The organism is Sulfitobacter profundi (assembly GCF_042661425.1).
Lineage (GTDB): Bacteria > Pseudomonadota > Alphaproteobacteria > Rhodobacterales > Rhodobacteraceae > Sulfitobacter > Sulfitobacter profundi.
Genome location: NZ_JBHSWA010000001.1, coordinates 2,975,035 through 3,089,596 on the forward strand (window position 1 = coordinate 2,975,035; position 114,562 = coordinate 3,089,596).

A 114,562-nucleotide genomic window follows, 5' to 3' on the forward strand; every position below is an offset into this window, starting at 1 on the left:
GCCATTGCCCATGATCTGTGGATTATCTCTGATGAAGTGTACGAAGAACTGATCTTTGACCCCTCTGAATTCTGCTCGCCGCTGTGGCGTCCGCAACTGGCTGACCGCACCATCGTCGTCTCATCGATCTCAAAATCCCACGCCGCACCGGGCTTTCGCAGCGGTTGGTGTATCGGCCCCGAAGCCTTTACCGAGGCTCTCTTGCCGCTGTCGGAGACCATGCTTTTCGGCAACCAGCCCTTTATCGCTGACATGACCGAAAAAGCGGTGCGCGAGGGGTCGCCCGTGGCTGAAGGGATGAAACAACGCTTTGCCGCCCGCGCCGAGCGTTTGCACCGCCGTCTGTCGCAAGAAAGCCCGTTGAAGGTGCACCAACCGGATGCGGGCATGTTTGCAATGATCGATGTGTCCGCCACCGGTATGAGCGGCACCGACTATGCCATGCACCTGCTTGAGCAGGCTGGCGTGGCGGTCATGCCCGGTGCGTCCTTTGGGGAAACGCTCGATGCTTGGGTGCGTGTGGCGCTGACGACCGGCGACGCGGCCTTTGATGCGGCCTGTGACCGGATCATCCAGCACGCGGCGCAACTGCAACTGGAAACGGCATGACCAGCCTCGGCGAAGCGCTGGTCGCCCAGCTTTCACAGCGCGGTGTCGACTGTGTCTTTGGCATCCCCGGGGTGCACACGATCGAGCTTTACCGGGGCTTGGCGGCCTCGGGTATCCGCCATGTGACGCCTCGGCACGAACAGGGCGCGGGCTTCATGGCGGATGGCTATGCACGGGTCTCCGGCAAACCCGGTGTTGCCTTTGTCATCACGGGACCGGGGCTGACCAACACGCTGACCGCAATGGGGCAAGCGCGCGCGGATTCCGTGCCGATGCTGGTGATCTCTGGCGTCAACACGCTGCCCAGCCTTGGCAAGGGCAGGGGGCATCTGCACGAGCTACCGGATCAACGGGCGATGGCACGGACCGTCGCGCTGATCTCCGAGCGGGTTGAGACCGCCGATGAATTGGCCCCCATGCTCGACCGGGTCTTTGAGCCGTTCCAGTCCGGCCGACCGGGCCCCACACATCTTGAGATACCGCTGGACGTGGCCGGCGCGCCCTATACCGCCGAAGCGCCCTCTAGTTCCGCCACCTCTGTGACACCTCCGTCTGCCGAGCAAATCTCAAAAGCCGCTGCGATACTGGCGCAGAGCAAGGCGCCCCTGATCCTTGCCGGTGGCGGGGCTAGAAAAGCCGGGAATGCCCTGCAAATCCTCGCCGAAAAGCTAGGCGCGCCGGTGGTGCAAACGGTGAATGCCCGCGGCGTAATGTTCGAGCATCCTTTGGGCGTTCCGGCCAGCCCCAGCCTGCAAGCCGTGCGGGCACTGATCGCGCAGTCGGACGTGGTGCTGGCCTTGGGCACCGAATTGGGCCCGACCGATTATGATATGTACGCCTCCGGCACCATGCCCGAGTTCCAAAGGCTCATCCGCGTCGATATTTGCGCTGAGCAGCTTTCCCGCCATGCCGCTGAACTGTCGATCCACGGCGATGCGGCTTCCGCAATTGACGCGCTGAATACCGCGGTCGACGGGGATGCCGCGCCAGACGGGGCAGCGCGGGCGGCCAAGGCCCGCCGCGAGGCGTTTGAAGAGATCGGCCCGGAGATGCGTGCGGCTTGCGACACCCTCGCTGAACTGCGCGGAGCCGTTCCGGGGGCGATCATCGTCGGCGATTCCGCCCAACCAATCTATGCGGGCAACCTTTATTACGATCATGACCGCCCCGGCGGCTGGTTCAACGCCGCCACCGGCTTTGGCGCGCTTGGCTATGGCATCCCCGCTGCAATCGGGGCGGCGCTCGCGGCACCCGACACGCCGGTGATCTGCATCGCTGGCGATGGCGGTGCGCAGTTCAGCCTGCCGGAACTGATGTGCGCGGTGCAAGAAAACCTGCCGATTTGCTTCATCATCTGGAACAACCACGGTTATCAGGAAATCGCCACCTCCATGCAGGACGCGGGGGTGAGCGTCGTCGGATGTGACCCGGCCCCGCCGGACTTTGCCGCCGTCGCACAATCCTGCGGCTTGCCCTTCTGGCGTTGCAATACGCAAGCCGGCGCCGTTGCAGATGCGCTGCGCGCGGCCACCGCGATTGGTGGGCCGACGCTTATTGAGATTCAGGCCCAGCCATCCCCCGCGCCAGCAAACAAGAGAGTATGACATGACAGACCCCACCTATGAATTCACCCGCGCCGTCACCCGCCGCCCCGCCGCCAGCATCGTCGACGGTCTGCGCGCCGAGGACATCGGCACCCCCGATCTTGCGCAGATGGAAAAGGCCCATGCGCATTACGTTGCCACATTGAAAGAAACCGGCGCCGAGGTGATCGAACTGCCCGCGCTGGACGCCTTTCCCGATTCCGTCTTTGTCGAAGATACCGCGCTTTGTTTGCCAAAGGGCGCCGTTCTGATGCGCCCCGGCGCACCGAGCCGCATGGGAGAGGTGGCCGAAATGGCGCCGACCTTGAGTACCCTTTACAGTGACCTGCGCCAGATCGAAGGCCCCGGCCATATCGAAGGAGGCGACATTCTGGTCACCGGGCGCGAGATCTTGGTGGGCAGATCAGACCGCACCGATGCCGAAGGCGTGGCCGAGCTCACGCGGATCGTCTCGGACTGGGGCCATAGCCTCCGCGAGGTCTTTACGCCGCCCGGCGTGCTGCATTTCAAGACCGATTGCTCACTGCTCGACGGGGACACCATCCTCAGCACCAAACGGCTCGACGCTTCGGGCTGTTTCGAAGGCTACCGCGTGTTGCACACCGCCGAGGGCGAAGAGGCCGCCGCCAATAGCATCCGGTTTAACCAATATGTGCTCTGTCCTGCGGGCTTCCCCGCACCGCGGAAATGTTGACGAAAGCAGGCTTTGAAGTGGTCGAGATCAGTAATGCGGAATGCGCCAAACTGGACGGCGGCATGTCATGCCTGTCGCTAAGGTTCTGATACTGAGGGTCGCTTGGAAGGTTTGATCCCCTTGCGTCAGTGCAGCGTTCTGCGGTGACGAATACCTTCGTGTAGAGGGGCGAAGGTCAAACCGCCTCCGCCATATCTCTCAGCGATACGAGTTGATGCGGTTTGACCGTTCTGCAGTCGACAGCTTTTGACCTTGGGAGCCTGTGCGGAGTGCGCACCGCGCAGGCGCCTTGCGTCCCCATTATCCTGCGTTTCGATAAACTCAATCCGGTTTCGCCCCGGTTTATACAGTCCGGCGAACTGATACTTCCTGTCCAACAACGAAATTCGGAAAGAAGGACAATCGAAATGAAAGCCATCGGCTATAACACCACCGGCGCGGCAGAGGTTTTGGAGGCGTTGGAAATCGACCGACCCACGCCGGGGCCGGGCGATCTTTTGGTTGAGGTAAAGGGCATCTCTGTCAATCCGGTGGATGTGAAGCTGCGCGCGCTTTCCGCCCCCGATGGCGGCCCAAAGGTCTTGGGGTTCGACGCGGCGGGTGTGGTCGTCGACTTGGGCACAGAGGTTACGGATTTCGCCATCGGGGATGCGGTGTTCTATGCCGGGGATGTGACCCGTGCAGGCACCAACGCCACTTTTCACGCGGTTGATGCCCGGATCGTGGGGCGAAAGCCGGAAACGCTCGATTTCGTTGAGGCCGCCAGTCTGCCGCTGACCGCGATCACCGCATGGGAAATGTTGTTCGATGCTTTCCGGCTGACGGAAGGGGCCGGTGAGGGGCAGGCGCTTTTGGTGATTGGCGGGGCCGGGGGCGTGGGGTCGATCCTTATCCAATTGGCCAAGACGCTGACCGGATTGACCGTGATCGCCACCGCCTCGCGTCCGGAAACCCAAGACTGGGTGCGCAAGATGGGGGCGGATCATGTGGTGGATCACCGGGGTGATCTGGTGGCGCAGCTTGCCGATCTCAACCTCACCCCCAGCTATGTTGCCGCGCTGACGGCCACGGACATGCATTGGCCAGCCATTATCGAAGCCATTGCCCCGCGCGGCCAGATCGCATTGATCGACGACCCCGAGACGCTGGACATGAAAGCGGCGAAACCCAAAGCTTTGAGCGTGCATTGGGAGTTTATGTTCACAAGGTCGATGTTCCAGACCGAAGACATGACCGCGCAGCGCGACCTGTTGAACCGGGTCGCGCAGATGATCGACGCGGGCAGGTTGCAATCTACCCTGACCGAACATGCGGGCGTGATAAATGTAGAGAACCTTCGCGCCGCCCATCTGCGGCAAGAAAGCGGGCGGGTGATCGGCAAGCAGGTTTTGGGCGGTTGGTGATCGTCCGACCGACGCATCCCGCGCCATCGCAGAGACGCGCAGAGACCCCGATAAGGAGAAAGCCATGACCAAAACCATCCTCATTACCGGCGCGACTGACGGCATCGGTCTGCTGACGGCAAAGAAACTTAGCGGGCAGGGGCATACTATTCTGCTGCACGGGCGCAGCGCCGAAAAATTAAGCGCAGCGGCGGCAGAGGTGGGCGGCACCCCCAGACCTACCGTGCAGATCTGTCGCAGTTGGATGAGGTCGCGGCATTGGCAGAGGCGCTGCGCATCGATCACAGCCAGATCGACGTGGTGATCAACAATGCAGGTGTCCTGAAACTGCCCGATCCGCGCACCGAAGCGGGGCTAGACGCGCGTTTTGTGGTCAACACATTAGCGCCCTATCTGCTGGTTCAACTCTTGCTGCCGGTACTGCCCAAAGCGGGCCGGGTGGTGAACCTTTCCTCTGCTGCGCAGGCACCGGTGGATGTGGCCGCTCTTCGGGGCAACGGCACCTTGGACGATATGGCGGCCTATGCGCAGAGCAAATTGGCGATCATAATCTGGACTCAGGAAATGGCCCGCGTGCATCAGGATGGCCCGCTCTTCATCGCGGTGAATCCCGGGTCGCTGTTGGCGTCCAAAATGGTGAAGGAAGGCTTTGGCGTGGCTGGAAATGACCTCAGCATCGGTGCCGACATCCTTTGCCGTGCCGCGCTTTCGGAAGACTTCTCAAAGGCTTCGGGAAAGTATTTCGACAATGATATGGGCGGCTTTAATGAACCGCATAGCGCCGCAGCGGACGCCGACCATGTCGCGGCGGTTATGGCCGCGATCCAAGAACTCGTGAGCCAGAACCGGGCCGACTAGATTTTGCAGGGGCCGTCGGGATGGCGCCCGATTTCCGCCGATTGACCTTTCTGAAAAAACGGCTCTGCGTGGAGGCCGACAACAAAAGGCCCCGTGCAGCGATGCTGGCGGGGCCTTTCATCGTTCCGAGCAGGCTCAGCGGCGGCGGCGACCGCCGGTGCGGCCCGCGCGGCCTCGGCCTTCTTGACCGGCCTTGGGGGCGACCTTGTTGAACTCGATCCATGCGCTGCCATGCGGGTCACGGTCAAAGAGGAAGTTGGCGGCGCGGATGGCCTCCATCTCCTTGCCCGGACGGGGCTTGGTCGATCCCAGATTGAAGAGCGTCACGAAGGTCTCGTCATCCATCTCTTCGGGCAGGATGATCCCCGCGGCCGCCATCACGGCGCGCTTTTCGGCGATCTTGACGGCGTTGAGCGGCACGGCCACCGGGTTCATGATGGCGCTCGTCATGCCGGCACCCATCGCCATCGGCAGGAAAGCATTGTTGATCCCGTGACGGTTGGGCAGTCCGAAAGAGATGTTCGACGCACCGCAGGTGGTGTTCACGCCCAATTCCTCACGCAGGCGGCGCACAAGGGTAAAGACCTGATGGCCCGCTGTTGCCATGGCGCCAATCGGCATGACCAGCGGGTCGACCACGATATCATGCGCCGGGATGCCGAAATCTGCAGCGCGTTCGACGATCTTTTTCGCCACGGCAAAGCGCACGTCCGGGTCTTCGGAGATGCCGGTGTCATCGTTAGAGATCGCCACCACTGGCACATTGTATTTCTTAACCAACGGCAGCACGAGTTCGAGCCGTTCCTCCTCGCCGGTGACGGAGTTCAAGAGCGGGCGACCTTCGCAGGTTTCTAGCCCCGCCTCCAGCGCGCCAGGCACAGAGCTGTCGATACAGATCGGCGCGTCGACGGCGTTTTGCACCACTCTGATCAGTTCCGGCATCAGCATCGGCTCGACGAAGTTGTTGTCGGCATAGCGGGGGTCTTCGGCCATTTTATTGGAGAAAACCGCGCCCGAGTTCACATCCAGGACCGTAGCTCCGGCGGCGACCTGTGCGATGGCGTCGGCCTCGACGCGGGAAAAATCGCCTTGCTCAAGCTCTTGGCTGAGGATCTTGCGGCCCGTGGGGTTGATCCGCTCTCCGATCACGCAAAACGGCTCGTCAAAGCCGATGACTGCGGTCTTAGTCTTGGATTCGATGACGGTTCTGGTCATGTAACTTCCTTTAGGCTGCGTCGGCGGGTACGCCAGAGGCGCCGCCGTTTTCTTGGACCCATGTGGCACTGGTCTTGATCCCGCCAAGCGGGAAAAGATGCACATGAGTGACGTTGAAGTCCGGATGCGCTGTTTTGTAAGCGGCCAATTCGCTGATCACATCTGTCGGCTCATATGGCAACAGCAGCTTGGTGACATCCATCGCGCGCTTTTGAAGCACCTTCAGTGATGGTCCGACACCACAGGCGATGGCGAATTTAATCAAGGTTTGCAGCTTGGCAGGGCCTGCGATTCCGATGTGGATGGGCAGGGTGATGCCCGCCGCTTTAAGGCTGTCGGCCCATTCGATGATCGGCTGCGCTTCAAAGGCGAATTGTGTGGCAATGGCCATTTCGGCATCCGTGCGAGACTGAAAGTCGTTCTTCCATTTCATCGCCGCATCTACATTCAGTCGGCCACCGTCGGCGTCAATGTCGCGGTTGCCTTCTGGGTGGCCCGCCACATGCAACCGGGTGAAACCGGCCTCATCAAACAAGCCCGTCTCCATCAGTTGCATGGAGTCGCTGAATTCCCCTACGGGAGTGGTAACACCGCCCGCCAAAAGCAGCGCTTGGCGCACGTTTGCTTCCCCTTGATAGCGGGCGATCCAATCGGCCAGTGTGGCGCGGTCCTTGATGATGCGCGCCGGAAAATGCGGCATGACCTTGAAGCCATCGGCGTTCAGCCGTGCGGCGGTGGCGACCATATCCTCGATCGGCGTGCCATCAATGTGAGCGATATAGACACGGGTGCCTTCCGGCAGCAGGGCGCGGAAATCTTCGACCTTCTCGGCGGTGCGGGGCATCACCTCAATCGAATAATCTTTCAACACCGCCTCGACTTCGGCCACCGGCGCCTGCGGGGCCGGTGTTTCCTTTTGCGGAAGTTCAAAAGTGCCATGAGCGTGTCCTTGATCATAGGGCTGGCAGGCTATGCCCAGCCGTCGTTGTCAATCAGTTGCTTAATCCGGTCGCGGTCGTATTCCGCGTCGATCCGGGCGGCTTCGGCGTCGGCGATGGCATCGGGATCGCCTTCAACCTCAAAGGGGTCCGCCTTGCGCCATTCCGCCAGATAAGCGTCGGAATCTCCGGCGCCGATCTTCATCGCCGCGCGGTCGATCGCCTGTTCAAAGCGTTCGGGCAGGGGGCGTTTCGACCCACGGCGGCCCTTGCCGACGATCACCTGAGCGGGGATATCGCGCCAGTAAACGATGGTGACTGCGGGCATGGGACGATTCCTCCGGTTTAAACCTGTCTAACGAGCGTCGCGGTCAGGACAGGGCCGTTTTTCGACGAAACACGACCCATCCGCGACTTGGGGCTCGTGATAGCGCATCGGGCGGGCCATCACGAGGGCCCTGCGCCCCCATTATTCTCAAGATGATTGTGAGGTGGTCCTGAGATGCCGAAAGGTGGGGGCATGGCGCAGGACGCCGCGGAAATTGGCCCAAGGCACTGCGACCACTTGCACCGGCCCGGCGCAGGGAATACCTTGGGGGCAACTCGATATGAAAGGCGCGTAACCATGGCGCCACAGCGTCCCAAAGGTGCGGGTGCGCTCGACAAAGACATCCCGGCTCTGAGCCCCGCGCCAGTTCCGCCCAGATCTAATGAGCTATATGCGGCCCTAGATCTGGGTACAAATAGCTGCCGCATGTTGATCGCCCAGCCTCGTGGCAGCGGTTTCCATGTGGTGGACAGTTTCTCAAAATCGGTACAATTGGGTGCCGGTTTGGAAAAAACCGGGCGTTTGTCGCGCGGATCGATGGCGCGCACCATCCAAGCATTGCGTATTTGTCAGCAGAAATTGCGACGCAACAAGGTGCAAAACATGCGGCTTGTGGCGACCGAAGCCTGTCGCCGCGCACAGAATGGCGCAGAGTTCATGCGCCGTATCCAGCGCGAGACGGGTCTCAAGCTCGATATCATCCGCCCCGAGGAAGAAGCCCAACTTGCCGTGATCTCTTGCGCGCCGCTGGTCAGCCGCAAGACGGAGAACCTGCTGGTGGTCGATATCGGCGGCGGCTCGACCGAGCTGGTCTGGATCGACATCTCCAAAGTCCCTCGGGCGGATCGCGCCCGGTCGATCATGCGGCTTCAGGGCGGCTTCTATCAGGCGAAATCTGATGTGCCTGCCGCGCGGGTGGTGGATTGGATCAGCGTGCCTCTGGGCGTGGCGACGCTGCGCGACCAATTCTCTGACGTCGAAGACGACGCCGCGCGTTTCGCCCTGATGAGTTGGTTTTTCGAAGAAAACCTCACCGATTTCACGCCCTATCAGACGATCCAGTCGCAAAAGCGGTTTCAGATCGTCGGCACCTCGGGCACCGTGACCACCGTGGCGGCAAGCCACTTGAACCTGAAACGCTATGACCGGACCAAGGTCGATGGCCTCAGCATGACCAGCGCGCAGATCGACAAGGTGATCCACTCTTATATCGCCATGGGGCCGGGCGGGCGGCGCGCCGATCCGCGGATCGGGCAAGATCGCGCCGCCCTGATCATGTCGGGCGCCGCGATCCTGCAAGCCTTGATGCGCTGCTGGCCGACCGACAGGCTGTCAGTTGCGGATCGCGGTCTGCGCGAAGGCCTGCTATATGCACAGATGAGCGCCGATGGCGTATTAGAAGAAGGGGTCTTTTGATGGCCAAGACACCGGACGGAAAGAACACCTCGGGGCGCGGTCAGCGTGACCTCAAGGTCAAGGTGAAATCCGCACGCGGGCGCAAGCTCAGTTCCACCCGCTGGTTGCAGCGGCAGTTGAACGATCCATATGTCAAACGCGCGCAGGCCGAAGGCTATCGCGGGCGGGCGGCATATAAGATTATGGAACTAGACGATAAATATCGTTTCCTTGTCCCCGGTGCACGGGTGGTGGACCTTGGCGCCGCGCCGGGCGGTTGGTGTCAGGTCGCGGTCAAACGCTGCAATGTGCTGGGCGAGAAGAAGGGCAAGACGCAGGGCACCATTCTGGGCGTCGACCTGCAAGAGATGGAGCCGATCGCGGGGTGCGAGCTGCACCAGCTCGACTTTATGGAAGACGACGCTGACCTCAAGGTAAAGGAATGGCTGGGCGGCAAGGCGGATGTGGTCATGTCCGACATGGCGGCGGCCTCTTCGGGGCACAAGCAGACCGACCACCTGCGCATTATTTCACTCTGCGAGGCGGCGGCCTATTTCGCTTTCGACGTCTTGGAAGAGGGCGGCACATTCGTGGCCAAGGTGCTGGCGGGGGCGCCGAGGGCGAGTTGCAAAAACTGCTCAAGCGCCGTTTCACCAAGGTTGCCAATATCAAACCACCCGCAAGCCGACCGGATTCATCGGAGAAATTCGTTGTGGCAACGGGGTTTAAGGGCGAAGAGGTCTAAGCGGTGATCGCCGTTCATGAGGCGTAAACCAATCGAACGCTAGGGTGTAGCTCTCCCGCGGTCTTTACGCCGCCAACCTCATGAGGGCTCCCCGATGCTTCGACACCTGCCACTTGTATCGCTCATCTTCATCCTGTGTTCCGGGCTCAAGGTTACCGCGTCCGAAGTGCCTTGGGCGCTGAACGATTATATCGACCGGGATCTGCTGTCTTGGGTCAATGATGCCCGCATCGTTGACGCGATTGCGCAGCAGAACCAGCGACACCGAGAGATGAATGTCTTGGCCGCCGCGTCTGCCGCAGCGACCGCGCAGGCCACCCCGACGAGCCAAGCAACGGCCCCTGTCGCCGTAGCCTTCTTAGCGGCGCAGATTGCCCGCGCCAAAGGTCAGATTGCCGAAGTGGCGCTGCTTGACGCCTATGGGTTGACCGTCGTCACCAGCGGCACCGCATCGGTCTATTTCAAAGGCGGCAAGCCCAAGAACAGCAATCGTTTCACGCCACCATCGGGGATGTTCGTAATCGATCAAGTGGCCATCGATGAAGGCTCCAAAGCGCATCAAAGCCGTGTTTCGATGCCCATTACAGAACCATCCAACGGAGCGATCATCGGGGTAATCACGGTGGAGTTGGAAGCGGCTGCCTTTTTCTGATGCCACCCTATGCCTGGGCGTGATCCGCCCTCGGGTCCTTAGGGTAAGCGGGGCCGAACTGGTGCTTGCGAGCGCTTTGGCTAGGATTATCGAAACATGACAGTGAAGTCTGGGACTATTAAATACAGCAAAACAACCTCGTCGCCGGTGGCGATGAAGCTTAGATTGTTGTTATGGCTCGCGTTTTCATAGGTCTACGGGGCGGTCGCGCCGACGGCAGAGCGCGCGCCGGGGACGACCGCATAGGGATTGTCGTAGAGCGACGAGCCGAGGTATCTGTCCGCAATTTCTACCGGTCGTGGTGTTTTAGGCGAGCAGTTGGGCGGTGATGCAAAGGAACCGATTCATCGCGCGGCTCCGACGAAACGATAGCCCTCGCCACGGCGTTCAACCCGGCCCAGACCGCCCTGTGGCAGGTGAAAGCCCATCAGCCAGATCTGTTCGTCCGCCAGCCGGTCCAGCAACCGCTGGCGGGTTTCGGCACCGCGCTCGGGGTCTTGGTCCGATCCGCTGGCCCAGCCGGGCCGGGCAAAGGCGAGATGGTGATTGCCGATGGCATCGCCGCCGATCATCATCGCGTCACTACCGCTGCCCAGCAGGAACGACATATGCCCGGGCGTATGCCCGAAACTCGCCTGTGCCATGATGCCGGGCAGCACTTCATCGCCGTCGGAGAAATGGGCCACCCGGTCCGGGATCGCCGCCAACCGCCGCGCGGCTCCGACGGCAAAGGCGGCGCGGGCTGCGCCGATTGTGTCCACGGTCGCCGGATCGCGCCAATAGTCCCATTCGACCTGACCCATGTGGTAGCGCGCATTGGGAAAGACCAGATCGTCGAAATCGTCCAGCACGCCCCAAAGGTGATCCGGGTGGCCATGGGTAAAGACAACGTCGGTCACCGCCTCCGGGGCGACGCCCGCCGCGTCCAAACTCTCTGAAAGCGATCCGGCCGATGGCATAAAGGCGGGGCCAGCGCCCGCGTCGAAGAGGATCACCCGGTCGTCATTGCGCAAAAGCGTCAGGTTGCAGGGCGGCGCCAACTGGTCCTGAGGGAGATCAAAGGGCGCCAAAACCTGCGCCAGTTCCTCCTGCGGCAAACCTTCAAAGAAGAAACTCCGCGGGAGCAGCAGATTGCCGTCGCTCACACTGACAAACTCATACCCACCGATCTGGGTAGAGGTTAGGGCAAAGGCACGCAGCGGGCCATGGGCAAGGGCCGCCGCGCCCATCCCTGCCAGCACCGTCCGTCTATTGACCTTCATCTTATGCCCTCCCCGCATTCATTCCGATTCGTGAATATAATTATCCTCATCGGATGACGGCACAAGGGGCGAATGCCCCGGCAAGAGATAAGTGTGCAAAACAAGGCAGCTATGCATGATCGTGGCTTGCATCGGGGGCAGGGGTTCTATCTAGGGGACACCACTCGAAACCCACCCCGACCCGGACAGAAAATGACTGATATCACAACAGAAGGTGCCTCGATCGCCTTTGACAAGGTCGGCAAGGCCTTTACCAAAGCAGGCGGGGCGACCGTGAATGCACTTGAGGGGATATCCCTCGACGTGGCACCGGGCTCAATCACCGGGATCATCGGGCGTTCGGGGGCGGGCAAATCGACCTTGCTGCGCATGGTCAACGGGTTGGAGCGTCCGACCACCGGCAACGTGCTGGTCGGCGGTGAGGATGTCAGCACCGCCAAAGGCGGCAAGTTGCGCGCGATCCGACGTGACGTTGGCATGATTTTTCAACACTTTAACCTGCTGTCTTCACGTACCGTGGCGGGCAATATCGCGCTGCCGCTCGAAGTGGCCGGGATGCCGAGCGCGCAGATCAAACCGCGTGTGGCGGACCTTATCGACCGGGTCGGGCTAAGCGCGCAGGCGGGGCGCTACCCGGCAGAGCTTTCGGGCGGACAGAAGCAGCGTATCGGCATCGCGCGCGCCTTGGCCACCGGGCCGAAAGTGTTGCTCTCGGATGAGGCGACCTCAGCTCTGGACCCTGAGACCACCCAAACGGTTCTGTCGCTTTTGAAGGACATCAACCGCGATCTGGGGCTGACGATCCTGCTGATTACCCATGAGATGGCCGTGGTGCGCGACATCGCGAGCCATGTGGCGGTGATCGACGCAGGCCAGATCGTCGAACATGGGGCCACCTATGACATCTTCACCGCGCCGCAACACGCGACGACGCGGTCCTTCCTTTCGGGCGTGACCGGCGTCACCCTGCCTGCTTTCGTCAAAGAACGGCTGACCCAAACCGCCCCTGCAACGGGCGGCGAAGAGGTGATCCGCGTCACCTTTGCAGGCGCCCATGCCACCGATCCGATGTTGGCGCGGCTGACGCAGGATATGGGCATTCCGGTCAATATCCTTGCGGGCGCTGTCGAAGAGATCGGAACCCGGCCCTTCGGCAACCTGCTGGTGTCTCTGCCGGTGGCGCAGGCCGCCCAAGCGCGCGCCTTTTTGGAACAACACGGGCTTCTGACGGAGGTGCTGGGCTATGTCGGCTAATCTGATTAACCTTTTGATCGAAGCGACGGGGCAAACGCTCTATATGGTGGCGGTATCCGCGATTCTTGGCACGGTCTTTGGCCTGCCGCTGGGGCTGTTTCTCGCCACCTCGCAACGCGGAGAACTGCTGTCCGCGCCTTGGGTGAACAAGGTGCTCGGGCTGGTGGTGAACGCCACGCGCTCCGTTCCGTTTATCATTCTCGTTGTGGCGATCATTCCCTTTACCCGGATGGTGGCCGGCACCTCTATTGGCACCACGGCGGCCATTGTGCCGCTGACTATCGCGACGGTCCCCTTCATCGCGCGTCTGGTGGAAAACGCGATCCGTGAAGTCGATTCCGGGTTGATCGAAGCCGCCCGCGCGATGGGTGCGACCCCGCTGCAGATCATCCGCAAAGTGCTGCTGCCCGAAGCGCTCCCCGGCATCACGCTGGGCCTGACCTTGGCGATTGTCAGCCTGATTGGCTATTCCGCCATGGTCGGGGCCGTAGGGGGCGAAGGGCTGGGAGACCTTGGTATTCGATATGGATATCAACGGTTTATGCCTGACGTTATGGCAATCGTCGTGATCATTCTTATCGTCTTGGTACAGCTTGTGCAGTCCATCGGCGAGCGTATCGCCAGCGCCGTGGACAAACGGGCCACCAAAAGCGGCGGCCAATAGGCCGCGCCTTACACCCGCTCTCTCAATCTAAGGAGACTACTATGCTTCGTCTTACGACACTCACCTCCGTTCTGGCGCTGATGGCCATCGGTCTTGCCGCCGAGGAAATCAAAGTCGGCGTTTCCCCGGCGAGCACGCCGAGATCATGGAAGAGGTCGCCCGTATCGCCGAGCCGATGGGCTTGGACATCGATGTGGTCGAATTCTCTGACTACGTGGTCCCGAACCAAGCGCTGGCCGATGGCGACATTCAGGCCAACTCGTTCCAGCACGTGCCCTATCTTGAAGCGCAGATGAAAGACCGCGGCTTTGAGTTGAGCGTCGTTGGCAACACCATCACGACCCCCATGGGTGTCTATTCGGACAAGATCACCGCGCTTGCCGATCTGGAAGAAGGGGCCACATTCGGCATCCCGAACGATCCCACAAACGGTGGCCGCGCGCTGCTGGTCCTGCAAGAACTGGGTCTGATCAAGGTGGATGAGGCCGCAGGTCTGGTGCCGACCGTGCTCGACATCACCGAGAACCCCAAGGACCTGTCCTTCAAAGAGCTTGATGCCGCCCAACTGCCGCGGTCGCTGGCCGATCTGGATGCGGCTTTGATCAATACCAACTACGCGATTGCCTCGGGTCTGAGCCCCAAGGAAGATTCCATCGCGATGGAAAGCGCCGAGAACCCATATGTGAACGTCATCGCCGTGCGCAAAGGCGACGAGGAAGCCGCATGGGTTGAGACACTGCTCAAGGCCTATCATTCCGATGAAATCAAAGCCTTCATCGATGAAAGCTATCAGGGCACTGTTATCACCTCCTGGTAAACGCGCGCTTTCAGAGCGTCACGACAGACTTGACCCGCCCCGCGCGGGTCAAGATCACCATCGCCCCAAAGGGGCTGCATTTCGGCAGGTTAAGACTCCTCTCCAATTAGGTTGAGTCTGACGGTCGGCCAAAACAATTAAATTACTGTTTAGGAATACCGCGTAGCTCTCGCCTATCGTTGCGAGGGGCAAAAGTGCCCCCGGCTAAATTCTACGCAGACTTCTTAACATGAAAATTATGTTGCGTTGCGGCGTGAGAATTTTGTTGAAAAGTTCAATTCCACCCGTATCGTGAAATCACGAGGGGTTTTTTCACATGACCCGGGGCTTGCCCTTCCTGATGTCTGACAGGGGCCGATGGTCGCGAAACATGTGAACGGGACGTTCAATTAGAAGAAGCGACCATAACAGACCTAGGGAGAATATCATGAAGACCGTGAAACTGATGGGCACCGCCGCCAGCCTGCTTGTGATGGGTGTCACCCAATCTGCCGCGCAGGATTTGACCGTGGGGTATTTCCTCGAATGGCCGATGCCGTTCCAATATGCCAAGGCCGAGGGGATGTATGACGAAGCCCTTGGCACCAGTGTGAATTGGGTCAGCTTCGACTCCGGCACAGCCATGTCGGCGGCGATGGCGTCGGGCGATGTGCATATGTCGGTAAGCCAAGGCGTGCCGCCCTTCGTGGTGGCGACCTCGGCGGGGCAAGATATTCAGATTCTTGATGTCGCAGTCAGCTATTCCGAGAATGATAACTGCGTGATCCGGGAGGAGTTAGAGATCGATAAATCCTCCGTCGCGGAACTGGCAGGCAAGAAGGTCGCCGTGCCACTCGGCACCGCTGCGCACTACGGTTTTCTCAAACAAATGAGCCACTTCGGCGTCGATGTTGGGTCGCTTGATGTGGTCGACATGGCGCCGCCTGATGGCGCTGCAGCCATCGCGCAGGGTTCGGTCGATATGGCCTGCGGCTGGGGCGGCTCTCTGCGGCGGATGCTGGAGCATGGCAATATCCTTTTGACGGGCGCCGAGAAAGAAGAACTGGGCATTCTCGTTTTCGATGTGACCTCTGGCCCGGCGTCTTGGGTGGCTGAAAATTCCGATACGGTGTCTGCTTTCCTGAAAGTCACGGCAGAAGCGAATGCGATGTGGGCCGATGAGGCCAATCAAGCCAAGATGCTGCCCGTGATCGCCAAGGACGCCGGCATGGACGAAGACGCCACGATGGAAACGATCGCGACCTTCACCTTCCCCTCGCTTGAGGATCAGATGGGAGAGAAATGGCTCGGGGGTGGCGCGCAGGAGTTCATGAAAGGCGTCGCAGATGTCTTTGTCGAAGCGGGCGCGATCGACGCGGCGCTCGACAGCTACGACGACGCGGTCAACACCGGTCCGTTGCAGGCCGCAGGCGAGATGTAAGCCAAGACGGCTCAATACGGGGCCGCCCCCAATCTTTGCCCGGTTCGTTGTAGCCGAAGAGCCGGGCAGGCGGGGGCGGTCTTACAAAAATAGCAGGGGGCACCGGGGCGGCATGTCGGGACTAAAAATCGAAAATCTGTCGATGCGGTTCGACCTGCCCAATGGCGGTCACGTACAGGCGCTTGAAAACGTATCGCTTGACCTTGCCGAAGGCCAATTGATGTCGGTGCTGGGGCCCTCGGGTTGTGGCAAGACGACGCTTCTGAACATCGTTGCGGGATTTCTTGCGCCAACCTCGGGCGAGATCGTTTTGAATGGCCACAACGTGACCGGGCCGGATGCAGAGCGGGGCATGGTCTTTCAGCAGGGTGCGCTGTTTGAATGGATGTCGGTGCGCGAGAACGTGAGTTTTGGCCCTCGGATGAAGGGGCAGAGCGAAAAGCAATACGGGGCCGAGGTCGACCACCTGCTCGATATCGTCGGGCTGCGGGACTTCAAGGAAAAGGCGATCTACGAACTTTCCGGCGGGATGCAGCAGCGGGTGGCGCTGGCGCGTTGTCTGGCAAATGATCCCGACGTGATCCTGATGGATGAGCCTTTGGGCGCGCTTGATGCCCTGACCCGTGAAAAGATGCAAAGCCTTGTTCTGAAGCTTTGGAAAGAGACGGGCAAGACCATCATCCTCATCACCCATTCGGTCGAAGAAGCGCTGCTGCTGGGCGAGCGGCTCTTGGTCATGGCACCGCGTCCGGGGCGCATTCACCGCGAATACCGTCTGCCCTTTGCCGATCTGGGTGTGGGCCATGATCTGCGCGAAGTTAAGAAACACCCTGAATTCGCCGAAAGACGCGAAGAGATCCTTGGTATGATCTGGGACATGGAAGAAGAGATTATGGGCCGGACGGAGGACGCATAATGGTTATCCTACTGATTTATATCGTTATCTTTGTCGTCTCATTCTTTTTGGTGCGTCTTGCCGTCGACCAGACTGCGAATGGATTTGTTGCGCGCAAGACCGTCACCTTTGGCGATGAAAGCGCTGTCACCTCGAACCGCACCGCCAGCGTAATCTCGATCCTGACGATCTTTTTGCTGTGGGGCGCTTTTACCGGCTCGTCGCTGCTGCCCCGGTTTTTGCATGCGCCCGGCCCCTTTGAGGGGCTGGCCGAGCTGACCTATACCGCAGAGGCCGAAGACGGCAGCCGCGATGATGCGACGATCACCGTCTTGGTGCATCCCGTGGGCGAAGATGCCGATACGCCGCAGGTCGATCCCGGCGAAGGCTGGGCCAAGAATGACGCTTTCACCATCGGCGCATGGCGGTCGGGGCTTTTGCGCGTCGATAAGAATGACGACAAGGGCCGCGATGTCGGGCACCGCGTCGTCGCGGTGAACGGCCAGGAGATCGTGCCGGGTGGGGAGGTGCTGACTGACTTTGGCCGCGTCGGCATGTCGCCCAAGGGCACGCTTAATTTTGAGCCTGCGAAGGGCTGGCAGATGGAGCCGATTTGGCTGCCGCCACCTGAGGCCGTGGTCGCCCGGTTGGGTGAGATTTCCAGCCAAGGTTACCGGGACAGCACCCTGTGGGAGCATCTGGGCTATTCGCTTTTCCGCGTTGTCGTGGGCTTTGCCCTTGGGGCGCTGGTGGGCATTCCGCTGGGCTATGCCATGGGCCTGTCGGGCTGGTTCCGCGGGTGGTTCGATCCGATTGTCGAATTCATGCGCCCCGTGCCGCCGCTTGCGCTGATTCCGTTGGTGATCATCTGGGCGGGCATCGGCGAGGTGGGCAAGATCATCCTGCTGTTCCTTGCGGCCCTATGGATCATGGCCATCGCTGCGCGGTCGGGCGTGTCGGGGGTGAATATCACCAAGGTCCACGCGGCCTATTCGCTTGGCGCGTCCAAGGCGCAAATCATGCGCCATGTTATCGTGCCGAACTCTCTGCCCGAGATCTTTACCGGGGCGCGGGTGGCGATGGGCGTCTGCTGGGGCACGGTGGTGGCCGCCGAACTGGTGGCCGCAGAAAAGGGGCGGGGATGATGATCATGGTCGCCTCCAAATTCCAGCTGACCGACATCGTACTGATGGGGATCATCCTGATTGGCGTCATCGGTTTTGGCATCGACATGTTGATGCGCAAGGCCGAGCGGCTGTTGGTGCCTTGGAAGGGGCGGTCTTAACCCCGCCCGCCTCAGTTCATCGCTTTCGAGGAGAAACACTTGCCAGACGCCGAATTCCGCGCCACAGTGAAAAAATGGAGGATATTTTCACATGACCCGAGCGAAAAGGCAGGGGGCCGAGGCCACGGCGCCACGCTCACTAGGGGCCGATTTACGCGCGATCCGCAAGGGGCGCAGACTGACCCTGACCGATATGGCCGAGGCGTTGGACCGTTCCGTTGGCTGGGTCAGTCAGGTCGAACGCGATATCTCGACCCCCTCCATCTCAGATCTGCGACGCATGGCCGAGATCTTGGATGTGCCGGTCTCTCTGCTCTTTGGCGAAGCGACAGTGACCCCCGAAGAACGCGGCTATGTTGTGCGCGCCGGGGCACGGCGGGCCATGGGAAGTGCGGCCAACGGGTTGACGGAAGAGTTGCTTTCCCCCGATCTGACCGACAGTTTCGAGGTCATCCATTCGACCTTTGCAGCCTATTCGGGGCTGGAGGCGCCCGTCATGCGCGAAACGCAGGAGGTGGGCTTTGTCATCTCGGGCCGGTTGAACCTGAAGATTGCAGAGCGCAGCTTTACCGTCTGCCCCGGCGACAGCTTTCGCATTCGGGGCGAATATTACACTTGGGACAACCCCTACGACACGCCCGCCGTGGTGGTCTGGGTGATCTCTCCGCCGGTTTACTGAACCGGGTTTTCATCAATTCAAATTGTTTCAAACTGACCGGGGGCGCCATTGGTCAGCCTTTGGCAGTGCTTGGCAAAGGGAGCTGAACGTGGCTGATTTTCCGACAACGGCGCGGGTCGTGATCATCGGGGGCGGCGTGGTTGGGGTCTCGACCCTCTACCACCTTGCCCGTGCGGGTTGGACCGATTGCGTCCTGCTTGAAAAGAACGAGCTCACCGCGGGCTCCACTTGGCATGCGGCGGGCAACTGCCCCAATTTCTCGAATTCATGGGCGGTGATGAACATGCAGCGCTACGGGCTAGAGATGTACCGCAGCTTGGGCGAGGCGGTGGGCTATCCGATCAACTACCACGTGACCGGGGCGCTGCGATTGGCCCATAGCCGTGAACGGATGCAGGAGTTTGAACATGTCGCCTCCATGGCCCGCGCGCAGGGGCTGGGGATGGAGATGTGCACCCCCGCCGAGCTGAAAGAGCATAATCCGTTCATAGAGCTACATGACCTTGCGGGCGGGTTGTGGGATCCCTTGGATGGGGACATTGACCCGGCACAACTGACCCAAGCCCTTGCCAAAGGCGCGCGGGAGGCAGGGGGCAAATTCACCGCTTTACCCCCGCCACCGGCATAGATCGCGATGGGGACGAATGGATCGTCCATACCGAAAAGGGCGATATCCGCTGCGAGAAGGTGGTCAACGCCGCCGGCTATTACGCGCAGCGGGTCGGCGAATGGTTCCGCCCCCATGGCGGCCGCCGGGTGCCTGCCGTGGTGATGAGCCATCAGTATTTCCTGACCGAAGAAATCCCCGAGCTGGCCGCATGGACCGCCGAAAAGGGCCAAAAAATGCCGATGGTCCGCGATGTGGACAGTTCCTATTACCTGCGGCAAGACAAGAACGGTCTGAACCTCGGTCCCTATGAGCGCAACTGCAAAGCCCATTGGATCACCCCCGACGATCCGATGCCCGAGGATTTCAGCTTTCAGCTCTACCCCGATGATCTGGACCGGCTGGAATGGTATATCGAAGACGCCATGGCGCGGATGCCGCTTTTGGGCCAAAGCGGTGTGGGGCGGGTGATCAATGGGCCGATCCCCTATGCGCCCGATGGCTTGCCGATGCTCGGCCCGATGGCCGGCGTGCCAAATGCCTTTGAGGCGCATAGCTTTACCTTCGGCATCGCGCAGGGCGGCGGCGCGGGCAAGGTCATGGCCGAATGGATCATGGCGGGTGAAACAGAGTGGGACATGTGGGATGTCGACCCGCGCCGCTTCACTGCCCATGCCGATCACGACTTCACCCTCGCCAAGGCTTTAGAGACCTATGGTCATGAATATGCGATGCATTTCCCGCATCACGCATGGCCTGCGGGGCGCGATAAGAAACTGTCGCCGCTGCAAGACCGCCTGCGCGCGGCGGGCGGTCAGATGGGCGCCTACAACGGGTGGGAACGGGCGAATTGGTTCGCAAAACCCGGCGATGATACTTCGGAAGAGGCGACCCAGACATGGGACAGGGCTGGCCCATGGGCCGTCCGGGTCCGGGCGGAGGTCGAGGCGGTGCGCGACCATGTCGGCGTGCTGGACCTGCCCGGTTTCTCACGCTTTGCGCTGGCGGGACCGGGCGCTGCGGACTGGCTGCTGGGGCGGATCGCAGGCGCGCTGCCCAAAGTGGGGCGGATGACACTGGGCTATTTCCCCGACAGCCGGGGGCGGGTGCTGACCGAAATGTCGATCCTGCGGCATGCGGAAGATGAATTCACCCTGATCACCGCCGCCCCCGCGCAATGGCATGACTTTGAACTGCTGCGCGATGCGTTGCCCAAAGGGGGGCGATCAGCCTGACGGATCAAACAGATCAAGTCTCGACCCTGATCCTCTGTGGCCCGAAATCCCGTGCGCTTTTGGCACCACTGGCTCCCGATGCCGATCTGGCATTGCCGTGGCTCAGCCATCAAAAGGCATCTGTGCAGGGCAAGCCCGCGTTGCTTGCGCGGGTCTGTTTCGCAGGCGAGTTGGGCTGGGAAATCCACGCGGCGCCCTCGGATATGCCCGCGATCTATGATGCGGTCATCGCGGGCGGGGCCGTACCTTTCGGGATGTTCGCGCTCAATTCCATGCGGCTTGAAAAAGGCTACCGCACCTGGAAAGGCGATCTGTCGCAGGAATACACTTTGCTGGAAGCCGGGTTGGACCGGTTCATCCGGTTGGAGAAACCGCAGGCGTTTCCGGGCAAAGCGGCGCTGGTTGCCGAACGGGCGGCGGGGCCGCAGCGGCGCTTCGTCACGTTGGTCGTTGAGGGCAATCCACAAGACGCGCCAGCGATGGCCACACTGCGCCTGAAGGGCCGGGTTGTGGGCGAAGTGACCAGCGGCGGCTATGGCTACCGCGCCGATGCCTCCATCGCCCTCGGGGTGGTTCAGGCCGAGGCTGCCGTGCCGGGCACCGACCTCACGGTGGAAATCTTTGGCCAGAGTTACCGCGCCACGGTGCAGCCCGACGCGCCGCTTTGGGACAGTGAAAACACCCGCATCCGCGCGCAGGAGGTCTGAAATGGTACAGCTGCCTTCCAAAGCCCGCGCCGTCATCATCGGCGGTGGCGTGATCGGCTGTTCGGTCGCGTACCATCTGACAAAGCTCGGCTGGACCGATGTCGTGTTGCTGGAACGTAAACAACTTACCTCTGGCACCACATGGCACGCGGCAGGGCTGATCGCGCAGCTGCGCGCGACGCAGAACATGACGCGGCTGGCGAAATATTCCCAAGAACTCTACGGCGCGCTTGAGGCGGAAACCGGGGTCGCCACGGGGTTCAAGCGCGTGGGGTCGATCACTGCCGCGCTGACACCTGCGCGGCGCGAGGAAATCCTGCGTCAGGCCGCCATGGCCCGCGCCTTTGGCGTGGAGGTCGAGGAAATCACCCCCGCGGAAGTGCACGCCAAGTATCCCCACATTGAGACCGAAGGCATGACCGGCGCGGTCTATCTGCCGAAAGACGGGCAGGGCGATCCGGCCAATATTGCACTGGCGTTGGCCAAGGGCGCGCGGGCGCGTGGCGCGATCGTGGCAGAGCGGATCAAGGCCACCGGCGTGGTGCGCGCGGGGCGTAGGGTCACAGCAGTAGATTGGGCCGGGGAGGATGGCAGCGCGGGGCAGATCGAGGCCGAGCATGTCATCAATTGCGCAGGCATGTGGGGGCGGGACGTGGGCAGGATGCTGGGCAGCAACGTGCCGCTGCAAGCTTGTGAGCATTTCTATATCGTCACCGAAGCCATTCCCTCCTTGCGTGAATTGCCGGTGCTGCGTGTCCCCGATGAGTATGCCTATTACAAAGAGGATGCGGGCAAAATCCTGCTTGGTGCGTTTGAGCCTGTCGCCAAGCCATGGGCGCTGCAGGGCATCCCCGAGAGTTTCGAGTTTGACCAACTGCCCGAAGATTTCGACCATTTCGAGCCGATCCTTGAGATGGCCGTCAAACGGTTGCCACTGCTGGCGGACGCGGGGATTCACACCTTTTTCAATGGTCCCGAAAGTTTCACCCCCGATGATGCCTATCACCTCGGTCAGGCCCCCGAGATGGACAATGTCTGGGTCGCCGCCGGGTTCAACTCTATCGGGATTCAGTCGGCGGGCGGCGCGGGCATGGCGCTGGCGCAATGGATGGAAGACGGGCAAAAACCCTTTGATCTGGGTGACGTGGACATCGCGCGAATGCAGCCGTTTCAGGGCAATAAGACCTATCTGGCGACGCGGTCGACCGAAACGCTGGGCTTGCTCTATGCCGATCACTTTCCCTATCGCCAAAAGGCGACCGCGCGGGGCATCCGGCGCAGCCCGGTGCACGCACATCTGCTGGAGCATGGCGCGGTCATGGGCGAATTCGCGGGCTGGGAACGGGCCAATTGGTTTGCGGATGCCGGCCAAGAGCGTGAATACCGCTACGCTTGGGGGCGGCAGAACTGGTTCGACAATCAAGCCGCCGAACACGCCGCCATCCGCACGGGCGTCGGGCTTTATGATATGTCGTCCTTCGGCAAGATCCGGGTCGAGGGGCCAGAGGCCGAGGCTTTCATGAACCATATCTGCGGTGCGCAGATGGCGGTGCCGGTGGGCAAGATTGTCTATACGCAATTCCTCAACCCTCGGGGCAGGATCGAGGCGGATGTCACCGTGACGCGGCTCAGCGAAACGGCCTATCTCGTCGTCACCCCCGCCGCGACGCGGCTGGCGGATGAAACATGGCTGCGCCGTCATACGGGCGAGCGCCTTGTTGTGATCACGGATGTGACGGCGGGCGAAGCGGTCCTCGCCATAATGGGGCCAAAGGCGCGGGAGGTTTTGCAGGCGATATCCCCCAATGACTTCTCTAACGAGACGCACCCCTTCGGCATGGCGCGGGAGATCGAGATCGGCATGGGGCTCGCCCGGGCGCACCGCGTGTCATACGTGGGCGAACTGGGTTGGGAGCTTTACGTCAGCACTGAAATGGCGGCCCATGTCTTTGAGGTGCTGATCGAAGCAGGCGCGGCCTATGGGCTGAAACTCTGCGGGCTGCACGCGATGGACAGTTGCCGGATCGAAAAGGGCTTTCGCCATTTCGGCCATGACATCACCTGCGAGGACCATGTGCTGGAGGCGGGCTTGGGCTTTGCGGTGAAGACCGACAAGCCCGATTTCATTGGCCGCGACGCGGTGTTGCGCAAGAAGGAGGCGGGGCTGACCCTGCGGATGGTGCAATTCCGTCTGACGGACCCGGAGCCGCTGCTGTATCACGCCGAGCCGATCCTGCGGGACGGGCAACTCGCGGGCTATCTCAGTTCGGGCAATTACGGGCATCACTTGGGCGGCGCGGTCGGGCTGGGCTATGTGCCCTGCGAAGGGGAAAGCGTCCCCGACCTGCTGGGCTCGACCTATGAGATCGACGTCGCGGGCCGCCGGATCAAGGCCGAGGCGAGCCTGAAACCGATGTATGATCCCAGCGGGGCGCGCTCGAAAAGCTAGGCCCCGCGCCCGCCCAGAAATCGCGCCCTTCGCAGGCTTATGCCGCCCTCTTTGACATAGATCAAAGCGGTGGTCTCAGCCGCATGCGATCCGTCTCCCAAAGATGAAGGGATTCGGAATATGTTCGATACGCTCAAGTTGATCGTGCTTGCGCTTATAGTGTTTTTTGCAGCACTCGGGGCGGATTGGGCGCGCGATCCGGCTTATATGGTCCATGCCCTGCTGATCATGCTGGTGGCGGCGGGGTTGTTCTTTTGGCAGTTGCGCCGAATGCCTGTTGAGGATGCACGGCCTGCCGTGTCCATGGCGCCGCAGGGCTATATGGATGGTCCGATCCGCTATGGCGTGATTGCCACCGCCTTTTGGGGCGTGGTGGGGTTTCTGGTCGGCACCTTCATCGCCTTTCAGCTCGCCTTTCCGGCCCTCAATATCGAATGGGCGCAGCCCTATGCGAACTTTGGCCGGCTTCGCCCGCTGCACACCAGCGCGGTGATTTTCGCCTTTGGGGGCAATGCCTTGATCGCCACGTCGTTCTACATCGTGCAGCGCACCTCTTCGGCGCGGCTCTGGGGTGGGAACGCGGCGTGGTTCGTCTTTTGGGGCTATCAGCTTTTCATCGTGCTGGCGGCGACAGGCTATCTGCTGGGGGCCACCCAATCCAAGGAATATGCCGAGCCGGAGTGGTACGTCGACATCTGGCTGACCATGGTTTGGCTGACCTACCTCGCCGTATTCTTCGGCACGATCCTGAAGCGGCGCGAGCGTCATATCTATGTCGCCAATTGGTTCTTTCTGGCCTTCATCATCACCGTGGCGATGCTGCATGTGGTCAACAACCTCGCCATCCCGGTGTCGATCTGGGGCTCGAAATCGGTGCAGGTCTTTGCGGGCGTGCAGGATGCCATGACGCAGTGGTGGTATGGCCATAACGCGGTGGGTTTCTTCCTGACAGCCGGTTTCCTTGGGATGATGTATTACTTCGTGCCAAAGCAGGCTGGCCGCCCGGTCTATAGCTACAAGCTGTCGATCATCCACTTCTGGGCGCTGATCTTTCTTTATATCTGGGCCGGGCCGCACCACCTGCATTACACCGCCTTGCCCGATTGGGCGGCGACGCTGGGGATGGTGTTTTCGATCATCCTGTGGATGCCCAGTTGGGGCGGGATGATCAACGGTCTGATGACGCTCGAAGGCGCGTGGGACAAGATCCGCACCGATCCGATCATCCGCATGTTCGTCGCCTCGCTCGCCTTTTACGGCATGTCGACCTTTGAAGGGCCGATGATGTCGATCCGCGCGGTAAACTCGCTGAGCCACTACACCGACTGGACCATCGGCCATGTGCATTCCGGCGCGCTTGGATGGAACGGGCTGATCACCTTTGGCGCGCTTTACTTCCTGACGCCACGGCTCTGGGGTAGGGCGCAGATGCACTCCATGGCGGCGATCAACCTGCACTTCTGGCTCGCGACCCTTGGCATCGTTCTCTACGCGGCGTCGATGTGGGTCTCAGGCATTATGGAGGGGCTGATGTGGCGTGAGGTCGATGCCAATGGCTTCCTCGTCAACAGCTTTGCCGACACCGTCGAAGCCAAATTCCTGATGTATGTGGTCCGAGGTCTGGGCGGGGTGCTCTACCTCGCGGGCGGTGCAGTGATGGTCTGGAACATGTGGATGACCATCCGCGCCCCGCAAGCCCGTCCCGTCACCGTCGCCCTGCCAGCGGAGTAAGATCAATGGCCAAGAACCCCCACAGCCCGAACTATGACCCCGCTGACGATCCCAAGGTCGTAACCGCCAGCGAAGGCGTGAAGACGGGCAAAATCCCCAACGAACTGCCGCCCGAGACGCAGACGATCACCTTTCACCAGCGGTTCGAGCGCAATGCGACCCTGCTGCTGATTGCCTCGCTCGGGGTGGTCAGCATCGGCGGGATCGTTGAAATCGCGCCGCTCTTTTGGCTGGAGAATACCATCGAAGAGGTCGACGGCATGCGCCCCTATTCGCCGCTGGAACTGGCGGGGCGGGAAATCTATGTGCGCGAGGGCTGCTATGTCTGCCACAGCCAGATGATCCGCCCGATGCGCGACGAGACCGAGCGCTATGGCCACTACAGCCTTGCCGCGGAATCGATGTACGATCACCCGTTCCAATGGGGCTCTAAACGCACCGGGCCGGATCTGGCGCGGGTCGGCGGGCGCTATTCGGATGAGTGGCATGTCGATCACCTGATGGACCCGCAATCGGTGGTGCCGGAAAGCGTGATGCCGAAATACGCCTTTCTGATGGACGCCAAGCTCGAGCCCGAGGGTGTGACAGATTTGGTGGCGACCCACCGGACGGTCGGCGTGCCCTATAGCGATGAGATGATCACAAATGTCCGTGGCGATTTCCGGGTGCAGGTCGATCCCATGGGGGACTACGACGGGCTGCTGGAACGCTACCCCGGCGCGCAGGTGCGCAGCTTCGACGGGCAGCCGGGCATCAGCGAAATGGATGCCCTGATCGCCTATCTGCAAATGCTCGGGACGCTGGTCGATTTCTCGACCTTCGTGCCCGACGCCACCCGCTGAGGAGCCTGCCATGGACACCTATTCTTTCCTGCGCGAACTGGCAGACAGCTGGGCGCTTCTGATCCTGACGTTGATCTTTCTCGGCGTCATTGGTTGGGCCTTTCGCCCCGGCGCGCGCGCCCTGCACGACGATGCCGCCGCCGTCCCATTTCGCAACGAAGAGCCTGACCAAGCCCGCCATGACGGAGCCCAGCCATGACCGACAATCGCAAGATCGACCCCGCCACCGGGACCGAGACCACAGGCCACAGTTGGGACGGGATCGAAGAGCTGAACACGCCCCTGCCGCGCTGGTGGCTCTGGACCTTTTACGCCACCGTCGTCTGGGGCGTGATCTATACCATCCTCTATCCCGCATGGCCGATGGTCTCGGGTGCTACGGCGGGGCTTTTGGGCTATTCCACCCGCGGTGAAGTCGCCGCCGAGATCGCCCGCGTGGACCTGTCGAACGCCGATCTGACGCAGAGCCTCGTGACCGTCGATCTGGCGGTGCTGAAGGACAACGAAGAACTGCACCGTTTTGCGACGCAGGCCGGGCGCTCGGTCTTTGCCGCCAATTGCTCGCAATGCCACGGCGCGGGGGCGGGGGTGTCGTGGCCTCGGGCTACCCCAACCTTTTGGACGACGATTGGCTCTGGGGCGGCACGATGGAGGATATCGCCTATACAGTGCGCCACGGTATCCGTAACGAAGATGACCCCGACGCGCGCTTCTCTGAAATGCCGCCCTTTGACTGGATGGAAGAGGCCGATCTCGACGCCACCGTGCATTTCGTTCGCAGCCTGTCGGGGCTTGAGCATGACGCGGGCGCGGCGCGGGCGGGAGCGGAAGTCTTTGCCGACAACTGTAGCGCTTGCCATGGGGAACGCGGCCTTGGCGACCGTGAGATGGGCGCGCCGAACCTTGCCGATGCGATCTGGCTGCGCGGCGGCAGCCATGATGCGATCCTGCGGCAACTCAAAACGCCGCGCATGGGGGTGATGCCGCCGTGGCAGGCCCGTCTGGGCGAGGCCGAGGTGCGCGCTGTGACCGCCTATGTCCACGGTCTGGGCGGGGGCGAGGCTGCGGTCGATGCCGAGGGTGCAGCCGCCGATTGAGTAGGTATGACAAAATGATCTGCGGATTGATGCAGATCAAAGCGGCCTGCGCCCCGCGGGTGTAGGCCGCAAGACGTAACCCCGGAGCATACCGCCGATGTCCAACGCCGCCCCCGCTTTTTGCCGCACGAGAGCCGATTTTTCCCCGCCGGGTGAGCGGCTTCTTTCGCCGGTTAAAATGGGTGATCCTGATCCTCACGCTGGGGGTCTATTACGTCACCCCGTGGATCGCTGGGACAGGGGGCCGAACCTGCCGGACCAAGCGGTTCTGGTCGATCTCGCCAACCGGCGCTTCCATTTCTTCTGGATCGAGATTTGGCCGCATGAGTTTTACTTTGTGGCCGGGTTGCTGATCATGGCGGGGCTGGGCTTGTTCTTGTTCACCTCCGCTCTGGGTCGGGTCTGGTGCGGCTATGCCTGCCCGCAAACCGTCTGGTCCGATCTCTTCATGACCGTCGAACGCTGGATCGAGGGCGACCGCAACGCCCGTATTCGTTTGCACAACGCGCCGTGGAGCCTGCGCAAGGCGCGGCTGCGGGGGCGAAATGGCTGGTCTGGCTGCTGATCGCGGTGGCCACGGGCGGGGCGTGGGTCTTTTACTTTGCCGATGCGCCCAGTCTGGCGCGCGACCTAGTGACCCTGCAAGCCGCCCCCGTCGCCTATGCCACCATTGCCGTGCTGACCGCCACGACTTTTATCTTTGGCGGCTTCATGCGCGAACAGGTCTGCATCTACATGTGCCCTTGGCCCCGCATTCAAGGCGCGATGATGGACCCCGGCACGCTGACCGTCGGCTACCGCAAATGGCGAGGGGAGCCGCGCGGCAAGGGCGGGGTAAAGCGCCAGAAAGCGGCGGCAGAGGCGATCGGCAGCGGCAATGCGGTGGCGCGCTACGGCGCGGCGCTGGACAAAAACACCGCAGGCGACCGCCAATCGCGGGATGGAGAGGTCTTGGGCGATTGCATCGATTGCAACGCCTGTGTCGCGGTCTGCCCGATGGGGATCGACATCCGCGAAGGCCAGCAGATGGAATGTATCACCTGCGCGCTCTGCATCGACGCCTGCGACGATGTGATGGCCAAGATCGGCCGCCCGCGCGGGCTAATCGACTACCTCGCGCTGGATGATGAGCCGCCCACTGCGCCCAAGGCGAGCGCCGCCGTGGCGGGCCTTGCCGAGACACCGGCAGGGGATGTCGCCGGGGCCATCCAGCCTCCGTGGCAGCCCAAGCCGCTTTGGCAGCATGTCTTCCGCCCTCGGACGCTCATCTACACCGCCGCGTGGGCCACCATCGGTGTGGCGCTTGTCGTGGCCCTGTTCATCCGGCCCGAGATCGACATGACCATCGCCCCGGTGCGCAACCCGACCTTCGTTACCCTGTCGGATGGATCGATCCGCAACGCCTATGACATCCGTCTGCGCAACAAACATGGGGAGGCGCGGGCGTTCCGGCTGTCTCTCGCGGGGGACCATGGCTTGGGCCTCAGCATCGAGGGGGCGCCTGATCCGGTGGTTGCTGTGCCCGCCGACACCACCCGCCTGCAACGGGTCTATGTGATCGCCCCGCCGCAGACCGAAGTCGCCGCAGCGCCGCGCAGCGGTCTGCGTTTTTGGGTCGAAGATATCCGCTCAGGCGAGCGGGCCTTTGGCGATACGATTTTCAATGGAAAGGACAGCCAATGACCGCAGCAGAGTTGCAAAGGCAACGCCCCCTCACAGGCTGGCATGTGCTGGCGATCTTCGTGGGCGGCTTTTCGATCATCATCGCGGTGAACCTCGCGCTTGCGTTCAACGCGGTGCGCACCTTTCCGGGCAAGGAAACCGAGTCGAGCTACATCGCCTCGCAGAATTTCGACACGGACCGCGCGGCGCAAGAGGCTTTGGGCTGGATGGTTGAAACAAATCTGACCGCCACCGCGCTGCGCTTGGCGGTGCAGGACGCTGGAGAGGCGGTGGTACGGCCCGAGATCATCGCGGCGACACTGGGCCGTGCGACCACTGTGGCGGACGACATGACGCCTGCCTTCGCGTGGGATGGCCATGCATGGGTGGCACCGGTCACCGCAGGCGCTGGCAACTGGAACCTCCGGATCGAGATGCGCGCCGCCGATGGCACGCTCTTTCGCCGCCGCATTTCGTTGCGGGTGACCCCATGACCGTTGCCGCCTGTCCGGGCTGTGTCGCAGCCGCCCCTCGGCCGAGGCCGCAGCGCAGCGGGTTGCAGAGAACGACGAGGCACTTCACCTCGCCTTGCCACAGATCCGCTGCGCGGCCTGTATTGCGGGGGTCGAGGGGGTCTTGGCCAAACTGCCCTCGGTCAAAACCGCGCGGGTGAACCTTGGGGCCAAGCGGGTGCGGATCGTCCTGATGCCCGGATATGACGCCAGCGCGGCGCTTCAGGCGTTGAACGATGCGGGCTTTGAGGCACATGAGTTGGATGCGACCGCCCTGCGCCCGGCGGGGGATGACACAGGCCGCCGTCTGCTGGCCCGTGCCGCCGTCGCGGGCTTTGCCATGATGAACGTGATGGCGGTTTCCGTCGCGGTCTGGTCCGGGGCGGGCGATATAACGCGAGAGATGTTTCACTGGGTTTCCGCGGCCATCGCGCTGCCTGCTCTGGCCTTCTCCGCGGTGCCGTTCTTTGCCTCGGCAGGGGTCGCCCTAAGGGCCGGGCGGATGAACATGGACGTGCCGATTGCGCTGGCGATCCTGCTGGCGGCGGCCACCTCACTTTATGAAACTTTTGCCGCCACGGGGGCGCATACATGGTTCGACGCGGCGCTGTCGCTGACCTTTTTCCTGCTGGTGGGCCGCTACCTTGAGCACCGCGCAAGGGCGACGGCGCGCTCTGCCGCGGCGGAATTGACGGCGCTGGAACTGCCGCGCGCCACCCGTCTGACCGCAAAGGGCCGTGAGACGGTGGAGGTGAGCGCCTTGATGCCCGACGACCGCATCGCCCTTGCCGCCGGGGCCCGCGCGCCGGTGGACGGCATGGCCTTGGGGGCCGCGATGGTGGACCGCTCCGCCCTGACCGGAGAGGCCGACCCCGTTGCCGTAGCGGCGGGCGGGGCGATCTGTGCGGGCGAGGTGATCCTCGGCGCGCCGCTGAACCTGCGCGTCACCCGCCGCGCCGAGGACAGCACCCTGCGCCGCCTTGCGGCCCTCGTCGAAGTGGCCGAGACGGGCAAGCACCGCTACAGCGGGATCGCGGACCGGGCGGCACGCCTTTACGCGCCGGTGGTGCATGGCTTGGCGGCGCTGGCATTCGCCGTTTGGTGGGGGCTGACGGGGGACCTCTATCAGGCGATCGCGGTGGCCACGGCGACGCTGATCATCACCTGCCCCTGCGCCTTGGCACTGGCCATTCCGGCGGTGACGGCGGCGATGACGGGGCGTTTGTTCCGCGCGGGCGTGCTGCTGAAATCCCCCACGGCGCTGGAGCGTTTGGCCGAGATCGACACGGTTCTGTTCGACAAGACCGGGACGCTGACTGAAGGCGTGGCGCGTCTGCCCGCTATTGATGCGCGCGCGGCTTCGGTGGCACTTGCCCTCGCGCAGGCGTCGGACCATCCGGCGTCACGCGCCCTGGCGGCGGCGCTGCAGGGTCATATGCCCGGCGAGTTGCGCGAATTGAGAGAGGTGCCGGGGCAGGGGATCAACGGTCTGTGGAACGGCGCGCCGGTTTCCTTGCGCCGGGGGCAGGATGGGCCAGAGCTGCAACTGCCAGACCGTTGCATCCCCCTGCCGCTGATTGAAACACCCCGCGCCGGTGCCGCAGAAGCGGTCAGCGCGCTGCAAGAGCGGGGGCTGGAGGTTGCCATGGTCACCGGCGATACCGCGCAGCGGGCGGCTATCTTGGCCCGAACATTGGGCATTGCCACAGTCTATGCCGCCGTCCGGCCAGAGGATAAGGCCGATCTGGTCCGCGATATGGCTGCGCAGGGCAGGCGGGTGCTGATGGTGGGCGATGGGCTGAATGACACAGCGGCTCTTGCGGGGGCCCATGCGTCCCTTGCCCCGGCCACGGCACTGGATGCGGCGCGGGTCGCCTCGGACGGGGTGATGCTGGGCGGTGATCTATCTGCGGTGGAGGATACGTTGCGTCTGGCGCGGCGGGCGCGCAGCCGCATCCGGCAGAACTTGGCCTTGGCCGCGGCCTACAATGCGGTTGCGATCCCGGTGGCGGTCATGGGCTTTGCCACCCCGCTGATGGCGGCGGCGGTGATGTCGTCCTCCTCTATCCTCGTGGTTTTGAATGCGGTGCGCCGATGAATATCCTGATCGTTCTGATCCCCGTCTCCATCTGCCTTGGCGCGGCCGGTCTTGCGGCCTGTCTTTGGACGCTGCGCAATGGGCAATACGATGATCTGGAAGGCGACGCCGCGCGGATTTTGCTGGAGAATGGGGAGGTGCCCAATGGCGAGGACCGACAGAACCCTAGGCCGGACAAAACGGCCTGAAGCGCAAAGGGTGGGCCGAAACCCGCGCTTTTGGTTCTGTGGCAGATTGCTTTCAGTCAGCGGCCTGCGAGGCCGAGATCAGCGCGTCCATGTCCTTGATCAGGACCGTCTGAGAGGTTTCAAGCGCGATGATATCCTGTTTGCGCAGGCGGGTCAGGGTGCGGCTGACGGTTTCGATCGTCAGGCCCAGAAAATCGGCGATGTCGCCGCGTGTCATGGGCAGGGCGCAGGTGGTGTGATTGCCGATCGACCGCCCGTTGCGCTCCGCCAGCGTGATCAGAAAGGACGCGAGTTTTTCCATTGCGGATTTGCGGGCCAGCATCATGAAGTGATCCTGCATCGCCGAGATCTCACGCAGGGCGGCGTTCAACAGCCGCTTATGCTTGTCGTTGTCTCCGCCGAAATCGTCGAGCGAATGGCGGCGGTGTGCGATCACCTCCGCCGCCTCGATCGCCTCGCAATCGCTGTGATGTAGCGCGCCATTGGGAAAGCCGATGATATCGCCCGGCAGGCCGAAGGCGATGACCTGCCGCCGCCCGTTGCCCAGCACGCGGGTCAGACGAAAGACACCCGAGGTGATCTCATAGATATGATGGGCGATGTCGCCTTCGCGAAACAGATGCGTCCCGACCGCCTGCCGCTTGCGAGGCGTCTGCGCGGCGGGGGCGCGGGGGCAAAGCTGTATCTCTGGCACTTTGACTGCGGGAGTGAACTCGTTTGATAGCGTCACGTACATGCGATCGTCCTTTCTGGGGCGCGGTCACATTCTCAGGTGTATGTCGCAGCAAGACCTGCGGTGTTGTATCCGTTTGTAACGCTTTGTCGCAGGGGGTGGTGCTGCGGGTGGTGCTCGCTTGGGTTGCGGACTATACAAGCGCAGCTTTTGTGGGTGATGGCTGTGACCGCGAAAAAATCCTTGTTGTTGATGACGATGCCAAGATCCGAACGCTTCTGAGGCGCTGCCTTGAAAGCGATGGCTACCTTGTGACCGAGGCGCATAACGCGCAAAGCGTGCGGGCGGCCTTTGCGGCGGAAGCCTTTGATCTGGTGACCTTGGATCTCAACCTCGGCGCCGAAGACGGGCTGGACATCGCGCGTGAGCTGCAGCGCGACCATGACGTGCCGATCTTCATGGTGACGGGCAAAGACGATGTGATCGACCGGGTTGTCGGGCTGGAACTGGGCGCGGATGACTATCTGACCAAACCGTTCCATGTGCGAGAAGTTTTGGCCCGTGTGAAATCGGTTCTGCGGCGCAGTGGCAAACGCGAGGCGGGCGCGCCTGCGCCGCAAAGCGACGACCCGTGGCTTACGCTCGATGGGTTGAAGATCAACCTCGACCGGATGCTGCTGCTGGGACGGGACGGGCAGGAGGGTGATCTGACCACGGCTGATTTCAAACTCTTGGCCGCCTTTCTAACCCACGCGAAGAAACCGCTGTCGCGCGACCGGCTGATGGACCTGATCGACGGGCAGAACTGGGCGCCTTTGGACCGGACAATCGACAACCAAGTGGCGCGGCTGCGCAAAAAGGTCGAGCGTGATCCGGCCCGTCCACTGTTGATCAAGACGGTGCGCGGGGTCGGCTATGTGCTGACAGAAAGCCCTGCCGAAAGCGCGGATTAATCTTGCAGCAGGCTGCGGAATGCCTCAGCCAAATCCGCCTGTCTGTAGGGTTTGCGCAGGATGGCGAAGGCATGGGCCTCCTCCTCTCCGCGCAGGACGTTTTCGGAAAAGCCTGAGGTGATCAATATCCGCAGGTGGGGCATGTCTTGCGCGACCCGTTTGGCCAAGGCATGGCCCGAAAGTTCGCCGGGCATCACCAGATCGGTAAAGACCACATCGATGTCGTCGCGCCGTTGCAGGATGTCCCAAGCGGCATCGCCGGTCGTTGCCGTAACGCAGTCGAATCCCAGCGTTCTCAGCCGGGTTTCGGACAGACGCAGCACCATTGGGTCATCCTCAACCAGCAGCACGCGCAGGCCGCTGCCGATGGCGGCGTGCCGCGCGGGGTCCTCACTCAATACGGGGCGCGCCCGTGCGCTGTCTTTAAGCGCCGGAAAATAGAGGCTGATCGTCGTGCCCTTGCCCAATTCGCTGTAAATCGCGATATGCCCGCCGGATTGCTTGATGAAGCCGTAAACCATCGACAGGCCCAGCCCCGTGCCTTGACCGACCGGCTTGGTCGAAAAGAACGGCTCCATCGCGCGGGTGCGGGTTTCGGGGGACATGCCTGCGCCCGTATCGGCGATCGACAGGCGGATGTAGTTGCCCATGTCGATGCCGATCTCTTGTGCGACATAGGTGTCATCAAGCTGCATGTTGCGGGTTTCCAACGTGATCTTACCGCCCGAGGGCATGGCATCCTGAGCATTGAGCGCGATGTTCAAGACGGCGGTCTGGAGTTGGGTGGCGTCTACCTTAGCCTGCCAGAGATCCTCGGCAAAGGCCGTCTCGACCGCGATATGGCCATGGATGGTACGCTTGAGCATCGCCACGGCCTTGGAGACTTCGGCGTTAAGGTCGATCACCGCGGCGTTCAGCGTGCTTTTGCGGGCAAAGACCATCAGACGAGAGGTCAGGTCTGCCCCGATCTCTGCGGCTTCAAGCGCGTCGGAAATCAGCGCGCCGCTTTTGGCAGAGGTTTCCGACATTTCCAGCAGTTCCAGATTGCCAATCACCACCGTCAGCAGGTTGTTGAAATCATGCGCGATGCCGCCGGTCATCTGGCCAATGGCATCCATCCGTTGCGAGCGGGCGGTGGCCTCTTCGGCGGCCTTTCTGCGCGACAGATCGTGCATGATGCCGACAAAGGCGACCTCGCCAGAGATGTCCGCGCGGCCCACGGACAAGTGCAGCGGGAAAACGCTGCCGTCGGCGCGCAGCCCTTCGACATCGCGGCCCACGCCGATGATGCGTTTCTCGCCGGTATCAAGGTGGTGGCGCAGGAAGCCGTCGTGTTGAACGGCCATATCCCCCGGCATCAGCATGCGCACGTTTCTCCCCACCAACGCCTCGACCGAATGGCCAAAAGCGCCGCCGCGGCCTTGTTCACCCGCAGGATATTGCCCGCGCGATCCGCCACCACCATGGCGTCAACGGCGGCGTCCAGAAGGGCCAGCAGAACGGGGCTTTCATCGTTGATCTTCATGCACGGGGTCCGTTTGTGGGGATGCGGGGCAGGGCATGCGATAGCGCGGCTAAGGGCTTGGGCGCAATGGAGGGGGTGACGCTCAGGGCCGCGGTGGTTGTATTCTACACCGCGCCGTCCCTACCACTGGATCGCTTCCAAATAATCGAGCAGATTGGCAAAATCGGTTTCCAGCACCTCCCCATCCGCGCCGCCATTGGGGTAAACATGGCGCAGCCCAACGGCGAAAAAGTCGGGCATCGGGGAGGCAGGATCGTCTTTTGCAAGCTGGCCCATGACAAAGCGGCTGACAAATTCGCGCGGGAAATACCCGTCATTGCGCTGTTTCAGCCCAGCCAAGTCAGGCGGCACAACATCAAGCTGCAGCGACATGGGGCCAGCCCCTTCGCCCCGCGCACCGTGGCAGGCGGCGCATTCCTTTGCATAGACCCGTTGCCCTTCGCGGACCCGGTCGGCATCTTCGGAAGGCCCGTCTGAACAGGCAGCGAGAAGGGCGCAGGACAGCCCGACAAAGGCGGTTAAACAAGGGCGCATGTGCAGCAGGTCCTTTGTATCAGCGGGCATTAGTGCGACAGAAGCACGGGAAAGGCGCTTTGTTCAATCAGGCTGCGGGTCGTGCCGCCAAAAACCTTTTCGCGCAGGCGGGAGTGGTCATAGGCCCCCATGACGATCAGCTCGGCGCCGGTTTCCTTGGCGCGCTTCACGATCGCGGTGGCGATGTCCTCTCCGCCGCTTGCATATTGCTGCACCGCGACGTGGCACCCTTGGTGGGTCAACCATGCCGCGACATCTGTACCGGGGTTTTCCCCGTCATAGGCAGAGATCGAGACCGGATCGAAGAGCGCCACGGTCACCTCCCGCGCGGCCCGCAGGCTTGGCAGAGCCGCCCGGATCGCCCGCGTGGCTGGGAGGCCCGCTTTCCATGCCACAAAGACCGATTGCGGGGCCAGAGCCGCCTGTGGGTTCGATATGTTCAGCAAGACGGGGGCAGCGGAATCGAACAGTGCGTCATGGACGATGTCTTCGAACAAGCGCGCGTCTTCGCGCAGGTCCGTCCCGATAAGCACCGCATCACAGGTCAGCCCCGCCCGCGCGACGGTGTTTCGTAGGGCCGTGGCTTCACCACAGACCGCGCGGACATCCGCGCTGGCACCTTGGTCGCTGAGATACTGCGAGAATTCCTTGCGCTGCTGTTCGACCGCGGCGCGGGCCTCATCCACATCCGATTGCCAGCCAGCGGGAAGGGAATAGGTGCTGAGCTCTCCCACGCCCATGGAATAGACCGGCACCGGAGCGGTTTCGCTGAGCAGAAGAACGATCAGATGGGCGCCATGTGTCTGCGCCTCGCGCGCGAGGGTCTCTAGCTGGTCGGGCCGGGCGTTGACCCCGAGAACGACTGTCAGTGTGGTATTTTGCATAGCGGCGCTCCTCATGTGACCGTGGCCAGTATGGGGCGGCGACGGGGAAGCTGCATTGATCTGGATCAATTGGAGGTGTGGGGATCACTTGGCGGCGGAGGTGCTGTGAAGGGGCATACGAGGGGCTAGAAAAACGCGCCAGCGCCTACTGGGGTTGAGCTATATTCAGCATATCGTCATCCATTATCGATCGGATAAAAAGTCACTACTCTCAAGGCGGTAGTGGCGGAGAGACAGGGAGACTACGCCAATATAGGTAAGTCACTATTCCTCCAAGATAAAATGCCCTGATGTTATCCATTCAATCAAGTTACCTTTACTGTACTACCCAATTGTCTGCAATATTCCAGTCAGTCACGATCAACATTTGAATGTGAGGGGGGCAAACTTGACCGACCAAGACAAACATTACGAATTTGGCAAAGCTGTAAATGAACAGGTCATCGACAACTCGAATATTGTATTGAGGACGTTGCTGTTCATAAATGGCGGGGCGGCTGTCGCCATGCTGGGCTTCATCGGCAGCATTGTTGGTTCCGAAGGGGCGCAACAGTCTAGCGATATCGCAGGTCTTACTTTGCCGCTAATATGGTTTGGATGGGGTATAGTTGCTGTCGTTGTAGCGATGGTTTTTGCCTACTTCACAAACTACGCGGTGGTCGCACATTCGTTTGCCATGTCGGAAGGGAAATTCGACAACGCTACTAAATTAGGAACCGCGAAGATGGCATTGCATTGCTGTGCTGCCCTGACCACCATAGGCTCACTCGCGCTGTTCATTTTCGGTCTGTTTGAGGTCCGAGCCTCCGTAATGACTTTGATGGGCTAGGACATGTGCGATCCAGACGGCGGTGTGTACACTCACTTCGGTGCAGCGGCGTTAGCGGCTCAGTTGCTTGAGCAGAATGTACTGCTAGCATTACGACTGCTGGTTAAATCCAGTGCCGCAAAGAAGCTCATCAACCTCCCTGAGGTAACCGCCGTTTCACTTCGGACTTGTGAACTAGACAGAAGAACTTTGGGGCCACTCATTAGGATGTTGCGGCAGCACTTCTCGCTGTGTGACGAGGATGTCTAGTCCTTGGCGGAGGCACTCGCTATTCGCAACTCGCTAATGCACGGGTACTTCCCGCGTAATGCCCGCAACCTCATCAATCCCGACGGGCGCAGGGCGATGAAACGAGAACTTGACGAAGCTGCAGAGGTGCTTTGGCAAGCCACCCTTAAGGTGGCGCCATTCGTCGGGCAAGAAGCAGAGCAGCTACTGCAAATGTTAGTTCATGCGCAATTTTCTGAGTGACTTCCCGCAAAGAGCGATTCAGTTGTTCCGCAACCGTATAACAAATGGACGAAGCACTTCATTCCTCTGAAGCTCTACGTATGGCCGGTGACTATAAGGCCCACCATTGAGGGATACAACGAGGAGATGCCGCCAGTGCGCAGCTGAGGCAACGTCCCAAGTCCCTCCTTTGACTGGTCCGTAGTCATGTCCCTGTGGTTCTCTTGTGAGGACTGCGGGGGCTGTAACGGTGCTTCTTGGGTTGCCCTGAGTGCCTTTGGTTTGTCGACGAGGTGAAGGCTCATGAGAGTCTCATGGGTATGCAACCATAGGGGATGCAATCTGCATAGGCTTTCCGGATCAGTCTGATCAATCAATAGACATCGGACCAGATAAAATGACCAATAATAATCATACACTTAAGAAGCCCAAGGCAACTAATGTAAGGCTTGCAGACATCGGCACCGACACAGGAACCTTCCAGTTCCGTGATGAAGACCTGAACGACGCTCATGCAGAGGAGTTGAGGTCTCACATAAGGCGCGGCGTACCGCTCGACCCAATGACCCTTTGGCGTCACCCTGAAACACAAAGTTTGATCGTGATTGACGGACACCACAGGCTTGAAGCGTACAGGCGCTTCGGTTGGCGTGGAAAGGTGCCTGCGTTGGTCTACTCGTGCAGTCTAGAGGAAGCCCGCAAACTGGCTCTTGAGGAGAACGCTAAGACACGACTTCCTATGACATCACAAGAACGAATGAATGCGGGGTGGACTCTGAGCTGTCTTCACAATGAGAGCGGCCCTGTCTACTCAAAGAAGGAGATCGTGGCTCTGCGACTCGCTAGCGATGGGACGATAGCCAAGATGCGCCGCACCCGGCAGAAGTTGACCGAAGCTGGCGAACCTCTACCAGATACTTGGTTGGAGGCTATGGAGATGCTGAACGGTCTGCGGCAGCGCGACGAAGAGTGGGACGCCGACGAGTGGGTTCAGGCACGGGCAGACGCAATTGACGCACAAATAGGCAAAATCATCGGATATGAAGGTGAGCATTGCTTAGATGCGGTGCGCGTCATGCTGGAAAAGAGGCTCGGCCACAGGACAGAAGAGCTTGCCGACTACTGGACGGCAGACGGTTTTGAAGGTGGGGAACTACCCTTCTAGATGCCAGACTAAATTTGGGTCGAATATCTCAGCGGCTTATCTATATCGGCGGTAATCGCGGTGTTCCCCCATAGGCTTCGTGGGGGATGTCCGTGCCATGATAATAGCGCCACAGCAAAGACCCACAGAGGCTACTAGCGGGGCAGCAGGGGGCGTGTGAGGTAGATCGATCCCCCGAATGGAGTAGGGCGCAACTCACTGCGCTGAAGGCCGCACAAGCGCTCTATGACGGGGCCGCATGGGATTGCGCTGCGAACGACGGCGAGTATGGCGGGGCAGGCTGGCAACGGCTGACGGACGATCACAATGGCATTCTCCTGTTTTTGCGTCTGAGCGGCCAAGGTGTCGCTCTCATCGCTTATCGAGTTTTAGTCTTGTCCGAAATTCACCTAGCAGCGTTGCTCCCTCCGCAACAAAACCGTCTAGCTCTCTACTTCTGACAGCTGTGTAATTCGTCTCATTCTCGACCTGTGTCAGCTTTCCCTCATTCACTTCATAATCAGGGTAGGTAGCTAATGCTGTTGCTTTGTGCAGGTTCAATTTCTCGAAGGGGATTTTTAGCTCCGCCGACATCATCTGGATTATTCGGAAACTTCTGTCGAACTCATCTTCGAGGCGTTGCCCTTCTTTTTGATCGTCTTTGTCGGGTATGGATTGTCCATCTCTCAGAAAGGCATAACGCATAGATTCATGAGTACGATGACGACACACTTGCTCGATACTTTCAATGCAGGTGAACATGGCATCTGCAGCTCTTACGTACCTATCCTCACGCCTCCTATGGCGTCTTTCAGACGCGCCCGTCCAAAGCGGAATAGCCACGCTCGACAAGGCGGTGATTGCTGTTGCCGAAGTCGAAACTACAAGCGCTATATCAGTTGCGGTCCACTCCATTTGAACTCTCCCAAAATCCTACTTTCGAACATTCGTAACCGATATCATCCTGATTGTATTGCCGCTCTACGGAAAAGCCCATCCCGCTAGTGTTCTCTGAGGTATACCTCAGTGGACATCTCTGGATGTGCGCTTTTGCGTGTCCGTAAGGGTTGACATGGATCAATGGACACCGCTATCAACGGACATAATCTTAACGAACACCTGCGAGGACTTATGTCTCAGACCATTCTCTACGCCCGCGTCAGCACGGCAGACCAGAACATTGACCACCAGAAGACACAGGCGGAGGCCGCAGGCTTTATCATCGACGCGGTCATCGCAGATCATGGCGTGTCGGGCGTTAGCAGCAAGTTAGCAGATCGACCGGAAGGCAAGAGGCTGTTTGACAAGCTGAGGCGGGGTGACGTCCTAGTTGTGCGCTGGGTGGATCGACTGGGTCGCGACTATCAGGACGTTACGGACACGATCAGGGCATTCATGCGACAGGGCGTTGTAGTTCGCACGGTGATCAATGGAATGACCTTCGACGGGGCCACTACAGACCCAATGCAGGAGGCTGTGAGAGACGCCCTCATTGCGTTTATGGCGGCAACGGCTCAGGCGCAGGCGGAGGCTACCAAAGAGGCCCAGAGGGCTGGCATAGCCGCTGCCAAGGGCAACCCTGCGAAGTATCGAGGCAAGAAACCCAGTTATGATCGAGAGGCGCTTTCCATAGTGCAGAGTATGGCGGCGATGGGCGAGGGGACGTCGGCGATAGCTAGGGCGACAGGTTTATCGCGTCAGGCTGTCCTAAGGATCAAGGGCGATCCTGTGGCTGCGCAAGCTGCATTGGATAGGTGGTCAATGGCATGATGCGCTACGTGTTGCAATTGTCTGCAGTTTGACTGTCCTCCTATGATCTCCTTGAATTGTGACACTTATTTATGCTTCCATCGGGGAGTAATCACTTGCGGATTAGACGATGGGACCGTTAGGCGACCTTAACTTCATTCCACTCCCGGCTTGGGTGGTGGGGGCAATAATCGTTGTTTGCTTGGTGGGGGCGGTCCTAAGAGCTTTCTCCGACAAAGCAAAAGAAGTGGGCATCATTCCTGCGATACTCATCTTTGGAGCGGAATTGGCCTTTTTCCCTGCTATCATATTCTTAGCTATGACGTTGGGATGGTGGGCAATCGCGTTTTGCTTGCCTTATAGTGCGGCTTGTTTGCATCTCGATGAGTACTTTCGTCAGAAGGCTTCAAGATAGCCTAACTCGAGCATCATCTCCCAAACATCCTCTTGAGATTTCACAAGTTGGGCCGGTAGCAAACCATGGTCATAGACTGAACTGGAGTGTTGTTCCTTGGCCCAGCCACCAATCTGGTAAATGTCAGCATCAGGGACGCGGGCTTGTCCAGCGACGGTGCGCCATGTGTGACGTAGTGAGTGGAGGGACAAATTGTTGTCAGTGGTCGTTCCTAGAACGTCACGACGGAAGCGGGTGAACCACTGTGACAGCGCATAGACCTTGCCAACAGACTTCCTGATAGGCCACTCCGGAAACAGCCTTTCCTCATCAGAATGTACTGCCAGTCGTTGCCGAATGAGGGCTTGAGCGCCTATGGGAACTGGAACGGTGCGCTTGGCATTGGCTGACTTTCCGCTCGGGATATGCAACGCAGTACCATCTTTGGCGACCTGAGACTGGGGCAGGGAGCCAAGCTCGTCTGCACGGCATCCAGTGACAAGGGCCAAGCGTAGGATGTCACCTTCACGACTACCGGGGACTGTCGCCGCCAGAAGCTTGCTCAACTCAGCGGGGGTGTATGCTAGGCGCTTGCCGACAGCACTAGGGGAGGCGCGGCGGATTGCGGTAGGAAACACCCAAGGGTCACGATACCTTGTTCGAGTAATGTTGCGTTCGATTGCCCAAGCCCAAAACTGCTTCAGCAGGGTAATGTTCTTGCTGATGGTCTTGTAGGCCATGCCGTCGGGGGATCGCTTGGAGGTAAGCGAGGGCAGGTATTCATCGCGGAAGTTCTTGGCGCGGGCTGCGGTCATATCCTCAAGGCAGGCCACCTCTTCAACATCGCCAAAGAAGTTATGAACGTGAGATACTGCTGTGCGGAGATTGAGGACGGTGGTCTTCTTTAGCGGCTTGTAGCCTCGACGATTATCTGGGCTTCGTTCGTAGATGTATTGCTCAAGTGCTTTGCTGATGGGGTAACCCTTACCGAAAGCAATGCGACCAAACCTCTTAAGCGCCTCTTCGGGGATACCTTGGGCGGACGCGGCTTCGAGTTTATCTTGCAGGTATGAGCCTACGTCGCCTTGTTCGCTGCTGTCCTCTGCGATTTCCGCTCGCCACTCTTCTGCTTGAGCAAAGGTGAAGTTTGCATCATCGCTTTCCTCGAAGCTCAACTTGGTAATCTCACCAAGCGCGATGTTTCGGCGTCTGCGAGCATCAGGGAGGGAACGGGTCTTAAGGCCTTTACGGATTTCCTTTCCAAACGGCTTTCCTGTCCAAGGGTTCGTTTTACCTATGAGGTTGTTTGGGGTCACCATACGGAACACCCAGCCAGTGCCGGGGCCGCGAGGTTGGATCAAGTACTGCATGTCCTCAGCCTTCTTCATGTGGTCCATAGTGGACAACGGCTTGCTGGACATCATCACAATTTCCTTTGCAAAAGCAGTAGCTTAGGAAAAGTGGCGGAGAGACAGGGATTCGAACCCTGGGAACCCGTGAAGGCTCAACGGTTTTCGAGACCGCCCCGTTCGACCACTCCGGCACCTCTCCGCGGGGGTCTGGGAGGCCCGTTTAGTCGCCTTTTCAGGCAGTGGCAAGAGGGGTTTTGCGCATCAAGGGAAAGTTTGGGGATTTTCATTGCGCCGGGGCTGGTACAGCCTAGGTTTAAAGGCAGAATTCCGCGAAAGGACAGCCCATGTTTCGCCAAAATAGATTGATTGCAGCCCCCTTCGTCATGGCGATGATGCTGCTTGTCGCCCTTGCCGTGCCGCTACGGGCGGCAGAGCGCGGCGCGTTGGAGCGGTTCTTGGAAGTGACCGGCTTTGACGTGGCGTTGGAGAGCATTCGTCTCTCAGCCGATTCCGCGCCCGAGATGTTGGGGCTGCAAAGCGAGGATTTCGGCTCGGAATGGTCGCGGCTGGTGCGGGATGTCTTTGACACCGAGTTGATGCACGGCATGGCGATGGATATCCTGTCTGAAACGCTGAGCGACGATCTGCTGGATCATGCCGCCGATTTCTATGCGAGCGATCTGGGCCAGCGTTTGGTGGCCGTAGAGAACAAGGCGCATATGGCCGAGGATGACGGGCTGAAGGCGGAAAGCGGTGCTGCGATTGTTGCGGGGCTTGAGCACATTGGCTCGCCGCGATTGGAAACACTGCGGCGTTTGAATGTCGCCAGCGATGTCGAAGAGATCTCGGTCCGGGCCATTCAAGAGGTGCAGATCCGCTTCCTTTTGGCCGCCGCGGGCGCCGGGGTGATCGAATTGCAGATGGAAGAGCCTGACCTGCGCGAAGCGATGCGCGCGCAGGCCGATGAACTGGGCGCTCAGATTGCCGCGAATGCATTGGCCAACGCGGCCTACACCTATCAATCCTTCTCGGATGACGATCTGCTCGCCTATGCTGAGGCGCTGGAGCATCCCGAGATGCAGCAGGTTTATACGCTGATGAACGCGGTCCAATATGAGATTATGGCCAATCGGTTCGAGGCCGTGGCCACCCGGCTCGCGGCGATGCAGCCCAGTCAGGACCTCTAATGCGGGCTTGGGTATTTGCGCCACTCCTGGGGCTTCTGGCTTTGCCCGCTTGGGCCGATGCGCGCATGACCGTGCTTGTCGATTTGTTGGAGCTTCGGCAAGCGGCGGTGATCCTCAGTGACGAGGGGCAGGCCCATGCCGAGATGCTGAACCAAGACATGCTGGGCGGGCAGGGCGGTCCGGGCTGGCAGATGCAGGTCGAAAGCATCCATGACGCCGGGCGCATGGTCGAAATGGTGCGCCGGGCACTGGAAGAGACGATGACCTCTGGCGAAGTCGAGCAGGCGATTGACTTCTATTCAACGGAATTGGGCGGTCGGATCGTCGGGCTGGAGAACGCGGGCCGTGCCGCCATTGCCGAGCCGGAAGTGGAGCAGATCGCGCGGGCGCACTATGGCGTATTGGCCGGGGATCATGATCCACGGGTCGCTCTGATCCGCCGCTTGATCGACGCCGCCGATATGGTTGACCGCAATGTCAGCACGGCGCTCAACAGCAATTTCCAGTTCCTGCGCGGAATGCGCGACGGTGGCGCCTTGGAAGACAGTGACGAAGACCTCTTGGCCGAGGTCGGCGCCGAGCTGGAGGCGGTTACCGAAGACACCTCTGTCTGGATGCACGCCTATCTGCTGCTGGCCTATCACCCCCTGCGCGACGCCGAGATTGCACAATATGCTCAATTTGCCGAGACAGGCGCCGGGCGTGCCCTCAACCGGGCGCTTTTTGACGGGTTTGGCCGGGCTTATGAGGATATCTCTTACGGGCTTGGACGTGCTCTGGCCCTGAATATGGTGGCCGAAAGCCTCTGACAGGGGCAGAGAATTGAGCGCGAAAACCTACTTGACTTGTCCCGCCATTCCGAAGATAAGCCCGCATCCCGGCGGGTAATCCGTCTTAGGGATTGTTTTTTAATGACGCCCCATGGGCGCGCTGTTCGAGGCGGATCGGCCGGAAAGCCATCCACAAACTCCCAAGCGGGGGCCACAGAACGCGGATGACAGAAAAGGAAGACGCATGTTTGCGGTCATCAAGACAGGCGGCAAGCAATACAAAGTGCAATCCGGCGATATGCTGCGGGTTGAACGTATTGCGGCCAATGCTGGCGAAACAGTCCAGTTCAACGAAGTTCTGATGCTCGGCGGCGACAGCCCCGTGCTCGGCGCGCCTATGGTTAAAGATGCAGGCGTTCAGGCCGAAGTCGTTGACCAGATCAAAGGCGAAAAGGTTATCAACTTCGTCAAGCGCCGCCGGAAGCACTCTTCCAAGCGCACCAAGGGTCACCGTCAGAAACTGACCTTGATCAAGATCACCGATATCCTGTCTTCGGGCGCGGATAAGTCGGGCGTTGCTGCTGCCATCGGCACCGGCTCAGTAAGCGCTGCCGCTGTTGCTGCGATCACCGGCAAGTCCGATGATGCTGCAAAGCCAGCCAAGAGCAAGAAGGCCGCCGCACCTAAGGCGAAAGCCGAAAAAGCCGCGCCGAAGGCCAAGAAAGCCGACGCAGGCACCGACGACCTGAAAGAGCTGAGCGGCGTTGGCCCGGCACTTGAGAAGAAGCTGCACGAAGCGGGGATCACTTCCTTTGCCCAGATCGCAGCATGGACCGAAGCGGATATCGCTGAAGTTGACGAGAAACTGTCTTTCAAAGGCCGTATCCAGCGTGAAGGCTGGGTCGATCAGGCCAAAGAAAAGACCAAAGGCTAAGGAGAGACCGAGATGGCACATAAAAAAGCAGGCGGTTCATCCCGTAACGGGCGCGACTCAGCTGGTCGTCGCCTTGGCGTTAAGAAATATGGCGGCGAAGCCGTTATCCCTGGCAACATCATCGTGCGTCAGCGCGGCACCAAGTTTTGGCCAGCTAACGGCGTTGGCATGGGCAAAGATCACACGATCTTTGCAACCGTCGACGGCGCTGTGACCTTCCACAAAGGTCTGAAAAACCGCACGTTTATTTCGGTTTTGCCACGCGCGGAGGCCGCTGAATAAGCCGTACCCCAAAGGGTTTGAAAAAATCAGGGATCGGCGATACCGCCGGTCCCTTTTCTTTTTCCGGGACATGTCCCATGCGTTTGTTTTTCAGTTCAAGGCTCGACGGCCTGTCAGATCGTTTTACCGTTCTTGGCGGGACAGGGCCGAATTTTGATAAAGTCGTTACATTCGGCAGGGAGGAATATGTCGGATGTATCAACGCCCCGAAGCGCTGTTTGTGCCTCATCGGGGCAGGGGCGGCCAGCTTGGACCAAAGCCCCCAATCCAGTCTGTTCGGAGGAGGAACATGACGATGCAGTTGGAAGCGATTGTGAACCAACCAGTTATTGAGACAGAGCGTTTTGACCTACGCCCGGTGCGCCGGTCGGATATGGGCATGATTGAGATGTATGCCAGCGACCCTCGGGTCGCCAATGCGACATCCTCTATCCCGCATCCGCTGCCGCCGGGCAGTGTCGAAGCCTATGTGACCCGCGCAATGTCGGATGACCGGGAAGAAGACGTCTGGGTCATGGATGGCACCCGCGCGGAGAGTTCCGAGGTCATGGGGGTGATCTCTCTCACCCGGCTCGACCGCAACCAATCCGAAATCGGCTATTGGGTCGCCCCGGCGTTCTGGAACACCCATCTGGCCTCCGACGCGGTGCAGGCTTTGGTGGATGCCAACCCCTTGGGCAATGACGCGCTTTTTGCCTCTGTTTTCCATGACAACCCGGCCTCGGCCAAGGTGCTCACCAACGCAGGGTTTGTCTATCTCGGCGACGCGGAAACCTATTGCTTGGCCCGCGATGCTGCCGTACCCACATGGACCTATAGCTGCAAGCTGTAGCTCCGTTTCCCGCGCCTGAAAGGCAAGACCATGAAGTTTCTCGACCTGTGCAAAGTCTATATCCGATCCGGTGCCGGGGGCGGCGGCTGTGTGTCGTTCCGACGCGAGAAATACATCGAATATGGCGGTCCGGATGGCGGCGATGGCGGCACCGGCGGCTCGGTTTGGGCCGAGGCAGTGGATGGGCTGAACACGCTGATCGATTTTCGCTATCAGCAGCACTTCTTTGCCAAGAACGGGCAGCCCGGCATGGGCAAACAGCGCACCGGCAAGGATGGCGATGACATCATCCTGCGTGTGCCCGTCGGCACGGAGATCCTCGACGAGGATCAAGAAACGGTCATCGCGGACCTGACAGAGCTGGGCCAGCGCGTCCAGCTAGCGCGTGGTGGCAATGGCGGCTGGGGCAACCTGCACTTCAAATCCGCCACCAACCAAGCGCCGCGCCGCTCAAACCCGGGCCAAGAGGGCGTCGACCGTACGCTCTGGCTGCGGCTCAAGCTGATCGCCGATGTGGGGCTTTTGGGTCTGCCGAACGCGGGTAAGTCGACCTTCCTCGCCACGACATCGAACGCGCGGCCAAAGATTGCGGATTACCCTTTCACCACGCTGCACCCGAACCTTGGGGTGGTTGGTGTCGATAACACAGAATTCGTCGTAGCCGATATTCCCGGCCTTATCGAAGGCGCTTCCGAAGGGCGCGGGCTGGGCGATCTGTTCCTCGGCCATGTCGAGCGTTGCGCGGTGTTGCTACACCTGATCGACGGCACGTCCGAGACTGTGGCGGAAGATTACCATACCATCATCGGCGAGCTGGAAGCCTATGGTGGCGATCTGGCGGAAAAGCCGCGCGTCACGGTGTTGAATAAAGTTGATGCGCTGGATGAAGAAGAGCGGGCAAGTCGTTTGAGTGACTTGGAAAAAGCTTGCGGCGGCGAGGTGATGATGATGTCCAGTGTCGCCGGTGAAGGCGTGACCGAAGTGTTGCGGACCCTACGCCAAAACATCGATGACGACCGCCTGCGCTTCCGCACCACCGAGGAAGACACGCCTTGGCAACCCTAAGCACCGCCCGCCGTGTCGTTATCAAGATCGGCTCCGCCCTTTTGGTGGACCGCGACAGCGGTAATTTGCGCCGGGACTGGCTGACCGGATTGGCGCAAGATGTGTTGTGGCTCAAAGGGTTGGGCTGCGACGTTGTACTGGTTTCCTCGGGCTCAATTGCACTTGGACGGGGTGTCTTGGGCCTCCCGCCGACTGTCTTGGCGCTGGAGCAGGCACAGGCGGCGGCGGCTGTCGGGCAAATCCGCCTCGCGCGAGCTTACGAAGAGGTGCTCGCCCCCCATGGCATCACGACCGCGCAGGTCTTGGTCACGCTGGAAGACAGCGCCAACCGTCGCCGATACCTCAACAGCCGCGCCACGCTTGAGCAGTTGCTTTCGCTCGGCGTCGTGCCAATCGTGAATGAGAATGACACGGTCGCGACCGATGAAATCCGCTTTGGCGATAACGACCGTCTCGCGGCGCAGATCGCGGTGACAGTGGGGGCGGACCAGTTGATCTTGCTTTCCGATGTGGATGGGTTCTACAGCGCCAATCCTTCGCAGGATCCCACCGCGCAACGCTATGAGGTGATCGACAGCATCACGCCCGAGATTGAGGCGATGGCGGGCGATGCCGGGTCGGGTTTGTCCAAAGGTGGCATGAAGACCAAACTGATGGCCGCGCGCACGGCGACCACGGCAGGCTGCGCGATGGCGATCACCGATGGTTTCGTCTCGCGCCCGCTCACTGCGCTTGAAGGTGGGGCGAATGCCACGTGGTTCAGCGCGCAGAGCGATCCGCAGGCCGCGCGCAAACGTTGGATCGCCGCGATGAAACCGCGCGGGGCGGTCACTGTGGACGCCGGCGCGGTCGCGGCCCTGGCGCGGGGCACATCGCTGTTACCCGCGGGGTGACGGCTGTCGAAGGCCGTTTTGAGCGCGGTGACAGCATCGCCATGTACGACCCGGCGGGGCATGCCGTGGGCCATGGTCTCAGCCGCTATTCCGCCGAAGAGATCGGGCAGATCAAGGGCCACAAAAGCGCAGAGATCGAGGCCCTGCTGGGCTATCCCGGGCGGGCGGCCTTGATTCATCGGGACGACATGGCGCTCTAGGCGCGCGCAAGATTAAGACAGGGGCATAAGGCTATGAGTGACATCGAAAATATCTCTGAATTGATGGCCGATATTGGGGCCCGCGCCCGCGCCGCAGCAGCGCGTCTGGCAAGCGCCACGGCAGAGCGTAAACATGCCGCATTGATCAGCGCCGCCGACGCCGTTTGGAAGAACCGGGCCGAGATCATCGCCGCCAATGCGCAGGATCTCGACTTTGGTCGCGATAAGGGACTGTCGGATGCGATGATGGACCGGCTGATGCTGGACGAAGACCGCATTCGCAGCATGGTCGACGGGCTGCGCTCGGTCGCGGAACAGGCCGACCCAGTGGGAGAGATCATCGCCGAATGGGACCAGCCTTCGGGGCTAAACATCCAGCGTGTTCGGACCCCGCTTGGCGTGATCGGCGTGATCTATGAATCGCGTCCGAATGTAACGGCAGACGCGGGGGCGCTTTGCCTCAAGGCCGGTAACGCGGTGATCCTGCGCGGCGGGTCTGAAAGCTTTCATTCTTCCCGCGCCATCCACGCCTGCCTGCAACAGGGGTTGCGGGATGCGGGCATGCCCGAGGATGCGGTGCAACTGGTGCCCACACGCGACCGGGCGGCGGTGCGTGAAATGCTAACCATGACCGATACCATCGACGTGATCGTGCCGCGGGGCGGCAAGGGGCTTGTTGGGTTGGTACAGCGTGAGGCGCGCGTGCCGGTCTTTGCCCATCTTGAAGGGATCGTGCATATCTATATCGACGCCGAGGCCGACCCTGAGAAAGCGCTTAAAGTGGTGCTGAACGCCAAGACACGGCGCACGGGCATCTGTGGCGCGGCGGAGTGTTTGCTGATCCACGAGGGTATCGCCAAGACCATAGGCAAAGGTGTGATCCGGGCCTTGATCGATGCCGGTGTCGAAGTGCGCGCTGATGCGGCACTGCAGGATATCCCCGGCACGGTTCCGGCGAGCGAGACGGATTGGGGGCAAGAGTACCTCGACATGATCGTGGCGGCGCGCGTCGTGCCCGATGTCCAGGCCGCCATGGCCCATATTCGCCAGTACGGGTCGGGCCATACGGACTGCATCCTGACCGAGAACACTGAGACAGCGACGGAATTCTTCAGCGGGTTGGACTCGGCGATTCTGATGCACAACGCCTCCACTCAATTCGCGGATGGGGGAGAGTTTGGCATGGGTGCGGAGATCGGCATCGCGACGGGCAAACTGCACGCCCGCGGCCCCGTCGGTGCGGCGCAGTTGACGAGCTTTAAGTACCTCGTTCGGGGCGCGGGAACGGTGCGCGGCTGACCCTTAGAAAGACAGGGTGAGGACCGTGTCAGCGCTGTCTACTGTGATTTCTTTCCCCTGCGCTTGGGCCAAAATGGGCAAGAGCGCGAATTGGACCTGTGCAGGTTGTAGCGACTGGTCTGGATTCGGCTGAGACAATAGCGCCCAAAGTGCGGGGTCTATCGCGATCTTGTCGGCTTCGGCATGCAGACGCCATTGGCCAGCCTCTACGGTAATGGTGATCCGCCCGCCATGGTGCAAAGCCGTCTCCATACAAAGCAGCGACAGGAACGCCAATCGCACGCAGTTGCGCGATTGGGGGCTTGTGATCTGCCAGTCAATCTCAACCCGTGAGGCGGTATAGAGATCGCGCAGGATCGATGTCACTTCATTCTGGCCCATGGTCTGATCGCCAGCGGCCCCGAAAGCGATGCGGAAAAACCGGATACGGGCCGAGGCGCTTTCGACACTTTGGCCGATCAGGGCAAGCTCTGGCCCCGGTGCGGCCCCGGTGCCAGCCATTTCAAGCAGTTCAAGCCCGTTGTTGATGGCGCCGATTGGCGATATTAAGTCGTGGCAGATGCGGCTGCCGATCAGCGCGGGCAGGTCGATGTTAAATTGGTCCATGGTGGCCCCTTAGGATGATTGGAAACGGCATGGATGATCTGAACGCGCTGCTGACGCCGGGCATGCTGGTCATGCACCCGCAGCATCCCGAATGGGGCACGGGCCAAGTGCAAAGCAACATCGGCGGCAAGGTGACGGTCAACTTTCGTGACCAGGGTAAGGTGGTCATAGATAGCTTTCGTTTGGAATTAATGCCGGTCTTTGATGAGGGATGACCCTTTCCAAATCCTTAATGGTGGAAGAAATTTTCTTTGAAGCAACCAGAGGGAGAGTAACCGGTTTTCGCTTTCCTTGCAACTGTTGCGCCTTGCCAGCCGATTGCCTATCAGGCGAAGACTTTCATTTCGGGCATAGGATTGGCCGATGCCGCGGGGCGTTGCAGCAGATTTTCAAGTCAGACTGGCGCAGACGGACGCTGATGTGCAGGCCGCGCAGCGGCTCCGCTATGATGTCTTTGTGCAAGAGCTGGGCGGCGGCGGGCCGATGGTCGATCACACCGCCGGGCTGGAGCAAGACCGGTTCGACCCCTACTTTGATCATCTGCTTTTGACTGATCTGCGCAATGGCAAGCTTGCGGGCGTTTACCGGGTGATGCGCGGGGATATGGCCGCGCGGGCAGGCGGGTTCTATTCAGAGACGGAATACGATCTGACACCGCTGAAGAATTCGGGACGTAAACTATTGGAATTGGGGCGGTCTTGCCTTGATCCTGCCTATCGCGGTGGCACGGCGATGCACCACCTTTGGGCCGCGCTCGGGCGCTATGTGGCCGAGCATGAGATCGAGGTTCTGTTCGGCGTGGCAAGTTTTCACGGCACCGATACGGCCGCCTTGGCCGAACCGCTTTCGCTGTTGCATCATCGGCACTTGGCGCCCGCAGACCTGCGCGTGCGCGCCCGTGAAATCACACCGATGGACCTGATCCCTGAGGCCGAGCTTGACCGGCGCAAAGCCATGCTGGCCGTGCCGAGCCTGATCAAAGCCTATCTCCGGCTGGGCGGCACCGTGGGCGAGGGGGCCTATATCGACCGTGCCTTTAACACCACGGATGTCTGCCTGATCCTAGACACGAAACAAATGAGCGCGCGTCAGGCGCGGTTCTATGGCGGAGGCGCAGGATGACCACGACTTGGGACAGTGACCAGCCACCGCCCAAGCGGCACCTGACCCTTGGGGGATGTTGCGCGTGGCGCTGCGCGGTGTGCTCTTGGCGCTTTTGGTCTTTGGCGGGCTGGTGGTCTTGCTGCTGTTGCGGCTGATCGAGCGGCCAATTTTCGGCCTGCACCGGCCCATTACGCCCCATATCACGCAAATGGTATGCCGAGCCGCTTTCTGGGTGCTTGGCATGCGCTTTGTCAGGCGGGGCACCCCGATGGAGCGGCGCGGCGCGGTGGTGGCCAACCATACGTCGTGGCTGGATATTTTCGCGCTGAACGCGGCCAAACGGATCTATTTCGTCTCCAAATCCGAAGTCGCGGGCTGGCCCGGCATCGGCTGGTTGGCGCGGGCGACGGGGACGGTCTTTATCCGCCGCGACCGGGCCGAGGCGCGCAGCCAGACAGAGGTTTTTCGGACGCGGCTGTTGGCGGGGCATAAGCTGCTGTTCTTCCCCGAGGGCACCAGCACCGACGGGCTGCAAGTGCTTCCCTTCAAAACAACGCTTTTTGAGGCTTTTTTCGACCCGGCCTTGCGTGACGAGATCGCGGTTCAGCCGGTGAGTGTGATCTACCATGCGCCTCAGGGCGAAGACCCGCGGTTTTATGGATGGTGGGGGGATATGTCATTTGGGGCGCATCTGCTGACGACACTGGCCGCGCGAAAACAGGGTGCGGTCGAGGTGGTCTATCACCCGCCGCTTCCGGTAGCCGATTTCGCGGGGCGCAAGGCGCTGGCGCAACATTGCGAGGCGATCGTGCGGGCAGGGCATGCCGATCCCCGGTCGGGCCTGCAATAAGCCCCTTGCGCTGCGGCGCGCGCTGGCATATATGCGCACCACTTGAACCCGCAGTCGGGGTTGGGCCTTTTGGGGAGAAATCCCAAAACGTCCGCCGGTTGGCAGCATGAAGCTGTCATACCCCCGATGAGGCTAAACCGGAAAGGTATAAAGACATGGCTCTTCCTGAGTTCTCCATGCGCCAACTGCTTGAAGCAGGCGTACACTTTGGTCACCAGACACAGCGCTGGAACCCCCGCATGGGCCCGTACATCTACGGCGCACGCAACGGCATCCACATCATGGACCTCACGCAAACAGTTCCTATGCTGGACGATGCGCTGAAAGTGATCCGTGACACCGTCGCCAAAGGCGGCAGCGTTCTCTTCGTTGGCACCAAGCGTCAGGCTGCTCAGCCGATCGCCGAAGCCGCAGAGAAATGCGCACAGTATTACATGAACCACCGTTGGCTCGGCGGCACGCTGACCAACTGGCAGACCGTTTCGCAGTCGATCAACCGTCTGAAAAACATCGATGAACAGTCCGAGCGCGGCTTTGAAGGCCTGACCAAGAAAGAGCGTCTTGGTATGGAGCGTGACCAGTACAAACTGGAAGCATCGCTGGGCGGCATCCGCGAAATGGGCGGCCGTCCTGACCTGCTTTTCGTCATCGACGTGAAAAAAGAAGCACTGGCCATCGCCGAAGCCAACAAACTGGGCATCCCAGTTGTGGCCGTGGTTGACACCAACTGCTCGCCCGACGGCGTTGACTACATCATCCCCGGCAACGACGACGCGGCCCGCGCCATCTCGCTTTACTGCGATCTGGCATCGCGCGCTGCTCTCGACGGCATGTCCGCTCAGCTGGGTGCGGCAGGCGTTGATCTGGGCGCCATGGAAGAAGCCCCCGAAGAGGAAGCCGTAAGCGAAGAAAGCACCGGCGTCGAAATCGGCAACGCATCCGAAGAGACCGTGCATGACGATGCCATGGGCAAAGACGCGCCGCTGGACATCGAATCCAAGAAAGAGACCGTCGCAAAAGCCGAAGGCTAAGCGTCACGGACCTGAAACACGGGGCAGGGTAACCTGCCCCGATTTCCACCAGTAGCGGGCCTTGGGCCTGCACCCGATTTCCAAAGGAGAACCAAGAGATGGCAATCACAGCATCCATGGTCAAGGAACTGCGCGACAGCACCGGCGCAGGCATGATGGACGCCAAAAAGGCACTGACAGAAAGCAACGGCGACATGGAAGCCGCCGTTGACTGGCTGCGCACCAAAGGTCTTGCCAAAGCGGCGAAGAAATCCGGCCGTACCGCAGCCGAAGGTCTTGTGGCTGTCAAGGTTGAAGGCAGCCGCGGTGTCGCGGTTGAGGTGAACTCCGAAACCGACTTCGTTGGCAAGAACGCCGAGTTCCAGTCCATGGTCAGCAACATCGCCGATGCAGCGCTGAAAGTGGACGATGTCGAAGCGCTGAAAGCGGCTGAGATCAATGGCAAATCCGTTGAAACCACGCTGACCGACGCCATCGCCAAAATCGGCGAGAACATGTCCCTGCGCCGCATGCAGAGCATCGAAGGCGAGACCGTTGTCTCTTACGTGCACAACGCAGCCGCGCCCGGCATGGGCAAGATCGGTGTTCTGGTCGCCATGAACGGTGGCAACGAAGAACTGGGCAAGCAGATCGCGATGCACATCGCCGCTGTGAACCCTGCATCGCTGTCCGAAGCTGATCTGGACCCAGCCGTGGTCGAGAAAGAAAAGCAAGTTCAGATGGACATCGCCCGTGAAAGCGGCAAGCCCGAAGCCGTGATCGAGAAAATGATCACCGGCCGGATGCAGAAGTACATGTCTGAAGTGACGCTGGTGAACCAGTCCTTCGTTGTGAACCCTGATCTGACCGTCGGCAAAGCTGCCGAAGAAGCAGGCGCGACCATCACCGGTTTCGTGCGTCTGGAAGTTGGCGAAGGCATCGAGGTCATCAAAGAAGACTTCGCAGCAGAAGTGGCAAAAGCCGCGAAAGGCTAAGCCTTTTCGTCATGCTGAATATGGGGCGGCGCATTCCAATGCGCCGCCCTTTTTCGTTGGAGGGATACGCATGGAGGCGCTGCCAATGCGCAGCGCGGGGGCCGTGAACGAAGAGTATCTGGGGATGGGTAGGGATCCGGTCAGCCAGGTGAAAAATAAACCTGACTGAAACCGGCGGACCAAAAAGCGCCTTGGTATTACAAGGATTTAGAGCCCGTCGTACCGTTGATGCGAACACCCGCGATACTGGCGGACCATGGCCATCTACTACCTGAGGTGCCAGTAAGGTATTCCATACCCTAATATATTACGGATCCATCACAAACATCTGGTTCGCAAAAGCGGCCTTCAGCACCGCCTGAGCTGTCGTCTCAACCGACAGCGCGTCTCGGGCGAGGCGAAGGTGTTTTTCGACGGTGGGGGCTGTCAGACCCATCAACAGGGCGATGTCCTGCGTTGTTTTGCCATCTCCGACCCATTGCAGCACCTCCAACTGGCGCCGCGTGAGGCTACGGTTGGGGCTGCTATAGGGCAGGGACAGGATTTTTAGGTGTGCGATTTCATTCATCAACTGAATGTCGGCGCCATGCTCGTCCCAGATTGCATCGACCTCGTCTTGGGTCAGGCCACGCCGTGCCGTCAAGGCGATCGCGCCTTTGGACCGCGCCGAGATTGAGCGGAAACTGATCGTGTAGCCTGCGGTCACCTCCATCCGCGCGTTGAAATCAACCACCCGTTTCTCGGACTCCGACAGGTCATCGCCATGCGTGATCTCGGGCAGGGCGCCCCAGCTACAAGCGCCTTCGTTGTTCAGCGCCCATCTGAGCATAGGCGCGTTGAAGTACAGCCCGCTATGAAGATAGCCGTTAAGATACTCCGGGCTTTGATTGCTCAGAATAACAAAATCCGCCGGATCCCCCAGCGATGTCGGCGTTCGGTAGCGCGTAAACCCGTAGATCAGCCGGTCAAACCCATAGTCAGCCATCTGTCGTGTATGGGCATCCCAGAGTTCTTCGATTGTCGGGCTATGCGCGATTTGATGAAGATAATCGCGCAAATTCATTAGCTTACAATACAACGTTGAAGGGCTTGGATGGCCAAAACATAGCCGTGTACACCGAAACCGCAGATTTGTCCGATGGCCACAGGGGCGATGTAGGACCTATGGCGAAAGCTCTCACGGGCATGGATATTACTCAAATGCACTTCGACCACAGGGAGTTCGACCGAGGCAATGGCATCCATCAGCGCGATCGACGTATGCGTATAGGCGCCAGCATTGAGAATGATACCAGCATGTTGGCCACGGGCCTCATGGATCAAGTCGATCAACGCGCCTTCGTGATTGGACTGCGCAAACTGCATCTCCAATTCCAGCCGCGCAGTTTCCGCCGCGCAGAGAGCCTCAACATCCGCCAAGGTCGTCTTGCCATAGACCTCAGGCTGTCGCGTGCCCAACAGGTTCAGGTTCGGGCCGTTCAAAATAAGTACAGAGGCCATAATCACTCGCTTTAAAACATCTAGATAGTGTTAGCGGAGCGAAACTGGCGCTGTCCAGCGTCAGGTGGCATTGAGGTGCTACTGTGGCGAGAAGATCGCAACAACGGGGCCAATACTCGAATCTCAAGGGTCGTTGCGACGGTTTCCGCTATCTCAGTTTCATCAGTTCTTCCCTGAATGCTTCGGTTGGTGTTCGCCATCCCAGACACTTTCTGGGCGTGCCGTTCAAGCGGTCACAAATCGACTTCATGTCTCGATTTGAGAGCGCGGCCACAGGCGCATCTCTGGGTAGATAACGCCGCGCCCGTTTGTTTAGGTTCTCTACTGAACCCTTTTGCCACGGCGCCTGCGGATCGCAGAACCAGGCCTCTGTGCCGATCCCTGGCTTGAGTTTGCGCCAATTCCTAAACTCGATTCCACGATCAAACGTGATCGATTTGCGCGCCGTTTGGGGCAGGGGTTCCATCACAGTCATCAGCTTGTTCATCAAATGCGTAGTGCTGCGGTCGTTGTTGCGGAACAACACGGCAAAGCGTGTCTTGCGTTCGACCAACGAAGCCACATTTGTCTTGCCCTGCGCCCGCTCAAAGATCATCAGATCGCCTTCCCATTCGCCGAAAGTCTCACGCGTTCTGACATAGTCAGGTCGTTCGTGGATTGACCGATCAGGCGGGAAAACAAGGCCACGCGGTGTGCGACGGCTTCGTGGCTGGCGCTTCTTGCGCCGATGCGGAAGGTGACGTGCGAGTTCTTCAGACTTCCCATCTGGGCCGTAAACGTAGGCATAGATCGTCTCGTGGCTGACGCGCAAAGCTTGGCCGTCAAATTGCAACCGACCAGCGATCTGTTCTGGTGACCATCCTTCCTTGAGCTGCTTGATTACGGCATCTCGCAGTTCAACAAATCGTACCAACTTGCGCCGACGCGCGCGCCGATCCACGGCTGACCTCTGTGCAGTCATCCCGTAATATCCGTTCAACTTTGGTAGTTCAGCATCCTCGTATCGGTTCCGCTTGATCTCACGAAACACGGTTGAGCGATGCCTGCCAATCTCCGCAGCAATCTTGCTCACCGACATCTTTGCGTTCAACATGTCTTCGATGGTGCGTCTCTCACGCAATCCTAACTCTGTGTGGGCCATCTACCGTTCTCCTTGCTTTCCAGCAAGATAGGGGATTTGTCGCAACCCAGTTTAGAATGTGCCCTACCGTAATATGTAAAACTCATAATCAGTATTATGTAAATAAATGGCGTCCTAAGGGTGAACCGAATGCCTTAGCCCAAGGCGTAGCCCGCGCCCCGCACAGTGCGGATCGGATCACCACCGCCTTCACGGGTTAACGCCTTGCGCAGTCGTGCAATGTGAACGTCCACAGTGCGCGTGTCGACATAGATATCGCGGCCCCAAACGTGGTCGAGCAACTGGTCGCGGCTGAAGACACGGCCGGGTTTCTCAAGCAGCGTCGTCAGCAGCCGGTACTCTGTCGGCCCCAGTTTCAGTTCATTGCCCGCACGGCTTACGCGATGGCGTTCTGGATCAAGCTGGATGTCATCAAAGCTGAGTAGCGCGCCTGCGGCTGCAGGTCGTGTGCGCCGCAACTGCGTACGGACCCGCGCCATGAGTTCGCGCAGATTATACGGCTTGATCACATAGTCATCCGCGCCGGTCTCAAGGCCCCGCACGGTGTCCACTTCCTCGGATCGCGCCGAGAGCATGATGACCGGGATATGCCGGGTGCTCTCTCGCGACTTCAGCTGGCGGCAGACTTCGATGCCGCTCATTAAGGGCATCATCCAATCGAGGATTACCAGATCAGGTGCGGCCTCTGACACCAGCAACATGGCTTCTTCACCATCCTCGGCGCGCCGCACCTCAAAGCCTTCGGCTTCGAGGTTATAGGCCAAGACCTCACGTTGCGCGGGTTCGTCTTCTACCAGCAAAACCTGTGGCCGGGTCACGTCCATGGTTTCAGTCCTTCGTGGTGATCGAGGTGCGGTCGGCCTTGGGCCTGTCGTCCTCAGGCGTCTCACCGGTCACCAGATAGACGACTTGTTCGGCGATGGCGGTCACATGGTCGCCCATACGCTCGACGTTTTTGGCAATGAAATGCAGGTGCATGCAGGCGGTGATGCTGCGCGGGTCTTCCATCATGAAGGTCAGGAATTCACGGAACAGCGCATTATACATCTGGTCGACATCTTCGTCGCGGGTGATCACGTCACGCGCAAGATCGGCGTCGCGCTGGATATAGGCATCAAGCGCGTCTTTCAGCATCGCCTCAACTGCGCCGGCCATGCGGCGGATCGCACCGGTGCTGTCGCTGACGGGCTCCATCTGGTTCAGCACGCTGCTGCGCTTGGCCATGTTTTTCGCATAGTCGCCAATACGTTCGAGGTTGGCGCTAATCTTGATGACACTCAATGTCAGCCGCAGGTCAATCGCCGTGGGCGCGCGCAAAGCGATGACGCGGGCGGCGCTTTCGTTGATCTGCTCTTCCAGCCCGTCGATGGCCTTGTCCCCTGCCCGCACCTCATTGGCGAGCTCTTCGTCGCGGGTTTCAAGTGACTGTGCGCCACGGCGGATGGCGTCTTCGACCAAGCCGCCCATTTTGAGGATCTGGGCCTGAACCGCTTCCAGATCGCGGTCGAATGCTGATGCAATGTGTTGATCTGACATGATATTATCCAATACGGCCGGTGATATAGCTTTCGGTGCGCGGGTCTTGGGGGCGCGTGAAGATGTCGTCGGTGTCGCCAAATTCCACAAGGTTGCCGAGGTGGAAGAAGGCGGTTTTCTGGCTCACTCGCGCGGCCTGTTGCATGGAGTGTGTGACGATCACGACGGAGTAGTTCTGACGCAATTCGTCAATCAATTCCTCGACTTGCGCGGTGGCGATCGGGTCGAGTGCGGAGCATGGTTCATCCATCAAAAGTACTTCTGGCTCCGTGGCCACGGCGCGGGCAATGCAGAGGCGTTGCTGTTGCCCACCCGACAGGCCGGTGCCCGGCGCGTGCAGACGGTCTTTCACCTCGTTCCAGATTGCCCCACGGCGCAGCGCTTGCTCGACGATATCGTCCAGATCTGCCTTGTTGCGCGCCAGCCCGTGGATGCGCGGGCCATAGGCGACATTGTCATAGATCGACTTGGGGAACGGGTTCGGCTTTTGGAACACCATGCCCACCTTGGCGCGCAGCTGCACCGGATCGACGCGCTTGTCATAGATATCTTCGCCGTCGATACGGATGTCACCGGTCACGCGGGCCGCATCAATTGTGTCGTTCATCCTGTTGATACAGCGCAGAAAAGTCGACTTGCCGCAGCCCGAGGGCCCGATAAAGGCGGTCACGGTTTTGTCGTTGATGTCGATGTCCACGTCGCGAATGGCGTGGCTGTCACCGTAGTAGACCTGCACATTGCGGGCCGCGATCTTGACGGGTTGGGTTGTCACGTCACTCTCCGAATATCTGTTGTCTTTCATGGGTCCCGTCCTTTGTTTACCAGCGTCGCTCAAAGCGGCGGCGCAGCAGCACGGCAATGGCATTCATAGAGATCAGGAACACCAGCAAGATGATGATACCGCCCCAAGCGCGTTCATAGAAGGCCGGGTCGGCGCGTTTGGCCCATTCGTAAATCTGGGCCGGCATGGCGGAGTTCGGGGACATCAGCCCTTCGGCGATGCTTTCCGGTGGGTTGGAGGCGATGAAGCCGACCATGCCGATCAGCAGCAAAGGTGCCGTTTCGCCAAGGGCTTGCGCCAGCCCGATGATGGTGCCGGTCAGAATACCTGGCGCGGCCAAGGGCAGCACATGGTGAAAGACCGATTGCATCTTCGAGGCCCCTACCCCAAGCGCCGCATCACGGATCGACGGCGGCACGGATTTCAGCGAAGCGCGGGTCGAGATGATGATCGTCGGCAGGGTCATCAGTGTCAGCACCAGACCACCGACCAAGGGGGCGGAGTTCGGCAGGTGCATATAGTTGATAAATACCGCAAGGCCGAGGATGCCAAAGACGATCGACGGCACCGCAGCGAGGTTGCTGATGTTCACCTCAATGATGTCGGTGATCCAGTTCTTGGGGGCGAATTCTTCGAGGTAAATCGAGGCCGCAACACCGATGGGCAGCGCCAGCACCAGCACCACCAGCATCATGGCAAAGGAACCGATCATCGACACCCCCATGCCCGCCGCTTCGGGCCGCGCGTCAGAGGCGTCGGCGCCCGTGATGAAGTCGAGGTTAAAGCGCTTTTCGAGGCTGCCGTCAGCAATCAAAACATCTACAAAATCAAGCTGTTCGGCGCTGATGTTCTTGTCATTGGCGATGCTTTCGCGAGTCACACGGCCCTTGAGGTAGCCATCGACGCGGCTGTTGGTCAGGAACTCGAACTCGGCGGCGGTCCCGATCAACTCTGGGTTCGCCAGAACATGATCGCGAAGCTGTGCAGCGGCGTCTTTCGACAGGATGTCAGCCATGTCTTTCGACTTGAGATCAGTCTCGATCCCCGCCGCTTCGACCTTGTTTTCAAAGGCCGCTTTCAGCAAAGGCGAATAGCCGAAGGTCGAGACCTTTTTAATGTCTTCCAGATCACGGTTGCCGTTCTTGTCGAGCTTGTCCTCCAGAAGTGGCACGGAAAGCGTCACATAGGTCTGCTGGAACGCGCCGGTACCGCGGGAGATGATGGTGAAAAGCAGCGTCAGCAGCATCAGTAGGCCGATGACGATGGCAATGATCCCATAGAGCTTGAAACGGCCCTCGGCGGCGTTGCGGCGTTTGGTCCGCCCGTCTTGCACCAGCAGGGACGCACCGCGCGGGTCTGCAAAAGGGGCTGCGGGGTTGGGGATATCGCTCATTCGTACTGCTCCCGGTATTTACGCACGATGTAGAGGGCCAGCACGTTCAGGCCCAAGGTCAGGACGAAGAGGGTCAGGCCAAGGGCAAAGGCCACCAGCGTTTCTGGGCTGGCGAAATCGCTGTCCCCGGTCAACTGGCTAACGATGCGGGTGGTGATGGTGGTCATGGCTTCCAGCGGATTGGCCGAGATGCGGGCGATGGCCCCTGCCCCCAGCACGACGATCATCGTCTCACCGATGGCACGGCTGGCGGCCAGCAAAACGGCCCCGACGATGCCCGGCAAAGCGGCGGGGATCACGACCTGACGGATTGTCTCGGACTGCGTGGCACCCAAGCCGAAGGAGCCGTCGCGTAGCGACTGGGGCACCGCGTTGATGATGTCGTCCGACAGGGAGGAGACGAAAGGGATCAGCATGATGCCCATGACCAAACCAGCGGTCAGGACCGAGGTCGCGCCAGACATCCAGTCAACGCCCAGCAGCCCCGCATCCCCCGGCCAAAGACCTGCACAAGGAACGGCCCAACTGTCAGCAGCGCGAAGAGACCGTAAACGATGGTGGGGATACCAGCGAGGATCTCCAGCAGCGGCTTGGCTGTGGCGCGCAATTTGGGACCGGCATATTCACTTAGGTAAATCGCGGCGAAGAGCCCGATGGGCACAGCCACCAGCAGCGCAATGAAAGAGATATAGAGCGTCCCCCAAAGCAGCGGCAGGATCGACAGGTCACTGTCCCCGCGGAAATTCGGCGCCCACGACGAGCCGAAGAAGAAATCGGTCCACGGATGCAGATTAAAGAAGTTGATCGTCTCGAACAGCATCGACAGCACAATGCCCACGGTGGTGAGGATCGCGAGGGAGGCCGCAAGGATCAGCAGCGCTTTGATGCCACCCTCGACCCGGTTACGGGCGCGGAATTCGGCATCGGTTTCGCGCAGCACCAGAAAAAGCGCGATCAAGGCGATGAGAGCGACGACAATGTTACGCCAGAAATTGCCCGTGGCCGTCATCTCGCGGTAGGCCTGCGCGGCGGCGAGGACTTCGGGGCTGATCTCGGCCCCGATGGCGACGCCGCGTTCGGCCAGCCATGCGCGCAGATCGTCCGCGGCAGATAGGTCCGTTGCGTCGCCCGCGCTGAGAGCGCCGGCAGAAACCGCCGCATCCAGCCCATCGGCCAACCGGCGTACATCGCTCATGATCAGGTTAACGGAAGACCCTTCGGGCACAGCCTCGGCAGGGATCATGTCGACCACCGAAGATTGCACCAGCATCGGCTGCACCAGCAGCCAGAGGCCCAGAACCAAAAGCGCGGGCACCGCCACGCTCATCACCGCGTTATAGCCGTAATAGCTTGGCAGCGAATGCAGATTGCGGCTGTCGCCTTGGGCAGAGGCCAAAGCCCGCCGCCGCGCAAGAAAGTAGCCGCCCAGTGCCAAAGCCGCGATCAGGATGACCAGCGGCAGCACCGCGCCTGTTGTCAGTATTTGTCCCACATGTCCCCCGGTGGATCAAAAGCGAAAAACCGGGGGCAGTTGCCCGCCCCCGGCGTCGTTTAGGTTTGGTTTAGGAACCGCTGCCCATGACGGTCTCGTCGGCAACCACGGACTGGGTGTCGGCCAGCTCGGGGTCGGACACCAGACCGTATTCGGCCAGCGGGCCGTCGGGGCCAGCAACTTCGTCCGCGACGAAGAACTCAGCGTATTCTTTCAGACCGGGGATCACGCCGATGTGGGCTTTCTTGACGTAGAAGAACAGCGGGCGCGACACGGGGTAGTCACCCGAGGCGATGCTCTCGGTGGTTGGCTCAACGCCGCCCATGGTGGCAACCTGCAGCTTGTCGGTGTTGTTCTCATAGAAGGCCAGACCAAAGACGCCGATGCCGTCTTGGTTGCTTTCGATGCGTGCCAGCGTTTCGGTGTAGTCGCCGTCGATGTCGACGGATTTACCATCGGTGCGCAGGCTGATGCACTCTTTCTCGGCGGCTTTCTTGTCGCCGTCCGCCGCTTCGAGGAAGGCCTCAAAATCGCCGGTTTCTTCGCAACCCGCGAGGATCACCTTGTCTTCGAACACTTCGCGCGTGCCGTGCTTGGTGCCGGGAACGAAGGCTTGGATCGGCTGGGCGGGGAAATCGGGGTTGACCTGATCCCAAGTTGTGTAGGGGTTTTCAGTCACTTCGCCGTCTACGACAACCTTGGCGCTCAGGGCTTTGTACCAATCGACCGGCGTGAACTCAAAAGTTTCGCCGTTGATGTCGGAGGCAAAGACGATGCCATCATAGCCAACGCGCACTTCGATGATGTCGGTCACGCCGTTTTCGGCACAGGCCGCCACTTCGGCTTCTTTGATCTGGCGCGAGGCGTTGGCCACGTCGATGGTGTTCTCGCCCACGCCTTCGCAGAAACGCTTGAGGCCAGCCGAAGAGCCGCCCGATTCCACGACCGGTGTCGGGAAGTCAAAGTTTTCGCCGAAGGCTTCGGCGACGATGGAGGCATAGGGCAGCACGGTCGAGGAACCGGCAACCTGTACTTGGTCACGCGCGGCAGCGGCAGTTGCGGATACGGCGGCAATCGCCAGGGCGGAAGTGGTGAGTTTTGCGAGTGACATGATATCTCCTGTCAGATGCGAATTGGTGACCACCCCATGGTGATCTGCGCCCCGTCTATGAAGGCGGTGCTGTGCTTTTGTGACAGCAACGTTACAGTTTCATGACAGTCGGCCTGAATCACCAAATTTCTGCAAAATTTAGTCAGATTCCGTTTTCATCGGCAAAATCACGCGGAATTCGGCCCCTTGGCCGGGGGTGCTGGTCACCTTAAGCCGCCCGCGGTGGCGATTCATGATGTGTTTGACGATGGCCAGACCCAACCCTGTCCCCCCAAGCGCGCGGCTGCGGTGACTGTCGACGCGGTAAAACCGTTCGGTCAGGCGCGGCAGGTGAATTGCATCAATGCCGGGGCCGTGGTCGCGCACGCTGACATAGATCGCCGGGCCGCGCATCGCCGGGTCATGGGCCGTGCTTTTAACCGAGATCTCGACCCTGTTGTCGCGCCCGCCGTATTTAATCGCGTTCTCGATAAGATTGGTAAAGACCTGCACCAATTGGTCCGCATCCCCCAGCACAAGCGCCGGGGCATCGCCCAATGTCGGCGCCAATGTCACGTTGCTATCCACCGCCAGCGGGGCGAGGTTGCGCAGGGTGCCGCGCAGCACATCGCGCAGGTCAATCGGCACTTCCGGGCGCACGCGCTCTTCGGCCTCGACCCGGCTGAGCGACAAAAGCTCGCCCACCAGTCGGTTCATCCGCTCGGCTTCCTGCGCCATGATCCCCAGAAAACGCTCGCGCGCCGCCGTGTCATCACGCGCCGGGCCTTGCAGCGTTTCGATAAATCCGATGAGCGCGGTCAGCGGGGTGCGCAACTCGTGGCTGACATTGGCCACGAAATCGCGGCGCATTTGCCCGGCCTGCGCCATCTCCGTCACATCGTTGAAGCTGAGCAGGACAATCCCATGCGCCCCCACCGGGCGCAGGCTGACGTCATAGGTGGTGCCGTGTTCGCCGCCAATGCTGGTGAAACGCGCTTGGCAGGGGCCCGCCCCGAAAGACACCGCTCCACCGCTTCGACCAGCCCCGGCTGGCGCAGCGCGGTGACAAAGTGGCGGCCCAGTAGCCCCTTGCCCAGCAAATCTTCGGCGGGGGCGTTCAGAACGGTGATCCGCTCTTCGGCGTTGATGGCCACGCTTGGCAGCGGCAGCGCCGCCACCACATCGGCAAGGGTCACGGCGGTGTTGCCCATGTCAGAGCGGTTCAAGATCGCGACGGAAGCGCGCGGCGTTTTCGGCATAGTGTTTGGCGCTGGCGGTCAACTGTTGGATCGCCTGTGCATCGAGTTCGCGCACCACTTTGCCCGGCACACCCATAACGAGCGACCCATCGGGGATCACCTTGTTTTCGGTAATCAACGCCCCTGCCCCGATCAGGCAGTTCTTGCCAATCTTGGCCCCATTCAGCACCGTGGCCCCCATGCCGATCAAGCTGTTGTCGCCGATGGTGCAGCCGTGCAGCATGACTTTGTGGCCGATGGTGCAATCCTCGCCCACGGTCAGCGGATAGCCCATATCGGTGTGAAAGACGCAGTTCTCTTGCACGTTGCTGCCGCGGCCCACGGTGATCATCTCATTGTCGCCGCGCAGGGTGCTGCCGAACCAGACAGAGGCGTCAGGCCCGAGTGTGACTTTGCCGATCACATTGGCATCCGGCGCGACCCAAGCATCGGGAGAGACATCGGGGCGGGCATCAGCAAGGGCGTAAAGGGTCATTTCAACTCCTCAAATTCAGATTGCAGACGGCGGACATGGTCCTTGATCGCGGGCTGTTGGCTCAGCCGCAGCCGCGCGGCGGTGATGATGGATTTCAGCCGTGCCTCGGTCTGATCAAGGTCGTCATTCACCAGCACGAAGTCATAGCCATCCCAGTGGCTGATCTCGTCCCAGCTTTTGCCCATGCGTTTGGCAATGGTCTCGGCATCGTCCTGCCCACGGCTTTCCAAACGGCGTTTCAATTCGGTGATCGAGGGCGGCAGCAGGAAGATCGACAGCGTGTGGGTGTTTAGATCCGAGTTGCGGATCTGCTGTGCGCCCTGCCAGTCGATGTCAAAGAGGATATCTTGCCCCTGATCGATCGCCGCCTGCACGGGCGCCTTGGGCGAGCCATAGAAATTGCCGAAGACATGGGCATGTTCCAGCATCTCGCCCTCGGCCACGGCCTGACGGAAGTGCTCCTCGCCGACGAAGCGGTAATCGGTGCCGTCCTCCTCGCCCGGACGGGGGCGCGGGTGGTGGCGGAAACCGAGAAGTTGATCGTCGGATCCCATGCGCGCAGGGCGCGGGCCATGGTCGATTTGCCCGCCCCAGAGGGGGAACTGAGAATGATCAGAAGGCCGCGTCGGCTTGGGTTGGTCACGTCTTACTCCACATTTTGCACTTGTTCGCGCATTTGGTCGATCACCGCCTTCAGGGCCAGACCGACAGTCGTTAATTCCGTGCTCTGCGCCTTGGAGCAGAGCGTGTTGGCTTCGCGGTTGAACTCCTGCATCAGGAAATCCAGCTTGCGCCCCACCGGCCCGCCCTGCCCGATCAGCGCGCGGGCGGCGGCGACATGGGCGGCGAGGCGGTCAATCTCTTCGGTGACATCGGCTTTGACCGCGATCAAGGCCAGTTCCTGCGCCACCCGGTCGGCATCCGCGCCTTCGCTGTTGTCGAGCACCCTTGCGAGGTTGCGGTGCAGGTTGGCGGCGCTGTCTTCGCGGCGCGCCTCGGCCAAAGCGGCGGCTTCGGCGGCAAGGTTTTCGACCTCGGTCAATTGCGCTTGCATGACCGTGGCCAGCGCCGCGCCTTCCTGCTCACGCATGGCGTTGAAGTCGCGCAGCAAGGCGGGCATTTCCGACAGCAAAGCGTCGCGCAGCGCGTCGATGTCCTGTGCCTGCTCGGCCTGTTCCAGCACGCCGCGCATGGTGAGAATGTCGCTTGCCCGCGAAGGCGCGAGCGACACACCGGCATCCATCGCGCGGGCCTCAATCTCATGCAGGGCGGTCAGCAGCGTGTCGACATGCGCCGCGTTGACCTGCAAGCTGCCGTCGCTCTCAGCCGAGGATATGCGCAGGTTGCAGGTGATATTGCCCCGCGCCACCTGAGCCGTCACCTGCTTGCGCAGGGCGACCTCCAGCCCGTCGACCCAATCGGGCACACGCAGCCGCAGGTCGAGCCCTTTGCCATTGACCGCGCGCAGTTCCCAAGACCAGCTCCAGCCTTCCAAAGTGCCGGAGGCAGAGGCGAAACCTGTCATGGACCTGATCATCGGTGCGTTCCTTGCAAGGGCGGTCATGTCCTGCCTTACGGCGAAACCCCCGCGAGGGGCAAGCCCCCGGCCCCGATGGACCGGCTGATCCCAAGGCAATGTCGTTAACCACTTCGCCGAAAGCGGGACGAATTCTCTCTCGGGGTGCGGTATTAATGATTTGGTAATGTTTTCGGCCACATTGTGCCGCTGTCGTTTCAAAAACGGCAGCTGTATTGGCCAAGTCCTTATGGGTGAGTTAATGGGCAATACAGGCCACACCGCGCAGAATGTTGTCGCCATGTCAGATCATCGGACGCATGTTGGCTATGGCCCGCTGGCGCAGGTCGAAGCCTATTGGGAAGCCTTGCGTGGCAACAGATTGATGCCGCGGCGGTCCGATATCGACCCGCGCGGAATAGAGGCCGCGCTGGAATACGCCTTTATCCTTGAACGTGTCGCGGTGGGTGTTGGGCGGTTGCGTATCGCGGGCGGCCATCTGCGCGATCTCATGGGGATGGAGGTGCGCGGCATGCCAATCACCGCCTTTTTCGGCACGCAATCGCGTCCCCGCGTCAGCGAGGCGCTGGAAGAGGTTTTTCAACTGCCCGGTCAAACCACCCTGCATCTCAGCGCGGCTGCCTCCTATGGGCGACCGGCTTTGACGGGGCGCATGCTGCTTTTGCCGCTTAAAAGCGATCTGGGCGATGTCAGCCGGGTGCTGGGCTGTCTGGTCGTACGAGGCGAGGTCGGCCAAACCCCGCGGCGTTTCGATCTGGCGCAGGCGACGCGGCGCAGCGGCATTGGCGGTGCGACCAGAGCGTTGCGCTATGCCGCTCCGTTGCAACAATCAACTTTGCCAAGGGAAACCGGATTTGCAGCGGGAAAAGCCAGCTTCACCAGTGCCACGACCGGAGAACTGCCGCCCTACCTGCGTCTGGTGAAGTCAGAGCAGGAATAGCGCGCAAACCTGCCCTTCGAACGTAAAAAAACGCCGCCCTGCATCATGCGGGGCGGCGTCAATCTCATCGTGGGTCGGCCAAGGCCGCGTCTGTTACCCAGCTGCCCGCGCTGTCTGTGCCGTGCGGCGGTTCGACAGTTCTTCGGCAACCAAGAACGCCAATTCCAGCGATTGGCTGGCGTTAAGGCGCGGGTCGCAGGCGGTGTGGTAGCGGTCCGACAGGTCTTCGTCGCTGACCGCCCGCACACCGCCGGTGCATTCGGTCACGTCTTGGCCGGTCATCTCGAAATGCACACCACCGGGGACAGAGCCTTCGGCGTTATGCACGGCAAAGAACTCATGCACTTCGCGCAGCACGGAATCAAACGGCCGGGTCTTGTAACCGGTCGAGGATTTGATCGTGTTGCCGTGCATCGCGTCACAGGTCCAGACGACATTCGCGCCCTCTTCCTGCACGGTTTTGATCAGACGCGGCAGGTGATCGCCCACCTGCCCCGCACCAAAGCGCGAGATCAGCGTCAGACGGCCTTCTTCGTTGTCGGGGTTCAGCTTGGCCATCAATTGCTTGAGGTCATCGCTGGTCATCGAGGGGCCGCATTTCAGGCCGATAGGGTTTTGCACACCGCTGGCGAATTCCACATGCGCGCCGTCGGGCTGCCGCGTGCGGTCACCGATCCAGATCATATGGCCCGAACCTGCCAGCCACTTGCCGGTCTGGCTGTCGCGACGGCATAGTGCCTCTTCATACTCCAGCAACAGCGCCTCGTGGCTGGTGTAGAATTCCACCGATTGCAAGGTATGCGCGGTTTCGGCGGTCACGCCAGCGGCGGCCATGAAATCCAGGGTGTCAGAGATGCGGTTGGCAATCTCGCGGTATTTCTCGGCCTTTTCGTCATCGGTGAAGCCCAGCGTCCAGCCGTGGACTTGATGCACATCCGCATAGCCCCCGGTCGAGAAGGCGCGCAACAGGTTCAGCGTGGCGGCGGCCTGTGTGTAGGCGCGCAGCATCTTTTGCGGGTCCGGAATGCGGGCCGCTTCGCTAAAGGCCAGATCGTTGATGATATCACCGCGGTAGCTGGGCAGTTCCACACCATCGACCACTTCGGTCGGAGCCGAGCGCGGTTTGGCGAATTGACCGGCCATACGGCCCAGTTTGATCACCGGCACTTTGGCACCGTGGGTCAGCACGATGGCCATCTGCAACATCACTTTGAATGTGTCGCGAATGGCGTCCGAGCTGAACTGCTCAAAGCTCTCCGCGCAATCGCCGCCCTGCAAAAGGAAGGCTTCGCCACGGCCAGCGGCGGCCAGATGTTTTTTCAGTCGGCGTGCTTCGCCCGCAAAAACGAGGACCGGATAGCGTGCCAGCTGTGCCTCAACCGCTTGCAATGCGGCTTGGTCAGGGTAATCAGGCATCTGGACGCGCGGTTTGCTGCGCCAGCTCGAGGTGCTCCAGTCTGTCATCTTTCTACTCCGCTCCACAGCGCCGAGTGTCGGCGCTTCGTGATCTTTCTCTATACAAAGGCGCGGGTAAAGTGACCAGAACCGAAATGCGCCCTATTGACGTTACGACAGGCCCGTGGGCAATGTTTTCGGCAAGTTCTGGCGGCTATGGCACATGTCGGCAGAGACGACCTGAGTAGAAAGACGCCGAGATGTCCCAACCGCGCCCGGCCACCCGCATGCCCCCCAGACCGACAAGCCGCGGCGCTTCGTCTTTGTGCTGTTGGAGAATTTCACCCTGCTGAGCTTTGCCTCGGCGGTGGAATGCCTGCGTATCACCAACCGCATGCTCGAACGCGAGGTCTACCAATGGCAGGCCGTGGGCGAAAACGGTGAGACCTGCACAAGCTCAGCCGGCGCGGTCTTTGCGCTTGATGGCGGGTTAGAGGAATTGGGCCGCGACGACACGATTGTGATCTGCGGCGGCCTCGACGTGCAGGCGGCAACCACCAAGAAACTGTTGGCTTGGTTGCGCCGCGAGGCCCGCAAAGGGTTGGTAGTGGGCGGCCTGTGCACTGCGGCACATACGTTGGCCAAGGCCGGGCTGCTCGATGGCAAACGCGCGACGATCCATTGGGAGAATCAAGACAGCTTTGGCGAGGAATTCGAAGAGGTTATCCTGACGAAATCGGTTTTCGTGGTGGACGGCAACCGGTTGACCACGGCGGGCGGCACCTCGTCTCTGGATTTGATGCTGAAACTCATCGCCGATGATCACGGCGAAGAAACAGCCAATGCCGTGGCGGACCAGCTGATCTATTCGTCGATCCGCACGGACCAAGACACGCAGCGCCTGTCGGTGCCCACCCGAATCGGTGTGCGGCATCCCAAGCTCAGCCAAGTCATTCAGCAGATGGAGCGTAATATCGAAGAGCCGATCAGCCCCTCGATTCTTGCGCGGGATGTTGGCATGTCGACCCGCCAGCTGGAGCGGCTGTTCCGGCGTTACCTGAACCGCAGCCCCAAACGGTACTATATGGAACTGCGGCTGCAAAAGGCGCGTAACCTGTTGATGCAGACGGATATGAGCGTGATTAACGTGGCGCTGGCCTGCGGCTTTGCTTCGCCCTCGCATTTCTCCAAATGCTACCGGGCGCACTATCAAACCACGCCCTATCGCGAGCGCGGCAGCCAATCCACCCGGCAGCCCGCCTGAGGGTCAAGGCGTGATCCGGTAGACGGTGCCATTGCCCTCTGAGATGAACCAGATCGCACCTTCGGGGCCTTCGACGACATCGCGCACGCGGGCAGTCTCGGCGGTTTTGATCTGCTGGACCTCTTCCAGCGGGTCACCGCTCAGCCGAGCGATATAGTCGAACTTGAGCGAGCCTACGAAGATATCGCCCTCCCATTCGGGGAATTGCGCGCCGGAGTAGACCACCAGCCCCGCAGGCGCGATGGAGGGATCCCAGTAGAATTCGGGCTGCGCCATTCCTCTTTCGAGGTGCCCTCGCCGATCTTCGCACCCGAATAATGCTCCCCGTAGGAAATTACCGGCCAGCCGTAATTCGTGCCCTTGGTGATGCGGTTCACCTCGTCGCCGCCCTTGGCCCCGTGCTCCGACACCCAAAGCCGCCCGTCCAAATCCAGCCCCGCGCCTTGCGGGTTGCGGTGGCCATAGGACCAAATCTCGGGCAGCACATCGGGCATATCGACAAAGGGATTGTCGTCGGGGATCGAGCCGTCGCGGTTCACGCGGATGATGCTGCCGTTATGGGTGCTGCGGTCTTGGGCTGCGGGGCGATCGCCCCGTTCGCCGATGGTCACCAGCAGCGTGCCATCCGGCGCCTCGACCACGCGAGAGCCGAAGTGCTGCCCGCCGTTGCTGCCCGGTTTCATGGCGAAAAGCTCAGTCAAGTTTTCCAGAGTGCGGGCGTCCTCAGACAATCTGGCGCTGGCCAAAGCGGTGCCCGCGCCGCCGCCCTCTTGGGGTTTGGCATAGGTCAGGAATAACAGGCGGCTCTGCGCGAAATCCTCGGCCAGGGTGATGTCCAACAGACCGCCCTGCCCGACCACGGCCACCTCGGGCAGGCCCGACACCTCATGCTGTGCGCCGTCTTTTTGGTAGATCAGCCGCCCGGCTTTCTCGGTGACCAACAGGCCGCCGTCGGGCATGGGGGCGATGCCCCAAGGCGCCTCTAGACCCTCGGCTATGGGGGTGATCGTCAGGCTGCTCTGGGCGCTTACCGCGCCTGCGGCGCAGAGGCTGCTAAGGCTGATGAAAGTGGCGGTCGCGAATTGTTTGGCGGATGTCACGGGCAGGCTCCTTTGGGCGTGGGGGCTTGGAACAAGACATAGCCAGCAAGCGGCCCATTTCCAGCATTCCACTCGGCACACGCGAAAAGCCGCCCGCGCAGACCACGTGATAAATCGCCTTTTCTTTTTCGAAACCACGACCTAACGTTCGATCAGAACGAGAGTTCAACTAAGGGAGAGTACCAAATGAAAAAAATATTGATGGCCACAACGGCCGTAGCTTTGCTCGCCACCGGCGCGCATGCAGAAGACACAAAAATCGGCATTCTGCTGGGCTTCACCGGCCCGCTGGAATCGTTGGCCAATGACATGGCTGCCGGTGCCGAACTGGCGATTTCCGAAGTTAATGAATCCGGCATGTTCCTCGACGGTGCCACCGTTTCGTCCGAGCGTGGCGACACCGGCTGCATCGACGCGGGTCTGGCCGTGGCTTCCGCTGAGCGTCTGATCACCTCTGATCGCGTCAGCGGCATTGTGGGCGGCATGTGCTCGGGCGAGACGACTGCCTCGCTGCAGAACGTCGCTATTCCGAACGGCATCGTGATGATCTCGCCATCGGCGACATCGCCTGCTCTGTCGACCGTCGAAGACAACGGCCTGTTCTTCCGCACATCACCGTCTGACGCGCGTCAGGGTCAGGTCATGGCCGACATCTTGAACGACCGTGGCATCAAAGAAGTCGCCGTCACCTATACCAACAACGACTATGGTAAGGGTCTGGCCGACAGCTTCGAGACCGCGTTCAAGGAATCCGGCGGCACCGTCACCATCAACACATCGCATGAAGACGGCAAAGCGGACTATTCCGCCGAAGTCGGCGCGCTGGCCTCTGCCGGTGGTGAAGTGCTGATCGTTGCAGGCTACGTCGACCAAGGCGGTGCGGGCATCGTGAACGGCGCGCTGGACGCAGGCGCGTTCGACACCTTCATGTTCCCCGACGGCATGGTCTCCGACACGCTCGAAGAAAAATTCGCCGAGATCGCGGATGGCTCTTTCGGTCAGAACCCAAGCGCCTCTGGCGAGGGTCCGGACAACTACAAGAAGATGGGCGAAGAAGCTGGTTTCGAGCCGACCAACGCCTTCTCGCCCGAAGCCTATGACGCGGCGGCTCTGATGCTGCTGGCGATGCAGGCCGCAGGGTCCAACGATCCGGCGATGTACAAAGAAAAAGTGATGGAAGTCGCCAACGCACCGGGCGAAAAAATCCTGCCGGGTGAGCTGGGCAAAGCGCTGCAGATCATCAAAGACGGCGGCGATGTCGACTATGTCGGTGCGTCGGCGGTTGAGCTGATCGGACCGGGCGAAAGCGCGGGCAGCTACCGTGAGATCGAAATGAAAGACGGTAAGATGGTGACGGTCGGCTACCGCTGATCTAAGCTTCGTCTGAAACACTTGCAGAGGCCCGGTTGCATCGCGATCGGGCCTTTTGCTTGGGAAATCGGCTTTTCTTCCGCGCAGGCAGCCAGTACAAAACTCCTATTGAGGACGTGGAAAACGCGTCCCGTCTGGGAGGACAGGATGAAAAAGCAACAGATGGCCGTGCCGGTCAGGGCTCTGAGCATGTATCTTGCTGGGTGTGATTTCGGCAATGCTGCGCGATCTGCCTTTAACGAGGCAGCGGCAAGCTTTCTTCATAAAAGGACCGCAGCGGTCCCTTCCAAGAATCTCAGCAGACTGTAAACAGGTAAGGCAGCGCGGATATGCGCGGCCCACCGCAAGACGACCAATAAAAACCAGCCACAAGGTGGCGGACACGGGGATGGACATATGATCGTCGTAGACGACGTACACAAACACTTCGGCGGGTTTCACGCCGTCGACGGGGCAAGCCTGTCGATTGAAAAGGGATCGATCACCGGATTGATCGGCCCCAATGGCGCGGGTAAAACCACGCTGTTCAACGTTATCGCAGGCGTGCTGCAGCCCACTTCGGGCCGGGTGACCATGGACGGTGAAGACATCACTGGCCTGCCCCCGCATGAGCTGTTCCATAAAGGGCTGCTGCGCACCTTCCAGATTGCGCATGAATTTTCGTCGATGTCATGCCGTGAGAACCTGATGATGGTGCCGGGCAACCAGTCGGGCGAAACACTGTGGAACACATGGTTCGGTACCAAGCGCATCGCCGATGAGGAACGCGCACTGAAAGCCAAGGCCGATGAGGTGCTGGAATTCCTGACCATCGAACATCTGTCCGAGCAAAAGGCCGGTCAGATCTCGGGCGGCCAGAAAAAGCTGCTGGAACTGGGCCGCACCATGATGGTGGATGCCAAGATCGTCTTTCTGGATGAGGTCGGCGCGGGCGTGAACCGGACGCTGCTCAACACCATCGGCGACGCCATCATCCGCCTGAACCAAGAACGCAATTACACATTCGTCGTCATTGAGCATGACATGGATTTCATTGGCCGCCTTTGCGATCCAGTGATCTGCATGGCCGAGGGCCACGTGCTGGCCGAAGGCACGCTGGATGAGATCAAGGCGAACGAGCAGGTGATCGAGGCCTATCTCGGCACTGGTCTGAAGAACAAGGACAAGGTAGGCGCATGAGCAATGATCCCTACGGCGACCGCGGCAACAAAGATTGGTCGGTCGGCAACGCAAAGGGCCAAGGCAGCATCATGCCCAAGGCCAGCGGCAAAACTCACCCCGCCCCCGGCGGCCCCTTTCTGATCGGCGACAGCATGACCGCCGGATACGGCGCGGGCCCCGACATTCTGCATGACTGCACCATCGCAGTGGATCGCGGCGAAATCGCCGTGATCGTCGGCCCCAATGGTGCGGGCAAATCCACGGGTATGAAGGCGGTCTTTGGTATGCTCGACATGCGCAAAGGCCATGTGCGGCTGGATGGGGAGGATATCACCAATCTCAGCCCGCAAGACCGGGTGGCCAAGGGCATGGGCTTTGTGCCCCAGACCTCAAACATCTTTACCTCGATGACGGTCGAAGAGAACCTAGAGATGGGGGCCTTCATCCGCCGTGATGATTTCCGCGATACGATGGCGCAGGTCTATGACCTCTTCCCGATCCTCAAGGAAAAGCGCAATCAGGCGGCGGGCGAATTGTCGGGCGGTCAACGCCAGCAGGTCGCCGTGGGCCGGGCGTTGATGACGCAGCCGAAGGTTCTGATGCTCGATGAGCCGACAGCGGGTGTCTCGCCCATCGTGATGGACGAACTCTTTGACCGGATCATTGAGGTGGCCCGCACCGGCATCCCGATCCTGATGGTCGAACAAAACGCCCGTCAAGCGCTTGAGATCGCAGACAAAGGCTATGTGCTTGTGCAGGGGGCGAACGCCTTTACCGGCACCGGCAAAGAGCTTTTGGCCGATCCTGAAGTCCGCAAATCGTTTCTGGGGGCTGAACATGGATCTGCTCAACGCAATTATTGCACTTTCGAACTATGTGCTCATTCCGGGCATCGCCTATGGCTCTCAGCTGGCGCTTGGCGCGCTTGGCGTGACGCTGGTCTACGGCATCCTGCGGTTTTCCAACTTCGCCCATGGCGACACGATGGCCATGGGAACCATGGCGACGATCCTGATAACTTGGCTGTTCCAGTCCATGGGTCTCAGCCTCGGCGTGCTGCCCACGGCGCTTCTGGCCCTGCCCTTCGGCATCGCCTTTGCCATGCTGCTGGTGCTGGGCACCGACAGGGTGGTCTATAAATTCTACCGCGAGCAAAAGGCCAAGCCGGTGATCCTTGTGATCGTCAGCCTCGGTGTGACCTTTATCTATAACGGCATCACCCGCTTCATCATTGGCGCGGACGATCAGAACTTCCTCGACGGGCAGCGCTTCATCATGTCGGCGCGGGATTTCAAAGAGATGACCGGCCTGCGCGAAGGTCTGGCCTTCAAGACGACCCAAGGCATCACCATCATCACCGCGATCATCGTTGTGGCCGTGCTGTTCTGGTTCCTCAACAAGACCCGCGCGGGCAAATCCATGCGGGCCTATTCCGACAACGAGGATCTGGCGCTTTTGTCGGGCATCAACCCTGAGCGGGTGGTGATGATCACATGGATGATCGTGGCCGCACTCGCGACTATCGCGGGCACACTTTACGGCCTTGATAAGTCGTTCAAACCCTTCACCTATTTCCAACTTCTGCTGCCGATCTTCGCGGCGGCCATCGTCGGCGGGCTTGGCTCTCCGGTGGGGGCGATCGCGGGCGGCTTCGTGATCGCATTCAGCGAAGTCACGATTACCTATGCGTGGAAAAAGGTGCTGGGCTATGTGATGCCCGAAGGGCTGCAGCCTGACGGCTTGGTGCAACTTATGAGCACGGATTACAAATTTGCGGTCAGCTTCGTCATTCTTCTGATCGTTCTGCTGATCAAGCCCACCGGCCTGTTCAAGGGGAAATCGGTATGACCCAGACTTCGAAAAACACGATCCTTTTCGGGATCATCGCCCTGATGATCATCTACACTGGCTTTGCCCAAAGCTGGAACTCTGCCCTGCTTATCATCGCCATGGGCCTGATCTCTTCGATCATGGCGCTTGGGGTGAACCTGCAATGGGGTTTTGCGGGGCTGTTCAACGTCGGCGTCATGGGCTTTGTCGCCTTGGGCGGTCTGGCGGCTGTGCTGGTCTCCATGCCCCCGACCGAGGGCGCTTGGTCCACCGGTGGTTTCGCCATTCTGGGGGCGCTGGCCCTTGGGGCGGGCACCGTGGTGGCGGCGGTCATGCTGATGAAACGCATGGCCCCCGGCACGGCGCGCACCCTTGCGGTGATCGCGGTGCTGGTCATCGGTTTCTTCATCTTCCGCGCCCTGCTCGATCCTGCGGTTGAGGCTGTCGAGGCGATCAACCCCGCGCAGACCGGCTATCTTGGTGGTCTTGGCCTGCCGGTGCTGATCTCTTGGCCTGTGGGTGGTCTCTTTGCTGCGGGGGCGGCTTGGCTGATCGGTAAGACGGCGCTTGGCCTGCGGTCGGACTATCTGGCGATTGCCACGCTGGGGATTGCCGAGATCATCATCGCGGTGCTGAAAAACGAAGACTGGATGAGCCGCGGCGTGAAAAACGTGATCGGCCTGCCCCGTCCGGTGCCCTATGAGATCGATTTGCAGAACAGCGCCTCCTTTGTGGAACGCGCCGCCGGCTTCGGGTTTGACCCGGTGGAGGCCTCGACGCTTTGGGTCAAGCTGCTTTATATCGCGCTTTTCGCGGCGGTGCTGATCCTTTTGCTGTGGATGAGCCAGCGTGCGCTGCATTCCCCTTGGGGCCGGATGCTACGGGCAATCCGTGACAACGAGGTCGCGGCAGAAGCCATGGGCAAGGATGTCACCGCGCGGCATTTGCAGGTTTTCATCCTCGGCTCTGCCATCTGCGGCATTGCGGGTGCGATGATGACCACGATGGACAGCCAGTTGACGCCGGGCACCTATCAGCCGCTGCGCTTTACCTTCCTTATCTGGGTGATGGTGATCGTTGGCGGGTCGGGCAACAACTTCGGCGCGATCTTGGGTGGTTTCCTGATCTGGTTCCTCTGGGTGCAGGTCGAACCGATGGGTCTGTGGCTGATGAGCCTGATCACCGCTGGCATGTCCGAAGGCTCGGCTTTGAAGGCGCATCTGATCGAAAGCGCCGCGCATATGCGGCTGTTGACCATGGGCGTCGTGCTGCTGCTGGTGCTACGCTTCAGCCCACGCGGGTTGATCCCCGAGCGGTAAGCTGTGGGTGAGATCCCCTCACGAAAAGGGGCGCGGTATTGCTACCGCGCCCCTTTTTTGTCTGTCCAGCCTCTCAGCGCCCTTTGAACAAGCCGCCTAAGATGCCGCGTACGATACGGCGCCCGGTGGTGCCTTTCAGCTCTTTGATCACCGCGCTTGCGATGGCATCGCCAAACCCGTCTGATGCCTTGCGGCCCGACCGGCTGCCGCCGCCGCTGCGCGCCCCGCCATAGCGGCGGGCCTTTTGAAACTCGCGGGCGGCTTCATCCTCTGCCTCGGCGGCGGCTTCGATTTTCTCGGCCTCTTTGGCCGCCGCTTCCGCGCGGGCCTTCAGCATCTCATAGGCCGAGTTGCGGTCTTGAATGGTCTCGTATTTCCCCGCCAGATCGGACTCCGCCAGCATCGCCGCACGCTCTGCCACCGTGATTGGCCCCAGCCGAGAAGACGGCGGGCGGATCAAGGTGCGCTCCACCACGCCCGGCACGCCCTTGCGTTGCAGCATAGAGGTCACCGCCTCGCCCACGCCGACCTCGCGGATCGCCTCTTCGGTGTCGAAACGCGGGTTTTCGCGGTAGGTCTCTGCGGCTTGGCGCAGTTCCTTGCGGTCGCGCGCCGTAAAAGCGCGCAGCGCGTGTTGGATGCGGTTGCCAAGCTGGCCCAAGATATCGTCGGGCACATCGGCCGGGTTTTGGGTGACAAAATAGACGCCGACCCCCTTGGAGCGGATCAGGCGTGCCACCTGCTCTACCTTGTCGACCAGCGCCTTGGGCGCGTCGTCAAACAGCAGATGCGCCTCGTCGAAGAAGAACACGAGCTTCGGTTTGTCGGGGTCGCCGACCTCGGGCAGTTCCTCGAAAAGCTCGGACATGAGCCACAGCAGGAAGGTGGCATAGAGCTTGGGCGAGGCCATGAGCTTGTCGGCGGCGAGGATGTTGATCCGTCCGCGGCCTTCGGCATCGCAGCGCATGAGGTCCGACAGCGCCAGCGCCGGTTCGCCAAACAACTGCGCGCCGCCTTGGTTCTCCAGCACCAACAACCGCCGCTGGATCGTGCCCACCGACGCGGTCGAGACATTGCCATAGCGCAGCGCCAAGTCCTTTGCATTCTCGCCCACCCAGACCAGCAGGGATTGCAGGTCTTTCAGGTCCAAAAGGGGCATCCCCTCTTCGTCAGCCACGCGAAAGGCGATGTTCAGGATGCCCTCCTGTGCCTCGGAAAGGCTGAGCAATCGAGCGATCAGCAGCGGGCCCATCTCGGAAACGGTGGTGCGGACGGGGTGGCCCTGCTGCCCAAAGAGATCCCAAAAGGTCACCGGAAAGGATTGATAGGCATAGTCGTTAATGCCGATCTTTGCCGCGCGTTCGGTGAAGGGGACATGCAGTTTGGCGGTCTCGCTTCCTGCGATTGCAAGGCCCGACAGATCGCCCTTCACATCCGACAGAAACACCGGCACCCCGGTATTGGCAAAACCCTCGGCAAGGATTTGCAGCGTCACCGTCTTGCCCGTGCCCGTCGCCCCCGCGATCAGCCCGTGGCGGTTGGCATAGCCGAGGTCGAGGAATTGCTTGGTCGCATAGTCGGGACCGCCGCCGCCGATAAAGATGTCACTGCTCACGCTGGGGCCTTTCTGTCAAATTTAGCCATTCGTCCGTTCCACTAGAGCATACAAACTTAACCTTTGCGCGCCATAGTGAAGGCACCCCGCCCGCATGTCCTTCTTTCGGTTGGGTGTACTTCCTCCCTGTTAGACTTGGCCGCGCCCTCGGGTGCGGCCCTTTTTCTGCCAAGGACTGTCGCGGGCCCCTGACAGATTGTCGCATTTTTCCTGTTGACCGGCATCACCTGCTTGCCTAACGTGGCATTAATAAGTCGGCCCAGTCCGACGGGGAGAAAGTACATGGAAAGGGGCGCGCTGCGTCCCCTTTTGCATTTGTGCCGCCTAAACCCTTGAGAACGTAGGGAAACCGCCCCCGCGCAGGTCGGCATGAAATTGCCCGAACCATTATTGAAATGCGGCCATGGCCACTGACAATCCCGCGGCGGCGTGGTAAGGGGCGGTAACGCAACAAATGTGGATATGACATGAGCAAGTTTATGACCGCCCTGCCGCTTTGTGCAGCGCTTGCACTGACGGCCCCAATGACGGCTTTCGCCCAGACCGCCACGGAAGAAGAGCCAGCACAGACCGAAGAGCAGCAGCCCCAGCCCGGCACCAGCGGCAATGCCGCCCAGATCGAAGAACAGCTGAGCCTTGGCGAAGACGCGGACAAAGACCCCGAACTGGGCAAGCCCTACACCAAGAAAGAGATCGGCTCTTGGGAGATGCGCTGCATCAAGACCGAGGAAGAGGTCGACCCCTGCCAGATGTACCAGCTCCTCGCTGATGGCGAAGGCGCGCCGGTTGCCGAAGTCTCGCTTTTCCGTCTGCCTGATGGTGGTCAGGCCAAAGCCGGTGCCACGGTTGTTGTCCCGCTTGAGACCGCCCTGCCCGCACAGCTGACCCTGTCGGTCGACGGTGGAAAAGCCCGCCGCTATCCCTATGCCTTTTGCAACCCGGTGGGCTGCTACGTGCGCATGGGTCTGACCGATGCCGATATCGGCGCCTTCAAACGCGGCAAGCAAGCGGTGCTGACCATCGTGCCCGCCCTTGCCCCGGATCAAGAAGTGAAACTGACACTCTCGCTCGACGGGTTCACCGCGGGCTATGACGAAGTGTCGGTGATCGAGCAGTAAGACACTGCTGGTGACGTGAGTTTAGATGCCGCTCCCGACCTCGGGGGCGGCATTTTTCGTTGCCGGTTCTGGGATCAGGTGCGGCGCAGCGCCAAGACGGCGTTCATCCCGCCAAAGGCGAAGGCATTGCTGAGCGCCACATCGACCTGCGCCTCCCGCGCCTCATTGGGCACCACGTCTAGGGCGCATTCCGGGTCGGGTTCTTCATAGCCGATGGTGGGGGCGATCACCCCATCGCGCAGCGCCATGATACAGGCCAAAAGCTCAACCGCGCCGGTGCCGCCGATGACATGGCCGTGCATCGACTTGGTGGAGGAAATCATCAACCGATCCGCATGGGTGCCGAAAACATCCGCCACGGCGGCGCATTCGGTCTTGTCGTTGGCCGCCGTCCCGGTGCCATGAGCATTGATATAGCCGACCTCTTCGCGGTTGATCCCCGCATCCTGCAGCGCACCCTGCATGGCCCGCGCGGCCCCGGCCTTGGAAGGCATGACGATGTCGCTGGCATCCGAAGTCATGGCGAAACCTGCAACCTCGCAAAGGATTTCGGCCCCCGTGCCCGCGCGTGGTCATAGTCTTCGAAGACAAAGACCCCCGCGCCCTCGCCTTGCACCATCCCATTGCGGTTGGCCGAGAAGGGCCTGCACGCATCGCGGCTCATCACGCGCAGCCCTTCCCACGCCTTAACACCGCCGAAGCACAGCATCGATTCCGATCCCCCCGTCACCATCACCGGGCTCATGCCAGAGCGGACCATAGCAAAGGCCTGCGCCATCGCGTGGTTGGACGACGCGCAGGCGGTCGACACGGTAAAGGACGGACCACGCAGGTTCCACTCCATGCTGACATGGCTAGCGGCGGCGTTGTTCATCAGTTTGGGCACCACGAATGGATGAACCCGGTTTTTGCCCTCTTCATAGACCGCGCGATAGTTGTCGTCCCACGTGGACACACCACCGCCCGCCGTGCCCAGCACCACCCCGGCGCGGGCGGCCAACTCATCGGTGAAGGTCAGCCCCGACTGCTCAATCGCTTCGCGTGCGGCGGCGAGGGTGAATTGGGTGAAACGGTCATAAAGTGCGATCTGCTGGCGGTTGTAGCGCCCTTCGGCCTCAAACCCGCGCACCTGCCCGCCAATCCGGATGGCCAGCCGCTCCACATCGCGGAACTCCAGCGGGCCGATGCCGCATTTGCCTTCGCGCATCGCGGCGAGCGTCTCTGGCACCGACAGGCCCAGAGCGTTGATCGTGCCGGCGCCGGTGATGACAACTCTCTTCATGCGCTTAGCTATGTTCGGCCTTTAGCCGCTCCACTCCGGCGACGATGCTGCGCACGGTCGAGATGTCGAAATCGCTTTCGCTGGGGCTATTGGCATTAAAGGGCACGTTGATATCAAACGTCTCTTCAATGGCGAAGATGCTTTCGACGACCCCCATGCTGTCGATGCCCAGATCCTCCAGCGTGCTGTCCAGCGTGACATCCTCCGGCTCAATCATGGCCTGTTCGGCGAGGATGGTGATGACCTGATCCTGAGTGCTCATGGCGGCGTCCCTCACATATGTCCGCGGCAGGTTTAGTCAGCCTTGTCGGCTTTGGAAACCAGCTTCTGCAAGGCTGCGACATCACGCAGCAGTTTGGGCAAGCGGCGCAGCGCCTTGTAGATTTCGGTCTGCTTGCTCATCTGCGTGGCGGGATAGCCGAGCATCGTGCGGCCCTCGGGTACGTTGGACAATACAATCGTCCCGCCGCCTGCGATCACCCGGTCGCCGATCGTGATGTTGTCGGCCAGACCGACCTGCCCGCCCAGCACAACATTGTCGCCCACGCGGGTTGAGCCGCCGACTCCGGCCTGCCCGCAAAGCAGACAGTTTTTGCCGATCACCGCGTTATGGCCGATGTGGACAAGGTTGTCGATTTTCGTGCCATCGCCCACGCGGGTATCCCGGATGGTGCCATTGTCGATGGTGGAGCCCATGCCCATTTCAACATCCGCGCCGATGGTCACCGCGCCGAGCGAATGAATGCGGGTCCAAGGCTGTGGCGCGGCGTCGCCCTGATCGCCCAGCGTTTGCCGGGCTTTTTCGACCGTGGACAGCTCTGCCGTCACAAAGGAGAAACCATCGCCGCCCAAACGCACGCCGGACTGCGCGATGAAGCGTGGGCCGATGGTCACGCGCGCGCCGATGCTGACGTGTTCGCGTAGGAAACAGGCCTCGCCCAATGTCGCATCCACGCCGACAAAGCACAGCGGTCCGATGACGCTCCCTGCGCCAATCGTAGCCCCGGCAGAGATCACCGCCAGCGGGCCGACCGAGACGTCATCACCAAGCACGGCCTCGGGGTCGATCACGGCTGTAGGATGGATGCCCGGCTTGAACCCCTGCCCTTTGTCGAGCATGCGCGTCACACCGGAAAGCGCATAGCGCGGACGGTTCGGCAAGATTGCCGCCTTGAGACCCAGAGCCCGCCAATCCGCGCCTTCCCAGAGCATCGCCACCTCGGCGGCACCCTCAGAAAGGCTGCTGGCATAGCGCGGGTCCATCGCCAGCGCCATCTCACCCTGTTTGGCACTGGCCGGTTCGGCGACGCCGCTGACCATGAGTTCGATGTCGCCCTCGGCGCTGGCGCCGACGGCTTTGGCGATTTGCTGAACACTATAGGTCATTTCGGGCGGCCCTTACTTGTTGCGCGCCCGAGAGTTACCCCTGAACGCCGCGCAAGGCCACCCCCGCCTTGGCCAGCGCGTTCCAGATCAGCGCATCCCGGCCATAGACGTCATCGCGGTATTCGGTGTGACCACGGGCGTTGGTAACGGCTGTGCGGTAGATCAGATGCACGGGGACCGGCTCTTTCAAGACGATCCGCGTTTCACGCCCGCTGCGCAGCACGGCCTGAAACTCCCCTCAGGGTCTGCCGATTGCCGTGCCAGAAGCGCATAGGCAAACTCAAACGGCTCGGCCAAACGCACACAGCCATGGCTAAAGGCGCGCACGTCGCGGTCGAACAGGCTCTTGGCCGGGGTGTCATGAAGGTAGATGTTGTATTTGTTGGGGAACATGAACTTCACCAGACCCAGAGCATTGGTGTTGCTGGGCGGCTGACGCATGGAAAAGGGGAAGGTCCGCGCGGTGTATTTGCTAAAATTCACGGCACCGCGGTTCACCTTCCGGCCACTTCTGTCGGTGATTTCAATATGGCTCACCGCATTACGGTTCTGCTTAAGCTGCGGCAGGTATTCCCCAACGATGATCGAGCGTGGGACGTACCAGCTTGGGTTGACCACCATATGCTCCATCACATCCGAAAATTCCGGCGTCGGGCGGTCTTCGCGGGCTGCCCCAACGACCGAACGGGTCTGGAAGGTGGTCTTGCCATCGTCGATGATCTTGGCCGAGAAATCGGGGATGTTCACAAGGATATGACGTTTGCCGCGGTCGGTGTTGAACCACCGCTCGCGCTCCAGCGCCACCATGACTGATTGCAGCCGCTGCTCTACACCGATGTTGATCTGCTTCATCGTGGCCGGACCTGCGACACCATCGGTGTTCAGCCCATGGGCCTCTTGGAACTGGCGCACGGCATCGGTGAGGCTGGCGTCATAGCCAACGGCGTTGGACCGCTCCAGATAGCCCATGGCGATAAGACGGTTGCGCAGTGCGATCACGTCATTGCCAGTATCGCCCGGCTCAAGCTTGCCTGCGGGAACCGATGGGCCCCAGCCGCCCTGCGACAGCAGCTTTTCCATCGCGATTTTCTCTTTGAGCAGCGCATTGTACTCAAGGCTGCGCGGCGGCAAGGCGCGGAAATAAGCAGCGGGAGTGGATTTGGGCAGGTCTTGCAGATAGGTCTTGCGGTCACGGTAAGGGATTTCACGCACGATCTGGCTGATGATCCGCTTGGGGATCAGCACGCCGGTCTGTATGTCGCGAGCGTAGCGCAGGAAGACGCGGCTCAGTTCAACTTCGGCGAATCCCCGGTCGCGCGGGCTCTGCGCGTTGCGCAGCATGTCCAGAACGGCATCGGGGTTATAGCGCGTCACCGGCAGGCCGTGGTCATCCGCCGTGGTGATCGCCCGCAGCAGTTCCGAACGGCGCACACGGTGTTCCTCGGCGGCACCGGTCCAGATCGCGGCGTAGTCATTTTCGCGGTAGAAAGCAGCGATATCATCGTCCTGCGCGGCGGCCTCGGCGACCGCCTGTTTGAAGGCAGTGACCTGCGCCGTGGCGGGCGCGGCAAAGATCAACGCCGTGATCATCAGGGCCAGCCCCGCGATAAGATTGGGCAGATGCCGTGAAGATGTCGCGCTGAATCCCATGTCGTTCCCCGTGAATTTACCATTGCCGCCGAGCGACCCTATTGCCTGCCCGGTTTGCCAATAATAAGACGCGCAAGTCCATTCAAATTTCCGTTCGCAGGGAAATCTGGTTTTGGTCTGTGCGCATCGGGCATCGGTTTTCCCTGTAAACATTGGGTTTTTTAACCACATTGCGCAAAAACTTGCCTAAATTTGTACCTCTCGGGAACCTTTCCGATTCAGCCCTTGGTCAGATTTTCCCGCTATGCAATAACAATGTTGCATCTGGGGATGAGATGAATGGCCCATGTAACATCTTGGGTAACTTAGGCAGACGACGGGACAGAGACACATGACAGGCACAAGCTCCTCGGGTATGACCCGACGCGCCCTTCTGGGTGCATTCGCAGCAACCACCGTTGCAGCAGCTCCCACCTTCTCTAACGCGGCAGGTTTTCTGCGTGGCGCTGGCGATATTCGCCGCATCCGCATGTTCTCCGGCCGCACAGGCGAACGGCTGGACATGATCTATTGGATCGAAGGTCACTATATCAAAGACGCCTTTGCCGAGATCAACCACTTTATGCGCGATTGGCGGACGGATGAGGTCACCAACATGGACCTGCGTACCGTCGACATCATGGCCGCGTCGCATAACCTGCTGGATGTGAATGAGCCCTATATGCTCCTGTCCGGCTACCGCAGCCCAAAGACCAACGCGATGTTGCGCTCCCGCTCTAGCGGTGTGGCCAAGAACTCGCTGCACCTCAAAGGTCAGGCCGCTGACCTGCGCCTCGCATCGCGCTCGGTGCATCAGGTGGCCCGTGCGGCGATGGCCTGCGGCGGCGGCGGTGTTGGGCGCTATTCCGGCTCCAACTTCACCCATATGGACTGCGGCTCGGTGCGCAGCTGGGGCGGTTGATCGCAGCCTCTCCGGTGAAATGAGTGGTTTGTTAAGGGCGCCTTCGGGTGCCTTTTTTGTTGCGCGCTTTTGTTGCGCGCGGGCTTTCCCCATGGCGCGCCTCTACGGTCGCGCTGGAATAAGACCGGGGAGCGACATGCAGCCAAAGGGTACAGCGCGAATTGCGGTGATCGGATTCGGGCCACGGGGCCTTGGCGCGTTGGAGGCCCTGTCACAGCGCCTCAAGTTCACCGACCGCCGCGTGCAGATCGATATTTACGAGCCCGGCCCCTACCCCGGCGCCGGACCAAACTTCGCCCCATCAGAGCCGGCCTATTGTCTGCTCAACATCCCATACCGCGATATCGCCATCCGGCCGCCGCAAGGAACGACCGTGGGGCGCTTTGCGGACTGGCAAGACAGGCCCATCGATCCCGACAGTTTCCCATCCCGCGCCGATATGGGCCGCTACCTTAACGCGCGTTGGGACGATCTTTTTGCACAGGGTTTTAAGCAAACCGGCGCGATGCTCAGGCTAATCCCGGCCCAAGTCTCGCGGATCTCGCGGAAAGACTCAGGCTGGCGTGTCGAATCGAAGTCCGGCGCGGAGGCAGTCTATAACGAGGTCCTTCTCACCCTCGGCCAGCCGCCCGTAGAGGCGGACGCGCAATGGGCCGGTTGGCAAGATCACGCGGCGCAGACCAAGGCGGAGGTCGCGCAGGCCTATCCTGCGGCAGCGCTCGGTGAACAGGCGGCGGGCTGGCAGGGCAAGCAAGTCGCCATCCGGGGCTTGGGTCTGTCGACCTATGACGTGTTGCGCAGCCTGACCACGGCGCAGGGCGGCGGTTTCGATGCGGCGGGCTATCACGCCTCGGGCCGGGAGCCGAGGCGCATTCTGCCCTTCTCGCTCAACGGTCAGCCGCCCTTCCCCAAACCGGAGAATGCCGCCCTCGACGCGTTTTTCGAGCCATCACCGGAGGAGACCGCCCGTTTCACCCAAGCCGCCACGGCAGCGGTCAGCGCGGGGCCTGAGGTGGCACCCTCGCTTATCTCTGGGGCCTTGATGCCCGTGGTGGCCCGCATCCTTGGGCCGCAGAATGTGAGCGAGGCGGAGGTCGCGGAGTGGCTGGAAACGGAATGGTCAGACCCCGGCGCGCAGGACCGTCTGCCCCCGATGGACGCCCTGCGCTATGGGATAGACCTAGCCGCCGGAGAGGTCGCACCAAGCCCCGGCTACGCGCTTGGGCAGGTTTGGCGCAAATGGCAGGATCAATGGCGCGCCGCCTTTAATCCGGGCCACGCAACCCCGGAGACGGCAAAGCGGTTGATAGACTTCGACGAGGGGCTAAAGCGGTATTCTTACGGGCCGCCCCTGTCGTCGGCGCGAGAACTGCTGGCCCTGATCGACGCGGGATTGGTTGATCTGGCGCTCACCATAAACCCCGAAATCGCGGAGACAGAGCAAGGTTGGACCCTCCGCTCACAAGGGCGGGAGGCGAAAGTCTCAGTTATTATCGACGCGGTGCTTCCCGCGCCGGATCTCTCCAACATCAAGGGCCCGCCCCTGCCCGACCTTATCACGCAGAGTCTTCTCGCGCCGGTTTCAACCGATCTGGCCGCGGCGATTGCGCCGGACGGCACCCTATGTGACCAAGGCGGACACCCCGTTCCCGGCCTGTGCCTATTGGGCCGTTTGGCGCTTGGCAGCGTGACGGCGGTGGATTCGCTGCATGATTGCTTTGGCCAATCCGCCGACCGTTGGGCGCAGGGCGTGATTGAGAGACTGTCGGCCTAAAGCGCTGTTGAAAAGCTACAACAGTTTGTGATCCCGTTATAATGATGGAACAGCCCGGCCCTGAAACGGTTTCCTCTTCAACACGAGACTGAAGAATAGGGGAAAGACGCAATGAGAAGACGACATTTCATCACCGGTATAGCAGCCAGCGGCGCAGCATTCAGCGGCGGCCTCGCCACGCCCGCATTGGCGCATCCGCCCAAGGAAATGCCGAACTATGATGTGCCGCCAGAGATGATGCCGCGCAAAGTGCCGATCGCGGCAGGCGCGCCGCCCTATGAGATCCACGTCGATCCCGATAACTTCGCGCTCTACTGGACGCTGCCCGACAATATGGCGTGGCGCTATACCGTGGGTGTCGGTCGCCCCGGTCTCTACGAATCCGGTGAGTTCTACGTGGGCGCCAAGAAGGAATGGCCAAGCTGGACCCCGACGCCGGATATGATCGACCGTGAGCCGGAGAAATACGAGAAATACGCCGATGGTATGGATGGCGGTCTGGACAACCCACTAGGGTCTCGGGGCCTCTACCTCTTTACCGAAGAGCGCGGCGACACCTTTCTGCGGATCCATGGCACCAACGATCCCAGCACGCTGGGCAAGCGCGTCTCCAACGGCTGCGCCCGTCTGGTGAACGACCAGATGGCCGAGCTTTATGACCGGGTGCCGATGAACACCCGTGTGGTGCTTTACGAGCCGCTGGGCTAAGTGATCCCGCAGTACAAACAGAGTGCCCGGAGCGGAGAATATCCGCTTCGGGCATCTTTTTGCCGCCAAACCAAACGCAAAGATTGAAACATTCTACACGGGCTGAGGAGCAGGCCGCGCAGCGGCGTGGGACACGTTCCTGCGACGGGTCTGCAACAGGGCTTGAAGGGGGCATCTGGCCCCTATTTGCAGTGCGCACTAAGCGTTTGAGAGTGATAAAAGCCTATACTAACCAGTCTGTTGGACAGTTTCCGCAAATTGTTACGGTTCAATCGCGGGGCGTCTCGCTTTGACACGGCGCGGTGAGCCGAGTTGCTTTGTAACAGCACACTGTCACCCTTTAATATCATTGTATCGAACGGGCCTCCCGACCTCCCCGCCTCTCCCCAGAGCGAGTAAGCCGCCGCCCTTTCCCAAACCTGAAAGGACCTGAAAATGAAACTCTTTATTGTAACTGCCGCCGCCACTTTGATCGCCACTGCCAGCCTTGCCGGTCAGTCGACCCGCTACGAAGACCTGCGGCTCGACACCTCCGTGACCTCTGGCGTCGTCTACGCTGAGCAGGCCGGTGCCACCCGTCCAAATGAACGCGCTGCAGACCTTCGGCTAGAAACATTCTCGGATGATCGCGCGCCTGTCGCCACCTTCTCAACCAACGGCTTGCAGAGCAGCTTGGGCGAAGGTTTTGCCTATGGCGGTTTTGGGGCGGGCAACGACTCCCGCTGAGCCGGCGTGAATAGGACTGAGAAGGCCCGGACCGAGAGGTGCCGGGCTTTCTTGCATGCACCAGCGAACGGCCCAGACGGGCTGAAAAACTATATTCTCAAAAAAAGGGGAAAATGGCGGAGCGACAGGGATTCGAACCCTGGAGACGGTCTCCCGCCTACACACTTTCCAGGCGTGCGCCTTCGACCACTCGGCCACCGCTCCGTTGATGCGCGGTTTAGCTTGGGGGGACAGTGAGTTGCAAGAGCGAAATCCTCCCAAGACAGATAAATTTGCCTAACCGCCCAGATGGACATAGACCCGGCGGTTCAACCGGCCCTTTTTCTCAATCTTTCCAAGGCGAAGCGCGCCGATTTCGCCGGTTCGGGCCACATGGGTGCCGCCACAGGGCTGCAAGTCGATGGGGTCTTGCGCGTCACCAATGCGGATCAGACGAATGTCACCCCGCCCGCGCGGCGGCGCGACGGACATGGTTTTGACCAGTTCCGGGGCCGCATCAAGTTCGGCTTCGGTGATCCAATCCTCGCTCACCCGCGCGTCGAGGGAGACGAAGTGGTTCAGCGCCTCTTCCAGCTCCGCCCGGTCTTGGGGCGCATCGGGCATGTTGAAATCAAGCCGTCCGTGGCTGGCCGAGATCTGCCCCCCGTCACCGGATGCGGGATCACGACCGACAACAGATGCAGCGCCGTATGCACGCGCATATGTTTGTGGCGCCGGTCCCAGTCGAGCTCTTGGGTCACATAGGCCCCGACGGGCGGCAGGGCACGCGGCTCGGCCGGAACCAGCGCGATACGGCCACTGTCACGGTCGCGCACGGTGGTGGCGATGGAGAGTTCCTGTTTGTCCCATGTCAGCCAGCCGCTGTCGCCCGGCTGGCCGCCCCCAGTGGGGTAGAACAGGGAATTGTCCAAGATCACCCCGCCCTCTGGCGTATGGGCCGCCACGCGGGCCGGCGCGTCGCGCAGATAGGTTTCCTCTCGAAACAGTTCGCCTGTCATGCCTGTGGCTCCGCCTTTTCGCTGCCCTCGTCCTGCGCGGGCGCGGCATCGCTTTTCAAAGCCTCAGGATTGCGCAGCCAGAGATCACGCTGAGCAAAGGGAATTTCGATCCCTTCTTCGTTGAAGCGAGCGGCGATGGCATGGTTGATGTCGTTTTTGACTTTCATCATCCAATTGACATCCCGCAGGTAGCAACGGACCTCAAACTCCAGCGCGTCGGCACCGAAGTTTAGGAACAGCACCGCGGGCGGCGGGTTGGTCAGCACGATGGGCTGCGCTTGGGCGATCTCTTGCAAGATGCCTTCCACCCGTTTGGTATCGGTGCCATAGGCCACGCCCACGGGCACGATCAGGCGGCCCACGGTATTGCCCCGAGTGTAATTGGTGACCGTGCCGCTGATCAGATCGGCATTGGGCACGATGACATCGGTACGGTCAAAGGTCTCGATCCTTGTCGAACGCACCGAGATGTCGCGCACATAGCCCATCTGGCCGCCAACCTCGATCCAATCGCCTTCGGAGATCGGGCGTTCGATCAACAGGATGATCCCCGACACGAAGTTCGACACCACGTTTTGCAGACCGAAACCGATACCGACCGACAGCGCACCGGCGACATAGGCAAGCGCGGATAGGTCGATCCCGGCCCCGGTAATGGCCAGCAGCGCGGCGAGGAAAATACCGACATAGCCAATCCCCGAGACGATGGCGTTCTGTCCGCCGATGTCCATCCGCGTCTTTGGCAGGACGTTGCTGCGCAGCGCACCTTGAATAAGACGGGTGGCGGCATAGCCGATCACGAAAATCACTGCGAAAGAGAGGAAGTCCGTCGGACGGATCCGCGTCTCGCCAAAGGCGAAGCCTCGGCTGAAGAGCGCCCAAAGCTCGGTCAGATCGGTGACCCGCGCGCCCCATGCCAAAGCCATCACCGGCAGCGAGAGCAGCAGTAGGATCAGGCCAAAGAACACCGGCATCAGCGCATCACGCGCCTGCACGCCCTGCCCGGTCATCGCGCCGTAGACGTCCGCTAAGAAGCGTTGCAGCGTCATCACCAGCCCCAAGAGGACCAGCGTCGTGACGTAAGGCGGCAGCAGCGACACGGCGGCGTTGTAATAGCCACTGATCAGCAAAAGCGGTGCCACCACGGCCACGATCATCGCGCCCAAGCCCAGACCGCGCACCACGCGGCTAAGGGTCGAAACGCGCGGCTCTTCAGAGGCCGGGGCATCCTCCGCCACCGGGTCGCTGTGGCCGTGCAGAATGCGACCGATGCGGAACAGCGCAAAGGCGCTGAGCAGCATCACAGGCAGGCGCAGCACCGCTTCGGTGGTCTCAGCCGGTTGCTGCCCGTCGAAAATCGCACGGATAATCGCGCCCAGAATGACGGTCACTGTGATTATGCTGACGTAAAAGCGTACGGCTTTCCGCTCGGGGCGCGGAAGCAGGATCAGCGCCTCGTCTTCGTCGCGCGAAAACACCCGCTCGGCCACCCAGCGAACGCCGAGCATCGCGCCGCCAATTACAGGGAGAAGCTGCACCAAGGCAGAGCCGCGAGGCCCCAGCCAATCGGTCGCCAGTACGGCCATGGCCAGCAAGACCAGACCAACCGTGGGCAGGATGATCCGCAAAAGCGAAACCACGAAGCGCCAGATGCCAAAGCCGCGCGCGCCGAACTGCTGGAGCCGCCCAACGATTGTCGTCGACCAGTGGTGACCGCGGAAAATCAGCACCAGGCCGAGTACGGTGAGCCCCAGAACCGCAGGGAGCGATGATCTCAGGTTGCGACGTGCGGTATCGGCATCATCCGGCGCTTCGGCGGCGATTTCACCCGCTGCGGTGGCTAAATCGTCGATTGCCGTGCGCCAGTGAACCGGGTTGAGCGGCGTGGGCACGACCTCCATTAACTGTTCGGTCTGACGTTCGCGCAGTGCCACGTCGATTTGGCCGATCAGCGCATCGGCCCGCAGGTACGCCGCTTCGGCCCGCTGAACCGGCGTCAGCAGGGTGTTGAGCTGTCGGTTCAGCTCTTCACGGTTGGCGGCGACCTCGGGCGATTCTGGCTCTGCCCCTCGCCTTCGGGCGGGGAGCCAAGGGCAGCTATTTGTTCCCGCAGCGCGTTGATCCGCGCCGCGTTTAGATTTCGCGCCGCGTCGAATTTAGTGCGGTACTCGACCAGCCGGGCGCGCTGCACCTCTAGCATGGTCTCGGTTGTGTCCGTCGCGTCGATGGCTTCTTCAGCGGTGGACGCGACGGATTCCCATTGGTCAAAATCCGGCAGAACCGGCTCTTGAGCGACTGCAGCGCCGGTCAGCCAGACCAGCAACGCGGTAAGGCCGAGGGCGAAGCGGAGCATTTGGGTCATGTATCCTCGAAAACACCTGGGATGGATTGTGGTGCGGCATCAAGCCAGTTGGGCGTCGGCAGCCCCTTCTCGCGCAGGAACTCTGGATTGAAGAGCTTGGACTGATAGCGCGTGCCGAAATCGCAAAGCACGGTGACGATCGTATGCCCCGGCCCCATCTCTTTCGCCATGCGGACGGCCCCCGCGACATTCACGCCCGAAGACGCACCAAGGCAAAGCCCTTCGTTCTCCAGCAGGTCAAAGACCACCGGCAGGGCCTCTTCGTCAGACACGTTATAGGAATAGTCCGGCTTGAAGCCTTCGAGGTTCGCGGTGATCCGCCCCTGCCCGATGCCTTCGGCGATGGAGCTGCCTTCGGACTTCAACTCGCCTTGGGTGTAGTAGTTGTGCAGTGCCGCGCCATCGGGGTCGGCCAGTGCGATTTTCACGCCCTTGGGCTGCAGCGCCATGGCCACGCCAACCAGCGTGCCGCCAGAGCCGACCGCACAGCAGAAACCATCCACTTTGCCGCCTGTCTGTTCCCAGATCTCGGGGCCTGTCGTCTCAATATGCGCCTGACGGTTGGCGGTATTGTCGAACTGGTTGGCCCAGATCACCCCTTCGGGCGTGGTCTTGGCCAGTTCCTTGGCCAAACGCTCGGAATAGCGGACGAAGTTGTTGGGGTTTTTGTAAGGAGCCGCAGGCACCTGCACCAGTTCGGCACCGGCAAGCCGCAGCATGTCTTTCTTTTCCTGCGACTGGGTCTCAGGAATAACGATAACGGTTTTGAACCCCATCGACGCGCCCACAAGCGCAAGCCCGATGCCGGTGTTGCCCGCCGTGCCTTCGACAATGGTGCCGCCGGGCTTCAACTCGCCCCGCGCAATGGCATCGCGGATGATGAACAGCGCCGCGCGGTCCTTGACCGACTGACCGGGGTTCATGAATTCCGCCTTGCCCAGAATTTCGCAGCCGGTCTCTTCGCTCGCGCCGCGCAGCCGGATCAGCGGTGTGTTTCCAATGGCCTCGGCCAGATCTTTTGCAACCTGCATGTTTGCCCCCAGTTCATGTTCCGTCCGGTTTAGCTGTCGCGCTCGCGGACCTCAAGCGTTCGCGGTGGCGGGCCAGCCAATAGGCGCTTGCCACCAATGGCGCATTGGCAAGCGCCTGCGCATCGGCCAAGGCCATCAGATCGTCAAAGGACATCAAATGCGACCGTATATCCTCGCCCTCTGAGGCCAAACCGCCCGTGCCGATGATATGATCCGGCAAATCCGCCAATCCCACGAAAATGTGAAAGAATTCCGTCGCATTGCCGGGAGAGGCATAAACGTTTCCTACGGGTTCCAAGGCACCTAATGTGATCCCCGCCTCTTCGAGCGCCTCGCGCCGTGCGGCGGCCTGCGGTGTCTCACCGGGATCAATATGGCCCGCGATGGGCTCTAACTGCCAGCAGGTGTGATCGCCCCGCGCCAAAGGGCCCATGCGGATCTGCTCAACCAGCAGCACGCGGTCGCGTGCGGGGTCATAAGGCAGCACCAACGCCGCATCCGCGCTGACAAAGACCGCGCGGTCGATCTCCTCGGACATGGCACCGTCGAAGGTCTCATGGCGGAGGGAAATTTCATCAAGGGCAAAGAACTTTGCGTAAACGCGATCTCGGCCGGTAATCTCAATCTTTCCGTCGAGGGCCAGCGGATCATGCGCGCTCGTTTCAGCCAGCACCTGTTGATGGGCGCGGCGGCGGATCATCGGGAACATCGCGTCGACCTCGGCGCGGGGGCGTTTGCCCATATAGCTCATCACCTCGCGCGCCGCGTGGCACGACAGCGCAGCCCAATCGGCCTCCCACTGTGCGAGCGACCACGGCCCCTGCGCCGTCCAGCGCCCCGGTTGCGGCAGATAGACCTCTGCCGCCTGCCCGTCTGCCAGCGTCACCGGCACCAGATCATAGTCAAAGGCGCCTTCATAGAAATCGAGCCGGGCAAAATCATCCGCACTCAGCCCTTGAACCAGCAGCCCTTCGGCCTGCGCGGCCTCGCATGTCTCAATCGTGGGAAACGGCCCCTCGGCGGCGGCTGAGACGCGGTAGCCCGGCAAGGTCGCAGGCCGCAGGTCAATCGCTCCGGCGGAACGGCCAAGCACAATTTCCAAAAGCGGCAAATGCCGCAGGGTGCCGTAAATAAAAAGATGTCGCATGGGGATCAGGACCAACGGTTATAAGCAAATTCGGTCAAAAGACCTGCGATCACAGCCCCGACAACGAGCGCCACACCGATGGGAAGTGTGGCAATCATCACCCCGAACTCCGCGCCGATCTGAAACACGGCAACGATGGCTTCGAAAGGATCGTCATAGCGGTTGCGCAGGGCCAGACGGACCATCTCATTCGCCGCCTGCAAAAAAATCGCCCAGAGCATCAGCACAAAGACCCCGGCCAACCCGTTATTGATCGCGGCCACTATGCCGCGCCCGGCGCGCTTGCCCATCACCCGCCAGCCCACCACAAGGCCAAGAAGGATGTTCAGCGGGAGGAAATACCCGAAATCCGTGCTTTCCGGCATCAGGGGCACCACCATGCCCGACAGGACAAAGGCCAGCACCGCGAGTGAGATCGCTGCCATAAGTCGTGCACCAGTCGGCATTTTCCGGCTCCTTGCGGGGATGGACCGCAGGGGCGGTCACACAGGTCGCCGTACCGTAATCTGCGTCACGTCGCAATTGCCACTGTCAAATGTCGCGGCACAGGAAGTGAGGTAAAAATTCCACATCCGGCGAAAGCGTTCGTCAAAGCCAAGCGCGGTGATCTGATCCCATTTTGCGTTAAAGGTCTCATGCCAGCGGCGCAGCGTGATGTCATAGCTCTTGCCGAACTCGACCGAGCGGTCGACCACCAGACCGGCGCGTTCCACCTGCTCGCGCAGCACCTTTGGGCTGGGCAACATGCCACCCGGAAAGATGTATTTCTGAATGAAATCCACGCCGCGTTTGTAAACATCCCAGCGGGCGTGATCGACGGTGATGATCTGTAGCGTGGCTGCGCGTCCGGGCTTCAGCCTCTGGCGGACGGTCTCGAAATAGATCGGCCAATATTGCTCGCCTACCGCCTCGAACATCTCGATACTGGCGATCCCGTCATAGAGCCCGCGTTCATCGCGGTAGTCCTGCAATTTAAAGGTCACTCGGTCTGACAGCCCGGCTTTTTTGATCCGGTCCACGGCGTATTTATATTGCTCGGCACTGATCGTCAGCGCGGTGACGTGCAAGCCCCGTTCGGCAGCGGCATATTCAGCGAAACCGCCCCAGCCGCAGCCGATTTCCAACACGTGATCGCCCGGTTGAACCCCCATCTGATCGACCATGGATTTGTATTTGGCGGTCTGCGCGGCCTCTAGCGACATCTGCGCGCCGTCCTCGAACATGGCCGAGGAATAGGTCATCGTCTCATCCAGCCAGAGCCCGTAGAACTCATTGCCAAGATCATAGTGCTTGCTGATGTTGCGTTTGGCCTGCTTGCGGTTGTTGCGTTGCAGCCAAAAGCGGAACTTTTCGAACTGGCGCAGCAACCCTTGGCCCGGAAAGCCGTCGTAAACCGTCTCGTTCCCCGCATGCACCAAATCCATGAAAGCTTGGAGGTCTGGGGTGGACCACCATTCATCCAGATATGCGTCGCAGAAACCCAAATCGCCCTCGCGGATCAGGCGGGCAAAGAGGTCATCGTTGTGGATGTGCACCTCGGCCACCGGGCCGGGTTTGGCCCCTTCGGCCCGGAACGCGCGGCCATCGGGCAAGACGAAATCCACCCGCCCATGCTGCATCGCCTGCGCCATGGCAAAGACCTGCGGGAAATAGCGCGGCAGACCCTTCTGCCCCTCTGTTGTCGTCAGCTTCATACCTCGGTTCCGTTCTTGTTCTTGGCGCCTACTGTAACCGCAGGCTGCTGTTTCGCAAAAATTTAAAATTCACGATTGCGGTAGGCATCAAGCGCCCGTTCGCGCCCTTCCGAAAGATCGACGATCGGGTCGGGATAGTCGTCATCCGGGCTGAGGCCCCAGCGGCGCGGGACTGCGTCGAAATAGGCCAGCGCATCCTTGCTTGGCTTCGCGCGGCCCTCGGCGATCCAGCGGCGGGTATAGTCTCGGCCCTTGTCGAACCGATCAAGCTGGGTCTCAGGATTGAAGATGCGAAAGAACGGCGTTGCATCGGGGCCAGAGCCTGCGGCCCACTGCCAGCCCATCGCGTTATTAGCCGGATCCCAATCGATCAGGTGCTCTTCGAACCACTTTTGGCCGATGCGCCAGTGACACATGAGGTGTTTGGTCAGATAGCTCGCCACGATCATGCGGCCCCGGTTGTGCATTCGCCCGGTGACCTGCAATTCGCGCATGGCGGCATCGACAAAGGGCACGCCGGTGCGCCCCTGTTTCCACGCCAAGACCTCGGCGCGGCGCTCATCCTCGTTCCACGGGAAAGCCTGCCATTCCTCGCGCCAGTTTTGGTCAAGGATGCGCGGCGTGTGGTACATCAGATGATAAGCAAACTCGCGCCAAGCGAGTTCTTTCAGAAAGGTCTCTGCCCCCCGCTTGCCTTCTTGCATCGCACGCTGACCGGCATGCCAGCATTGCGCCGGGCTGATTTCGCCCAAAGAGAGGTTTTCGGACAGTGCAGAGGTGCCGTCTTTGCCCGGCATGTCGCGGCTTTCATCATAGCCTTCAATGATATGCGCGATGAAGGACCCCAGTCGCGCCTGCGCTGCGGCCTCGCCCAAACGGAAATAGGGGCGCACGATATCACGCCCGCGCTGCATCTCGGCATCCATCTGCCAATCGTCCAAGGCGTCACTCTCGGGCCAATTTTGGGGTGCTGCAATTTCGCTCGGGGTCGCCACGGGTGCCGCCACATCGCGGCCACGGACGGATTTCCAATAGGGGGTGAAGACCTTGTAAAAACCGCCGGTCTTGGTCTCGACCGTCCAAGGCTCGAACATCAGGTGTCCGGCAAAGCTGCTGGCCTCAATGCCCCCTCTTTCAGCGCATCTTTGACCTTGGTGTCGCGGTCGATCGCGGCGGGATCATAGAGGCGGCTCCAATACACCGCCCCTGCCCCGGTCTGCTTGATCACATCGCGCAGAATGTCCAGCGCATCCCCCGCCGCAGGGTCAGACGGCTGCCCTTTTCTGCAAGCGTCTCCCCCAGACAGGCCAGCGCCAGCCCCAGCCGAAACTTCGGTGCGGCCCCCAGAGCCTCTGACTGGTCGTCATGAATGAAAAGCGGGATCACCGGGCGGCCCGTCTTGCAGGCCGCCGCCAATGCAGAATGATCGCTCAGCCGCAGATCGCGGCGGAACCACATGATGATCGGGGAATTTTCGTTCACGTTCGGGGTCTTGCTCCTGGCCTGACCCCGAAACATAGCGCCCCCGCGCCGGGGTCAAGGCTCAGAGCAGATCATCCAGTGCGTTCAGCAGTTTATCCATCTCGTCCTTGGTGGTGTAATGGGTGAAGCTTAGCCGCAGCACGCCCGTGCTGTCATCCACCCCCATCGCGCCAAGCGCACGGCCCGCGTAGAAGGTCCCGCCGCCCGCCATGATGTCCCGCGCGGCCAGCGCCTGCGCCACGTCAAAACCGGGCCGGTCAAGCGCCAGTGCCACGGTCGGCGCACGTTTTTCCGCATCGCTCGGGCCGATCAGCCGTACGGAATTCCGCGCCGCCATGGCGTCCAGCAGCGGTTGCAGCAAAGCCGTCTCATGGGCCCGCATCGCATCATGCACGGCGACACCGCGCGCCGTCGCATCGGCGCTGCCGCCGATGTGGTGGGCGTGGAAAGCGTCGATATAATCCGCCATGCCTGCGCTGGCCGCGATCTGTGCATGATCCGGGCCCGCCGGGGTGAACCGCTTATAAAGTACATCGCCGTTGAAGTGATGCGCTTGGTTCGGCAGCAGTTCCGCCAGCGCCCGGCGGATAACCATGACGCCCTGATGTGGCCCAAAGGTCTTGTAGGCGGAGAAGAGGTAGATATCCGGCCCCAGCCCCCGACATCGGCAAAGCCGTGGGGTGCATAAGACACACCGTCAACGCAGACGAAGGCACCAGCGGCATGGGCCAGCGCCGTGATCTCGGTCACAGGGTTGATTTCCCCCACCACGTTGGAGCAATGGGGAAAGCAGACCAGCCTGACCTTCTCGTCCAAGAGTTCTTCAAGCTTGGCCGGATCCAGATGCCCCGTCTCTGGATCGATCTGCCATTCACGGATTTCGATCCCCCGCTCGGCCAGCCGCCGCCATGGGCCGGTGTTGGCCTCATGGTCTTGGTTGGTCACGACGATCGCCTCACCGGGCTGCATCATCTGGCCGAAGGCCTGTGCCAGCACATAGGTGTTTTGCGTGGTCGAGGGGCCAAAGCTCAGCTCTTCCGGTGTCACGCCGAGGATCGCGGCCATGCGGGTGCGGGCCTCGTCCATCTCTTCTCCGCCAAGGCGGCTCGCCTCGTAGGGGGCGTAGGGCTGCACCTTTCGCTGGGTGTAAAAGCGATGCAACCGGTCGATCACTTGGCGGCAGGTGTAAGACCCACCGGCGTTCTCGAAAAAGGCCTGCCCCTGAAGGCTCGGCTCGGCAAAGGCGGGGAATTGGGCGCGGACCCAGTCGGAATCAATATGCATGGCGCGAAGGTCCACCGCTGCGCGGCCAAGGTCAAGCGCCCAAAGAAAACGGCGGCCCCAAGGAGCCGCCGTTGTTGGTGTCGCACTGCCTGTGGGGCCTAGCGAATTTTGCGCTCGTCCTGCAGGCCGCGGAAAATGCAGAAGCACATGAACAGCAGCAGCAGCGTGAACAACAACCCGGTAGAGATCACCATGGATTGCAGCGCCGCCAACCCGCCGCCGATCAGCAGAGCGATGGCCACGGCACCTTCAAAGATGCACCAGAACACCCGCTGCGGCACCGGCGCGTCGACCTTGCCGCCTGCGGTGATCGTGTCGATGACCAGCGAGCCGGAGTCCGACGAGGTGACGAAGAACACCACCACCAGCACGATGCCGATGAAAGAGGTGATCGAGGCCAGCGGAAGCGCGTCCAGCATCTTGAACAGCTGCAGCGGCAGGCCCGCATCTTGGGCTGCGGTGTAGCCGTCGTTCAGCACCTGATGGATCGCGGTGCCGCCAAAGATCGACATCCACAGCACACAGACGAGCGACGGGATCAACAGAACGCAAACGATGAATTCGCGCACGGTACGGCCCCGGCTGACGCGGGCGATAAACATGCCAACGAAAGGTGACCAGCTGATCCACCACGCCCAGTAGAACGCCGTCCACCCTTGGGAGAAGTTCACGTCTTCGCGGCCAAAGGGATTTGCCAGCGCGGGCAGATACTCAATGTAAGCCACCAGCGAGTCCCAGAAGAAGGTCAGCAGGAACACTGTCGGACCAACGATCAAGGTGAACAGCGCCAGCAAGGCGGCCAGCCCCATGTTGATCTCACTCAGCACCTTCACGCCGCCATCAAGGCCGCGCAGCACCGAAATCAGCGCCACGGCAGTAATGAGCGAGATCAGAACGACCTCGGAGGTGGTGCCAATCGGGATCCCGAACAGCTCGTTCAAACCCGCGTTCGCCTGCGTCGCGCCCAGCCCCAGTGAGGTGGCCAGACCAAAGAGCGTGGCAAAGACCGCGATGATGTCGATGATATGCCCGGGCCAGCCCCAAACACGTTCGCCCAGAACCGGGTAAAAGGCCGAGCGGATCGTCAGCGGCAGACCTTTGTTATAGGTGAACAACGCCAGCGCCAGCGCAACGACCGCGTAGATCGCCCAAGGGTGCAGACCCCAGTGATAGATCGTCGCCGCCATGCCAAGGCGGAGCGAACCGGCCTCATCACCTGTTGCCGCGCCCAGAGGGGCCCAGTCGGTGCGCAACCCGTTCTCTGTCGTGATTTCGCCCATGGAGGTCGAGAAATGCGTCAGCGGCTCGGACACGCCGTAGAACATCAGCCCGATGCCCATGCCCGCGGCGAAAAGCATCGCGAACCAGCCCAGATAGGTATAATCCGCAACCGCCTCATTACCGCCAAGACGGACATTGCCGAAAGGCGTGACAATCAGCAAAAGCGCAAAGATCACCACCAAATCGGCAGCGCCGATCAGGAACCAATCAAAGTTCTTGGTCGTAAAGTTAAACATGGCCGAGAAGATCGCGGCGGCCTGCTCTGGCAATGCAATGGTGTAAAAGACGAAGATCACCACAGCGATCCCCGAAATCAGAAAGACCGGGTTGTGAATATCCAGCCCGAACGGCCCGATCTGCCGCTCGATATTGTCTTGACCGATTTCATAATCGGTATTGATGACATCCGCCTTGCCCTCAGGCTCGGGGATGCCGTGCGAATTTGTATCGCTCATAATCTGTTCCCTCTTTGATGACAGATCACCACGCAGGACGCGGCTTCTGTTTTTCTCATCCGTGCGCAAAGGATAGAGGCTTGCGACCATTGGGCAAGCTCTTGCGGCCAAGCTCCCTTGGAAACTTGGCTAAAACGACCTTTTCGTTATCCGCTGCGACGTAAGTTTGGGGGGTTACCCTGTCCCGAGCGCCGCTGCAATCGCATCGGCCTGTTCGCGAATCCGGTCCATGTCCCCTTGGACGCCGGGCGGGCGCAGCTTGTCGCCCTCATGGCGGGGCAAGATATGGTAGTGCAGGTGAAAGACCTCTTGCCCGCCCGCGGCTTCGTTGAATTGCTGCACCGTGATGCCATCAGCACCAAAGGCCCGCAGGCAGCCATTGCCGACCTTTTGAACCGTCGCCAGACAATCGGCCAACTGCGTTTGGCTGGCGTCGAGCATATTGCGGCAAGGCGACTTGGGGATCACCAAGCAATGCCCTTCGGCGCGGGGCATGATGTCCATAAAGCAATAGGTCTTGTCGTCTTCATAGACCTTGAAGCTGGGGATTTCTTTGCGCAGGATCTTGGCAAAGATATTGTCGTCGTCATAGGTGGCCATCATGCTCTCCTTCTGGCGGTCGGGGCGGCGTGGACCATTAACCACACCGCCCCGCGCCGAGGCAATATCAAGCGTTTACGTCGACAACCACCCGGCCCTTGACCTGCCCTTTGAGGATGTCCGCACCGAGTTGGGGCAAATCGCTGAGACCCGCGGGTTGAACCATCGCCTCCAGCTTCTCCATCGGCAGGTCTTTCGCCACCCGCTCCCATGCGCGCAGACGGTTGTCATAGGGCTGCATGACGCTGTCGATGCCCAACAGGTTAACGCCGCGCAGCAAGAAGGGGATCACCGTGGCGGGCAGTGCCGCGCCGCCCGCAAGGCCCACTGCAGCGACGCTCGCGCCATATTCCATCTGCCCCAAAACACGGGCCAGCATCGCGCCGCCCACGGCGTCAACACAGCCGCCCCATGTCTCGCCCTCGAGCGGGCGTTTGACCGTCTCATTAATCTCATCGCGCGCGACAATCCGGCTGGCCCCGAGGCTTTTGAGGTAGTCCTCGGTCTCGGGTCGCCCGGTGACGGCTGCCACCTCGTAACCGAGATTGGCAAGGATCGCGGTCGCGACCGAGCCCACGCCACCCGCGGCCCCCGTGACCAGCACCGGCCCTTTCTTGATCCCGTGGTCTTCTAACGCCATCACCGCCAGCATCGCGGTGAAGCCCGCCGTGCCCACGGCCATCGCTTTGCGCGTATCCAAACCCTTGGGCAGCGGCACCAGCCAGTCGGCCTTGACCCGCGCCTTTTGCGCATAGCCACCCCAATGCGCCTCGCCTACGCGCCAGCCGGTCAGCACGACCTTGTCGCCAGGTTTGTACCGCTCGTCACTCGACGTCTCGACCGTCCCGGCAAAGTCGATCCCCGGCACATGGGGATAGTTGCGGACCAGACCACCGCCGGGCCCAATGCAGAGCCCGTCTTTGTAGTTCACAGTCGAATATTCCACCGCGACCGTCACCTCGGCTTCGGGCAGTTGATCCTCGGTGATCTGGGTCACCTCAGCATGGGTCTTGCCATCGTCATCTTTGTTCACGATCAAGGCATTAAAGCTCATCTTTCATCTCCTTTTCAGGTTTCAATTTGCCGGGCCTCAGGCCCAGAAACTCTCACGCACGGTCACATCCCGCAGGCCCTCGGGTGTCTGAACCTGCAACCGCGTGCCCGGATCCCAATGGGTCATCCGCACCATTCCGATAGCGACATTCACCCCAAAATCAGGCGACCAAATGGTCGAGGTCACCTGCCCCACGCGCTTGTCACCTGCCATCAGCGGCCAAGCTCGGTCACAAAGCGGCACCGGATCGCCCGCAATCTCTAGGGGGCGTATCTGTTGCACCGGGCCTTCCTTGGCCACCCGTAGCAGCGCATCTCTGCCGATACAGCCCATCGCGGCATGGGTGTCGCAAAGCTTGCCAAGGCCGCATTCATGCGGGGTGTTATCGTCGGTCATGTCATTGCCATAGCTCAACATTCCGCCTTCGATCCGCTCTATTAGATTTGGGCAGCCCGCGCGCACGTCCAAATCGCGCCCCGCCTCGAACAGAGCATCCCACAGCGGCATGGCGATATCCGCGCCCTCTGCGTAGATCTCAAAGCCGCCCTGTTTGGAGTAGCCAGACCGCGCGATATTCATGGCGCGCCCTTGGAAGTGGAATTCACCGAAGCGGAAAAACTTTACCTCCCGCACCGCCGCACCAAAGAGGCGTTCCATCAGGTCTTCGGCCTTTGGCCCCTGCACTGCCAGCAGGTTCACATCCGGCTCGTCCACCAGCACATCTAAGTGATAACCGTTGCATATCCCCTTGGCCCAGAACAATAAATCACTGTCAGCGATGGAGATCCACCAGCGATCCTCGGCCAGTTTCACCGCCACCGGATCATTAAGCATACCGCCCGTCTCATCGACGATCGGCACATAGACGCAGCGCCCCGGCGCCACTTCACGCAGATCGCGCGGTGTCAGCATTTGCATCAACCGCGACGCATCCGGCCCCCGCAGCTCAACCTGTCTTTCGCAAGCCACGTCCCAGACTTGGACGGCTTTCTTCAAGTGATGGTAATCGGCCTCGGTGCTTTCAAAGACGGTGGGCAGCAGCATTCGGTTATAGACGGTGTAGGCCTTCACGCCTGCCGCCTCTACCCCGGCAGAAAAGGGCGTGCGCCGTATCCGGCGCGAGGGGGAGAGTTCAGCCATCACACGTCCTCCGGCATAAAGATAAGATCGGTCACTGGCGCATCGTACCCGGCGCTGGTCAGCATGGCATGCACCTGCCCCCGATGATGGGTCTGGTGGTTAAAGAAATGCACGACGGTTTGCGCCAAGGGAGTGGTAACCTCGCGCTGCATGATGCCGGAATACCAAGAGAAATCGGCATCCAAAGCCTCCTGTCGAAGGCCATGGGCCCAATCCTTTATCGCCGCGTCGCACTCGCGCCGCGTGGTGCGCCAAGCCATACCGGTGGGGCAAAGTTCGGTGTCCGGCCGCTCCGGCTTGGGCAAGGCGGGATCAAAACGGGACAACCAGATTTGATCACACCAAAGAAGATGGTTGAGGGTGCCCAAGATCGAGCCGAAAAACGCCTTGCGATCTTGCGTTAACGCATCCTCGTCCATCACCTCAATAACGCTTGCCAACTGTTTGTTTTGCCATGCGTTATAGCGCGCTATTTCCTGAGCATAACCGGGGGTGATCACGCAGCACCCTGCCAATCGATCGCGCAGACCTCAGCCGATTTGCCGCCGAAATCCCAAACCCGCCCATAGTCGCGGACCTTAGATTTCACCCCACGCGCCGCCACGATATTTGGTCCCATCCAGTATTTGGAGTTGGTGATCGTCACCGGCTCACCCGGTTCGGCCCCGGCGAGCAGTTCGATCTCGCCGTTGATCTTCCGGCCGATGTTAATGACACGGCGGTTGCCGTCGCGAATAATCTCAACCGGCGCACGTTCGGCGCCGATGATCTCACTCACCAGCATGGTAAACAGCCCCGTTGTGCCGCCCGCCGCGCCGCTGAAGATTTTCAACAGCCCGTCATAGGCCGCCTCGCTCGCGCGGTCGTCCACATAGGCGGCGACCTTCCAGTTCCCCTCGCCCATACGGCCAGGGATGTCGACCAACAGGCCCACGTTCAGCCCTGCCAAATCCTCCCCTTCGAAATGGCCTTCGTCGATCACGATGCCCATCCACGCATGGCAGTGGCCTTCGGTCGGCAAATGCGCGCCAAGGCTGACCACGCAGGGGCAGAAGACGTCGCAAGAGCAGTTGAGGAAAAGCTCGCCTTTTACGGCCCAATTCGCGGGTGTCATCTCTCTGTTTGGCATATTATCCTCCTGTGAACACGGGCCAACCCGCCACGACGAACGCGCCGAGGATCAGGGTTAAACCCATTGGTTTTGTTACGTAATGTCCGATTTGCGGTAGCTTTTCGATGACCATGAAAAGCGTCGCCAGCCCCATCCAAGCAAGGTTCATCACCCCACCGGCAAAGCCGAGCACCATAAAGCCCCAGCAGCAGCCCGCACAAAAGGCGCCAAGGCCCAATCCCATGCGGAAACCGCCTGCGACACCGGGGCGCCAATGGCCCATGAAATACATCATCGGAGAGTGGCAGACGCCGTGGCAGAGCTCCTTGGCGCGGGTGAATTGGAACAGGCCGACGCCCAGTAGCAGCGCCGCCGCAGTCCAGCGCGATTTGGCGATGCCCAGCATGTCGATGGCCCCGCCGTGCAAGAGAAGCAATTGCAGCCCTGCGATCCCCGCCGCAAAGGCAAGCCAGACCGCGAAGTAGCCTGCAAGCACCGCCAGCCAGCCCGCGCGGGTGCCGTTGGCCGAGGTCATGAGGTCTTCGTAAGCGCGCAGCGTCGGGACCATGGTCGGGACCATCATCGCAGCCATCATCGCCCCCCACATCGTGAAAAGCGGAAAGAAGCGCGCCATGGGCATATACATATCCATGCCCGGATCCATCTGCCGCATCCGTTCACCCATCGTGCCCGGACGACCCAGCAGATCGACATCCATCTGCATCGCCATGCTGTACATCATCCACCAAGCCGCTAGAATCAGGGCGAAAAACCCCAGCCAAAGTGTTGACCGTACCATGCCCGTCATCGCCGCCCTCCCCTGCGTGCTCTTGTAGATTTAATGTCAGACAATTAAACTCCTCGCAAACACTAATTGTAAGACATATGAAAATCGATCCAAGCAGCCCCGCCGATCTATCGGCTCAAATCGCCACGGCCATTCGCGACGCCATCATCGGCGGGCGTCTGATCGTCGACCAACGCCTGCCATCTGAGGCGGAATTGGCCGAGCAGTTCGAGGTCTCTCGCCCCACGGTGCGCGAAGCGTTGAAGCGCCTTGCCGCGCAATCGCTGATCCGCACGCAGCGCGGGGCCACGGGGGCGCTTTCGTGAATCGCCTCAGCTTTCCAGATGCTTACGCGCAGCAGATCACCACATCTACGTTGCTATTGTCGATGAACGCGGTGAGTTTCGAAACGGCATGCGAAGCCCGCTTCGCCCTAGAGCGCGCATGCGCGCCCCTCTCGGCGGAGCGGCGCACGGCGGATCACCTTGCCACGATGCGCGCTGAAATCCACCGGCAGGCGCAGGCGGGGCTGACCGATGAAGCGTTCTGCGCGTCCGATGTCGCCTTCCACCGGGCGCTGGTTGACGGCGCGGGCAACCCGGTGCTGAGCTATCAACTTGCCGGTGCGGTCGAAGCCATGCAGCCTTTGATGAATATGATCACCTTCACTGCAAGAGATCGGGCGCGGATCATTGCCCTGCACCAAGAGATCGCCAATGCCGCAGAAGCGCAGAACGGCAAAGCGGTAACGGTAGGTTTGACGGCGCTGGAAGCGGAGACCCAAGACCTTGCCCAGAGCGTTTTCGCCGCGCGTGCTGCCCGGAATGCAGGAAAGGCTGGCTGAGAAGTTGCGACTTCACTTATAAATCAATGGGGTGCGCGTGAACCTTAATGTCATAATTTCCCGCCGTCGCACCCCTTGCAATTCACCCATGACGGCCCTACTTTAATCTTGTCCTTCGGGACTATGGACATAAACGCGCTCGTAATAAGCGGTTCGGACCCGGGGGCGGTACCCGGCGGCTCCACCAAACATCCTTCATTTGGGGATCATGGGGCCGAAATAGGATCGACGAACGTCTAAAGGGGTTGCTTTGTTTCGGTGAGATACCACCGTTATCGGTTCAAACTGTACAATTGCAAATGACAATCGTGCTCCAGTTGCGATGGCCGCGTAAGCGGTTTCAGCGACTGAAATCTAAGTCCTTAGGCTTTGCAGCTTAAGGCGGGGTTCGCAGGTACCTGGCAACAGAAACCTGCACTTTTCCCCTCCATCTCCCGGCGATTTCAATTGCTTGAGCGGTGTTCTTGACCCTGCACTTCCGTGCCCCTATCCGTTATGAAACGAAGCCGCTGTGGCTTCTATCGCGCAGGAAGTTCACATGACCCCGCCCAGCTGGCCCGAAATGTTTCGCGTCTTCGGACGCATCGGGCTGATGTCATTCGGCGGCCCCGCAGCGCAGATCGCCGTGATGCACCGTGAGCTGGTTGAGGACCGCCCGTGGCTGAGCGAGCAGACCTACCTGCGGGCGCTGTCGTTCTGTATGCTCTTGCCCGGACCGGAGGCGATGCAACTGGCGACCTATGCAGGCTGGCGTCTGCGCGGTGTGGCTGGCGGGCTGCTCGGCGGATTGCTTTTCGTGGTGCCGGGGGCGGCGTTCATCGCTGTGCTGGCTTTGCTATATGCGTGGTATGGGCAGTTGCCCCTTGTGCAGATGACTTTTCTCGGCATCAAGGCCGCCGTCATTATCGTGGTATTCCAAGCGCTTCTAAAGGTTTCTTCAAAGGCGTTGCATGGGCGTCTTGGCTGGGCGCTGGCCTTTGGGTCGTTCATCGGCATTTTTGTTCTGGGCTTGCCATTTCCACTGATCATTCTGCTGGCCGGTGCCATCGGGATGTTGACCAAAAGCCCCACTGCGGTGGCCGAGCCGGCAAATCTGCCACCTGCGCGCAGTCTGCGCACCCTGCTGATCTGGGGCGGACTTTGGGCCGCGCCGCTTGTGCTGTTGGCGCTGCTGGGTGAGGACTTTTTGCTGCAACTCAGCCTGTTCTTCTCCAAACTCGCTGTGGTGACCTTCGGCGGTGCCTATGCCGTGCTGGCCTATATGACCCAGACAGTGGTTCAGGATTTCGGTTGGATTAACACGGACCAAATGATTGACGCACTCGGCTTGGCCGAGACGACGCCCGGCCCGCTGATCCTCGTTACGCAATTTGTCGGGATGTTGGCAGGCTTTGCCCAAAGCGGCCCGTCGGGCGCGCTCGCTGCCGGGCTGCTGGCGCTTTGGGTGACTTTCACGCCATGCTTTTTGTGGATTTTCCTTGCAGGCCCGTATCTTGAGGCGCTTTCTGAACAGCCGCGCATCGCGGGGGCGCTGCGGGCCATCACGGCGGCAGTGGTGGGGGTTATCGCCAATCTCTCGGTCTGGTTTGCGCTGCATGTGCTGTTTGATCGGGTCGCCCCTGGGGTCACCCTCGCCCTGCCCGCGCCGGTTTGGGCAAGCTTCAATCCGCTGGCCGCCGCGCTCACCCTATTGGCCGCTGTGCTGATGCTGGCGCTCAAGCGTGGTTTTGTCGTCACGATGATCCTGCTCGCGGTGCTTGCTCTGCTCCTTCGCGCGATTTAGCGCCGCGCCCCCTTTCACTCGCCTGTGAATGGGGTATGCTGACCCCTGCCCATCGCCCGGACCGGAGAGAAGAATGAGCCGCAGCATTGATTACGGCAACCTGATGCACGAAGCCATGCGGGGTTTGATCCGCAGGGTCTTGCAGGATGTATCGGACCAAGGGCTGCCGGGGAATCACCACTTTTTCATCACCTTCGATACCTCGCACCCGGATGCGGAATTGGCCGATTGGCTCTCCGACCGTTATCCCGATGAGATGACCGTGGTGATGCAGCACTGGTACGATGGGCTTGATGTTGGCGCAGACGGATTTGCCATCACGCTGAACTTCGGCGATGCGCCCGAGCCGCTTTATATTCCCTACGACGCGATCCGCACCTTTGTGGACCCTTCGGTTGAGTTCGGCCTGCGGTTCGAACAGCAAGAAACCGAAGAAGAAGACGAAGATCGCGATGAGGCCACGCTTGACCAAACCGATGAGGAAGAGCTGGAAGTCGCGGAAGAGCCCGCCAAGGACGCCGAGATCGTCTCGCTCGATTCCTTTCGGAAGTAGCGCAGGATTGGCCGTTAGCGCCATCCCTGCATTGCGCAGACCGTAAGGCGCAGGTACACCGCTGGGCAACGATAAGTCACAGCAGGAGCCACAAAATGGCCGATACCCGCACCGAAACCGACAGCTTTGGTCCGCTCGAAGTTCCTTCCGATAAATATTGGGGCGCGCAGACGCAGCGCTCGATCATCAACTTCCCAATCGGCTGGGAAAAGCAGCCCATCGCCATCGTGCGCGCGCTTGGCGTGATCAAGAAGGCCTGCGCGCAGGCCAATGTGGCACAGGGTTCGCTTGATGAGGACCGCGGCAAGGCGATCGTTCAGGCCGCTGGCGAAGTTTTTGAGGGCAAGTTCGACGACAACTTCCCGCTGGTTGTCTGGCAGACCGGCTCGGGCACCCAGTCGAACATGAACGCCAACGAGGTTATCGCCAACCGCGCGATTGAGCTTATGGGCGGCACCATCGGGTCCAAAGACCCAGTGCACCCCAACGATCACTGCAACATGGGCCAGTCGTCAAACGACACTTTCCCAACCGCCATGCATATCGCCACCGCGATGACGGCGCGGGACGTGCTGCTGCCGGGGCTGGAGAAGCTGCACGGCGCGCTGCAAAAGAAAGTCGAGGAATTCGACGGCATCATCAAGATCGGCCGCACCCACACGCAGGATGCGACGCCTCTGACGCTGAGCCAAGAATTCTCAGGCTACACCCATCAGGTCGCCATGAGCATCGCGCGCGTGCGCGACGCGCTTGGCCGCATCTATGAACTGGCCCAAGGCGGCACCGCCGTTGGCACCGGGCTGAACACCCAAAAGGGCTGGGCCGAAACCGTGGCGCATAATATGGCCGAGATCACGGGCCTGCCCTTCGTCACCGCGCCGAACAAGTTCGAGGCGCTCGCCGCCCATGACGCGATGGTCGAGATTTCTGGTGCGCTGAAAACCGTCTCCGCCAGCCTGTTCAAAATCGCCAATGACATCCGCCTGCTGGGGTCCGGCCCGCGTTGTGGTCTGGGCGAGTTGATCCTGCCCGAGAACGAACCCGGCTCGTCGATCATGCCGGGCAAGGTCAACCCGACCCAGTGCGAGGCGCTGACGCAGGTCTGCATTCATGTGATGGGCAACGACGCGGCGGTTGGCTTTGCCGGGTCTCAGGGACATTTTGAGCTGAACGTCTACAAGCCCATGATGGCCTATAACGTTCTGCAATCCATGCAGCTTTTGGGGGACGCCGCCTCGGCCTTCACTGATAATCTGGTGGTCGACCTCAAGGCCGACGCGGACCGCATCGAAAAGCTGATGCGCGAGTCGCTGATGCTGGTGACCGCGCTGGCGCCCGAAATCGGCTATGACAATGCCACCAAGGTCGCCAAGACCGCGCATAAGAACGGCACCACGTTGAAAGAAGAGGCCATCGCACTGGGCTTTGTGGATGCCGAAACCTTTGAACGGGTCGTGCGGCCTGAAAATATGATCGGACCAAAATGAGTGCGCCCATCAACCTTAACAAGGTGAAGAAAGAGCGGGACCGTTCGTCTCGCAAAGCACGCGCGAACGAAAACGCCGTGGGTTTTGGCCAGACCAAAGCGCAGAAAGACGCGCTGAAAGCCCGCGCCGAGCAGATCGCCCGCAATCTGGAAGCGCATAAGCGCGAGACATGAGCGCGCGGCCCCGCAAACATTCGGTGACCCTACGGGGTCACCGGACATCAATCTCTCTCGAAGATGAATTCTGGGATGAGTTCCGGGCCATTGCTGCCGCGCGGGGGCTGCCGATCAATGCGTTGGTGACTGAGATCGACGCGGCGCGCGGGCTGGACATCGGGCTTGCCGGGGCAATCCGGTTGTTCGTGTTGCGCGCGTTAAAGGAACGTTTACCAAAGGCAGATTAGCGTCGGGCCATGGCCCTCGGATCCCCTCTCTCACCCGCCGCTTGGCTGGATGATATTTTTGCCTCTAAGGCGGCCATTCGCGGACAGGTCATTCGACGTAAAGCGCGCGCTATTGAGAAGTTTGTCGGACGCCAAGAATTTGAAGACGAATTGAAACGTCGTGGTTTCCAAGCGGTTGAGAACGCCGGACAGGTCATCATATTTTGCAATAGAGAACCCATCCGGCGGATTGCCTAGCCGTTTTCTTTTAAAGAAAACGGATCCGGAATTTTCAAAAAATTCCGATTTAGCAGATCGACGCTTGGTAAATCTTCTCGATGTTCTGACCAAGCGCCTCGTTGAACTCCGCATCTGTCATCTTGACGTTCAGCCCTTCAGTCAAAGCGCGCGAGAAGCTGGCGATCATGGTGCGGTTCTTGCCCAGCCGTTCGCAGGCTTCCGCCGTGGAGTAGCCGCCCGATAGCGCAACGACGCGCAGCACGTTGGCGTGGCCGGCCAGTTCGTCATATAGACCAGCTTTTTCAGGAATCGTCAGTTTCAACATCACCATCTCGCCCTCGGGCAGCGCGTTCAGGTTCTTTTCAATCTCTCCGCGCAGGATCTCTTCGGCCTCTGCCTTCGTGTCGGAGTTGATGTTCACCTCAGGCTCAATGATCGGCACCAGACCGGCAGCGCAAACCTGTTTGGCCAGTTCGAACTGTTGCGCCACCACGGCGGCGATGCCGTTCTCGTTGGCCTCGTGAATGACCGAGCGTTCCTTGGTGCCAAAGATGCCATGTTTCACTGCGCGGGCCAGCAGGTCGTCGATCTCCATGATCGGTTTCATCATCTGCACGCCGTTGTTGGTTTCCTCCAACCCCTTGTCGATTTTCAGAAAAGGCACCACGCCCCGGTCTTCCCACAGGAGCTGGGCGACGGGTTTGCCGTTGATGCTGTCTTCCATAGTGCGCTCAAAAAGGATTGCGGCGATTACTTTCTCGGAGGTGAAATCGTCGGCCAGAATGATCCGCGCCCGCATGTCGTGGACGGCTTTGAACATTTCTGCGTCGCCGTTGTAATCCGACGGTTCCACGCCATAGAGGCTCAGCGCCTTGGGGGTGGAGCCGCCCGATTGATCGAGCGCCGCGATGAAGCCTTTGCCGCTGTTCATTTGCTCAAGTTGCGCCTTGTCGTAGCCCATGTCACCCACGTCCTATTTTGATTCCGTTCGCTGCGTTTCTAATTGAAACGCAAAGCCGATGATAGAAGCTAGCGCCTTGATAGCGCTAACCAAATGCCCTTATCTGAACGGACGGTCAAATGTGCGACTGGCACCGGCACGCGATCAGGCTGGGCGGTCACGCGAAAGTCTCGCAGGATACGCGACAGGATCAGGGGCCCTTCGACCATGGCAAAACCCGCGCCAGTGCAGACCCGTGGCCCGGCAGAGAATGGGATGAAGGCGTCGCGCTGGCACTGCTTTCCGTTTTCGGTCTGCCAGCGGGTTGGGTCAAAACCATCAGGATTGTCCCAAAGCCTTTCATGCCGGTGCAGATGCCACGGGCTGAGCACCAGTTGCGCCCCCTGTTTCACCTTTCGGTCACGAAACGCTTCGGGGCAGCGGTTCTCGCGCACCATCATCGGCACGGGTGGATAAAGCCGCAGCGTCTCACGAAACACATCCCGGCTAAGTTTGAGCTTTGACATCACCGCGAAATCACAGGTCTCAAGCGCCTGTGCCTCTTCCGCCAGCCGCTCCTGCCATTCGGGATGGGTGGCCATGAGATAGAGCGCCCAAGCCAAAGCCGAGGCGCTGGTTTCATGCCCCGCGAGGAAGAAGATCGCTACCTGATCGACCATCTCCTCGGTGTCGAAGGTCTCACCTGTTTCGGGGTCGGCTTGGGTCATGATCTTGGTGGCTAGGTCGTCGGGCGCGGTGCCCGCTTTGATCTGCGCCATCCGCTCTTGGGTCAGGTCCGTGATCAGCGCCCTGATCCGCGCGGCGCTGGCCCGCGTGTCGCGCCGAAACAGGCGCGGCATCCAGCGCGGCAGCGGCAGAAGTGCCCCAAGGTTCAGGATCGGCTGGCTGCGCTGGTAATTGCGAAACTCATCAAAAACCGCCCGGGCAACCTCATGTTCGATCGGCAGGGAAAATAGCGTGCGAAAGATCACATCGGCTGCGGCGTGGCTGGTCTCGGCTTCGATCTCGACCACCTGCCCCACCTTGCCTCCCAGCCGTGTGGCAGCGGCCTCTGCTGCGTCCCACATCGCTGGAAAGGTCTCGCGCAGCCGGCCGCCTTCAAAGGCGGGGTCGATGATGCGGCGCTGGCGTTTCCATGTCTCGCCGTTGGTCAGAAAGACAGAGTTGCCCAAGAGCGGGCGCAGCCCCTCGCCGATCCGGTCGGATTTCGGAAAATCCTCGGGGCGGTCTTTCAAAACGGTCTTCACCAGTGCGGGCTGGTTCATCAAATAGCTGCGGAAGAACGGCGTTTTGAATTCTGCCATCCACGCGCGATAAAGCCGGGCGGGCTGGGCCGAGAGGATATCGGCGCGAAACAGTTTGGCATAGCGCCAGAGCGACACACGGTCGGGCCGCGCGGGGGCTTGGGCGGTTGGGTCATGCGGCGACAGAGGTGTATTTGCTGACCGCGTGGTCGATCCGGGATTTCGACGCGGGCCGCCCGTCATAGCGCGCGGCCAAGGTCTGTGGCCCGGCGGTGATCTGGAAATAGTCATAGTCGCGCGGGCGGTCGAAGGCGCAGAGATACTGGAAATGCAGCCGAAAGAACCGCCAGCGCAGCGCCTTCCAGCGGGTGGGGCTAAGCGTTTGGGTGAAGGCAGCCGAAAAGACCAGCGGCCAACGTTTCCCCTCAGGCGCCACGCCGGAGACCGAGACCGGATCGCAAAGCGCAAAGGCGCAGCCATCGCCAGGGGCCGTCACGTCGACCCATGCCAGTTCCTCGCGGGTTGAGAGATAGCGCAGGTCGCCTCGCAAACGCTCGGCCCGGGGCAAGAAGGACACCATTGGCACCACCTGCCCGAGCGAGAGAAAACCCAAGGCAGGCCCGCGCTCGGGCACCCTGCCCGCGCGGATCAGATCGGCCAGTACCGAGACGCCCAGATGCGCGCCGGATGAGTGGCCGACAACCAGTACCTCGTCGACATCGTCGGTCAGGGCGGCGGCGATGTCATTGCCAAACTGCGCCATGCGGGCTTCCAACTCCGGCGGGTTCGCGCCCCGCGTGGCGGCGGAATAGGCGTAGTCATGCATCAGGTAATAGGCGAAAAACTTGCCGTCTTTCTTTTTAAACCAGCGCAGCAGCGCGATGCCCAGCCCAGTGCCCACTGCCGCGAAGGCGAGCCGCGCCGCCCAATGGTCCATCACCATTCCAAGGGCGCGATAGGTCAGCAGGCCAAGCGCCACAGCCAGCAGCGCCTGCACAATCAACATCCCCACCGGATAAAGCGCCGCAATAACCGGCCCCTTGCGCAGGCGCATCAGCCGCCAAAGCGCGCCGGAGCCGATGTAGACCCATGCGGTGCGCAGCAACTGCCAGTAGGTCGCGGGGATCGAATTGCTCATGCTTTCGCGCACGATGTCGGACCAGACCAGCACTTCGACTTGCGAGGTCACCTGATGACCGTCGATCCCAGCGTTAACGCGCCAGCCGTAATTGCCCTTGCCCGCTTTTGGTTTCAGCGCAATCTCATAGCCCGAAATCGCGGCCTGCGCCGCGCCCTCCTTGCGGTAAAGCTCACGGTAGCGGCGCGGGTGAATCGGATCGTAGCCGGGGATGTAGAACACCCGCCGCGTTTTCACCGTCTTTGCCTGCCCTGTGCTCACCATGCCCGCCCTCTTCTTCGGCATAGTCTAGCCGCAATTCGGGGCAAGATTAAGGCTTAACCTACGGTTGCGAGGATCGGAAAGGTCTCAAGCAGCCAGAAGGAAAAGGCGGTGAATGCGCCGGTCAGCAGCGCCAGACCAACAATCACCAGCAGGCCCCCCATGATCCGCTCGATCAGCTTCATATGCGGTTTGATCCGGTTCATCAGCGTCATCGCGCGGGTGATGAACATCGCGGCCAGCAAGAAGGGAATGCCAAGCCCCGCCGCATAGACGCCCAGCAAAAGCGTCCCGCGGGAGACGGAGGCCTCGCTTGCTGCCAGTGACAAGATCGCGCCCAGCTGTGGCCCGATGCAGGGGGTCCAGCCAAAGGCAAAGGCCAGCCCCAAGACATAGGCGCCGAAACTCGACCCGCCCTTGTCGCCCGCGTCCATCCGCGCCTCTTGATCGAGAAACGGAATGCGAAAGAGCCCGATGAAATGCAGGCCGAAGACAATAATCACCACACCGGAAATTTTAGCGAGAAGCGCCTGATTCTGTAAAAAGAACATCCCAAAGGCCGAGGCGGTGAAGCCCAGTAGGATGAACACAGTGCTCAGCCCCAGCACAAAGAACAACGCCGCCACGACCGCCCGCCGCCGTGCGCTGGATTGGCTGGACATGTCATTGATCGACACGCCCCCCATATAGGCCAGATAGGGTGGCACGATGGGCAGCACGCAGGGCGACAGGAAACTGAAAATCCCGGCAACCAGAGCGATGATCATGGCCGGCAGGATCCCGGCGTCGATGAGGCTTATATCAAACATGACCAACTCCTAGACCGACAACGCCCCGGCGTCACCTATCATATTGTCACAAGATCGTGGACCTCGGGATGGGCTTGGATTAACTGGTCTTATGAAGATCGAAAAACTGGATGCCACGGGGCTTCTGTGCCCCCTGCCCGTGCTGAAAGCACGCAAACGACTGGCGGCCCTCGCGCCGGGCGATCAGCTTCATATGACAGCCGATGATCCGGCCGCGGTGATCGACGTGCCGCATTTCTGCGTGGAAGCCGGTCATGCGCTGACCGAAACCCGGACCGAGGGCGCGGCAGAGCTTTATATCATCACCAAAGGTGGCTGAGCCGGACCCGGC

General features: G+C 60.8%; 94 protein-coding genes, 2 tRNA genes, 1 other RNA gene and 23 pseudogenes (1 of these 120 cut by a window edge). 65 read left to right on the forward strand and 55 right to left on the reverse strand.

The annotated features are described in order from the left end of the window. The 5 genes and pseudogenes from ACFQAU_RS15445 to ACFQAU_RS15465 all read left to right on the forward strand — a co-directional run. Positions 1–609: the 3' portion of a pyridoxal phosphate-dependent aminotransferase gene (locus ACFQAU_RS15445; RefSeq protein WP_120351120.1), read on the forward strand. It extends 579 nt beyond the left edge of the window; only the last 609 of its 1,188 coding nucleotides appear in the window; its start codon lies off the left edge, out of view; it ends in the stop codon at positions 607–609. Continuing rightward, positions 606–2,213, forward strand: a complete 1,608-nt coding sequence (locus ACFQAU_RS15450; protein ID WP_386283290.1) for a 5-guanidino-2-oxopentanoate decarboxylase — start codon at positions 606–608, stop codon at positions 2,211–2,213. Before ACFQAU_RS15445 ends, ACFQAU_RS15450 begins: the two co-directional genes overlap by 4 nt. 1 nt (position 2,214) lies before the next feature. Continuing rightward, positions 2,215–2,996 (forward strand): annotated as a pseudogene (locus ACFQAU_RS15455) (dimethylarginine dimethylaminohydrolase family protein). A gap of 318 nt (positions 2,997–3,314) precedes the next feature. After that, positions 3,315–4,310, forward strand: a complete 996-nt coding sequence (locus ACFQAU_RS15460) for a zinc-binding alcohol dehydrogenase family protein (RefSeq protein WP_132443362.1) — start codon at positions 3,315–3,317, stop codon at positions 4,308–4,310. A gap of 64 nt (positions 4,311–4,374) precedes the next feature. Beyond that, positions 4,375–5,168: pseudogene (locus tag ACFQAU_RS15465) on the forward strand (SDR family NAD(P)-dependent oxidoreductase). A gap of 135 nt (positions 5,169–5,303) precedes the next feature. Here ACFQAU_RS15465 and ACFQAU_RS15470 read toward each other — a convergent pair. The 3 genes and pseudogenes from ACFQAU_RS15470 to ACFQAU_RS15480 all read right to left on the reverse strand — a co-directional run bounded on the left by ACFQAU_RS15470 (position 5,304) and on the right by ACFQAU_RS15480 (position 7,649). Further along, positions 5,304–6,383 (reverse strand): methyltetrahydrofolate cobalamin methyltransferase, encoded by a 1,080-nt coding sequence (locus tag ACFQAU_RS15470; RefSeq protein ID WP_132443364.1) that lies wholly within the window; start codon positions 6,381–6,383, stop codon positions 5,304–5,306. A 10-nt stretch (positions 6,384–6,393) separates the two neighbouring features. Beyond that, positions 6,394–7,322 (reverse strand): annotated as a pseudogene (locus ACFQAU_RS15475) (methylenetetrahydrofolate reductase). 30 nt (positions 7,323–7,352) lie between these two features. Beyond that, the gene (locus tag ACFQAU_RS15480) at positions 7,353–7,649 is read right to left on the reverse strand and encodes a virulence factor (RefSeq protein ID WP_067625152.1); all 297 of its coding nucleotides are present in this window, start codon (positions 7,647–7,649) and stop codon (positions 7,353–7,355) included. A 297-nt stretch (positions 7,650–7,946) separates the two neighbouring features. On the opposite strand from ACFQAU_RS15480, the gene ACFQAU_RS15485 reads away from it, so the two are divergent. The 3 genes and pseudogenes from ACFQAU_RS15485 to ACFQAU_RS15495 all read left to right on the forward strand — a co-directional run bounded on the left by ACFQAU_RS15485 (position 7,947) and on the right by ACFQAU_RS15495 (position 10,441). Beyond that, positions 7,947–9,065, forward strand: coding sequence for a Ppx/GppA phosphatase family protein (locus ACFQAU_RS15485; RefSeq protein ID WP_067266266.1), 1,119 nt, complete (start codon positions 7,947–7,949; stop codon positions 9,063–9,065). Next, positions 9,065–9,789, forward strand: a pseudogene (locus ACFQAU_RS15490) (RlmE family RNA methyltransferase). The gene ACFQAU_RS15485 and the pseudogene ACFQAU_RS15490 overlap by 1 nt, the downstream one beginning before the upstream one ends. Positions 9,790–9,883: 94 nt before the next feature. After that, on the forward strand, positions 9,884–10,441 hold the full coding sequence (locus ACFQAU_RS15495) for a hypothetical protein (RefSeq protein WP_132443366.1): 558 nt from the start codon (positions 9,884–9,886) through the stop codon (positions 10,439–10,441). Between the two features lie 125 nt (positions 10,442–10,566). Here ACFQAU_RS15495 and ACFQAU_RS15500 read toward each other — a convergent pair. Next, positions 10,567–10,785 (reverse strand): annotated as a pseudogene (locus ACFQAU_RS15500) (hypothetical protein); the annotation flags it as partial. Further along, positions 10,786–11,703, reverse strand: coding sequence for an MBL fold metallo-hydrolase (locus ACFQAU_RS15505; RefSeq protein WP_132443367.1), 918 nt, complete (start codon positions 11,701–11,703; stop codon positions 10,786–10,788). A 192-nt stretch (positions 11,704–11,895) separates the two neighbouring features. On the opposite strand from ACFQAU_RS15505, the gene ACFQAU_RS15510 reads away from it, so the two are divergent. The 18 genes and pseudogenes from ACFQAU_RS15510 (at position 11,896) to ccoS (ending at position 31,845) form a co-directional block, all read left to right on the forward strand. Continuing rightward, positions 11,896–12,957, forward strand: coding sequence for a methionine ABC transporter ATP-binding protein (locus ACFQAU_RS15510; protein ID WP_067629386.1), 1,062 nt, complete (start codon positions 11,896–11,898; stop codon positions 12,955–12,957). Beyond that, positions 12,947–13,621 carry a methionine ABC transporter permease gene (locus tag ACFQAU_RS15515; protein ID WP_067629388.1) on the forward strand — a complete coding sequence of 225 codons (675 nt, stop codon included), beginning with the start codon at positions 12,947–12,949 and terminating at the stop codon, positions 13,619–13,621. The genes ACFQAU_RS15510 and ACFQAU_RS15515 overlap by 11 nt, the downstream gene beginning before the upstream one ends. Before the next feature lie 41 nt (positions 13,622–13,662). After that, positions 13,663–14,438 (forward strand): annotated as a pseudogene (locus tag ACFQAU_RS15520) (MetQ/NlpA family ABC transporter substrate-binding protein). A 427-nt stretch (positions 14,439–14,865) separates the two neighbouring features. Then, positions 14,866–15,858 carry a taurine ABC transporter substrate-binding protein gene (locus ACFQAU_RS15525; RefSeq protein ID WP_067629393.1) on the forward strand — a complete coding sequence of 331 codons (993 nt, stop codon included), beginning with the start codon at positions 14,866–14,868 and terminating at the stop codon, positions 15,856–15,858. Positions 15,859–15,970: 112 nt separating this feature from the next. Then, a complete protein-coding gene (locus tag ACFQAU_RS15530; RefSeq protein WP_067629395.1) occupies positions 15,971–16,774 on the forward strand; it encodes a taurine ABC transporter ATP-binding protein in 804 nt (267 codons plus the stop codon). Beyond that, positions 16,774–18,038: pseudogene (locus tag ACFQAU_RS15535) on the forward strand (ABC transporter permease). The gene ACFQAU_RS15530 and the pseudogene ACFQAU_RS15535 overlap by 1 nt, the downstream one beginning before the upstream one ends. A 91-nt stretch (positions 18,039–18,129) precedes the next feature. Next, on the forward strand, positions 18,130–18,717 hold the full coding sequence (locus tag ACFQAU_RS15540) for a helix-turn-helix domain-containing protein (protein WP_132443370.1): 588 nt from the start codon (positions 18,130–18,132) through the stop codon (positions 18,715–18,717). An 88-nt stretch (positions 18,718–18,805) separates the two neighbouring features. Beyond that, a pseudogene (locus ACFQAU_RS15545) lies at positions 18,806–21,266 on the forward strand (GcvT family protein). A gap of 1 nt (position 21,267) precedes the next feature. Then, the gene (locus ACFQAU_RS15550; protein ID WP_132443372.1) at positions 21,268–23,715 is read left to right on the forward strand and encodes a GcvT family protein; all 2,448 of its coding nucleotides are present in this window, start codon (positions 21,268–21,270) and stop codon (positions 23,713–23,715) included. A gap of 120 nt (positions 23,716–23,835) precedes the next feature. Next, positions 23,836–25,446 carry a cytochrome-c oxidase, cbb3-type subunit I gene (ccoN, locus tag ACFQAU_RS15555; RefSeq protein ID WP_132443373.1) on the forward strand — a complete coding sequence of 537 codons (1,611 nt, stop codon included), beginning with the start codon at positions 23,836–23,838 and terminating at the stop codon, positions 25,444–25,446. 5 nt (positions 25,447–25,451) lie between these two features. Next, on the forward strand, positions 25,452–26,288 hold the full coding sequence (gene ccoO, locus ACFQAU_RS15560; protein ID WP_206054254.1) for a cytochrome-c oxidase, cbb3-type subunit II: 837 nt from the start codon (positions 25,452–25,454) through the stop codon (positions 26,286–26,288). Between the two features lie 10 nt (positions 26,289–26,298). Then, a complete protein-coding gene (locus tag ACFQAU_RS15565; protein WP_120351105.1) occupies positions 26,299–26,487 on the forward strand; it encodes a cbb3-type cytochrome c oxidase subunit 3 in 189 nt (62 codons plus the stop codon). Beyond that, positions 26,484–27,385: pseudogene (gene ccoP / locus ACFQAU_RS15570) on the forward strand (cytochrome-c oxidase, cbb3-type subunit III). Before ACFQAU_RS15565 ends, ccoP begins: the two are co-directional and overlap by 4 nt. Positions 27,386–27,608: 223 nt before the next feature. Then, a complete protein-coding gene (locus ACFQAU_RS22135) occupies positions 27,609–27,950 on the forward strand; it encodes a 4Fe-4S binding protein (RefSeq protein WP_386283308.1) in 342 nt (113 codons plus the stop codon). Next, positions 27,896–29,068: a 4Fe-4S dicluster domain-containing protein gene (locus tag ACFQAU_RS15580; RefSeq protein ID WP_386283312.1), complete on the forward strand. Its 1,173-nt coding sequence runs from the start codon at positions 27,896–27,898 to the stop codon at positions 29,066–29,068. Before ACFQAU_RS22135 ends, ACFQAU_RS15580 begins: the two co-directional genes overlap by 55 nt. Beyond that, positions 29,065–29,541, forward strand: a complete 477-nt coding sequence (locus ACFQAU_RS15585) for a FixH family protein (RefSeq protein ID WP_120351102.1) — start codon at positions 29,065–29,067, stop codon at positions 29,539–29,541. Before ACFQAU_RS15580 ends, ACFQAU_RS15585 begins: the two co-directional genes overlap by 4 nt. Beyond that, positions 29,538–31,657 (forward strand): annotated as a pseudogene (locus ACFQAU_RS15590) (heavy metal translocating P-type ATPase). Before ACFQAU_RS15585 ends, ACFQAU_RS15590 begins: the two are co-directional and overlap by 4 nt. Beyond that, positions 31,654–31,845 (forward strand): cbb3-type cytochrome oxidase assembly protein CcoS, encoded by a 192-nt coding sequence (ccoS, locus tag ACFQAU_RS15595; RefSeq protein WP_067628064.1) that lies wholly within the window; start codon positions 31,654–31,656, stop codon positions 31,843–31,845. The pseudogene ACFQAU_RS15590 and the gene ccoS overlap by 4 nt, the downstream one beginning before the upstream one ends. Before the next feature lie 52 nt (positions 31,846–31,897). Here the strand turns inward: ccoS and ACFQAU_RS15600 are convergent, their stop codons facing one another. Beyond that, complete coding sequence (locus ACFQAU_RS15600) at positions 31,898–32,581, reverse strand: helix-turn-helix domain-containing protein (protein WP_132443376.1); 684 nt, start codon at positions 32,579–32,581, stop codon at positions 31,898–31,900. A 98-nt stretch (positions 32,582–32,679) separates the two neighbouring features. Between ACFQAU_RS15600 and ACFQAU_RS15605 the strand changes: the two genes are divergently transcribed. Next, positions 32,680–33,471 (forward strand): response regulator, encoded by a 792-nt coding sequence (locus ACFQAU_RS15605; protein WP_386283318.1) that lies wholly within the window; start codon positions 32,680–32,682, stop codon positions 33,469–33,471. Here ACFQAU_RS15605 and ACFQAU_RS15610 read toward each other — a convergent pair. The 4 genes from ACFQAU_RS15610 to ACFQAU_RS15625 form a co-directional block, all read right to left on the reverse strand. Then, positions 33,468–34,835 (reverse strand): ATP-binding protein, encoded by a 1,368-nt coding sequence (locus tag ACFQAU_RS15610; protein WP_386283969.1) that lies wholly within the window; start codon positions 34,833–34,835, stop codon positions 33,468–33,470. The genes ACFQAU_RS15605 and ACFQAU_RS15610 overlap by 4 nt on opposite strands. Beyond that, the gene (locus tag ACFQAU_RS15615) at positions 34,829–34,996 is read right to left on the reverse strand and encodes a PAS domain-containing protein (RefSeq protein WP_386283321.1); all 168 of its coding nucleotides are present in this window, start codon (positions 34,994–34,996) and stop codon (positions 34,829–34,831) included. Before ACFQAU_RS15615 ends, ACFQAU_RS15610 begins: the two co-directional genes overlap by 7 nt. A gap of 120 nt (positions 34,997–35,116) precedes the next feature. Next, on the reverse strand, positions 35,117–35,530 hold the full coding sequence (locus tag ACFQAU_RS15620) for a c-type cytochrome (protein ID WP_132443379.1): 414 nt from the start codon (positions 35,528–35,530) through the stop codon (positions 35,117–35,119). Between the two features lie 29 nt (positions 35,531–35,559). Next, positions 35,560–36,414, reverse strand: a complete 855-nt coding sequence (locus tag ACFQAU_RS15625) for a universal stress protein (RefSeq protein WP_165935522.1) — start codon at positions 36,412–36,414, stop codon at positions 35,560–35,562. A gap of 388 nt (positions 36,415–36,802) precedes the next feature. Between ACFQAU_RS15625 and ACFQAU_RS15630 the strand changes: the two genes are divergently transcribed. The 3 genes from ACFQAU_RS15630 (at position 36,803) to ACFQAU_RS15640 (ending at position 38,858) form a co-directional block, all read left to right on the forward strand. Next, entirely contained in the window at positions 36,803–37,243 is a 441-nt protein-coding gene (locus ACFQAU_RS15630) for a hypothetical protein (protein WP_132443381.1), read from the forward strand. Between the two features lie 252 nt (positions 37,244–37,495). Beyond that, on the forward strand, positions 37,496–37,714 hold the full coding sequence (locus tag ACFQAU_RS15635; RefSeq protein WP_132443382.1) for a hypothetical protein: 219 nt from the start codon (positions 37,496–37,498) through the stop codon (positions 37,712–37,714). 376 nt (positions 37,715–38,090) lie between these two features. Further along, positions 38,091–38,858, forward strand: coding sequence for a ParB/RepB/Spo0J family partition protein (locus ACFQAU_RS15640; RefSeq protein WP_132443383.1), 768 nt, complete (start codon positions 38,091–38,093; stop codon positions 38,856–38,858). A gap of 351 nt (positions 38,859–39,209) precedes the next feature. On the opposite strand, the gene ACFQAU_RS15645 is transcribed toward ACFQAU_RS15640, so the two are convergent. Further along, positions 39,210–39,752, reverse strand: a complete 543-nt coding sequence (locus ACFQAU_RS15645; RefSeq protein WP_132443384.1) for a hypothetical protein — start codon at positions 39,750–39,752, stop codon at positions 39,210–39,212. 216 nt (positions 39,753–39,968) lie between these two features. Between ACFQAU_RS15645 and ACFQAU_RS15650 the strand changes: the two genes are divergently transcribed. Further along, the gene (locus ACFQAU_RS15650) at positions 39,969–40,607 is read left to right on the forward strand and encodes a recombinase family protein (protein ID WP_132443715.1); all 639 of its coding nucleotides are present in this window, start codon (positions 39,969–39,971) and stop codon (positions 40,605–40,607) included. A 375-nt stretch (positions 40,608–40,982) separates the two neighbouring features. On the opposite strand, the gene ACFQAU_RS15655 is transcribed toward ACFQAU_RS15650, so the two are convergent. Both ACFQAU_RS15655 and ACFQAU_RS15660 read right to left on the reverse strand, forming a co-directional pair. Further along, a complete protein-coding gene (locus tag ACFQAU_RS15655; protein WP_132443385.1) occupies positions 40,983–42,404 on the reverse strand; it encodes a tyrosine-type recombinase/integrase in 1,422 nt (473 codons plus the stop codon). 37 nt (positions 42,405–42,441) lie between these two features. Further along, positions 42,442–42,531, reverse strand: a tRNA-Ser gene (locus ACFQAU_RS15660). A gap of 145 nt (positions 42,532–42,676) precedes the next feature. Here ACFQAU_RS15660 and ACFQAU_RS15665 point away from each other — a divergent pair. From ACFQAU_RS15665 to ACFQAU_RS15700, 8 genes and pseudogenes are all read left to right on the forward strand, one after another. Next, on the forward strand, positions 42,677–43,519 hold the full coding sequence (locus ACFQAU_RS15665) for a DUF2059 domain-containing protein (protein WP_386283331.1): 843 nt from the start codon (positions 42,677–42,679) through the stop codon (positions 43,517–43,519). Then, positions 43,519–44,328 (forward strand): DUF2059 domain-containing protein, encoded by an 810-nt coding sequence (locus ACFQAU_RS15670; RefSeq protein ID WP_132443386.1) that lies wholly within the window; start codon positions 43,519–43,521, stop codon positions 44,326–44,328. The genes ACFQAU_RS15665 and ACFQAU_RS15670 overlap by 1 nt, the downstream gene beginning before the upstream one ends. Positions 44,329–44,533: 205 nt before the next feature. Next, entirely contained in the window at positions 44,534–45,223 is a 690-nt protein-coding gene (locus tag ACFQAU_RS15675) for a 50S ribosomal protein L21 (protein ID WP_067624931.1), read from the forward strand. 12 nt (positions 45,224–45,235) lie between these two features. Continuing rightward, positions 45,236–45,505: a 50S ribosomal protein L27 gene (gene rpmA, locus ACFQAU_RS15680; protein ID WP_007119633.1), complete on the forward strand. Its 270-nt coding sequence runs from the start codon at positions 45,236–45,238 to the stop codon at positions 45,503–45,505. A gap of 295 nt (positions 45,506–45,800) precedes the next feature. After that, on the forward strand, positions 45,801–46,337 hold the full coding sequence (locus ACFQAU_RS15685; RefSeq protein ID WP_132443717.1) for a GNAT family N-acetyltransferase: 537 nt from the start codon (positions 45,801–45,803) through the stop codon (positions 46,335–46,337). Between the two features lie 30 nt (positions 46,338–46,367). Beyond that, positions 46,368–47,402, forward strand: a complete 1,035-nt coding sequence (gene obgE / locus ACFQAU_RS15690) for a GTPase ObgE (RefSeq protein ID WP_067936061.1) — start codon at positions 46,368–46,370, stop codon at positions 47,400–47,402. Beyond that, a pseudogene (gene proB / locus ACFQAU_RS15695) lies at positions 47,390–48,495 on the forward strand (glutamate 5-kinase). The gene obgE and the pseudogene proB overlap by 13 nt, the downstream one beginning before the upstream one ends. A gap of 33 nt (positions 48,496–48,528) precedes the next feature. After that, positions 48,529–49,794, forward strand: a complete 1,266-nt coding sequence (locus tag ACFQAU_RS15700; RefSeq protein ID WP_132443388.1) for a glutamate-5-semialdehyde dehydrogenase — start codon at positions 48,529–48,531, stop codon at positions 49,792–49,794. A 3-nt stretch (positions 49,795–49,797) separates the two neighbouring features. Here the strand turns inward: ACFQAU_RS15700 and ACFQAU_RS15705 are convergent, their stop codons facing one another. Continuing rightward, positions 49,798–50,400: a histidine phosphotransferase family protein gene (locus ACFQAU_RS15705; protein WP_132443389.1), complete on the reverse strand. Its 603-nt coding sequence runs from the start codon at positions 50,398–50,400 to the stop codon at positions 49,798–49,800. 29 nt (positions 50,401–50,429) lie between these two features. On the opposite strand from ACFQAU_RS15705, the gene ACFQAU_RS15710 reads away from it, so the two are divergent. From ACFQAU_RS15710 to tsf, 5 genes are all read left to right on the forward strand, one after another. Continuing rightward, entirely contained in the window at positions 50,430–50,615 is a 186-nt protein-coding gene (locus tag ACFQAU_RS15710; RefSeq protein WP_067262087.1) for a DUF3553 domain-containing protein, read from the forward strand. Between the two features lie 148 nt (positions 50,616–50,763). Then, positions 50,764–51,522 (forward strand): L-ornithine N(alpha)-acyltransferase, encoded by a 759-nt coding sequence (gene olsB / locus ACFQAU_RS15715; protein ID WP_132443390.1) that lies wholly within the window; start codon positions 50,764–50,766, stop codon positions 51,520–51,522. Positions 51,523–51,577: 55 nt separating this feature from the next. Further along, on the forward strand, positions 51,578–52,354 hold the full coding sequence (olsA, locus tag ACFQAU_RS15720; protein ID WP_386283342.1) for a lyso-ornithine lipid O-acyltransferase: 777 nt from the start codon (positions 51,578–51,580) through the stop codon (positions 52,352–52,354). A 155-nt stretch (positions 52,355–52,509) separates the two neighbouring features. Next, positions 52,510–53,385 carry a 30S ribosomal protein S2 gene (gene rpsB, locus ACFQAU_RS15725; protein ID WP_067629648.1) on the forward strand — a complete coding sequence of 292 codons (876 nt, stop codon included), beginning with the start codon at positions 52,510–52,512 and terminating at the stop codon, positions 53,383–53,385. A gap of 98 nt (positions 53,386–53,483) precedes the next feature. Further along, positions 53,484–54,359, forward strand: coding sequence for a translation elongation factor Ts (gene tsf, locus ACFQAU_RS15730; protein WP_120351087.1), 876 nt, complete (start codon positions 53,484–53,486; stop codon positions 54,357–54,359). A 307-nt stretch (positions 54,360–54,666) separates the two neighbouring features. Here the strand turns inward: tsf and ACFQAU_RS15735 are convergent, their stop codons facing one another. The 13 genes and pseudogenes from ACFQAU_RS15735 to ACFQAU_RS15795 form a co-directional block, all read right to left on the reverse strand. After that, a complete protein-coding gene (locus ACFQAU_RS15735) occupies positions 54,667–55,422 on the reverse strand; it encodes a LuxR family transcriptional regulator (protein WP_132443392.1) in 756 nt (251 codons plus the stop codon). After that, a complete protein-coding gene (gene aroQ / locus ACFQAU_RS15740; RefSeq protein WP_120351085.1) occupies positions 55,422–55,859 on the reverse strand; it encodes a type II 3-dehydroquinate dehydratase in 438 nt (145 codons plus the stop codon). The genes ACFQAU_RS15735 and aroQ overlap by 1 nt, the downstream gene beginning before the upstream one ends. A 148-nt stretch (positions 55,860–56,007) precedes the next feature. Beyond that, positions 56,008–57,000: an IS30 family transposase gene (locus ACFQAU_RS15745; protein ID WP_132443393.1), complete on the reverse strand. Its 993-nt coding sequence runs from the start codon at positions 56,998–57,000 to the stop codon at positions 56,008–56,010. 134 nt (positions 57,001–57,134) lie between these two features. Continuing rightward, entirely contained in the window at positions 57,135–57,824 is a 690-nt protein-coding gene (gene phoB, locus ACFQAU_RS15750) for a phosphate regulon transcriptional regulator PhoB (protein ID WP_067936042.1), read from the reverse strand. Between the two features lie 4 nt (positions 57,825–57,828). Next, positions 57,829–58,536, reverse strand: coding sequence for a phosphate signaling complex protein PhoU (phoU, locus tag ACFQAU_RS15755; protein WP_067628605.1), 708 nt, complete (start codon positions 58,534–58,536; stop codon positions 57,829–57,831). 4 nt (positions 58,537–58,540) lie between these two features. Then, positions 58,541–59,338 carry a phosphate ABC transporter ATP-binding protein PstB gene (gene pstB / locus ACFQAU_RS15760; RefSeq protein WP_120351083.1) on the reverse strand — a complete coding sequence of 266 codons (798 nt, stop codon included), beginning with the start codon at positions 59,336–59,338 and terminating at the stop codon, positions 58,541–58,543. Positions 59,339–59,354: 16 nt separating this feature from the next. Further along, positions 59,355–60,710: a phosphate ABC transporter permease PstA gene (pstA, locus tag ACFQAU_RS15765; protein ID WP_067628609.1), complete on the reverse strand. Its 1,356-nt coding sequence runs from the start codon at positions 60,708–60,710 to the stop codon at positions 59,355–59,357. Further along, positions 60,707–62,175: pseudogene (gene pstC, locus ACFQAU_RS15770) on the reverse strand (phosphate ABC transporter permease subunit PstC). The gene pstA and the pseudogene pstC overlap by 4 nt, the downstream one beginning before the upstream one ends. Before the next feature lie 97 nt (positions 62,176–62,272). Next, on the reverse strand, positions 62,273–63,313 hold the full coding sequence (locus tag ACFQAU_RS15775) for a substrate-binding domain-containing protein (protein WP_120351081.1): 1,041 nt from the start codon (positions 63,311–63,313) through the stop codon (positions 62,273–62,275). Positions 63,314–63,451: 138 nt separating this feature from the next. After that, positions 63,452–64,503, reverse strand: a pseudogene (locus ACFQAU_RS15780) (sensor histidine kinase). 1 nt (position 64,504) lies between these two features. After that, positions 64,505–65,026 carry a gamma carbonic anhydrase family protein gene (locus ACFQAU_RS15785; protein ID WP_120351080.1) on the reverse strand — a complete coding sequence of 174 codons (522 nt, stop codon included), beginning with the start codon at positions 65,024–65,026 and terminating at the stop codon, positions 64,505–64,507. Further along, positions 65,023–65,600 (reverse strand): annotated as a pseudogene (gene gmk, locus ACFQAU_RS15790) (guanylate kinase). Before gmk ends, ACFQAU_RS15785 begins: the two are co-directional and overlap by 4 nt. Positions 65,601–65,672: 72 nt before the next feature. Further along, entirely contained in the window at positions 65,673–66,563 is an 891-nt protein-coding gene (locus ACFQAU_RS15795) for a YicC/YloC family endoribonuclease (protein WP_132443394.1), read from the reverse strand. 241 nt (positions 66,564–66,804) lie between these two features. Between ACFQAU_RS15795 and ACFQAU_RS15800 the strand changes: the two genes are divergently transcribed. Continuing rightward, positions 66,805–67,503, forward strand: coding sequence for a PAS domain-containing protein (locus tag ACFQAU_RS15800; protein ID WP_132443395.1), 699 nt, complete (start codon positions 66,805–66,807; stop codon positions 67,501–67,503). Positions 67,504–67,596: 93 nt separating this feature from the next. Here ACFQAU_RS15800 and ACFQAU_RS15805 read toward each other — a convergent pair whose 3' ends face one another. Continuing rightward, positions 67,597–68,967 (reverse strand): class II 3-deoxy-7-phosphoheptulonate synthase, encoded by a 1,371-nt coding sequence (locus tag ACFQAU_RS15805; RefSeq protein ID WP_120351076.1) that lies wholly within the window; start codon positions 68,965–68,967, stop codon positions 67,597–67,599. A 256-nt stretch (positions 68,968–69,223) separates the two neighbouring features. Here ACFQAU_RS15805 and ACFQAU_RS15810 point away from each other — a divergent pair, with 256 nt between their 5' ends. Next, positions 69,224–70,162 carry a GlxA family transcriptional regulator gene (locus tag ACFQAU_RS15810; RefSeq protein ID WP_386283362.1) on the forward strand — a complete coding sequence of 313 codons (939 nt, stop codon included), beginning with the start codon at positions 69,224–69,226 and terminating at the stop codon, positions 70,160–70,162. A 3-nt stretch (positions 70,163–70,165) separates the two neighbouring features. On the opposite strand, the pseudogene ACFQAU_RS15815 reads toward ACFQAU_RS15810, so the two are convergent. Continuing rightward, positions 70,166–71,121: pseudogene (locus ACFQAU_RS15815) on the reverse strand (PQQ-dependent sugar dehydrogenase). A 327-nt stretch (positions 71,122–71,448) separates the two neighbouring features. On the opposite strand from ACFQAU_RS15815, the gene ACFQAU_RS15820 reads away from it, so the two are divergent. From ACFQAU_RS15820 to ACFQAU_RS15840, 5 genes and pseudogenes are all read left to right on the forward strand, one after another. Beyond that, a complete protein-coding gene (locus tag ACFQAU_RS15820) occupies positions 71,449–72,633 on the forward strand; it encodes an ABC transporter substrate-binding protein (RefSeq protein WP_120351073.1) in 1,185 nt (394 codons plus the stop codon). A gap of 396 nt (positions 72,634–73,029) precedes the next feature. Beyond that, entirely contained in the window at positions 73,030–73,812 is a 783-nt protein-coding gene (locus ACFQAU_RS15825; RefSeq protein WP_067628634.1) for an ABC transporter ATP-binding protein, read from the forward strand. After that, positions 73,809–74,624, forward strand: a pseudogene (locus ACFQAU_RS15830) (ABC transporter ATP-binding protein); the annotation flags it as partial. The gene ACFQAU_RS15825 and the pseudogene ACFQAU_RS15830, both read left to right, overlap by 4 nt. A 7-nt stretch (positions 74,625–74,631) precedes the next feature. Then, on the forward strand, positions 74,632–75,642 hold the full coding sequence (locus tag ACFQAU_RS15835; RefSeq protein WP_067628635.1) for a branched-chain amino acid ABC transporter permease: 1,011 nt from the start codon (positions 74,632–74,634) through the stop codon (positions 75,640–75,642). Further along, positions 75,639–76,943, forward strand: coding sequence for a branched-chain amino acid ABC transporter permease (locus tag ACFQAU_RS15840; RefSeq protein ID WP_132443398.1), 1,305 nt, complete (start codon positions 75,639–75,641; stop codon positions 76,941–76,943). Before ACFQAU_RS15835 ends, ACFQAU_RS15840 begins: the two co-directional genes overlap by 4 nt. A gap of 73 nt (positions 76,944–77,016) precedes the next feature. On the opposite strand, the gene ACFQAU_RS15845 is transcribed toward ACFQAU_RS15840, so the two are convergent. Next, entirely contained in the window at positions 77,017–78,558 is a 1,542-nt protein-coding gene (locus ACFQAU_RS15845) for a helicase HerA-like domain-containing protein (RefSeq protein ID WP_132443399.1), read from the reverse strand. 467 nt (positions 78,559–79,025) lie between these two features. Between ACFQAU_RS15845 and ACFQAU_RS15850 the strand changes: the two genes are divergently transcribed. Continuing rightward, a complete protein-coding gene (locus ACFQAU_RS15850) occupies positions 79,026–79,676 on the forward strand; it encodes an invasion associated locus B family protein (protein WP_132443400.1) in 651 nt (216 codons plus the stop codon). A gap of 74 nt (positions 79,677–79,750) precedes the next feature. Here the strand turns inward: ACFQAU_RS15850 and ACFQAU_RS15855 are convergent. The 4 genes and pseudogenes from ACFQAU_RS15855 to ACFQAU_RS15870 form a co-directional block, all read right to left on the reverse strand. Then, positions 79,751–80,958, reverse strand: a pseudogene (locus tag ACFQAU_RS15855) (beta-ketoacyl-[acyl-carrier-protein] synthase family protein). A gap of 4 nt (positions 80,959–80,962) precedes the next feature. Continuing rightward, positions 80,963–81,220, reverse strand: coding sequence for an acyl carrier protein (locus ACFQAU_RS15860; RefSeq protein WP_132443401.1), 258 nt, complete (start codon positions 81,218–81,220; stop codon positions 80,963–80,965). A 32-nt stretch (positions 81,221–81,252) separates the two neighbouring features. Further along, complete coding sequence (locus ACFQAU_RS15865) at positions 81,253–82,344, reverse strand: UDP-3-O-(3-hydroxymyristoyl)glucosamine N-acyltransferase (protein ID WP_132443402.1); 1,092 nt, start codon at positions 82,342–82,344, stop codon at positions 81,253–81,255. Between the two features lie 34 nt (positions 82,345–82,378). Then, positions 82,379–83,994 (reverse strand): annotated as a pseudogene (locus tag ACFQAU_RS15870) (L,D-transpeptidase family protein). Positions 83,995–84,325: 331 nt separating this feature from the next. On the opposite strand from ACFQAU_RS15870, the gene mepK reads away from it, so the two are divergent. The 4 genes from mepK (at position 84,326) to ACFQAU_RS15890 (ending at position 88,103) form a co-directional block, all read left to right on the forward strand. Then, the gene (mepK, locus tag ACFQAU_RS15875; protein WP_120351067.1) at positions 84,326–84,895 is read left to right on the forward strand and encodes a peptidoglycan L,D-endopeptidase MepK; all 570 of its coding nucleotides are present in this window, start codon (positions 84,326–84,328) and stop codon (positions 84,893–84,895) included. 166 nt (positions 84,896–85,061) lie between these two features. After that, the gene (locus tag ACFQAU_RS15880; RefSeq protein ID WP_386283375.1) at positions 85,062–86,669 is read left to right on the forward strand and encodes an FAD/NAD(P)-binding protein; all 1,608 of its coding nucleotides are present in this window, start codon (positions 85,062–85,064) and stop codon (positions 86,667–86,669) included. A 111-nt stretch (positions 86,670–86,780) separates the two neighbouring features. Then, a complete protein-coding gene (locus ACFQAU_RS15885) occupies positions 86,781–87,377 on the forward strand; it encodes a L,D-transpeptidase (protein WP_386283378.1) in 597 nt (198 codons plus the stop codon). A 435-nt stretch (positions 87,378–87,812) separates the two neighbouring features. Next, entirely contained in the window at positions 87,813–88,103 is a 291-nt protein-coding gene (locus ACFQAU_RS15890; RefSeq protein WP_132443405.1) for a hypothetical protein, read from the forward strand. Between the two features lie 114 nt (positions 88,104–88,217). Here the strand turns inward: ACFQAU_RS15890 and ACFQAU_RS15895 are convergent. The 17 genes and pseudogenes from ACFQAU_RS15895 to ACFQAU_RS15975 all read right to left on the reverse strand — a co-directional run bounded on the left by ACFQAU_RS15895 (position 88,218) and on the right by ACFQAU_RS15975 (position 104,550). Beyond that, positions 88,218–88,307, reverse strand: a tRNA-Ser gene (locus ACFQAU_RS15895). Positions 88,308–88,379: 72 nt separating this feature from the next. After that, positions 88,380–89,101, reverse strand: a pseudogene (locus ACFQAU_RS15900) (alanyl-tRNA editing protein). Continuing rightward, positions 89,098–91,035: a DUF3772 domain-containing protein gene (locus ACFQAU_RS15905; RefSeq protein ID WP_386283382.1), complete on the reverse strand. Its 1,938-nt coding sequence runs from the start codon at positions 91,033–91,035 to the stop codon at positions 89,098–89,100. Before ACFQAU_RS15905 ends, ACFQAU_RS15900 begins: the two are co-directional and overlap by 4 nt. An 86-nt stretch (positions 91,036–91,121) precedes the next feature. After that, complete coding sequence (locus ACFQAU_RS15910) at positions 91,122–91,463, reverse strand: hypothetical protein (protein ID WP_386283385.1); 342 nt, start codon at positions 91,461–91,463, stop codon at positions 91,122–91,124. Continuing rightward, the gene (locus ACFQAU_RS15915) at positions 91,460–92,494 is read right to left on the reverse strand and encodes a cysteine synthase A (protein ID WP_132443407.1); all 1,035 of its coding nucleotides are present in this window, start codon (positions 92,492–92,494) and stop codon (positions 91,460–91,462) included. Before ACFQAU_RS15915 ends, ACFQAU_RS15910 begins: the two co-directional genes overlap by 4 nt. A 13-nt stretch (positions 92,495–92,507) precedes the next feature. Then, entirely contained in the window at positions 92,508–93,641 is a 1,134-nt protein-coding gene (locus ACFQAU_RS15920) for an NUDIX domain-containing protein (protein WP_132443408.1), read from the reverse strand. Positions 93,642–93,646: 5 nt separating this feature from the next. Continuing rightward, on the reverse strand, positions 93,647–94,087 hold the full coding sequence (locus ACFQAU_RS15925) for a TrgA family protein (protein ID WP_132443409.1): 441 nt from the start codon (positions 94,085–94,087) through the stop codon (positions 93,647–93,649). 36 nt (positions 94,088–94,123) lie between these two features. Next, on the reverse strand, positions 94,124–95,335 hold the full coding sequence (locus tag ACFQAU_RS15930; RefSeq protein WP_120351059.1) for an SAM-dependent methyltransferase: 1,212 nt from the start codon (positions 95,333–95,335) through the stop codon (positions 94,124–94,126). A 62-nt stretch (positions 95,336–95,397) separates the two neighbouring features. Next, positions 95,398–96,817 (reverse strand): annotated as a pseudogene (locus ACFQAU_RS15935) (cryptochrome/photolyase family protein). A gap of 61 nt (positions 96,818–96,878) precedes the next feature. After that, positions 96,879–98,101, reverse strand: a pseudogene (locus tag ACFQAU_RS15940) (aminotransferase class V-fold PLP-dependent enzyme). A gap of 98 nt (positions 98,102–98,199) precedes the next feature. Continuing rightward, positions 98,200–99,837, reverse strand: coding sequence for a BCCT family transporter (locus ACFQAU_RS15945; protein WP_206054257.1), 1,638 nt, complete (start codon positions 99,835–99,837; stop codon positions 98,200–98,202). Positions 99,838–100,011: 174 nt separating this feature from the next. Beyond that, positions 100,012–100,437 (reverse strand): HIT family protein, encoded by a 426-nt coding sequence (locus tag ACFQAU_RS15950; protein ID WP_132443412.1) that lies wholly within the window; start codon positions 100,435–100,437, stop codon positions 100,012–100,014. 67 nt (positions 100,438–100,504) lie between these two features. After that, positions 100,505–101,491 (reverse strand): acryloyl-CoA reductase, encoded by a 987-nt coding sequence (acuI, locus tag ACFQAU_RS15955; protein WP_120351055.1) that lies wholly within the window; start codon positions 101,489–101,491, stop codon positions 100,505–100,507. A 36-nt stretch (positions 101,492–101,527) separates the two neighbouring features. Then, on the reverse strand, positions 101,528–102,631 hold the full coding sequence (locus ACFQAU_RS15960; RefSeq protein ID WP_132443413.1) for a dimethylsulfoniopropionate demethylase: 1,104 nt from the start codon (positions 102,629–102,631) through the stop codon (positions 101,528–101,530). Then, on the reverse strand, positions 102,631–103,131 hold the full coding sequence (locus ACFQAU_RS15965; protein ID WP_240791523.1) for a DinB family protein: 501 nt from the start codon (positions 103,129–103,131) through the stop codon (positions 102,631–102,633). Before ACFQAU_RS15965 ends, ACFQAU_RS15960 begins: the two co-directional genes overlap by 1 nt. Next, positions 103,128–103,760, reverse strand: coding sequence for a DUF1326 domain-containing protein (locus tag ACFQAU_RS15970; RefSeq protein ID WP_067624702.1), 633 nt, complete (start codon positions 103,758–103,760; stop codon positions 103,128–103,130). The genes ACFQAU_RS15965 and ACFQAU_RS15970 overlap by 4 nt, the downstream gene beginning before the upstream one ends. Before the next feature lies 1 nt (position 103,761). Further along, positions 103,762–104,550 carry a DUF2182 domain-containing protein gene (locus ACFQAU_RS15975; RefSeq protein ID WP_132443414.1) on the reverse strand — a complete coding sequence of 263 codons (789 nt, stop codon included), beginning with the start codon at positions 104,548–104,550 and terminating at the stop codon, positions 103,762–103,764. A 77-nt stretch (positions 104,551–104,627) separates the two neighbouring features. Here ACFQAU_RS15975 and ACFQAU_RS15980 point away from each other — a divergent pair. From ACFQAU_RS15980 to ACFQAU_RS16015, 8 genes and pseudogenes are all read left to right on the forward strand, one after another. Beyond that, positions 104,628–105,373, forward strand: a pseudogene (locus ACFQAU_RS15980) (FadR/GntR family transcriptional regulator). A gap of 71 nt (positions 105,374–105,444) precedes the next feature. After that, positions 105,445–105,792, forward strand: a transfer-messenger RNA (tmRNA) gene (gene ssrA / locus ACFQAU_RS15985). Positions 105,793–105,911: 119 nt separating this feature from the next. Next, positions 105,912–107,156 carry a chromate efflux transporter gene (gene chrA / locus ACFQAU_RS15990; protein WP_132443416.1) on the forward strand — a complete coding sequence of 415 codons (1,245 nt, stop codon included), beginning with the start codon at positions 105,912–105,914 and terminating at the stop codon, positions 107,154–107,156. Between the two features lie 73 nt (positions 107,157–107,229). Beyond that, positions 107,230–107,709 (forward strand): SspB family protein, encoded by a 480-nt coding sequence (locus ACFQAU_RS15995; RefSeq protein ID WP_067624690.1) that lies wholly within the window; start codon positions 107,230–107,232, stop codon positions 107,707–107,709. Positions 107,710–107,804: 95 nt separating this feature from the next. Continuing rightward, complete coding sequence (gene fumC, locus ACFQAU_RS16000; RefSeq protein WP_067624687.1) at positions 107,805–109,196, forward strand: class II fumarate hydratase; 1,392 nt, start codon at positions 107,805–107,807, stop codon at positions 109,194–109,196. After that, entirely contained in the window at positions 109,193–109,369 is a 177-nt protein-coding gene (locus ACFQAU_RS16005; RefSeq protein WP_067936542.1) for a DUF4169 family protein, read from the forward strand. The genes fumC and ACFQAU_RS16005 overlap by 4 nt, the downstream gene beginning before the upstream one ends. After that, complete coding sequence (locus tag ACFQAU_RS16010) at positions 109,366–109,599, forward strand: ribbon-helix-helix domain-containing protein (protein WP_093926155.1); 234 nt, start codon at positions 109,366–109,368, stop codon at positions 109,597–109,599. Before ACFQAU_RS16005 ends, ACFQAU_RS16010 begins: the two co-directional genes overlap by 4 nt. A 9-nt stretch (positions 109,600–109,608) precedes the next feature. Next, complete coding sequence (locus tag ACFQAU_RS16015; RefSeq protein ID WP_132443417.1) at positions 109,609–109,836, forward strand: N-(5'-phosphoribosyl)anthranilate isomerase; 228 nt, start codon at positions 109,609–109,611, stop codon at positions 109,834–109,836. A 49-nt stretch (positions 109,837–109,885) separates the two neighbouring features. Here the strand turns inward: ACFQAU_RS16015 and ACFQAU_RS16020 are convergent, their stop codons facing one another. From ACFQAU_RS16020 to ACFQAU_RS16035, 4 genes and pseudogenes are all read right to left on the reverse strand, one after another. Then, entirely contained in the window at positions 109,886–110,779 is an 894-nt protein-coding gene (locus ACFQAU_RS16020) for a fructose bisphosphate aldolase (protein WP_132443418.1), read from the reverse strand. Between the two features lie 68 nt (positions 110,780–110,847). Then, a pseudogene (locus tag ACFQAU_RS16025) lies at positions 110,848–112,199 on the reverse strand (cytochrome P450). Next, entirely contained in the window at positions 112,196–113,425 is a 1,230-nt protein-coding gene (locus tag ACFQAU_RS16030) for a hypothetical protein (protein ID WP_132443420.1), read from the reverse strand. Before ACFQAU_RS16030 ends, ACFQAU_RS16025 begins: the two are co-directional and overlap by 4 nt. Before the next feature lie 53 nt (positions 113,426–113,478). Continuing rightward, positions 113,479–114,231, reverse strand: a complete 753-nt coding sequence (locus tag ACFQAU_RS16035) for a cytochrome c biogenesis CcdA family protein (RefSeq protein WP_067624666.1) — start codon at positions 114,229–114,231, stop codon at positions 113,479–113,481. A gap of 91 nt (positions 114,232–114,322) precedes the next feature. Between ACFQAU_RS16035 and ACFQAU_RS16040 the strand changes: the two genes are divergently transcribed. Beyond that, on the forward strand, positions 114,323–114,550 hold the full coding sequence (locus ACFQAU_RS16040; protein ID WP_067624663.1) for a sulfurtransferase TusA family protein: 228 nt from the start codon (positions 114,323–114,325) through the stop codon (positions 114,548–114,550). Positions 114,551–114,562: the final 12 nt, after the last annotated feature.

Coding starts and splice junctions, on each gene's coding strand:
- ACFQAU_RS15450 (WP_386283290.1), top strand. CDS start 606: ATGACCAGCCTCGGCGAAGCGCTGGTCGCCCAGCTTTCACAGCGCGGT.
- ACFQAU_RS15460 (WP_132443362.1), top strand. CDS start 3,315: ATGAAAGCCATCGGCTATAACACCACCGGCGCGGCAGAGGTTTTGGAG.
- ACFQAU_RS15470 (WP_132443364.1), bottom strand. CDS start 6,383: ATGACCAGAACCGTCATCGAATCCAAGACTAAGACCGCAGTCATCGGC.
- ACFQAU_RS15480 (WP_067625152.1), bottom strand. CDS start 7,649: ATGCCCGCAGTCACCATCGTTTACTGGCGCGATATCCCCGCTCAGGTG.
- ACFQAU_RS15485 (WP_067266266.1), top strand. CDS start 7,947: ATGGCGCCACAGCGTCCCAAAGGTGCGGGTGCGCTCGACAAAGACATC.
- ACFQAU_RS15495 (WP_132443366.1), top strand. CDS start 9,884: ATGCTTCGACACCTGCCACTTGTATCGCTCATCTTCATCCTGTGTTCC.
- ACFQAU_RS15505 (WP_132443367.1), bottom strand. CDS start 11,703: ATGAAGGTCAATAGACGGACGGTGCTGGCAGGGATGGGCGCGGCGGCC.
- ACFQAU_RS15510 (WP_067629386.1), top strand. CDS start 11,896: ATGACTGATATCACAACAGAAGGTGCCTCGATCGCCTTTGACAAGGTC.
- ACFQAU_RS15515 (WP_067629388.1), top strand. CDS start 12,947: ATGTCGGCTAATCTGATTAACCTTTTGATCGAAGCGACGGGGCAAACG.
- ACFQAU_RS15525 (WP_067629393.1), top strand. CDS start 14,866: ATGAAGACCGTGAAACTGATGGGCACCGCCGCCAGCCTGCTTGTGATG.
- ACFQAU_RS15530 (WP_067629395.1), top strand. CDS start 15,971: ATGTCGGGACTAAAAATCGAAAATCTGTCGATGCGGTTCGACCTGCCC.
- ACFQAU_RS15540 (WP_132443370.1), top strand. CDS start 18,130: ATGACCCGAGCGAAAAGGCAGGGGGCCGAGGCCACGGCGCCACGCTCA.
- ACFQAU_RS15550 (WP_132443372.1), top strand. CDS start 21,268: ATGGTACAGCTGCCTTCCAAAGCCCGCGCCGTCATCATCGGCGGTGGC.
- ccoN (WP_132443373.1), top strand. CDS start 23,836: ATGTTCGATACGCTCAAGTTGATCGTGCTTGCGCTTATAGTGTTTTTT.
- ccoO (WP_206054254.1), top strand. CDS start 25,452: ATGGCCAAGAACCCCCACAGCCCGAACTATGACCCCGCTGACGATCCC.
- ACFQAU_RS15565 (WP_120351105.1), top strand. CDS start 26,299: ATGGACACCTATTCTTTCCTGCGCGAACTGGCAGACAGCTGGGCGCTT.
- ACFQAU_RS15585 (WP_120351102.1), top strand. CDS start 29,065: ATGACCGCAGCAGAGTTGCAAAGGCAACGCCCCCTCACAGGCTGGCAT.
- ccoS (WP_067628064.1), top strand. CDS start 31,654: ATGAATATCCTGATCGTTCTGATCCCCGTCTCCATCTGCCTTGGCGCG.
- ACFQAU_RS15600 (WP_132443376.1), bottom strand. CDS start 32,581: ATGTACGTGACGCTATCAAACGAGTTCACTCCCGCAGTCAAAGTGCCA.
- ACFQAU_RS15610 (WP_386283969.1), bottom strand. CDS start 34,835: ATGCTGATGCCGGGGGATATGGCCGTTCAACACGACGGCTTCCTGCGC.
- ACFQAU_RS15615 (WP_386283321.1), bottom strand. CDS start 34,996: ATGAAGATCAACGATGAAAGCCCCGTTCTGCTGGCCCTTCTGGACGCC.
- ACFQAU_RS15620 (WP_132443379.1), bottom strand. CDS start 35,530: ATGCGCCCTTGTTTAACCGCCTTTGTCGGGCTGTCCTGCGCCCTTCTC.
- ACFQAU_RS15625 (WP_165935522.1), bottom strand. CDS start 36,414: ATGCAAAATACCACACTGACAGTCGTTCTCGGGGTCAACGCCCGGCCC.
- ACFQAU_RS15640 (WP_132443383.1), top strand. CDS start 38,091: ATGACCAATAATAATCATACACTTAAGAAGCCCAAGGCAACTAATGTA.
- ACFQAU_RS15645 (WP_132443384.1), bottom strand. CDS start 39,752: ATGGAGTGGACCGCAACTGATATAGCGCTTGTAGTTTCGACTTCGGCA.
- ACFQAU_RS15650 (WP_132443715.1), top strand. CDS start 39,969: ATGTCTCAGACCATTCTCTACGCCCGCGTCAGCACGGCAGACCAGAAC.
- ACFQAU_RS15655 (WP_132443385.1), bottom strand. CDS start 42,404: ATGATGTCCAGCAAGCCGTTGTCCACTATGGACCACATGAAGAAGGCT.
- ACFQAU_RS15665 (WP_386283331.1), top strand. CDS start 42,677: ATGTTTCGCCAAAATAGATTGATTGCAGCCCCCTTCGTCATGGCGATG.
- ACFQAU_RS15670 (WP_132443386.1), top strand. CDS start 43,519: ATGCGGGCTTGGGTATTTGCGCCACTCCTGGGGCTTCTGGCTTTGCCC.
- ACFQAU_RS15675 (WP_067624931.1), top strand. CDS start 44,534: ATGTTTGCGGTCATCAAGACAGGCGGCAAGCAATACAAAGTGCAATCC.
- rpmA (WP_007119633.1), top strand. CDS start 45,236: ATGGCACATAAAAAAGCAGGCGGTTCATCCCGTAACGGGCGCGACTCA.
- ACFQAU_RS15685 (WP_132443717.1), top strand. CDS start 45,801: ATGCAGTTGGAAGCGATTGTGAACCAACCAGTTATTGAGACAGAGCGT.
- obgE (WP_067936061.1), top strand. CDS start 46,368: ATGAAGTTTCTCGACCTGTGCAAAGTCTATATCCGATCCGGTGCCGGG.
- ACFQAU_RS15700 (WP_132443388.1), top strand. CDS start 48,529: ATGAGTGACATCGAAAATATCTCTGAATTGATGGCCGATATTGGGGCC.
- ACFQAU_RS15705 (WP_132443389.1), bottom strand. CDS start 50,400: ATGGACCAATTTAACATCGACCTGCCCGCGCTGATCGGCAGCCGCATC.
- ACFQAU_RS15710 (WP_067262087.1), top strand. CDS start 50,430: ATGGATGATCTGAACGCGCTGCTGACGCCGGGCATGCTGGTCATGCAC.
- olsB (WP_132443390.1), top strand. CDS start 50,764: ATGCCGCGGGGCGTTGCAGCAGATTTTCAAGTCAGACTGGCGCAGACG.
- olsA (WP_386283342.1), top strand. CDS start 51,578: ATGTTGCGCGTGGCGCTGCGCGGTGTGCTCTTGGCGCTTTTGGTCTTT.
- rpsB (WP_067629648.1), top strand. CDS start 52,510: ATGGCTCTTCCTGAGTTCTCCATGCGCCAACTGCTTGAAGCAGGCGTA.
- tsf (WP_120351087.1), top strand. CDS start 53,484: ATGGCAATCACAGCATCCATGGTCAAGGAACTGCGCGACAGCACCGGC.
- ACFQAU_RS15735 (WP_132443392.1), bottom strand. CDS start 55,422: ATGAATTTGCGCGATTATCTTCATCAAATCGCGCATAGCCCGACAATC.
- aroQ (WP_120351085.1), bottom strand. CDS start 55,859: ATGGCCTCTGTACTTATTTTGAACGGCCCGAACCTGAACCTGTTGGGC.
- ACFQAU_RS15745 (WP_132443393.1), bottom strand. CDS start 57,000: ATGGCCCACACAGAGTTAGGATTGCGTGAGAGACGCACCATCGAAGAC.
- phoB (WP_067936042.1), bottom strand. CDS start 57,824: ATGGACGTGACCCGGCCACAGGTTTTGCTGGTAGAAGACGAACCCGCG.
- phoU (WP_067628605.1), bottom strand. CDS start 58,536: ATGTCAGATCAACACATTGCATCAGCATTCGACCGCGATCTGGAAGCG.
- pstB (WP_120351083.1), bottom strand. CDS start 59,338: ATGAAAGACAACAGATATTCGGAGAGTGACGTGACAACCCAACCCGTC.
- pstA (WP_067628609.1), bottom strand. CDS start 60,710: ATGAGCGATATCCCCAACCCCGCAGCCCCTTTTGCAGACCCGCGCGGT.
- ACFQAU_RS15775 (WP_120351081.1), bottom strand. CDS start 63,313: ATGTCACTCGCAAAACTCACCACTTCCGCCCTGGCGATTGCCGCCGTA.
- ACFQAU_RS15785 (WP_120351080.1), bottom strand. CDS start 65,026: ATGACCCTTTACGCCCTTGCTGATGCCCGCCCCGATGTCTCTCCCGAT.
- ACFQAU_RS15795 (WP_132443394.1), bottom strand. CDS start 66,563: ATGATCAGGTCCATGACAGGTTTCGCCTCTGCCTCCGGCACTTTGGAA.
- ACFQAU_RS15800 (WP_132443395.1), top strand. CDS start 66,805: ATGGGCAATACAGGCCACACCGCGCAGAATGTTGTCGCCATGTCAGAT.
- ACFQAU_RS15805 (WP_120351076.1), bottom strand. CDS start 68,967: ATGACAGACTGGAGCACCTCGAGCTGGCGCAGCAAACCGCGCGTCCAG.
- ACFQAU_RS15820 (WP_120351073.1), top strand. CDS start 71,449: ATGAAAAAAATATTGATGGCCACAACGGCCGTAGCTTTGCTCGCCACC.
- ACFQAU_RS15825 (WP_067628634.1), top strand. CDS start 73,030: ATGATCGTCGTAGACGACGTACACAAACACTTCGGCGGGTTTCACGCC.
- ACFQAU_RS15835 (WP_067628635.1), top strand. CDS start 74,632: ATGGATCTGCTCAACGCAATTATTGCACTTTCGAACTATGTGCTCATT.
- ACFQAU_RS15840 (WP_132443398.1), top strand. CDS start 75,639: ATGACCCAGACTTCGAAAAACACGATCCTTTTCGGGATCATCGCCCTG.
- ACFQAU_RS15850 (WP_132443400.1), top strand. CDS start 79,026: ATGAGCAAGTTTATGACCGCCCTGCCGCTTTGTGCAGCGCTTGCACTG.
- ACFQAU_RS15860 (WP_132443401.1), bottom strand. CDS start 81,220: ATGAGCACTCAGGATCAGGTCATCACCATCCTCGCCGAACAGGCCATG.
- ACFQAU_RS15865 (WP_132443402.1), bottom strand. CDS start 82,344: ATGACCTATAGTGTTCAGCAAATCGCCAAAGCCGTCGGCGCCAGCGCC.
- mepK (WP_120351067.1), top strand. CDS start 84,326: ATGACAGGCACAAGCTCCTCGGGTATGACCCGACGCGCCCTTCTGGGT.
- ACFQAU_RS15885 (WP_386283378.1), top strand. CDS start 86,781: ATGAGAAGACGACATTTCATCACCGGTATAGCAGCCAGCGGCGCAGCA.
- ACFQAU_RS15890 (WP_132443405.1), top strand. CDS start 87,813: ATGAAACTCTTTATTGTAACTGCCGCCGCCACTTTGATCGCCACTGCC.
- ACFQAU_RS15910 (WP_386283385.1), bottom strand. CDS start 91,463: ATGACCCAAATGCTCCGCTTCGCCCTCGGCCTTACCGCGTTGCTGGTC.
- ACFQAU_RS15915 (WP_132443407.1), bottom strand. CDS start 92,494: ATGCAGGTTGCAAAAGATCTGGCCGAGGCCATTGGAAACACACCGCTG.
- ACFQAU_RS15920 (WP_132443408.1), bottom strand. CDS start 93,641: ATGCGACATCTTTTTATTTACGGCACCCTGCGGCATTTGCCGCTTTTG.
- ACFQAU_RS15925 (WP_132443409.1), bottom strand. CDS start 94,087: ATGCCGACTGGTGCACGACTTATGGCAGCGATCTCACTCGCGGTGCTG.
- ACFQAU_RS15930 (WP_120351059.1), bottom strand. CDS start 95,335: ATGAAGCTGACGACAACAGAGGGGCAGAAGGGTCTGCCGCGCTATTTC.
- ACFQAU_RS15945 (WP_206054257.1), bottom strand. CDS start 99,837: ATGAGCGATACAAATTCGCACGGCATCCCCGAGCCTGAGGGCAAGGCG.
- ACFQAU_RS15950 (WP_132443412.1), bottom strand. CDS start 100,437: ATGGCCACCTATGACGACGACAATATCTTTGCCAAGATCCTGCGCAAA.
- acuI (WP_120351055.1), bottom strand. CDS start 101,491: ATGAGCTTTAATGCCTTGATCGTGAACAAAGATGACGATGGCAAGACC.
- ACFQAU_RS15960 (WP_132443413.1), bottom strand. CDS start 102,631: ATGGCTGAACTCTCCCCCTCGCGCCGGATACGGCGCACGCCCTTTTCT.
- ACFQAU_RS15970 (WP_067624702.1), bottom strand. CDS start 103,760: ATGCCAAACAGAGAGATGACACCCGCGAATTGGGCCGTAAAAGGCGAG.
- ACFQAU_RS15975 (WP_132443414.1), bottom strand. CDS start 104,550: ATGACGGGCATGGTACGGTCAACACTTTGGCTGGGGTTTTTCGCCCTG.
- chrA (WP_132443416.1), top strand. CDS start 105,912: ATGACCCCGCCCAGCTGGCCCGAAATGTTTCGCGTCTTCGGACGCATC.
- ACFQAU_RS15995 (WP_067624690.1), top strand. CDS start 107,230: ATGAGCCGCAGCATTGATTACGGCAACCTGATGCACGAAGCCATGCGG.
- fumC (WP_067624687.1), top strand. CDS start 107,805: ATGGCCGATACCCGCACCGAAACCGACAGCTTTGGTCCGCTCGAAGTT.
- ACFQAU_RS16005 (WP_067936542.1), top strand. CDS start 109,193: ATGAGTGCGCCCATCAACCTTAACAAGGTGAAGAAAGAGCGGGACCGT.
- ACFQAU_RS16010 (WP_093926155.1), top strand. CDS start 109,366: ATGAGCGCGCGGCCCCGCAAACATTCGGTGACCCTACGGGGTCACCGG.
- ACFQAU_RS16015 (WP_132443417.1), top strand. CDS start 109,609: ATGGCCCTCGGATCCCCTCTCTCACCCGCCGCTTGGCTGGATGATATT.
- ACFQAU_RS16020 (WP_132443418.1), bottom strand. CDS start 110,779: ATGGGCTACGACAAGGCGCAACTTGAGCAAATGAACAGCGGCAAAGGC.
- ACFQAU_RS16030 (WP_132443420.1), bottom strand. CDS start 113,425: ATGGTGAGCACAGGGCAGGCAAAGACGGTGAAAACGCGGCGGGTGTTC.
- ACFQAU_RS16035 (WP_067624666.1), bottom strand. CDS start 114,231: ATGTTTGATATAAGCCTCATCGACGCCGGGATCCTGCCGGCCATGATC.
- ACFQAU_RS16040 (WP_067624663.1), top strand. CDS start 114,323: ATGAAGATCGAAAAACTGGATGCCACGGGGCTTCTGTGCCCCCTGCCC.